This is a genomic window from Oceanospirillum linum (assembly GCF_001995095.2).
Lineage (GTDB): Bacteria > Pseudomonadota > Gammaproteobacteria > Pseudomonadales > Halomonadaceae > Oceanospirillum > Oceanospirillum linum.
The window spans coordinates 57672-173014 of record NZ_MTSD02000001.1; the positions used below are offsets into that span (position 1 = coordinate 57672).

At 49.5% G+C, this 115343-nt stretch carries 112 protein-coding genes, 2 tRNA genes and 1 riboswitch (2 of these 115 cut by a window edge); of the genes, 51 read left to right on the forward strand and 63 right to left on the reverse strand.

From position 1 onward, the window contains the following. Window positions 1–538, forward strand: partial view of a class I SAM-dependent methyltransferase gene (locus tag BTA35_RS00275; RefSeq protein ID WP_077242444.1) — the 3' portion only. 128 nt of this gene lie to the left of the window's left edge; only the last 538 of its 666 coding nucleotides appear in the window; the start codon falls outside the window, past its left edge; it ends in the stop codon at window positions 536–538. Further along, a complete protein-coding gene (locus tag BTA35_RS00280; protein ID WP_077242445.1) occupies window positions 535–1209 on the forward strand; it encodes a PIG-L deacetylase family protein in 675 nt (224 codons plus the stop codon). The genes BTA35_RS00275 and BTA35_RS00280 overlap by 4 nt, the downstream gene beginning before the upstream one ends. A 31-nt stretch (window positions 1210–1240) precedes the next feature. Here BTA35_RS00280 and rluF read toward each other — a convergent pair whose 3' ends face one another. Then, window positions 1241–2335 carry a 23S rRNA pseudouridine(2604) synthase RluF gene (gene rluF / locus BTA35_RS00285; RefSeq protein WP_077242446.1) on the reverse strand — a complete coding sequence of 365 codons (1095 nt, stop codon included), beginning with the start codon at window positions 2333–2335 and terminating at the stop codon, window positions 1241–1243. Between the two features lie 138 nt (window positions 2336–2473). After that, window positions 2474–2836 carry a gamma-glutamylcyclotransferase family protein gene (locus tag BTA35_RS00290; protein ID WP_077242447.1) on the reverse strand — a complete coding sequence of 121 codons (363 nt, stop codon included), beginning with the start codon at window positions 2834–2836 and terminating at the stop codon, window positions 2474–2476. A 394-nt stretch (window positions 2837–3230) separates the two neighbouring features. Here BTA35_RS00290 and BTA35_RS00295 point away from each other — a divergent pair, with 394 nt between their 5' ends. After that, window positions 3231–4541 carry an MFS transporter gene (locus tag BTA35_RS00295; protein ID WP_077242448.1) on the forward strand — a complete coding sequence of 437 codons (1311 nt, stop codon included), beginning with the start codon at window positions 3231–3233 and terminating at the stop codon, window positions 4539–4541. A gap of 67 nt (window positions 4542–4608) precedes the next feature. On the opposite strand, the gene BTA35_RS00300 is transcribed toward BTA35_RS00295, so the two are convergent. Next, on the reverse strand, window positions 4609–5043 hold the full coding sequence (locus BTA35_RS00300; protein ID WP_077242449.1) for a cytochrome b562: 435 nt from the start codon (window positions 5041–5043) through the stop codon (window positions 4609–4611). A 267-nt stretch (window positions 5044–5310) separates the two neighbouring features. Between BTA35_RS00300 and BTA35_RS00305 the strand changes: the two genes are divergently transcribed. Continuing rightward, on the forward strand, window positions 5311–7077 hold the full coding sequence (locus BTA35_RS00305; protein ID WP_077242450.1) for a sensor domain-containing diguanylate cyclase: 1767 nt from the start codon (window positions 5311–5313) through the stop codon (window positions 7075–7077). A gap of 16 nt (window positions 7078–7093) precedes the next feature. Here BTA35_RS00305 and BTA35_RS00310 read toward each other — a convergent pair whose 3' ends face one another. Beyond that, window positions 7094–7660, reverse strand: a complete 567-nt coding sequence (locus tag BTA35_RS00310) for a DUF3833 domain-containing protein (RefSeq protein WP_077242451.1) — start codon at window positions 7658–7660, stop codon at window positions 7094–7096. 197 nt (window positions 7661–7857) lie between these two features. Here BTA35_RS00310 and BTA35_RS00315 point away from each other — a divergent pair, with 197 nt between their 5' ends. Together BTA35_RS00315 and BTA35_RS00320 are read left to right on the forward strand one after the other, a co-directional pair. Further along, the gene (locus BTA35_RS00315) at window positions 7858–9186 is read left to right on the forward strand and encodes an ATP-binding protein (RefSeq protein ID WP_077242452.1); all 1329 of its coding nucleotides are present in this window, start codon (window positions 7858–7860) and stop codon (window positions 9184–9186) included. After that, window positions 9161–9742, forward strand: a complete 582-nt coding sequence (locus BTA35_RS00320; RefSeq protein ID WP_077242453.1) for a response regulator transcription factor — start codon at window positions 9161–9163, stop codon at window positions 9740–9742. Before BTA35_RS00315 ends, BTA35_RS00320 begins: the two co-directional genes overlap by 26 nt. An 86-nt stretch (window positions 9743–9828) precedes the next feature. On the opposite strand, the gene BTA35_RS00325 is transcribed toward BTA35_RS00320, so the two are convergent. The 5 genes from BTA35_RS00325 to purU all read right to left on the reverse strand — a co-directional run bounded on the left by BTA35_RS00325 (window position 9829) and on the right by purU (window position 13915). Next, window positions 9829–10407, reverse strand: coding sequence for a TMEM165/GDT1 family protein (locus BTA35_RS00325; RefSeq protein ID WP_077243321.1), 579 nt, complete (start codon window positions 10405–10407; stop codon window positions 9829–9831). Window positions 10408–10418: 11 nt separating this feature from the next. Beyond that, window positions 10419–10645: riboswitch (yybP-ykoY riboswitch) on the reverse strand. Between the two features lie 65 nt (window positions 10646–10710). Next, entirely contained in the window at window positions 10711–11046 is a 336-nt protein-coding gene (locus BTA35_RS18630; protein ID WP_077242454.1) for an energy-coupling factor ABC transporter permease, read from the reverse strand. A 4-nt stretch (window positions 11047–11050) separates the two neighbouring features. After that, a complete protein-coding gene (locus BTA35_RS18635) occupies window positions 11051–11383 on the reverse strand; it encodes an energy-coupling factor ABC transporter permease (protein ID WP_077242455.1) in 333 nt (110 codons plus the stop codon). Between the two features lie 84 nt (window positions 11384–11467). Beyond that, on the reverse strand, window positions 11468–12580 hold the full coding sequence (locus BTA35_RS00340; protein WP_077242456.1) for a BamA/TamA family outer membrane protein: 1113 nt from the start codon (window positions 12578–12580) through the stop codon (window positions 11468–11470). Between the two features lie 480 nt (window positions 12581–13060). Beyond that, a complete protein-coding gene (purU, locus tag BTA35_RS00345; protein ID WP_077242457.1) occupies window positions 13061–13915 on the reverse strand; it encodes a formyltetrahydrofolate deformylase in 855 nt (284 codons plus the stop codon). A 476-nt stretch (window positions 13916–14391) separates the two neighbouring features. Here purU and BTA35_RS00350 point away from each other — a divergent pair, with 476 nt between their 5' ends. The 4 genes from BTA35_RS00350 to BTA35_RS00365 all read left to right on the forward strand — a co-directional run bounded on the left by BTA35_RS00350 (window position 14392) and on the right by BTA35_RS00365 (window position 19248). Beyond that, on the forward strand, window positions 14392–15741 hold the full coding sequence (locus BTA35_RS00350) for an EAL domain-containing protein (RefSeq protein WP_160054852.1): 1350 nt from the start codon (window positions 14392–14394) through the stop codon (window positions 15739–15741). Window positions 15742–15935: 194 nt separating this feature from the next. Then, window positions 15936–17462, forward strand: coding sequence for a thymidine phosphorylase family protein (locus tag BTA35_RS00355; protein ID WP_077242459.1), 1527 nt, complete (start codon window positions 15936–15938; stop codon window positions 17460–17462). 94 nt (window positions 17463–17556) lie between these two features. Then, on the forward strand, window positions 17557–18450 hold the full coding sequence (locus tag BTA35_RS00360) for a ribose-phosphate pyrophosphokinase (RefSeq protein ID WP_077242460.1): 894 nt from the start codon (window positions 17557–17559) through the stop codon (window positions 18448–18450). Window positions 18451–18855: 405 nt separating this feature from the next. Beyond that, window positions 18856–19248, forward strand: a complete 393-nt coding sequence (locus BTA35_RS00365; protein ID WP_077242461.1) for a DUF3461 family protein — start codon at window positions 18856–18858, stop codon at window positions 19246–19248. A gap of 147 nt (window positions 19249–19395) precedes the next feature. Here BTA35_RS00365 and BTA35_RS00370 read toward each other — a convergent pair whose 3' ends face one another. After that, a complete protein-coding gene (locus BTA35_RS00370; protein WP_238377449.1) occupies window positions 19396–20799 on the reverse strand; it encodes a DASS family sodium-coupled anion symporter in 1404 nt (467 codons plus the stop codon). Between the two features lie 162 nt (window positions 20800–20961). Here BTA35_RS00370 and BTA35_RS00375 point away from each other — a divergent pair, with 162 nt between their 5' ends. The 3 genes from BTA35_RS00375 (at window position 20962) to BTA35_RS00385 (ending at window position 23743) form a co-directional block, all read left to right on the forward strand. Continuing rightward, complete coding sequence (locus tag BTA35_RS00375; RefSeq protein WP_202931141.1) at window positions 20962–21660, forward strand: DUF3334 family protein; 699 nt, start codon at window positions 20962–20964, stop codon at window positions 21658–21660. Window positions 21661–21960: 300 nt separating this feature from the next. Then, window positions 21961–22383, forward strand: coding sequence for a hypothetical protein (locus BTA35_RS00380; protein WP_139363599.1), 423 nt, complete (start codon window positions 21961–21963; stop codon window positions 22381–22383). Continuing rightward, complete coding sequence (locus tag BTA35_RS00385) at window positions 22367–23743, forward strand: class II fumarate hydratase (protein WP_077242463.1); 1377 nt, start codon at window positions 22367–22369, stop codon at window positions 23741–23743. Before BTA35_RS00380 ends, BTA35_RS00385 begins: the two co-directional genes overlap by 17 nt. 131 nt (window positions 23744–23874) lie before the next feature. Here the strand turns inward: BTA35_RS00385 and radD are convergent, their stop codons facing one another. Next, window positions 23875–25647, reverse strand: coding sequence for a DNA repair helicase RadD (gene radD / locus BTA35_RS00390; protein ID WP_077243323.1), 1773 nt, complete (start codon window positions 25645–25647; stop codon window positions 23875–23877). Between the two features lie 285 nt (window positions 25648–25932). Here radD and BTA35_RS00395 point away from each other — a divergent pair, with 285 nt between their 5' ends. Beyond that, window positions 25933–26631: a type 1 glutamine amidotransferase gene (locus tag BTA35_RS00395; protein WP_077242464.1), complete on the forward strand. Its 699-nt coding sequence runs from the start codon at window positions 25933–25935 to the stop codon at window positions 26629–26631. 133 nt (window positions 26632–26764) lie between these two features. On the opposite strand, the gene BTA35_RS00400 is transcribed toward BTA35_RS00395, so the two are convergent. Then, a complete protein-coding gene (locus tag BTA35_RS00400) occupies window positions 26765–27148 on the reverse strand; it encodes a nuclear transport factor 2 family protein (protein WP_077242465.1) in 384 nt (127 codons plus the stop codon). A 72-nt stretch (window positions 27149–27220) separates the two neighbouring features. Continuing rightward, the gene (locus BTA35_RS00405) at window positions 27221–28135 is read right to left on the reverse strand and encodes a LysR family transcriptional regulator (RefSeq protein ID WP_077242466.1); all 915 of its coding nucleotides are present in this window, start codon (window positions 28133–28135) and stop codon (window positions 27221–27223) included. Between the two features lie 124 nt (window positions 28136–28259). Between BTA35_RS00405 and BTA35_RS00410 the strand changes: the two genes are divergently transcribed. Continuing rightward, window positions 28260–28982 (forward strand): SDR family oxidoreductase, encoded by a 723-nt coding sequence (locus tag BTA35_RS00410; protein ID WP_077242467.1) that lies wholly within the window; start codon window positions 28260–28262, stop codon window positions 28980–28982. A gap of 70 nt (window positions 28983–29052) precedes the next feature. Here the strand turns inward: BTA35_RS00410 and BTA35_RS00415 are convergent, their stop codons facing one another. Further along, complete coding sequence (locus tag BTA35_RS00415; protein WP_077242468.1) at window positions 29053–29355, reverse strand: hypothetical protein; 303 nt, start codon at window positions 29353–29355, stop codon at window positions 29053–29055. Between the two features lie 553 nt (window positions 29356–29908). On the opposite strand from BTA35_RS00415, the gene BTA35_RS00420 reads away from it, so the two are divergent. Beyond that, on the forward strand, window positions 29909–32068 hold the full coding sequence (locus BTA35_RS00420; protein ID WP_077242469.1) for a methyl-accepting chemotaxis protein: 2160 nt from the start codon (window positions 29909–29911) through the stop codon (window positions 32066–32068). A gap of 216 nt (window positions 32069–32284) precedes the next feature. Here the strand turns inward: BTA35_RS00420 and BTA35_RS00425 are convergent, their stop codons facing one another. After that, window positions 32285–32716: a PACE efflux transporter gene (locus BTA35_RS00425; protein WP_077242470.1), complete on the reverse strand. Its 432-nt coding sequence runs from the start codon at window positions 32714–32716 to the stop codon at window positions 32285–32287. A 128-nt stretch (window positions 32717–32844) separates the two neighbouring features. Between BTA35_RS00425 and BTA35_RS00430 the strand changes: the two genes are divergently transcribed. Beyond that, window positions 32845–33726 (forward strand): LysR family transcriptional regulator, encoded by an 882-nt coding sequence (locus BTA35_RS00430; RefSeq protein WP_077242471.1) that lies wholly within the window; start codon window positions 32845–32847, stop codon window positions 33724–33726. Window positions 33727–33961: 235 nt separating this feature from the next. Here BTA35_RS00430 and BTA35_RS00435 read toward each other — a convergent pair whose 3' ends face one another. The 6 genes from BTA35_RS00435 to BTA35_RS00460 form a co-directional block, all read right to left on the reverse strand. After that, the gene (locus tag BTA35_RS00435; RefSeq protein WP_077243324.1) at window positions 33962–34771 is read right to left on the reverse strand and encodes a molybdate ABC transporter substrate-binding protein; all 810 of its coding nucleotides are present in this window, start codon (window positions 34769–34771) and stop codon (window positions 33962–33964) included. 243 nt (window positions 34772–35014) lie between these two features. Beyond that, on the reverse strand, window positions 35015–35713 hold the full coding sequence (locus BTA35_RS00440) for an ABC transporter ATP-binding protein (RefSeq protein WP_077242472.1): 699 nt from the start codon (window positions 35711–35713) through the stop codon (window positions 35015–35017). Continuing rightward, window positions 35713–36480: a high-affinity branched-chain amino acid ABC transporter ATP-binding protein LivG gene (gene livG, locus BTA35_RS00445; protein ID WP_077242473.1), complete on the reverse strand. Its 768-nt coding sequence runs from the start codon at window positions 36478–36480 to the stop codon at window positions 35713–35715. Before livG ends, BTA35_RS00440 begins: the two co-directional genes overlap by 1 nt. Then, window positions 36473–37726, reverse strand: a complete 1254-nt coding sequence (locus tag BTA35_RS00450) for a high-affinity branched-chain amino acid ABC transporter permease LivM (protein ID WP_077242474.1) — start codon at window positions 37724–37726, stop codon at window positions 36473–36475. The genes livG and BTA35_RS00450 overlap by 8 nt, the downstream gene beginning before the upstream one ends. Next, window positions 37726–38652 carry a high-affinity branched-chain amino acid ABC transporter permease LivH gene (gene livH, locus BTA35_RS00455; protein WP_077242475.1) on the reverse strand — a complete coding sequence of 309 codons (927 nt, stop codon included), beginning with the start codon at window positions 38650–38652 and terminating at the stop codon, window positions 37726–37728. The genes BTA35_RS00450 and livH overlap by 1 nt, the downstream gene beginning before the upstream one ends. A 116-nt stretch (window positions 38653–38768) precedes the next feature. Further along, complete coding sequence (locus BTA35_RS00460) at window positions 38769–39884, reverse strand: branched-chain amino acid ABC transporter substrate-binding protein (protein WP_077242476.1); 1116 nt, start codon at window positions 39882–39884, stop codon at window positions 38769–38771. Window positions 39885–40351: 467 nt separating this feature from the next. On the opposite strand from BTA35_RS00460, the gene BTA35_RS00465 reads away from it, so the two are divergent. The 3 genes from BTA35_RS00465 (at window position 40352) to BTA35_RS00475 (ending at window position 43839) form a co-directional block, all read left to right on the forward strand. After that, window positions 40352–40708, forward strand: a complete 357-nt coding sequence (locus BTA35_RS00465) for a DUF3135 domain-containing protein (protein ID WP_077242477.1) — start codon at window positions 40352–40354, stop codon at window positions 40706–40708. Window positions 40709–41151: 443 nt separating this feature from the next. Continuing rightward, window positions 41152–42363 carry an ammonium transporter gene (locus BTA35_RS00470; protein WP_077243325.1) on the forward strand — a complete coding sequence of 404 codons (1212 nt, stop codon included), beginning with the start codon at window positions 41152–41154 and terminating at the stop codon, window positions 42361–42363. 180 nt (window positions 42364–42543) lie between these two features. Then, window positions 42544–43839, forward strand: coding sequence for a TIGR03862 family flavoprotein (locus tag BTA35_RS00475; RefSeq protein ID WP_077242478.1), 1296 nt, complete (start codon window positions 42544–42546; stop codon window positions 43837–43839). Window positions 43840–43875: 36 nt separating this feature from the next. Here the strand turns inward: BTA35_RS00475 and BTA35_RS00480 are convergent, their stop codons facing one another. Both BTA35_RS00480 and BTA35_RS00485 read right to left on the reverse strand, forming a co-directional pair. Further along, window positions 43876–44745, reverse strand: a complete 870-nt coding sequence (locus BTA35_RS00480; protein WP_077242479.1) for a peptidoglycan DD-metalloendopeptidase family protein — start codon at window positions 44743–44745, stop codon at window positions 43876–43878. A gap of 116 nt (window positions 44746–44861) precedes the next feature. Further along, window positions 44862–45764, reverse strand: a complete 903-nt coding sequence (locus BTA35_RS00485) for a LysR family transcriptional regulator (RefSeq protein ID WP_077242480.1) — start codon at window positions 45762–45764, stop codon at window positions 44862–44864. A 168-nt stretch (window positions 45765–45932) separates the two neighbouring features. On the opposite strand from BTA35_RS00485, the gene BTA35_RS00490 reads away from it, so the two are divergent. Beyond that, window positions 45933–46706, forward strand: coding sequence for a ferredoxin--NADP reductase (locus tag BTA35_RS00490; protein ID WP_077242481.1), 774 nt, complete (start codon window positions 45933–45935; stop codon window positions 46704–46706). A gap of 116 nt (window positions 46707–46822) precedes the next feature. On the opposite strand, the gene BTA35_RS00495 is transcribed toward BTA35_RS00490, so the two are convergent. Together BTA35_RS00495 and BTA35_RS00500 are read right to left on the reverse strand one after the other, a co-directional pair. Continuing rightward, window positions 46823–47038 carry an RNA-binding S4 domain-containing protein gene (locus BTA35_RS00495; protein WP_077243326.1) on the reverse strand — a complete coding sequence of 72 codons (216 nt, stop codon included), beginning with the start codon at window positions 47036–47038 and terminating at the stop codon, window positions 46823–46825. 61 nt (window positions 47039–47099) lie between these two features. Then, on the reverse strand, window positions 47100–48095 hold the full coding sequence (locus tag BTA35_RS00500) for a formimidoylglutamase (protein ID WP_077242482.1): 996 nt from the start codon (window positions 48093–48095) through the stop codon (window positions 47100–47102). Between the two features lie 230 nt (window positions 48096–48325). Between BTA35_RS00500 and BTA35_RS00505 the strand changes: the two genes are divergently transcribed. Beyond that, window positions 48326–48871, forward strand: a complete 546-nt coding sequence (locus BTA35_RS00505) for a DUF4240 domain-containing protein (protein ID WP_160054855.1) — start codon at window positions 48326–48328, stop codon at window positions 48869–48871. 58 nt (window positions 48872–48929) lie between these two features. Here the strand turns inward: BTA35_RS00505 and BTA35_RS00510 are convergent, their stop codons facing one another. Then, window positions 48930–49199: a type II toxin-antitoxin system Phd/YefM family antitoxin gene (locus BTA35_RS00510; protein WP_077242484.1), complete on the reverse strand. Its 270-nt coding sequence runs from the start codon at window positions 49197–49199 to the stop codon at window positions 48930–48932. Between the two features lie 452 nt (window positions 49200–49651). Here BTA35_RS00510 and BTA35_RS00515 point away from each other — a divergent pair, with 452 nt between their 5' ends. Continuing rightward, window positions 49652–50179, forward strand: a complete 528-nt coding sequence (locus tag BTA35_RS00515) for a hypothetical protein (protein WP_077242485.1) — start codon at window positions 49652–49654, stop codon at window positions 50177–50179. Between the two features lie 36 nt (window positions 50180–50215). Here BTA35_RS00515 and BTA35_RS00520 read toward each other — a convergent pair whose 3' ends face one another. From BTA35_RS00520 to BTA35_RS00545, 6 genes are all read right to left on the reverse strand, one after another. Continuing rightward, window positions 50216–50572, reverse strand: a complete 357-nt coding sequence (locus tag BTA35_RS00520; RefSeq protein ID WP_077242486.1) for a C48 family peptidase — start codon at window positions 50570–50572, stop codon at window positions 50216–50218. Window positions 50573–50778: 206 nt separating this feature from the next. Then, complete coding sequence (locus BTA35_RS00525) at window positions 50779–51519, reverse strand: S-methyl-5'-thioinosine phosphorylase (RefSeq protein WP_077242487.1); 741 nt, start codon at window positions 51517–51519, stop codon at window positions 50779–50781. A 155-nt stretch (window positions 51520–51674) separates the two neighbouring features. Then, window positions 51675–52238 (reverse strand): hypoxanthine-guanine phosphoribosyltransferase, encoded by a 564-nt coding sequence (locus tag BTA35_RS00530; RefSeq protein ID WP_077242488.1) that lies wholly within the window; start codon window positions 52236–52238, stop codon window positions 51675–51677. Window positions 52239–52347: 109 nt separating this feature from the next. Continuing rightward, entirely contained in the window at window positions 52348–53364 is a 1017-nt protein-coding gene (nagZ, locus tag BTA35_RS00535; RefSeq protein WP_077242489.1) for a beta-N-acetylhexosaminidase, read from the reverse strand. A gap of 124 nt (window positions 53365–53488) precedes the next feature. Beyond that, window positions 53489–54040, reverse strand: a complete 552-nt coding sequence (locus BTA35_RS00540) for a L,D-transpeptidase (protein ID WP_077242490.1) — start codon at window positions 54038–54040, stop codon at window positions 53489–53491. Continuing rightward, window positions 54030–54701: a TetR/AcrR family transcriptional regulator gene (locus BTA35_RS00545; RefSeq protein ID WP_077242491.1), complete on the reverse strand. Its 672-nt coding sequence runs from the start codon at window positions 54699–54701 to the stop codon at window positions 54030–54032. Before BTA35_RS00545 ends, BTA35_RS00540 begins: the two co-directional genes overlap by 11 nt. A gap of 393 nt (window positions 54702–55094) precedes the next feature. On the opposite strand from BTA35_RS00545, the gene lexA reads away from it, so the two are divergent. After that, a complete protein-coding gene (gene lexA / locus BTA35_RS00550; protein ID WP_202931142.1) occupies window positions 55095–55712 on the forward strand; it encodes a transcriptional repressor LexA in 618 nt (205 codons plus the stop codon). 200 nt (window positions 55713–55912) lie between these two features. Here lexA and BTA35_RS18345 read toward each other — a convergent pair whose 3' ends face one another. The 3 genes from BTA35_RS18345 to topA form a co-directional block, all read right to left on the reverse strand. Continuing rightward, window positions 55913–56059 (reverse strand): hypothetical protein, encoded by a 147-nt coding sequence (locus BTA35_RS18345; protein WP_238377450.1) that lies wholly within the window; start codon window positions 56057–56059, stop codon window positions 55913–55915. A gap of 48 nt (window positions 56060–56107) precedes the next feature. After that, entirely contained in the window at window positions 56108–56614 is a 507-nt protein-coding gene (locus BTA35_RS00560; RefSeq protein ID WP_338012987.1) for a DUF6586 family protein, read from the reverse strand. Window positions 56615–56730: 116 nt separating this feature from the next. Next, the gene (gene topA / locus BTA35_RS00565) at window positions 56731–59388 is read right to left on the reverse strand and encodes a type I DNA topoisomerase (protein ID WP_077242493.1); all 2658 of its coding nucleotides are present in this window, start codon (window positions 59386–59388) and stop codon (window positions 56731–56733) included. 618 nt (window positions 59389–60006) lie between these two features. Here topA and gap point away from each other — a divergent pair. The 5 genes from gap (at window position 60007) to BTA35_RS00590 (ending at window position 65414) form a co-directional block, all read left to right on the forward strand. Beyond that, window positions 60007–61017, forward strand: a complete 1011-nt coding sequence (gene gap, locus BTA35_RS00570) for a type I glyceraldehyde-3-phosphate dehydrogenase (RefSeq protein ID WP_077242494.1) — start codon at window positions 60007–60009, stop codon at window positions 61015–61017. A gap of 220 nt (window positions 61018–61237) precedes the next feature. Next, window positions 61238–62656: a pyruvate kinase gene (gene pyk, locus BTA35_RS00575; RefSeq protein WP_077242495.1), complete on the forward strand. Its 1419-nt coding sequence runs from the start codon at window positions 61238–61240 to the stop codon at window positions 62654–62656. Between the two features lie 301 nt (window positions 62657–62957). Next, window positions 62958–63464 carry a diaminobutyrate acetyltransferase gene (ectA, locus tag BTA35_RS00580; protein ID WP_077242496.1) on the forward strand — a complete coding sequence of 169 codons (507 nt, stop codon included), beginning with the start codon at window positions 62958–62960 and terminating at the stop codon, window positions 63462–63464. Window positions 63465–63568: 104 nt separating this feature from the next. Then, entirely contained in the window at window positions 63569–64840 is a 1272-nt protein-coding gene (gene ectB / locus BTA35_RS00585) for a diaminobutyrate--2-oxoglutarate transaminase (protein ID WP_077242497.1), read from the forward strand. Window positions 64841–65009: 169 nt separating this feature from the next. Then, a complete protein-coding gene (locus BTA35_RS00590) occupies window positions 65010–65414 on the forward strand; it encodes an ectoine synthase (RefSeq protein WP_077242498.1) in 405 nt (134 codons plus the stop codon). An 86-nt stretch (window positions 65415–65500) separates the two neighbouring features. Here the strand turns inward: BTA35_RS00590 and rarD are convergent, their stop codons facing one another. Next, window positions 65501–66397, reverse strand: coding sequence for an EamA family transporter RarD (gene rarD / locus BTA35_RS00595; protein ID WP_103989632.1), 897 nt, complete (start codon window positions 66395–66397; stop codon window positions 65501–65503). A 366-nt stretch (window positions 66398–66763) separates the two neighbouring features. Here rarD and BTA35_RS00600 point away from each other — a divergent pair, with 366 nt between their 5' ends. Then, window positions 66764–67246: a MarR family winged helix-turn-helix transcriptional regulator gene (locus tag BTA35_RS00600; RefSeq protein WP_077242500.1), complete on the forward strand. Its 483-nt coding sequence runs from the start codon at window positions 66764–66766 to the stop codon at window positions 67244–67246. A gap of 206 nt (window positions 67247–67452) precedes the next feature. Continuing rightward, a complete protein-coding gene (locus BTA35_RS00605; RefSeq protein WP_077242501.1) occupies window positions 67453–68604 on the forward strand; it encodes a methyltransferase in 1152 nt (383 codons plus the stop codon). A 115-nt stretch (window positions 68605–68719) separates the two neighbouring features. Here BTA35_RS00605 and BTA35_RS00610 read toward each other — a convergent pair whose 3' ends face one another. The 4 genes from BTA35_RS00610 to BTA35_RS00625 form a co-directional block, all read right to left on the reverse strand. Continuing rightward, window positions 68720–69265 (reverse strand): DUF3124 domain-containing protein, encoded by a 546-nt coding sequence (locus BTA35_RS00610; RefSeq protein ID WP_077242502.1) that lies wholly within the window; start codon window positions 69263–69265, stop codon window positions 68720–68722. Between the two features lie 288 nt (window positions 69266–69553). Continuing rightward, window positions 69554–70729 carry an acetyl-CoA C-acyltransferase FadA gene (gene fadA, locus BTA35_RS00615; RefSeq protein ID WP_077242503.1) on the reverse strand — a complete coding sequence of 392 codons (1176 nt, stop codon included), beginning with the start codon at window positions 70727–70729 and terminating at the stop codon, window positions 69554–69556. A 101-nt stretch (window positions 70730–70830) separates the two neighbouring features. Continuing rightward, window positions 70831–72978, reverse strand: coding sequence for a fatty acid oxidation complex subunit alpha FadB (fadB, locus tag BTA35_RS00620; RefSeq protein WP_077242504.1), 2148 nt, complete (start codon window positions 72976–72978; stop codon window positions 70831–70833). Window positions 72979–73398: 420 nt separating this feature from the next. Next, window positions 73399–73474, reverse strand: a tRNA-Asn gene (locus BTA35_RS00625). Window positions 73475–73681: 207 nt separating this feature from the next. Between BTA35_RS00625 and BTA35_RS00630 the strand changes: the two genes are divergently transcribed. Together BTA35_RS00630 and BTA35_RS00635 are read left to right on the forward strand one after the other, a co-directional pair. Further along, window positions 73682–74113 (forward strand): LexA family protein, encoded by a 432-nt coding sequence (locus BTA35_RS00630; protein WP_077242505.1) that lies wholly within the window; start codon window positions 73682–73684, stop codon window positions 74111–74113. Between the two features lie 9 nt (window positions 74114–74122). After that, complete coding sequence (locus tag BTA35_RS00635) at window positions 74123–75451, forward strand: Y-family DNA polymerase (RefSeq protein ID WP_238377451.1); 1329 nt, start codon at window positions 74123–74125, stop codon at window positions 75449–75451. A 17-nt stretch (window positions 75452–75468) separates the two neighbouring features. Here BTA35_RS00635 and BTA35_RS00640 read toward each other — a convergent pair whose 3' ends face one another. The 12 genes from BTA35_RS00640 to thrS form a co-directional block, all read right to left on the reverse strand. Next, entirely contained in the window at window positions 75469–76005 is a 537-nt protein-coding gene (locus BTA35_RS00640) for a hypothetical protein (RefSeq protein ID WP_077242506.1), read from the reverse strand. 220 nt (window positions 76006–76225) lie between these two features. Further along, entirely contained in the window at window positions 76226–76423 is a 198-nt protein-coding gene (locus BTA35_RS00645) for a type II toxin-antitoxin system HicA family toxin (RefSeq protein ID WP_077242507.1), read from the reverse strand. Window positions 76424–76426: 3 nt separating this feature from the next. Next, window positions 76427–77080, reverse strand: coding sequence for a DUF1902 domain-containing protein (locus BTA35_RS18180; RefSeq protein WP_202931143.1), 654 nt, complete (start codon window positions 77078–77080; stop codon window positions 76427–76429). A gap of 110 nt (window positions 77081–77190) precedes the next feature. After that, a complete protein-coding gene (locus BTA35_RS00655; protein ID WP_077242508.1) occupies window positions 77191–78102 on the reverse strand; it encodes a DUF4200 domain-containing protein in 912 nt (303 codons plus the stop codon). 216 nt (window positions 78103–78318) lie between these two features. Further along, window positions 78319–78395: transfer RNA gene (locus tag BTA35_RS00660), tRNA-Pro, on the reverse strand. Between the two features lie 155 nt (window positions 78396–78550). Continuing rightward, complete coding sequence (gene ihfA / locus BTA35_RS00665) at window positions 78551–78862, reverse strand: integration host factor subunit alpha (RefSeq protein ID WP_077242509.1); 312 nt, start codon at window positions 78860–78862, stop codon at window positions 78551–78553. A gap of 5 nt (window positions 78863–78867) precedes the next feature. Further along, entirely contained in the window at window positions 78868–81243 is a 2376-nt protein-coding gene (pheT, locus tag BTA35_RS00670; protein WP_077242510.1) for a phenylalanine--tRNA ligase subunit beta, read from the reverse strand. 106 nt (window positions 81244–81349) lie between these two features. Further along, window positions 81350–82333 carry a phenylalanine--tRNA ligase subunit alpha gene (gene pheS, locus BTA35_RS00675; RefSeq protein WP_077242511.1) on the reverse strand — a complete coding sequence of 328 codons (984 nt, stop codon included), beginning with the start codon at window positions 82331–82333 and terminating at the stop codon, window positions 81350–81352. A 122-nt stretch (window positions 82334–82455) separates the two neighbouring features. Continuing rightward, window positions 82456–82812, reverse strand: a complete 357-nt coding sequence (gene rplT / locus BTA35_RS00680) for a 50S ribosomal protein L20 (protein WP_077242512.1) — start codon at window positions 82810–82812, stop codon at window positions 82456–82458. Between the two features lie 29 nt (window positions 82813–82841). Then, a complete protein-coding gene (gene rpmI / locus BTA35_RS00685) occupies window positions 82842–83036 on the reverse strand; it encodes a 50S ribosomal protein L35 (RefSeq protein WP_077242513.1) in 195 nt (64 codons plus the stop codon). A 107-nt stretch (window positions 83037–83143) separates the two neighbouring features. Continuing rightward, window positions 83144–83713, reverse strand: a complete 570-nt coding sequence (infC, locus tag BTA35_RS00690; RefSeq protein ID WP_430522259.1) for a translation initiation factor IF-3 — start codon at window positions 83711–83713, stop codon at window positions 83144–83146. Beyond that, window positions 83707–85602 (reverse strand): threonine--tRNA ligase, encoded by a 1896-nt coding sequence (gene thrS / locus BTA35_RS00695; RefSeq protein ID WP_077242515.1) that lies wholly within the window; start codon window positions 85600–85602, stop codon window positions 83707–83709. The genes infC and thrS overlap by 7 nt, the downstream gene beginning before the upstream one ends. Before the next feature lie 368 nt (window positions 85603–85970). On the opposite strand from thrS, the gene BTA35_RS00700 reads away from it, so the two are divergent. Both BTA35_RS00700 and BTA35_RS00705 read left to right on the forward strand, forming a co-directional pair. Further along, window positions 85971–87620 (forward strand): HD family phosphohydrolase, encoded by a 1650-nt coding sequence (locus tag BTA35_RS00700; RefSeq protein ID WP_077242516.1) that lies wholly within the window; start codon window positions 85971–85973, stop codon window positions 87618–87620. Window positions 87621–87651: 31 nt separating this feature from the next. Beyond that, window positions 87652–88419: a 3',5'-cyclic-nucleotide phosphodiesterase gene (locus BTA35_RS00705; protein WP_077242517.1), complete on the forward strand. Its 768-nt coding sequence runs from the start codon at window positions 87652–87654 to the stop codon at window positions 88417–88419. A 94-nt stretch (window positions 88420–88513) separates the two neighbouring features. Here BTA35_RS00705 and BTA35_RS00710 read toward each other — a convergent pair whose 3' ends face one another. Together BTA35_RS00710 and BTA35_RS00715 are read right to left on the reverse strand one after the other, a co-directional pair. Further along, complete coding sequence (locus BTA35_RS00710; RefSeq protein ID WP_077242518.1) at window positions 88514–89617, reverse strand: AI-2E family transporter; 1104 nt, start codon at window positions 89615–89617, stop codon at window positions 88514–88516. Window positions 89618–89728: 111 nt separating this feature from the next. Continuing rightward, entirely contained in the window at window positions 89729–90781 is a 1053-nt protein-coding gene (locus tag BTA35_RS00715; RefSeq protein WP_077242519.1) for a DUF2066 domain-containing protein, read from the reverse strand. 251 nt (window positions 90782–91032) lie between these two features. Here BTA35_RS00715 and purM point away from each other — a divergent pair, with 251 nt between their 5' ends. The 4 genes from purM (at window position 91033) to BTA35_RS00735 (ending at window position 94402) form a co-directional block, all read left to right on the forward strand. Then, window positions 91033–92088, forward strand: coding sequence for a phosphoribosylformylglycinamidine cyclo-ligase (gene purM, locus BTA35_RS00720; protein ID WP_077242520.1), 1056 nt, complete (start codon window positions 91033–91035; stop codon window positions 92086–92088). Next, window positions 92088–92747: a phosphoribosylglycinamide formyltransferase gene (gene purN / locus BTA35_RS00725; protein WP_077242521.1), complete on the forward strand. Its 660-nt coding sequence runs from the start codon at window positions 92088–92090 to the stop codon at window positions 92745–92747. The genes purM and purN overlap by 1 nt, the downstream gene beginning before the upstream one ends. Before the next feature lie 43 nt (window positions 92748–92790). Then, window positions 92791–93516: a DUF3108 domain-containing protein gene (locus BTA35_RS00730; protein ID WP_077242522.1), complete on the forward strand. Its 726-nt coding sequence runs from the start codon at window positions 92791–92793 to the stop codon at window positions 93514–93516. Window positions 93517–93649: 133 nt separating this feature from the next. Next, complete coding sequence (locus tag BTA35_RS00735; RefSeq protein ID WP_077242523.1) at window positions 93650–94402, forward strand: substrate-binding periplasmic protein; 753 nt, start codon at window positions 93650–93652, stop codon at window positions 94400–94402. A 107-nt stretch (window positions 94403–94509) separates the two neighbouring features. Here BTA35_RS00735 and dcd read toward each other — a convergent pair whose 3' ends face one another. After that, window positions 94510–95076: a dCTP deaminase gene (dcd, locus tag BTA35_RS00740; RefSeq protein ID WP_077242524.1), complete on the reverse strand. Its 567-nt coding sequence runs from the start codon at window positions 95074–95076 to the stop codon at window positions 94510–94512. A gap of 208 nt (window positions 95077–95284) precedes the next feature. Between dcd and BTA35_RS00745 the strand changes: the two genes are divergently transcribed. Further along, entirely contained in the window at window positions 95285–95899 is a 615-nt protein-coding gene (locus BTA35_RS00745) for a flavin reductase family protein (protein ID WP_077242525.1), read from the forward strand. 130 nt (window positions 95900–96029) lie between these two features. Here BTA35_RS00745 and apbC read toward each other — a convergent pair whose 3' ends face one another. Then, window positions 96030–96833 (reverse strand): iron-sulfur cluster carrier protein ApbC, encoded by an 804-nt coding sequence (gene apbC / locus BTA35_RS00750; protein WP_077242526.1) that lies wholly within the window; start codon window positions 96831–96833, stop codon window positions 96030–96032. A gap of 381 nt (window positions 96834–97214) precedes the next feature. On the opposite strand from apbC, the gene metG reads away from it, so the two are divergent. The 9 genes from metG to BTA35_RS00795 all read left to right on the forward strand — a co-directional run bounded on the left by metG (window position 97215) and on the right by BTA35_RS00795 (window position 108445). Then, window positions 97215–99248 carry a methionine--tRNA ligase gene (gene metG / locus BTA35_RS00755; RefSeq protein ID WP_077242527.1) on the forward strand — a complete coding sequence of 678 codons (2034 nt, stop codon included), beginning with the start codon at window positions 97215–97217 and terminating at the stop codon, window positions 99246–99248. A gap of 283 nt (window positions 99249–99531) precedes the next feature. Then, on the forward strand, window positions 99532–100113 hold the full coding sequence (rsxA, locus tag BTA35_RS00760; RefSeq protein ID WP_077242528.1) for an electron transport complex subunit RsxA: 582 nt from the start codon (window positions 99532–99534) through the stop codon (window positions 100111–100113). Between the two features lie 81 nt (window positions 100114–100194). After that, a complete protein-coding gene (gene rsxB / locus BTA35_RS00765; protein ID WP_077242529.1) occupies window positions 100195–100821 on the forward strand; it encodes an electron transport complex subunit RsxB in 627 nt (208 codons plus the stop codon). Beyond that, window positions 100821–103757, forward strand: coding sequence for an electron transport complex subunit RsxC (gene rsxC, locus BTA35_RS00770; RefSeq protein ID WP_077242530.1), 2937 nt, complete (start codon window positions 100821–100823; stop codon window positions 103755–103757). The genes rsxB and rsxC overlap by 1 nt, the downstream gene beginning before the upstream one ends. A gap of 6 nt (window positions 103758–103763) precedes the next feature. Then, a complete protein-coding gene (gene rsxD, locus BTA35_RS00775) occupies window positions 103764–104810 on the forward strand; it encodes an electron transport complex subunit RsxD (protein WP_077242531.1) in 1047 nt (348 codons plus the stop codon). Window positions 104811–104819: 9 nt separating this feature from the next. Continuing rightward, complete coding sequence (rsxG, locus tag BTA35_RS00780; protein WP_077242532.1) at window positions 104820–105548, forward strand: electron transport complex subunit RsxG; 729 nt, start codon at window positions 104820–104822, stop codon at window positions 105546–105548. A gap of 51 nt (window positions 105549–105599) precedes the next feature. Further along, the gene (locus BTA35_RS00785) at window positions 105600–106310 is read left to right on the forward strand and encodes an electron transport complex subunit E (RefSeq protein WP_077242533.1); all 711 of its coding nucleotides are present in this window, start codon (window positions 105600–105602) and stop codon (window positions 106308–106310) included. Window positions 106311–106370: 60 nt separating this feature from the next. Then, window positions 106371–106904 carry a DUF1543 domain-containing protein gene (locus BTA35_RS00790; RefSeq protein WP_077242534.1) on the forward strand — a complete coding sequence of 178 codons (534 nt, stop codon included), beginning with the start codon at window positions 106371–106373 and terminating at the stop codon, window positions 106902–106904. Between the two features lie 176 nt (window positions 106905–107080). Next, window positions 107081–108445, forward strand: a complete 1365-nt coding sequence (locus BTA35_RS00795; RefSeq protein WP_103989634.1) for a DUF2252 family protein — start codon at window positions 107081–107083, stop codon at window positions 108443–108445. Between the two features lie 29 nt (window positions 108446–108474). On the opposite strand, the gene BTA35_RS00800 is transcribed toward BTA35_RS00795, so the two are convergent. Beyond that, the gene (locus tag BTA35_RS00800) at window positions 108475–109053 is read right to left on the reverse strand and encodes a hypothetical protein (protein WP_077242535.1); all 579 of its coding nucleotides are present in this window, start codon (window positions 109051–109053) and stop codon (window positions 108475–108477) included. Between the two features lie 483 nt (window positions 109054–109536). Between BTA35_RS00800 and BTA35_RS00805 the strand changes: the two genes are divergently transcribed. Next, a complete protein-coding gene (locus BTA35_RS00805; protein ID WP_139363600.1) occupies window positions 109537–109944 on the forward strand; it encodes a phosphoribosyltransferase in 408 nt (135 codons plus the stop codon). Window positions 109945–110021: 77 nt separating this feature from the next. Here the strand turns inward: BTA35_RS00805 and BTA35_RS00810 are convergent, their stop codons facing one another. Continuing rightward, a complete protein-coding gene (locus BTA35_RS00810; protein ID WP_077242537.1) occupies window positions 110022–110651 on the reverse strand; it encodes a LysE/ArgO family amino acid transporter in 630 nt (209 codons plus the stop codon). Window positions 110652–110835: 184 nt separating this feature from the next. Here BTA35_RS00810 and BTA35_RS00815 point away from each other — a divergent pair, with 184 nt between their 5' ends. Further along, entirely contained in the window at window positions 110836–111756 is a 921-nt protein-coding gene (locus tag BTA35_RS00815; RefSeq protein ID WP_077242538.1) for a LysR family transcriptional regulator ArgP, read from the forward strand. Between the two features lie 36 nt (window positions 111757–111792). Here BTA35_RS00815 and BTA35_RS00820 read toward each other — a convergent pair whose 3' ends face one another. From BTA35_RS00820 to BTA35_RS00840, 5 genes are all read right to left on the reverse strand, one after another. Then, window positions 111793–112344: a DUF924 family protein gene (locus BTA35_RS00820; RefSeq protein WP_238377452.1), complete on the reverse strand. Its 552-nt coding sequence runs from the start codon at window positions 112342–112344 to the stop codon at window positions 111793–111795. A 112-nt stretch (window positions 112345–112456) separates the two neighbouring features. Continuing rightward, on the reverse strand, window positions 112457–113068 hold the full coding sequence (locus tag BTA35_RS00825; protein WP_077242540.1) for a DUF3299 domain-containing protein: 612 nt from the start codon (window positions 113066–113068) through the stop codon (window positions 112457–112459). A gap of 76 nt (window positions 113069–113144) precedes the next feature. Further along, complete coding sequence (locus BTA35_RS00830) at window positions 113145–114455, reverse strand: ABC transporter permease (RefSeq protein WP_077242541.1); 1311 nt, start codon at window positions 114453–114455, stop codon at window positions 113145–113147. Further along, on the reverse strand, window positions 114452–115189 hold the full coding sequence (locus tag BTA35_RS00835; protein ID WP_238377453.1) for an ATP-binding cassette domain-containing protein: 738 nt from the start codon (window positions 115187–115189) through the stop codon (window positions 114452–114454). The genes BTA35_RS00830 and BTA35_RS00835 overlap by 4 nt, the downstream gene beginning before the upstream one ends. Then, window positions 115179–115343, reverse strand: partial view of a ZrgA family zinc uptake protein gene (locus tag BTA35_RS00840; protein ID WP_077242542.1) — the 3' portion only. The gene runs 645 nt beyond the window's last position; 165 of the gene's 810 nt are visible here — the last part of the coding sequence; the start codon falls outside the window, past its right edge; it ends in the stop codon at window positions 115179–115181. The genes BTA35_RS00835 and BTA35_RS00840 overlap by 11 nt, the downstream gene beginning before the upstream one ends.

Here is a 115343-nt window from a genome sequence, read left to right on the forward strand (position 1 = left end):
TGAAGTTGGCTGCGGTGCCGGTGCTAATATCCCTTTCTTCCTGAGCCTGGGTGTTGACTATACGGCTGTTGATGGCAGTGCAAGCACCATCAATAACCTGAAACAGGCCTACCCTGAGCTGCAGGATGCACTTCACGTGATGGATTTTTCAAAAGAACTGCCCGCAGGTAAGTTCGACCTGATTATTGATCGCGGCGCGATTACCCATAACGATACACAAGGCATCACTTCGACAATTGCCAACATCTACGCATCATTAACGGATCAGGGTAAATTTATCGGTATCGACTGGTTTTCAACCCGTTACTCAGACTTCAATAACGCCGACGCCTGCATTGAGCAAGTTGACGAATGGACACGCACCTTTAACGCCAAAAGCCGGTCGTTTGCCAATTTGGGCAATGTTCACTTTTCTGACAAAGCTCACCTGGAAACACTATTTTCCGATTTCACGCTCAGCAATCTGCAGCATAAGATCATTGAAGACGGGACTGGCTGGGAGCTGGCATCCTACAACTTTGTAGCTGACAAAAAATGAGAAAAATCTTAATCGTTGCGGCACATACAGACGATGAAGCGATAGGCTGTGGCGGCACCATTGCGCGCCACGTTGCCTCTGGTAATGAAGTACACCTGTTGTTTATGACCGACGGTGTCAGCGCCCGGGGGGTGCAGAGTGCCGCCGCAAAAATCAGGCTCGCATCGGCGCAAAAAGCGGCAAAAATACTGGGGACTCACTCCTCAAAAAACCTGTGTTTTCCGGATAATCAGATGGACGCAGTGCCCTTACTCAGCATCGTCAAGGAGATTGAACAGGTTATCTCAGAGCTAAAACCTGACATCATCTATACCCACCATGCCAGTGACCTCAATATCGACCATAAAATCACCAGTCAGGCGGTTATGACAGCCTGCCGTCCGCAGCCCGGCCTGAGCGTCAAAGAGATCTATACTTTTGAAGTGCTTTCCAGTACCGATTGGCAGCCGTCAGACCTGGCACCTTTTACCCCTAACCTGTATGTCGACATTTCAGACTACCTGGAACAAAAAAAGCAGGCTCTGGAGGCCTACGACTGTGAGATACGCCCCGCTCCGCACAGCCGAAGCTATGAACATATAGAAATTCTGGCAAAACACCGAGGGTACAGCGTAGGACTCCATGCCGCCGAAGCGTTTATACAGCTGCGCAGACTTGATAGCGACGTCTAAGTGACTTTACCTCATTAAAGATCTGTCAGGCCTAGCGACCTGACGTTTTCCTACCTTTGGCAGCAGCCCCTTTACCACCACTTTTCCCGGCAGGCCTTCCTTTAACCGCACCTTTTCCTCTGCCTTTAGCAGCTGCCGCTGCGGCACGGGCGGCTACCTTGCCGGATAATTTTCCGCCTTTAACAGCCCCCTTACCGGTGGTCGGTTTTACCGGTGGGCGTTTACCTTTAGCCGTTGTCGCCGCTTTTTTCCGGCCATTAGCTTCAGTGCGGCCGGTGCCCTCGGAGCGCCCCGCCGAGGAAGAACTACGAGCCGGACGCTTCCCTTTCCCCCCTGCAACGTTACCCTGACTTCCGCCCTTTTTGTTGCGGGCTCCCTGAGTTCGCCGCCCTTCCGGGGCTTCAGAACTGGAATCTTCTACTGATTTCAGCAAAGTATGCAGCTCATCTTCGGTCAGATCGCGCCAGTCACCCACCGGCAGACCTTTCAGACCCACATTCATAATGCGCACCCGCTCAAGCCGCACCACGTCATAGCCAAAATATTCACACATGCGACGGATCTGCCGATTCAACCCCTGAATCAACGTCATGCGGATCAGGTTAGGGCCTTCTTTAACCACAGGACATTTTTTCGTCACGGTTCCCAAAATAGGCACGCCGTTCGCCAGACCCTGAACAGCCTCATCACTGATCGGACGGTTAACCGTCACCAAATACTCTTTCTCGTGATTATTACCGGCCCGAAGTACCTTATTGACCAGGTCACCGTTATTGGTGAGAAAAATCAGCCCCTGGGAATCTTTATCCAATCGACCGATAGGAAAAATCCTATGGCTGTGGCCCACAAAATCAACAATATTGTCTTTTTCAGAATGCTCAGTGGTACTGACAATACCCACCGGTTTATTCAGGGCGATAAAGATAAAATCATCGTGCTCCGGTGGCTCAATCAGTTGGCCATTCACCCTGACCTCATCGCCGTGCACTACGCGATCCCCCACCTGAGCACGCTTACCATTGATATAAACATTACCCTGCTCGATATAACGATCGGCATCCCGGCGGGAACAGATACCGCTTTCACTGATGTACTTATTGAGACGGGTGGTGGTGTTTGGCAGCATACAGACTCATCTTAAAACGGTGGCAAAAACTGACCCTGACCATCGGTTTGATCGAAAAACAGGGCCGGATCGAAGACCGGTAAGGATATAGAAAAGGCAGCAAAAAGTCAGTGTACCGGAACAGATTAACGGCACAGGTTAAGAGATTGACGCCCGCGCCTTCTCTGTCTCAGCACAAACGTAAGCCCACGCCGTGTTACCAGAGTGAAAAATAGTGGCCACACGGACATACTCAGCCACTTCGTAATCATCTGCCTGAGCCAGTTCTTCCACTGTAATTTCAAAAACAGTGCCTTCCACCTGGTCTTCAGGATTGCCGGTATATTTCAGAATCGGATGAAGTGCCTTGCCACTGGTAGCAACAACCGCCTCATCGCTGATTCGCACCTCAGATAAGGCATAGCCGATCAGTGTATCTTTTTCACCGCTCAGCAAACGGCCAAAAGTCTCTTGCTGAACCTGATCCAGCTGTAATGTACCGTAGGAGAATAAGCGTTCCATTCTTTGATTCCTGATAACAATGTATAAAGCTGAAACCTGAGGGAGTTCCCCCCAGCCCGATCCTCTGACCACCAACGCAGCCAATGAGAAACTAGCAAAAAAATAAGTATTTCCAGCCGATAAAATGCAGTTACCCTAACGAATAAGGCTTCTGCTGTAACTTTCTTTGTGACGCTGTTTCTGAAAAATGCAAGATACCCAGAATAAACCGATTAGAAAATGCGTTATTTTGTAGGATTAATACGCATTATCGACCCGAACAGACTGCATAGCCCTCTGGCCCACACCCGTTTTCTGGTGGGTGTCTCGCTGTTCTACAATTCGTCATGATCCCATGTTAAGTTGTTAACGTACTGATTTACTGCAGTTTCATCTGAGTATTAAAGGGTTGAGAATGGAAAAGCTGGTCGATAATCTCTATGAAAAACTCGCGAACGTGGAAGATGCCCGTGCCTGCAAGGACATCAGCCCTGAGGCTTGTCGGGAAGTCCCCGGTAATTTCACCAAAACCCTTTTCAGTCAGTTTCTGACCAAGCTTGGCGATGCCTTTGCCAATCCCAAAGTCGTACTGCCTGCTCTGATGAGTATGGCGGGAGCCCCTTTTTACCTGATCGGTTTTCTGGTGCCCATACGAGAGTCCGGCTCTCTTATCCCTCAGCTGTTAATTGCTAACTTTGTCCGCAAAATGGCGATTCGAAAAACCGCCTGGGTACTGGGTTCCGTTATTCAGGCGCTCTGCATGTTCGCCATTGCGCTGAGCCTTTTCTATCTGACCGGGGAGCTGGCGGGTTGGTCTGTGATCACTTTACTGGTGATGTTTAGTCTCGCCCGCGGACTATGCTCTGTCGCATCGAAGGACGTGACGGGTAAGACCATCCCCAAGCCCAGGCGAGGACGTTTAAGCGGCCTGGCAGCCAGTATGGCAGGTGGTATCACTCTGGTAGCCGGCATAATACTGTACATAAAAGGACAATCTGCAGAAGCTGGGAGCGACGTGTTGTTTTATGCCCTGTTCATCGGCCTCGGCGGTATACTCTGGCTGATGGCAGCCTTGCTGTTTTCTCAGGTAAGGGAAGAGCCCGGTGAGACTGATGGAGGTAAGAATGGCTTTCTTCATGCCCTAGAGAAACTTAGCCTGCTGAAAACTGACAAAAACTTCCGGCACTTTGTTCTGACCCGGCCCCTGCTGTTGTGCACCGCGCTGTCAGCTCCTTACTATGTAATCCTTTCAGGAGAGTACCAGTCAGTGGCTCTGGCTCTGGGTGTTTTTGTGATAACCAGTGGTCTTGCAGGATTATTGTCCGGCCCATTTTGGGGGTTGTTCGCTGACAACTCCAGCCGCCAGGTGATGATAGCGGCAGCACTCATTGCGGCAACACTGGGCATCAGTGTAAATGCTGTCGCTCTCTGGCTGCCGGAGCTTATGGCCAGTATCTGGTTGCTGCCATTAGGCTATTTCATACTGACCATCGCCCATGAGGGTGTTCGGATCGGGCGAAAAACTTACCTGGTAAATATGGCCACGGGCAATCAGCGGACAGACTACGTCTCCGTTAGCAATACCTGTATCGGTGTTGTACTGCTGCTGATCGGCTTTGGCAGTGCACTGAGTGGCTTCAGCGCATTAAACCTGATTTTCGCGTTATCTGTTTTAGGCGTACTGGGTGCCGTAATGGCCTATGTACTGCCTGAAGTTGAGCGCTAAAACCAAAACGCCAAAGCAGCATAAGCTATGGCGTTGAGCGGCGTTAAGGACAGTGGCGCAAAAGCGATCAATCGCAATCTTTACGAAATGCTTTGTGGCCATCTTTGCTGTGCTGCTTGATTTGAGCCAGTGCAGGTTTGATAACGCTGGCATCACCTCCGGCCTCCTGCAGCTGCTGCAGCAGTTCAAGTAGTTCATCCATACCTTCCTGATAACGCTGAATATCAACAGATGCCACTGACTGGCCCTCATACTTCATCGGAATCAGTTTTTTCGCCTGTTTTGAATCGTTCAGCAAACCATTCAGATGCTGCTGCATCGCCGCCTGATCTGACTGTTTGAAACTGCTGACATAGTCCTTCAGTTCCTGTTTCATTGACTTCATCAGATCCCCCAGCTCACTGTCTTCGCAGTGAGCCGCATGGGCAAAAGTTTCAGTACTGGTTAACAGCATTAGACTGACGCTGGCAGCAAAAATAAGCTTTCGCATCTCTTTTATCACACTAAATCTCCTGGAGATTTTTATATCTATCCAAATATTTCACTAAAAATAACGACCCTATCCAAAGAAATCAATCAGAAAAATAATTCATAATCAAGCTAAATGCTGAAATTGATCTTCGGTGCAACCCGGAAGGAGGGTAGGAAAAATTCGCTTTTATTTTTTTTGCCGCTATCATCGTCTCTCGTATTAAAAAAGCCTGAAATACCCTACCTTTTGTAGGCAAATTATCTACTCGCATTGTAACTACAGAGGGAATGCCTGAACATGAAGCGTTCACCAGCAGAAGTACTGAAAACACCAAAAGTACTAAAGGCATCGGCAGCACCGAACGTTTCAGAAGCGCCACCTCTGTCTGAGGCCGGAAATTCAAGCAGCAGCCAGCCAACAGTCTGCAGACGTCGTCAACAGCACCTGACGCTTAAACGCCTGATTTTACTGCTGGCACTTTCCTCTGCAACCGTCACATTACTCAATAGTTTCTATGCCAGCTATCAGGTACAGAAAGAACAACTGATTCAGCACGAGCTGGACAGTAATTTTGCCTATGCCACTAAGCTTGCCGCCACCACGAATAACTTCCTGCGTTCAGCCCAACAGCAACTGGCTTATGCTGCTGGCGAGCTGCAATACAGGATGGATGATCATAACTACCTGTTAAGACAAGCTGACCGCCTGCGTCTGCAGACAGACAGTTTTAACTCTGTGGTGATCACAGGCGCAGATGGCACGGTACTGGCCACCTCCCCGAATACACTGGAAATTATAGGTGAGAAGCTGAGGTCTGAAGGCGCCATTGAAGCTCTGAAAAAGCAAATTCCTCTGATCAGCGCACCCTATATCTCGGCAACAGGGCGATTACTGGTTGTTATATCTCAGCCACTGTTTGATCGTCAGGGCAGATATATTGGCTATATCGGGGGCTCACTCTATCTGAAAGAGCGTAGTATTCTTAACGATATGCTCGGCACTCACTATTATGAAGATGGCTCTTACCTCTATGTGGTGGATAAAAATCAGCGCCTGCTCTATCACCCCAATAAAAGCCGTATTGGAGACGTTGTTACAGGCAACCGGGTCATCAGACAGGTTATGAGCGGTAACGGTGGGTCGTTAAGTGTTATTAACAGCGAGGGAATAGAGATGCTGGCAGGGTTTGCGCCGGTTACGATCTCCCATTGGGGTATCATTGCTCAACGCCCTCTGAAAGCAACGTTAGCCTCTCTGAACGACGTAGTCGCTCAGGTGCTTTACCGGTCACTGCCCATCACTATCATCACCTTTTTTACAATTTGGCTACTGGCAAGAATGATTGCCCGGCCACTGAAACAGTTAGCCGATACTGCCCGCACTATGGATCAACCACAGACCCATGAGCGACTGCACCGAATTCGCTCCTGGTACTTTGAAAGCGGGGAACTTAAACATGCTATGGAGAAAGGCTTTAGCCTGCTGCAGCAACAGATAGGCCAGCTGCGACATGCCGCTTCAACAGACCCTCTGACGGGTGTTTATAATCGGCGCAGCCTGGATATTTTTCTGTCCCAACTGCAAGCGGATCATACCGAATTCACTATTCTGGCTCTGGATATTGATCACTTCAAACAGGTCAATGACCACTTTGGCCATGAAGCGGGTGACAAAGCCCTGACCAGTCTGACACAGAAGATGTCTGAACTATCCAGGGATGGCGATATTATCGCCCGCACCGGAGGGGAAGAGTTTGTGCTTGTATTACCATCGACCACGCAGAAACAAGCCCTAACGATTGCAGAACGCCTGAGAATCAGTGTAGCCCAGATGCAAATTAATATTGTTGGTTCAATCAAAGTTTCGGTGGGTATTGCCAGTTCCCGTAAGAATACCTATACCCCGAAACAGGTATTGAAGCAGGCAGATCAGGCCCTCTATCAGGCAAAACACCGGGGGCGTAATCGCTGCGTAGTTTACAGGGAGCCCTCCTACGAAAAGTCCTGCACCACTGAGGAAAGCCGTACCTCACAGGCTGAGCACAACACCACAGAAGAAGCCTGACAAACGATGGTTAGCGTCACTTTGACGCTGGGGCCAGGGAAAAGGGAATTTCCTGTAACATCCGCTCCCGGGTGAAAAACAAGGTAACGGTACCCAGCTCAAAACCCCATTTTTTGATAACGGCCCGATTAATAATCACATCCCCGGGCTGCCAAAACATCCAGTCATCAAATTTAACCCGCCATATATTGTCACCGACAGGTAAGTCCATCGTATAAACCCAATTAAGAGCATTGCCGCGAACCTGCCCCCTGGCCTCACCGACAATATCACCAAAGACACCGGTATAATGACCATCCTCCCACTTAGTAATCACCCAGGTACGCTTGTCCTCCTCACCATCGTCATAAAGAAAGTACTCCTCCAGTGTCAGCGTTTCACCGTCCCAACGGCCATCGATCTCAACCTGAAACTGTCGGCGAACTGAACCAAACCTATCCTCAAAAACACCCCAGGCATATGTTTTACCCTTAAAATAATCCTCCAGCACCAACCGGGGGGCTTTATCTGAAAAGTCTTCAATCTTCATAGAGTTACACCCCGCCAGCACAAACAATGACCATAACAATAGGATATATCGCATATCCTTTTCTCTCCTTTCCCGGAATTAAGACCTATTGTCCGACTTATACGCTGGAAAGCCCGGGGCAGATCGTTTTAGTGCTCAGATCACCTGCGACATTATGCTACGACTGAAAACCTCCCGTTTAAGCATGCAACAAGGCATAATGTTTTGATATTCAACGTATTATTTTCAAATTTCACCCAGTGGGTATTTGCATGCACCAGCCATTGCCACTATCAACACCCGGACGTAACCTGATTCGCCTGACACTGATCCGGGGTATCGCGTGGACCGGTTTTCTGATATCAGTCATTATCGGCACTGAAGTACTTAAAATTCACCTGCTGGCCATTCCTCTGATCATGATCATTATCGTCATGGCCGCCATGAATATGCTGACCTGGTGGCGACTGGGTCTGCCCTACAGAGTGACGGACTCAGAATACCTGTTTCACCTACTGGCAGATGTTATTGGCCTGAGCCTTTTCTTCTATTATTCCGGTGGTGCCAATAACCCCTTTATCTCCTATTTTCTGGTCCCTCTCACCATCAGCGCAGCAACTCTGCCCTGGATTTTCACCTGGATTATCGCTGCAGCAGTACTCAGTTCTTACACCTTTCTGATGCAGTTCTATATCGCGGTTCCGGAGCTCAGTCACACTGGAGCCGGAATCAATCTCCATCTGCTGGGTATGTGGCTGAACTTTCTGCTGTCCACCGGGTTGATCACAACCTTTGTCTTTAAAATGGCACACACGCTCCGGCACAGAGAAAAAATGCTGGGTGAGGTTCGTGAGCAGGTGCTTCGGGACGAGCAGATTCTGGCGGTTGCTACTCAGGCAGCAGGAACCGCACACGAGCTGGGCACACCACTTTCCACACTAGCGGTCATGCTGAAAGATCTGAGCCGTGATTATCCGGATGATAAGCTACTGCAGGAGGATCTGGTACTAATGCGCCAGCAGGTTGACCGCTGTAAAGATAAGCTTCAGCTACTGACTCAACAGGCAGAGATTAATCGTGTCAGCCAAACACCTGTCTGTGATTTTATCGCCCCTATTATTGAAGACTGGCAAGTTCTGAGGCCAGAGGTAAAATTCAGTCTGGACTGCCAGAAAGAGCAGGTCATGCCTCTTTTGGAAAGAGATAAAACGCTGGAGCAAGCCCTGCTGAACCTGTTAAATAATGCGGCGGATGTCAGCCCGCAACGTGTGGATATTAGCGTAAGCTGGGATAATGTAGAATGTGTTATCCGCATCAGGGATTACGGCCCGGGAATTGACCCCGATGTAGCAAACCGGCTCGGCGAGGCCTTTATTTCGACCAAAGAAGAAGGAATGGGTATCGGTCTTTTTCTGACCCATGCCACCATTAATCGCTTTCAGGGCACAGTACGCCTGTATAGCCTGAAAAATAGCTCATCGAATGACCATCAAACAAAAGGCGGCACTCTCACCGAGGTCACATTACCGGTGATTCAGCCGAATGCCGTCAGTGATCAAACAAGAGGACTCAACAATGAGCCCGCAAAACAATCTGAATAACGCTGGCCTTAAAGAACCGGAACTGCGCAACAATACATTTCTCATTGTAGATGACGATCCGGTGTTTTCTCAGGTCATGTCACGATCCCTGACCCGCAGGGGATACAACACAATTGTGGCTGAGTCAGCAGAAGAAGCTCTCCCCTTGATCGAACAGCATCAGCCCAGCCTGGCATCACTTGATCTTAAAATGGAAGGTGACACCGGCCTTAACCTGCTGCCTCGCCTGCTAAAACTGGTGCCGGACTGTAAGGTCGTTATTCTGACGGGCTATTCCAGCATTGCCACCGCAGTCGAAGCGATCAAACTCGGCGCGGTTAACTATCTGCCTAAGCCCGCCGATACAGATGAAATTCTTGCCGCACTGAAGCAAACCGGTGCCAACCCAAGTCAGGAAATTGCGGATAAACCCATGAGTGTTAACCGCCTGACGTGGGAGCATATTCAAAAGGTACTGACAGAAAATGACGGTAATATTTCCGCCACAGCTCGCCAGCTGGGCATGCACCGCCGCACTTTGCAGCGTAAGTTACAGAAACGCCCTGTCCGTGAGTAATCACTTCAGCAGAAGACAGAGTGCAAAAATCCGGTTGAGCATTTTAAGTGCTCAACCGGATCTCTGATCAATAAACGCCATATAAACTAATGGCTCATAATCGCCTGGTCAGATAAAAGAACCCAGATACCGAGCAAAACAAAAACGCCACTGGCACCGATACGAATCCATTTCAACGGCAGCCGATCCACCGCCAGATGACCAATAGCGACCACAGGTACATTAGCCAGCATCATCCCCACTGTTGTTCCCATTACCACCCAGAACAACGCATCAAACTGGGCCCCAAGAATAATAGTAGCAACCTGGGTCTTATCACCTATTTCTGCGATAAAAAACAGAACAACGGTTGCCAGAAAAGCACCATACTTCTCATAAGGGTTCTTCGTATCATCATCCAGCTTATCAGGAATCAGAATCCAGAGGCCAACCGCAATAAAAGAACCACCCACCAACCCGTTCAACCAGTCACCTTGTAACCAATCGGCTGCAACAGCACCCAACCAGCCCGCAATGGCATGGTTTGCCAGTGTAGCCACCAGAATACCCCAGATAATTGGCCAGGGTTTACGAAAACGGGATATCAGCAGAAATGCCAGTAACTGAGTCTTGTCACCTATTTCAGCAAGAGCGACAGAGAAGGTTGAAAAAAAGAAGGCTTCCATAAAATTCACTTTAGGGGCCGGCAGAGAACAAACACTATGACACATCACACTGCTCCGGCCCCGGTTCAGTGCGTTGTGTCACAGGTCTCGTCAGGCCGCATTGCAGATCAATACGGCTGTTTACACCATGGTCATGAGGACCAACTATGTTGATGTAAACCTCTGTCATATTCGTCTGGGATATTTTCAGAGAGAAAATATCAGACAAGAAGAGCGACTACTCCCCCGGGACGAGAAGAATACTAGCAGAACCCGGAATTTAATCCAGCACTATCAATGACAACAAGCTAAAAGAACGACCTGCTATTTATCGTCAAAATAGCGTTTGTAATCAAAACCTTGCACCCAATCTGGTTTAAACACCATAAGAGAGCTGAGCAGCATACCGTTCACCACAGCTTCCGGAGGCAGAATAACCGGCAGGAAGAGAAAGTACTCACCTGAAATCCGGGCAAAATCATAAGCTGTAGACCCCAGCCAAAGCACGGCCATCAAAGACAGCCCGGAAGCCAGAGCTGTCAGTGCACTACCGAAAAAACAACCCACAAAAAGAATAACAAAAAAGTTATCCGGCAGACGCTCATCTGCCCAACGGTAAATAAAGTAACTTGCAGCGACAGGAACAACCGCTGAGGTCATAATATTAACCCCCCAGTAACTCAACCGGAGCCTTTCCTGTCCAGGTCAGTCCTATCAGGGCCAACACACTGGCCATTAAAGCAAAGGGCCAACGAAACATCACCGTTAATGTCATCGACATCAGAAAATGCAGGCTGACCAAGGGTGTAATATCCGCCTTAAGCTGCCAGAGCAGTGTCACAAAAACAGTAGCGCCTAAAAAAAGGTGCTGAAACTGAGTATCTGCCAGCAGTTTTTTCCACTCGGCGTAGCGGACAGCCTGAAAAAGCGCCATGACCGCTGCAATATTTGCAACCCAGACCCAAAGGCCTTCAATTTCAGTAGAGGAGAAGTTCATCTGTTATCTTCCACAAAAAAGTGCAGCGTTACACTAAAGCATCAGGAATATAGTTTTTTATTCAGCCGACCTGGTTTAACGCGATCAGAACGCTTCACCTACCTGGAAATAGACATTGAAGCCATCTGCTTCCGCATCACCCAGTGCGTCACTATAGCCAAAATCCAGGCGCAGATTAACCCGCTGCTTCTGGCCCAGAGCATAACGACCACCAACCCCCAGAGCGTACTTCAATTCAGAAGCACGAACCTGGTCGAAGGATGGGAATACATCGCCAAAGCCACTAAAGACCGCCATACCCCATTTATCTGTCAAAATCCGACGCCACTCAACCTGGCTGGATAATGCCAGCTCATCACGATAGCGATCCTGCAGTAACCCCCGAATGCTTTGAGCACCACCTACTGCAGGCATCTGGTCATAGGGAACATGACCACTTGCCGCTTTAATCTTGCCCTGAATGGCCAATACGGACCGAGAATTAAGAGGGATAAAGCGCCGATGCTCCAAACCAAAAAGATTAAAGTTATAGTCACTACCCCATGATGTATCAAAGGTCAGAAATTCTGCCTCGCTAAATACCCCTTTTTGACTGTAAAAGCTGTTATCCCGGGTATCACGCTTTAACTGAAAACCTAAACCAAGCCGCGTAGACTGCATTTTCTCATTATTACCGGCCAGATAATCCTTAAGCTCTCTTGCGTCAGAAAGATCGGTATACTTGCGGTGTTGAAGGCTCATTGCAGGGCCAAAATAACTATCTTTTAATATGCGCCAGCCCGCCATAAAGTTAAGGCGGACGAACTCAGCTTCGTAGCTTTCTTCAGAACCCGTGCGACTGAGAGAACCGATACCGTGGCTGGTAGAAACACTTTTACCGAAAGCCACGGACGGCTCCAGTAACATAGAACCCTCACTACGATACAAGCTGGAACTCAGCGCCAGCATCACCTGTCCTTTTTGCGATAAGTAGCCAAAAGCACTCACTGTATCTTTTTTATTCTCACCCGCCTCCGGGTTTGGTATCGCCCAGATCACAGCAGCACCGCCAGCAAACCCTGTATCCGGTGTACTGAACGCAACAGGGATAATAATCCGCTCCGCCTTCACCTGAGTGCTCATTAATACGCATGACAAACCAATCATCATGACAAGACAAAAGGTCAAAAGACGGAAAGGCTCTTTTGGAATAATCACAGCAATATCCTTGGGATGGACTGACATTTAAACAGCAACACTCTCATTACGAGTGCCGCTATTCTATTGGTGCATAGCAGCGGTTAAAAGATAAAAATTAACAGTCGTCACAGGAGGACTGACTCCGCAGCCCGTCGCTGATGTGATCTAAATACAAGCAAAGAAACGCCAGAGACAAAAAATAAAAGCAGGAAACAGATAAGTCAGGGAAAAGTGACAAAAGGAGAAGGAAGAACAAAGAACAAAAGCCGTTACGGCTCCGCAAAAAAACTAAGTCCTAATGACATATTTCGGGCAAAAAAAGCCTCCAATCCTTGGAGGCTCTCTACATACGATAACAGTCCTTTCCATGGACTCGCTTCCATTGCGCTTTTCTACATTTCCCCGAGAGACTTCATTCTAAAGCACCCTCAACGAACACAACAGAAGCGAACTGCCTTTTTGCTTGTAAGAGATATCCTACAAAAGGCTTAACTCTGATCAGTTAAAAACGACCGTTTTATTCTCATGCACCAGAACACGATCCTCAATATGCCAACGCAAACCACGAGCCAGAACCGCTTTCTCAACATCTTTACCCAGGCGCACCATATCTTCGATAGTGTGCCGGTGGCTTACCCGTTGAATATCCTGGTCAATAATAGGCCCCGCATCCAGCTCTGCTGTCACATAATGGCAGGTAGCACCAATCAGTTTCACACCGCGCTCATAGGCCTGGTGGTAAGGCTTCGCACCAGCAAAAGACGGCAAAAAGCTGTGGTGAATATTGATGACACGTCCGGCATATTTCTGACATATATTCGGAGGCAGAATCTGCATATAGCGCGCAAGGACAACACAGTCAGCATTCGCCTCTTCAACCAGTTGCTCAACCTTATCGAAGGATGCCTGCTTGTTATTCTTATCCACCGGAACGTAGTGATACGGAATACCATGCCATTCCACCAGATCACGAAAATCCTCATGATTGGAGATCACGCAGGGGATTTCAATCTTCAGCTCACCACTCTGCCAGCGATGCAACAGATCCACCAGGCAGTGCGACTCTTTACTGGCCATCAGCACCACACGCTTTTTCTGATCAGAATCTGAAATAAACCAATCCATTTCAAATTCACGGGCGATCGGCGAAAAAGCCGTACGGAACTCTTCCAGATCAAAGGGAACAGTATCAGCCCGAATCTCATGACGCATAAAGAACCAGTTCGCCATCCGGTCAGAGTGATGGCTGGCTTCGGTAATCCAGCCGCCATACATCGCCAGAAAGTTACTGACTTTTGCCACAATGCCTACCCGGTCAGGGCAGGAGATTACTAAGGTATATGTCCGTTCCATATCTACCAATCAACTCATTCAGTTCAGGGCGCCCGATTGGTTATTATCAAGGGGCTACAGCGGCCGCCGCCTAACCAGTTGATTCAACAACCCTTTAGACGGCAATTCGTAAAAATTTCGGAGCCGGTATTCTACACCAAAAGACCTCTTTTGCACCTGCGCAAGGCAAAACCTGCTATACAGACTACAGCTTTAACCATCATGTCTGTCCAGTGCGTTTAAATCACATACCGGCAGTATAAAAAGAGTGCTAACCTGAATAGTATCACTTCAAGAAAAACGAAAACGCACCAAAAAAGGCCAAAGTAAAATTAAAATGCACATGGCGCACCAAAATAGATCACAGGAAATTCCAACCTTGTGCATAAAGCATCGCAACATGCTGAATTCTGGTGCTTTCCTGCCGGTAAAGTTTCTCGGTATTCTGGCCTGTTTTGTGCATCATGGGCATACCCCTTATCACAGGACAGCGCATAATGGTTACAAAACAATATTTGTCCGACAGCCATCTACCACCACCTGAACGTATCCGCCAATTAGGGATTCACCCTAATAGGATCGGCCAGGATCAGGGGCGTTTTTTCGGACATTTTTCAGGTTATGCCCTGCACAGCCACTATCAGCCTATTATTTCGCTGACGCACCAACGCACTGTCGGTTACGAAGCACTGATGCGCCCATTCCTGGGGCAAACCCAGGAGTCACCTTTGGCTCTTTTTGCCCGGTGCCATACGCCAACACAAATCTGCCACCTGGATCGGATCAGCCGCGCCCTACACCTGATGAACTTCCGACAGTTGGGTATAAAAGATGGTTGGCTATTTCTTAATATCCGGGGGGAAGAGATACGTCAGAGTAATATGGACGCCGCAGGAGTACGCCGTACTCTGGCGGAATTTGGCTTTCAGCCGGGCCAGATCGTTCTGGAAATTCTGGAAGACGCGGTCCATGACGAAATGCTTCTGGCTGAATTTGTTCAGGAATTCCGTAATGCCGGATTTCTGGTCGCCATCGATGATTTTGGTACCGGTCAGTCCAACTTTGACCGCATCTGGAAGATCAATCCGAATATAGTAAAACTGGACCGCTCCATGGTACGTAACGCCCATCAGCAACCCAGAGCCCGCCGCATATTCCCGCGCCTGGTCAGCCTGCTGAGGGAAACGGAGTCACTGGTTCTGATCGAGGGTATTGAAAACCAGGATGAAGCCTTACTGGCCATGGATACAGATGCCGATATGGTACAGGGCTTCTATTTTGCCCGTCCCACCGCCGATGGTCAGGCACATCATGATTTGCCCGGCACCATAGATAAACTGCACAAAGAGTACGCTAGCCATCAGCGACAACGACGCGTTAACTTTCAGTGTCAGCTGACAACATTTGAAAACCTTATGACGACATGTGCCGACCTGCTTCGTCAGGAGCAAAGCTTTGAGCAGAGCAGCAAGTTGTTACTGGAACAGGAAGGCTGCCGCCGTATATTTTTACTCGATGGCGACGGCTGCCAAATCACCCGCACTATCGCTCCGACCCATACTGAGAATAACAACCCATACCATCCTCTTAAAAATGCTCAGGGAGCAAACTGGGCCAGGCGAAAATACTTTCAGCGGGCGATCGAGTCCCCTGATCGCGTCTGCATTTCCCGGCCATACCTGGCACTGCCGGACGCCAGTATTGATGTTACATTCGCCATCGCCTTCAAACATAACAACAAGCGTTATGTTCTGTGCTGCGATGTGGATTCACGTTACATCGATGACGCCGGAGATTTGTTGCAGCAGGGGAGAATGGTTTCCCAGTCCACCGGATCGGATGAATAGCCCGATCCAAGCAACCGACTTTCTTTATCCAGAGAAAACACTAAACCATTATCCGGAGAGAACACAAACCACTTGTCCCTGAGCCTCTCTGTTTCACGACAGGCTGCAGATCTCAGGTTCGGATTGTCACGCCCGCATACAGAGTCTAATATGCCCTTTCATCTCATTGTCACAAGCCGACAGAGAAGGGAATTATGACTGCCGTATTCGACACTGAAAAACAGCCCTTTCCACTGGTGATCCGCTCACTGGGCATCGACACGCATCAGGAACCCACTGTTTACCTGCGACGCAACAGCCATGTATGCCGGGCAGAGGGATTCACCACAGCATCAAGAGTGCAGATCGATAACGAGCACTCCCGTATTATTGCCACCCTGCATATTGTCGACAACGAGACCCTCCTCGCTCCCGGGGAAATCGGCCTGTCTAACTCAGCAGCAAAAGCGTTGAATGCCCCGGATGGCAGCATTGTCCATGTCTGCCACCCAAAACCGATCCGCTCCCTGAGCCACCTGCGTCACAAAGTGTATGGCCACCGACTGAATGATGCACAGATGAAAAGCATTATTCAGGATATCATCGCCGGACTGTATGCTGACGTACATCTGGCAACCTTTATTACCGCCTGTGCCGGTGACAACCTGAATCAGGATGAAATTATCTGCCTGACCCGGGCTATGTTGGAAGCCGGGGAAAACCTGGATTGGCAGCAATCTCTGGTCGTGGATAAACACTGTGTTGGCGGGCTCCCCGGAAACCGAACCACCCCAATCGTCGTCAGCATAGTGACGGCCTGTGGTGGCATCATGCCTAAAACCTCATCCCGTGCAATCACATCCCCCGCCGGAACCGCTGACACCATGAGCACCATGACCGATGTAGAGCTGGATCTGGATGTGCTGAAACAGGTTGTCAATCAGGAAGGGGGCTGTCTCGCCTGGGGAGGCTCCGTCCACCTGAGTCCGGCTGATGATATCCTGATTCGTGCCGAACGGGAGCTTGATCTGGATAGCGAAGGTCAAATGGTTGCATCAGTGCTATCAAAAAAAATTGCCGCAGGCTCCAGTCATGTCCTGATCGATATTCCTGTCGGTCCGACCGCCAAAGTACGCTCTGACGAAGCTGCCAACCTGCTCTCCCGCCTACTGATCAATACCGGTGCGGCCCTGGGGCTGAAGGTTGAAGTCATCTGCACCGACGGAACTCAACCGGTCGGCCACGGTATCGGCCCGGCACTGGAAGCCGTGGACATTATCAAAGTATTAAAAAATGACATTGACGCTCCTCAGGACCTTAAAGAGCGTGCTTTGCTTCTGGCTGGAAAAATTCTTGAAATGGCGGGGCTGGCCCCCGCAGGCGAAGGCTGGGGAAAAGCCTGTAAAACCTTAGAAAACGGCACCGCCTGGCAGAAATTCCACCGGATATGCAACATGCAGGGCGGGTTTAAACAGCCCCCTACCGCCCACTATCAATACAGCTGGAGCAGTGAAACGTCCGGCAAGGTTACAGAGATCGACAACCGGCACCTGGCAAAGCTGGCCAAACTGGCAGGGGCTCCGGAAGATTTAGCCGCAGGTGTCACTCTGGATGTCAAACTTGGTCATACCGTCCTTCAGGGGGATACGCTGCTAATGATTCATGCAGAAAGCCCCGGCGCCCTGAACTACGCCATTGAGTTTCTGCAGGATCACAAAGATATGATACGGATTCAGGCCTGAGTCAGGCCATAACAGCAAACCCGGCAGTCTCAAACGACGACAAACAAAACAAAGGGCCTTTATACAGGCACTAAACAAGCAGAAGTACTGATTTATGACTCCGATTCTATTCGACCTGAACGATGCCAGCAGCCTGAAAGCAGGGCTAACACAGCAACTGAATGCAGAAGAAGGGCAGCTGAACCAGCGGCGCTTCCCCGATGGCGAGAGCTACCTCCAGGTGATCACACCCGTTAAAGACCGTGTGACCCTGATACTCTGTACGCTGTATCAACCGGATGAAAAATTCTTACCCCTGATCTATCTGGCTGAAACGCTGAAAGAGATGGGTGCCCGTCAGGTAGTTCTGATCGCACCTTATCTGGCCTATATGCGCCAGGATAAGCGCTTTCACGAAGGCGAATGCATTACATCGATCTATTTTGCCCGGCTGATAAGCCAGAGTTTTGACCACCTAATTACGGTTGACCCGCACCTGCATCGCTACCACTCTCTGGATGAGATATACACTATACCCAGTCAGGTTGTGGCTTCAGCGAAATCTGTCGCCCGATGGATCAGCCGGGAAGTTGAGCGTCCACTGCTGATCGGACCCGACATAGAAAGTGAGCAATGGGTTGCTGAAGTCGCTCAGCTGGCCAATGCGCCTTTTGAGGTTCTGCTGAAAGAGCGCCACGGAGATCGTGATGTCAGTGTCTCACTGCCTCACGTGGAGCGCTATCAACAGCATACACCCGTTCTGGTGGATGATATTATTTCCAGTGGGCGCACCATGATTGAAACCATTCAGCACCTGCAGGTCGCCGGGATGCAGAAAGCGGTCTGTATCGGCACCCACGGCCTGTTTGCAGACCAGGCCTACCAACAGATTCAAAAAGCCCACGTCGAAAAAGTTATTACCTGCAATACGGTTTGCCACATCAGTAACGGGATAGATATGGCCCCGGACCTGGCCGGAGCTGTACAAAATATTCTCACTGAACAATGAAAATAACAGCGCTCTGATGACTGGAAGTATGAGCCCGTTTACCTACGTAAGCGGGCTCAGGGTGTAACTTCCGTTACCTTAGGTTTCACCTGTGTAACCAAGGCTCTCCAGCAACACTGAATGCTCTGAAAACAATAACAAAATCCCCTGCTATTCCTACCCAAACGTCGCCGTAAGACTACAAAATTACAGGCCTTCAGTTAAAAACACCAAATGTCATATCCACTAAAGAAAATGTCGCCTATTCATTAGAAAGCCAACGCCAGCTGGGCTAAAATCCTACCCTAGACTAAAGTTTACTCTCAAACACTATTGATTAACGCTGCGACCTTACTGAATTGTGGTTCGGGGCCATGCTTAATCGGGTGTTTCTTTGTTTTTCCTGCCGACTTAAAGGAAGTTGCCATGAGTATGGAAGACGGCTTTGAAACCCTGAAAAAAATGGGTATCGAGAATGTCCGTGATATCGAAAAATTCACCTCTCGCACCGAAGGTGACCACGACATTCTGAAAATCTATTTCCAGCGCCACCACGGTGACTGGTTTGCCAAGAGCAAAAAGTTCAAATTCCCACGGGTTCATAAAGACCGCCGTGTCAATGAAGGCCTGGTGACATACCGTCCGACCACAGAGCCGTCGGCAATTTATCTCCATGCAGTGGATGAACTTGAGAAGCTGGTTGCCACCGAGCAAAAAGCAGAAGATAAAAAAGAACTACTACTGGAAGAGATCGAGCATCTGGAAAAAGTAGTTCAGCGCAAAATATCAGATATTCGTCGTCAGATTGAAGAGCTGTAAAAGCTTACAGCCTGCACGGGTGAGCTAATTTAGTCCCCTCGTGTTCTGAATGACTAAGACGCACGACAAAAAACGGAGCACTTTCATAGGAAAGATGCTCCGTTTTTTTATACCAGACCTTCACTTTTATTTTTAGTCCCGCCCGAACTACAGCATCAACCAGCTGGCCACACCGATCAGGCCTATCATCGCGATATTCAGCAACGCCCCAGCCCGCATCATTTGCCGTTGCGGCACATAGCCCGAGCCAAACACGATGGCATTGGGCGGTGTTGCCACCGGCAGCATAAAGGCACAGGAAGCAGAAATGGCGATAACCGCTGCCAATATGACTGGCGACAACCCCATCGCCTGCGCAATGGAAACAAAAATAGGCACCAACAACGCACTACTGGCCGTATTGCTGGCAATTTCAGTCAGCATGACCACAAAAGCGGTGATCACCAACATAAAAATAATCAACGGAGCCCCTTCCAAAAAACCGCTGATCGACTCCGCCAGAAATACACTGGAACCGGTCGCTTTCAGAACAGCCGATAACGTCAGACCACCACCAAACAGCAGTAGAACCCCCCAGTCCGCAGACTGTTCAATATCCTTCCAGTTCACCAGCTTCAGAGCACACAATAATACGATGGCAAAGAGTGCAACCATGGCATCAAAGCTTTTGCTGATCCCCATAAACTGCGAAACCGGCTTACTGAACAGCCACAGCGCCACAGTTACCAGAAAAACCCCTAAAGTAAGCCACTGCTGAGTGCCCATCGGCCTGGCATCACTATCCATATCAAATGTACGTGACAGGTCCGGACGGAAGACCAGCCATAATAGCGCCAACATAACAGGAAACATCAAAAGAACTGCAGGTATACCGATCTTCATCCACTCGGCAAAGCTAATACCGACAGCCGCCGCCGCAATGGCATTAGGCGGACTGCCAACCAGGGTGCCTATGCCACCAATATTGGCAGAGTAAGCGACCCCCAGCAGCACAAACCAATAGGTATTACGGTTCTGCTCGTAGGGCAGACGACTCAGCATACCCAGCGCCAAAGGCAGCATCATAGCGGTTGTGGCTGTATTTGAAATCCACATAGAGACAAACGCAGCGGTAAAAAAAAGCAACACACTGGCTAACAGCATTCTTCCCCGTGCAGCCCTGATCACCAGCCCTGCGATACGCTCATCCAACCGCTGCTTATGTAACGCTGAAGCCAGCGCAAAACCGCCCAAAAAGAGGAAAATAATAGGATTGGCAAAGTTCTTCATCGCCTCCGGTACGGTAAAGACACCGGACGCCACCGCCAGGATCGGCACCAGAAGAGCGGTTACCGTGATATGAAAAGTCTCCGTCATCCAGAGCAGAGCCACAGAAGTCAGAATCGCCAGGCCGATTCTCAGCTGCAGATCCAGATCTGTGCCATAAAAAATGCCTAAACCTGATAATACCGACAATAACAAAGTGATATGAGTGCGTTGCACGCTGATCGCTCCACATAAAGAGGCTGAAAAGGGCATTCTACCAAGCTTTGCCGCGAAAAAAGAATCCATAAACCTATCCTGTCAGAAAATGAGATCAGACAGAAACATTCCGGATACAGACATCGGTCACGCTCTCAACAAATTACAACATGGATAAATGGGCATTCTTTGAAAAAGTAAGTAATATCCATGCATAAACCATATCGGGCCGAATCAAAAAAGAGGTTTACTGTGAACAAGCTAGCCACTGCCAAACGCTCACGAGCAATAACCACAGAGGAAGTTCTTCTGATTCTCTGCCACTCGGTAAATGAAGTACTGAACAACGCCGGTAACAAAAAGGTGGAATATTCACCTATGGTGCAGAAAATTAACAAAACCTGCCTGCGACCGGATATCGGTTGCTTTGTATTATTTGATGGCGGCTTTTCCGGGTTGGTTATTATCAACTTTACCGCAGAAGCCGCCATGGAGATCTATCGCAAATACCTGCTAAGTATGGGGATGCCGGAAAGCGAGCTGGCCCAGTTCCACACCTCAGACGAGGTAGGCAATGTAATGGGTGAGATTATGAATCAGATCGTAGGTGACTTTACCAACAAGGTACGCCACCAGCTAAGAACCTCTATCACCCAGAGCCAACCAAAGATGATGGCGATCAACAAACAGGTTCAGATCTCGGTCAACACAACTCTGGATCAGCCCCAGTCCCGTCGGGTGACCTTTAACACCGAAGATAACAACATCTTCTACCTTGAACTCTCCATGGACAAAACAGAGTTTATTAAACTCCACGACTTTGATGAAGATGAACTGGAAAACCCGGATGATATTCTGGCAGATAACCCCCGGCACTCAGGAAAGCGTGCAACACCTGAGGCCCGGAGCAATAATGACCATGATGACTTGATGAACGACCTGGGGATCTGATCAGAACCCTTGTCTGGAAACAATCCAGTTCTGTCTGCCGGATACCACCAGATCCGGCGGGCAAACCAGACCACCTGTCTCTCTCCCCTCCTTTCTTTGTAACCCCCTCCCTCTTTGTCTACCCGTTAAACCTATCCAGGCCTCGCATAATAAATCGCTGGACAATGTAAATAGCAACAAACAACATAAATAAACGATAATCAATCTCATTTAAGAGAAGAGATATTAAACGGAACAAAACCGGTATGTCAGGAAACCTTTGCTCCGCATACCCCAAGCAACGCCGGAGTCCGCTTCGCCATGCAGGAAATTCAGACATCAAGGGTGATACAGGGTTTACGCTGGAAAATTCGTTACGCTACCGAACCTGATAATCCGTCACTACTTCAGCTTTGGCTCAACATGGAGCACCGTTTATGCCAAACTCAGGACAGAGATGATCAATGGCAGCACCATCAGGGAATGCTCAACCTTCTGATAGATTCATACAGTGATGAACTCAACCCTCCCCATTGGCGGGCATTGTGCCTGGACTGGTTCTGCAAGCCCCTCGGCAGTCTGAGCCGACTTGCCTGCAACCGTCAGCACCGGAATGAACTGAACCGGCTGATACAGGAAGTCAGTACGCTTTCTCATTTTTTCAAACCCGATTTCACCCGTTGTGAGCCTCAGGATCATGACATCTCAATCTCATCAGGAAAAAAATATGACAACACGTATTGAACGCGACAGCATGGGCGAACTGGAGGTACCTCAGGACGCCCTTTATGGTGCCCAGACCCAAAGAGCAATTAACAACTTTCCTATCAGCGGCCAGGGGATGCCCACCTCGTTTATCCGGGCACTGCTACTTGCTAAAAAAGCCGCCGCCAAAGCGAACTCTCATCTGGGGCTACTGGATACTGAAATTGCAGTCGCCATCGCCAAAGCCGTAGATCAACTACTTGAACAGGATGACTTTACGGCCCACTTCCCGGTTGATGTTTTTCAGACAGGGTCCGGTACAAGCTCGAATATGAACGCCAATGAAGTCCTCGCTACCCTGGCCAGTAAGATCTGCAACAAGCCGGTGTCCCCTAATGATCATGTCAATTATGGTCAAAGCAGTAACGATATCATTCCCTCAACTATTCATATCAGTGCCGCACTGGAGTTAAACGAAAAACTCCTGCCAGCACTAGCGCATCTGTCCGATACCATTACCGAGAAAGCCGCATCCGTCAGCCAGCATATTAAAACCGGCCGTACTCATCTGATGGATGCGATGCCGGTTCGGCTCGATCAATCTTTGCTGAGCTGGGCAACCCAGATCGATCAGAATCTTGAAGCTCTGAAGAATACCCAGCCAATGCTGCACAGCCTTGCCCAGGGGGGCACCGCCGTTGGTACCGGTATTAATGCTCATCCGGATTTTTCCCGACAATTCACCCTGGAGCTGAGTCAGCTAACTGGCCTGAAATTTGTACCGGCCATCAATCTGTTCACCCATATAGGGACTCAGGACATTGCCGTGTCTGTCTCCGGGCAGCTCAAAATGACCGCTGTTTCTCTGATGAAAATTGCCAACGACTTACGCTGGATGAACTCCGGCCCCCTGGCGGGCCTTAGCGAGATTGAGCTGGAAGCCCTGCAACCGGGCTCATCCATTATGCCCGGTAAGGTAAATCCGGTGATCCCTGAAGCCACAGCTATGGTGGCAGCTCAGGTCATAGGTAATGATGCTGCGGTAACCATTGGCGGACAATCCGGTAATTTTGAACTGAATGTGATGCTCCCGATGATCGCCCGAAACCTGCTGGAGAGCATTGCTCTGCTCGCCAACGCTTCACGGCTGCTGGCGGATAAGGCCATTGCCACCTTCACGGTCAATGAGGATAACCTGAAGCAGGCTCTCGCCCGCAACCCTATCCTTGTCACCGCCCTGAACCCTATTATCGGCTATATGAAAGCGGCAGAAATTGCCAAGAAGGCTTATAAAGAAGGCCGACCGGTATTGGATGTTGCAGAAGAGAATACAGACCTTTCCCGGGAAGAGCTCAGCCAACTACTGGCACCGGAAAAACTAACCCGAGGTGGGCTCTGATTCACATATTGCACTGGATACCACACTGTGAAACAAGGCGGCCCAGTTCGACCTATAGCAAAAAACCGGAAGTACAGGCGAGTACTTCCGGTTTGATTCCGTAAACGGGTACCCATGCTGACACCCTGGATCTAAAAAGCCTTTCTGTATCGTCCCTGATAATCAAAGATCCGATCCTGAATCTGCCAGTAATGTTTCTGTTTGCGGGCAACCACAAAATCCGGTGCCGTCAGTAGCGACTGCACCCGAACAACCTCCTCAATATCCTTAAAGTTCACCGGCGTCTGCCCTTTGGCCAATCGTCGACCGTACAACCTATTGAACACCGCCCGCTGAGCCGGCTTGGAAAAGTCGAAGGATTCCGTCAGTTCTTCACCATCTTCACCGTGATAGATGAGCTTCAGTTTGGAGCCATTGGGATTCAGGCTAATACCGGAACAGCGGATCACCATGGCATCTTTTAGTTTCAGGGCATCTTTCAGTTTATCGTCCGGATCGATAATGGCGGTCTGGCACTGATGGCATTTACGGGCAGCGATATCGTTTTCCGCGCCGCAGTGCTGGCACGCTTTAAAACGGAAGCGGTAATCGCACTGGACTGGCGGCTGATCCGCAGCCAAAGGATCACCGTCATCATCAAGGCCGAGCAAGCCCTGACAACGGCGGCCATAGTGCTCAATCACCTGGCCCTGAGAATCCTTTTTGCCCCAGAAAATATTGGCAAAACCGCAACCGGGGCAGAAAACCTGTACCGGCTCGCTGTCGGGATTGGGTTTCTTCTCCCCCACTTCCGGATGGTGCAGGTTGACGTTATTTCCGGCGTAATCGATCACCAGACAATCGGTTTTGCCCTTATCCAGCCGCAGACCACGACCGACAATCTGCTGATAAAGACTCACCGACTGAGTAGGGCGTAAAATAGCGATAAAATCCACGTGGGGCGCATCAAACCCCGTGGTCAGCACCGAGACATTAACCAGATATTTCAGCTCACGCTGTTTAAAGCGCTGAATCAGAGCATCCCGCTCTTTAAGCGCTGTCGCTCCGGTAATCAGCGCCGTTTGAGATTGAGGCAGGTAGCGGGTGATCTCTTGCGCATGATCTACCGTGGCGGCAAAAATCATCACCGCTTGACGTTTCGCCGCCAGCTCCACCACCTGTTCAATAATGGCCCGGGTCACCCGCTGATGCTTACCTAACAGCTGGTTGACCTCTTTTTCTGCGTATTCACCAAAGCTATTCTGCGCCAGCGCTGAGAAGTCATACTGAGCCACCGCCGCGTCCACCAGCTCCGGCCGGGTCAGATACCCCCGACGGATCATATAACTGAGGGGCAACTCATAAATACAGTGCCGGAAGGGTTTCGCCTGTTCGTCATCCGTACCACGGACAAAGCCCCGATAGTGATAACGGTAGATCCAGCCCATACCCAACCGGTAGGGCGTGGCGGTTAAACCCAGTACCTTTAACGCCGGATTCTTCTCCCGCAACGGCTCAATAATACGCTGGTACTGGCTGGTATCCTCGCCGCTGACCCGATGACACTCATCGATGATGATCAGGGAGTATTCATGCTGAAACTGGTCCAGGTTGGCAGATACCGACTGCACACTGGCAAAGGTCACCTGATGCTGGCTTTCCCGACGCTTCAACCCCGCCGAGAAAATACCGCCGCGAAGGCCATAGCTCTGGTATTTAGCATGGTTCTGCTCCACCAGCTCCTTAACATGGGTCAGCACCAGAATTTTACGCCGTGCAAGACGCGCCAGCTCCGCAATCACCAGACTTTTACCCGCCCCCGTAGGCAGCACAATCACTGCCGCTTCGTTGGATTTTCGAAAGTGTTTTAACGTTGCATCAACGGCTTCCTGCTGATACGGGCGCAAAGTAAAAGGCGTGGTCATAAATAGGCAGGCTTTTGCAAAAAAATCCGTTAGTGAAACGGGGATGGTAGCAAAAATTATCAGCCCAGGCCGCACAAAACTGATTATTTATACAGATAGTGCAGGCAACCCCTGTGGTTCTTTTAGTTATCGTATCACCCCCAATAAAAGCATACTTGCGCTAATTTGCATTTATAATTACTATAGCGCTCAAATTTAATAAAGCCTTCTGATAGTGAACAGCCTATCAGGCCTTACTTTTTACCGCCCGGCAGCCCACGCCGGGCTTTCAGGGTTATAAAAACAATGAAGATTGGTATTTTGCTGTGCGGGGATGTACCTGCAGAACTCGTTGACACCTTTGGTAGTTATGCAGAGTGCCTGAGAGCACAACTCAAGCTAGATGAGTGCGACTCCGTAACGGTCTGGGATCTTTACCAGGCCGGTGAACTACCGGATGATATCAACCAATGTGATGCTTATATCGTTGGTGGCAGCCCTTCAGGCGTCCACGATGATCTTGACTGGGTGCATCGCCTGCCTCAATTTATTCGCAGCGCCTTTTTCGGCAGGAAGAAACTATTTGGCATCTGCTTCGGCCACCAGGTCATCAATCATGCTTTGGGTGGCGTGGTAAAGAGGTCTGAGAAAGGCTGGGGGCTGGGAGTTTATGACGTGCAGCTCCGGCAGGATATAGGCTCTCTGAAAGCGGGTCATAACCTACAGCTCATTGCTGTTCACCAGGATCAGGTGATCAGACCCGGTCAAGGTTTTGAAGTGGTTGCCGGCAACCGTTTCTGCCCCAATTACATCACTCGGTATAAGAACCAGGTTCTCACAGTGCAAGGGCATCCTGAATTCAATGGCCCGTTTTTCAATGCCTTGCTAAGCCATCGGACAGAAAAATTTAAGCCCGAAGAGATCAAAAAAGCACAGGTCACGGATGATAGCTTAATATGCAACCGCAGGTTCAATCGCGCTGTAAATGAGTTCCTGGCCTCCTGATAGAATAGAAACATGCAGCATCATGCTCAGACATTCTCTGTAGTTATAGTGTGTTCGCAGCCAGATGCAGGCTCTGCCAGTTTTCCGTCAGGATCAGCGCTTTGCTGCCCGTTCGCAGCCCATTAACTGTTTTTCAATACATTGGGTTGCCGTTCTTGGTCTCACTTGGCACACTCTGAATCGAGTCCCAATGCTCCACAATCTTACCGTTTTCATCAAACCGAAAGAAATCCATCGTCACATACTCGTCATTCCCCGGCCATCTCTGATGAGTATGAAGTGCAACCAGATCAGCTTCCGCCACCGCCCGCACAAATTCGATACTTTTACCCGGATAGTCTCTGGCCATTTCACTAAAGTACTCAATAAAAGCAGCCTTACCCTCACCTACTAACGGGTTGTGCTGTATATACTCGGCACCGACATACCGCTCTACCGCTTTGACCGGATCGCCGTGATAGGCGGTTCTGTAAAACTCAATTGCGTTCTGTTTGTTTGCTTCAAGATTCTGACTCATCCGGATACACCTGCCATATGAAACCTGCCCATTAACATACACCCAACAAGCCGACAAAAAAACCGTCCTTAATCAGGCAGCGGCTCCCTCTTTCAGTATCTGCTTATAACGCGCTTCAAACCCTTTCTTCAGCCAATCCATTAACGCACTGACCCGGTTAAGCTTATATCGCAGCGGCGGGCATACTAAATACACAGGCGTTGATTCTGCCCACTCAGGCAAAACCTCCACAAGCCGTCCATGATCAAGATCAGCCTGCACATAAACATCCGTCAAACGGGTAACCCCTAAACCAGCCATAGCAGCATGGCGCATAACCCGGCCACTGATCACTTTTATCCCTCCTTCTGCCCGAAGGGTTTGTTTTTCATCGCCATGGGTAAACACCCACTGATCAACACTGCCATAGACCAAAGGTAAACCAGCTAAATCGTTAGGGTGCTTTATTTCCCTATTCGCTTGCAGAAATTCAGGGCTTGCCACATAGCGTGTCCTGATAGTACCAAGCTTACGGGCAAGCAGTGTGGAATCTGGCATATGCCCCAGCCGCACCACAAGGTCATAGTGTTGATCAATCAGATCAACCTGTACGCTGGAGAAATCAAGATGAACTTCGATATTCGGGTGCTGTTTCTGAAACTCAATCACCAATGGCGCAATAAGCTGCTCCCCCAATAAACCTCCCACAGCGTTCATTCGGATAACACCTTTTAACTCATCCGTTGACTGACTGGCCCAAGTGGATGCCAGGGCAATTTCCTGTAGGGCATGTCGGGTTTTACGGTAATACGCCTCACCTATTTCAGTAAGCCGTAGTTGGCGGGTAGCGCGGTAGAAGAGTTGTACTCCGAGTCGGGACTCCAGCTCCGTAACCTGCTGGCTTAGATTAGCTTTTGAATACCCCGTCGCCTCCGCTGCAGCGGTAAAGGTGCCAAATTCAGCCACATGATTAAACGCAGTGATGCCGCGCCAATAAATATCGTTCATAAATACCAAACAATGTTTTCATATTAGTTATATATATCATCATAATAGTCTTGTTCACAATGCGTCCAGAGTTATAACTGATACCGACAATTTCCCCCGGACTCTCAATACTGGAGCAGTGAACATGAAAAAAACCTTAGTAGTTATCACAGGTGCCAGCTCAGGCATTGGTGCCGCCATGGCAAAACGCTTCTCAGAAGAGGGACATCCGCTGCTATTGGTTGCCCGCCGCCTTAATAACATTCAAGCCCTTAACCTTCCTAACACCCTATGCCGGGAAGTTGATGTGACCGATCGAGTCGCGTTTGACTCGGCGATCAAAGACGCGCAAGCACAGTACGGCCCCGTGGATTGCCTGATCAATAATGCCGGTGTGATGTTACTGGGACAAATCGAGTCACAGGACCCTGCCGAGTGGAGGAAAATGTTTGATGTTAACGTCCTCGCCCTGATGAACGGCATGCAAGCGGTGCTGGAGGATATGAAAGCACGTCACTCCGGCACCATCATTAACATCAGTTCTATTGCAGGTAAAAAATCCTTTGCCAATCATGCCGCGTACTGCGGCACTAAATTTGCCGTATCGGCGATCACCGAAAATGTGCGTGAAGAAGTGGCGGATTCAGGCGTACGGATAATGGCGATCTGCCCAGGTGCGGTAGAAACAGAGCTATTAGGGCATACAACATCCAAAGAGATCATCGACGGTTATGAAGCCTGGAAAACATCAATGGGTGGCGTCTTAGTACCAGACGATATCGCACGAACCGCTGTCTTTATGTATACCCAGCCACAGGGGGTGAACATCCGTGATGTGGCGATCACCGCAACACGTCAGCAACCTTAAAACGGGTTTAACAATAGCAGAACATCAGACCTCAACATCATTCCCACACCTTCGTGGGAATGATTTTTGACTACCCCTTCTGCTCCGTAGCATATGCGATATGATTTTCTACGCTCGGTAGTTTGACTGAAATACGACTCAACTCCTGCTGAATCATAAACATCAGCTGATTTCGGGCATCAGATTGCAGAAAGTCATCCAGACTATCCCCTCGGTCAAATACCAGTGTAATCTTCAGCGTCTCCGGAAAGTGCCTGTAATCAGCTTCGTGGGTCAGCCACTGAAAACCGTTAAATTCTTTCATAAAGTTTTCGCAGATATCCGTCAGAAAGAGACGAATCTGGTTATCGGTTTTCTTGTCCGTTTTGCGCATACTGACCACCTCCCGAAAAGTATGCTGTCAGTATGGCAGAAAGCCGATAAAGACCACACCCGTTAACCCACTGCGTTGGTTCGACCTGAAAGTAGCCTGCAATTGCCTGAACTGTCCTGGAGCACGACAGCATAATGCCTCATCGTGATACATCCCCGTTGCAATATCCACAGTCAAACACAAACCTCGGCACAGTTTTTGTGAGAAAAAACGTCAAAAAACACTAACGCTCCCGACACGTTAAAAACAACACTAAAGGCAGCGCAACCGCTACGCGCTGTGCCTGGCGATAAACTTTACACCGCGGGCAGCATTATTGCTTATTACAGGGGCTTTATGCACTTTCATGGTGCCAAAGCCATACGCCCAGCACACCAAATCAGTGCAAATATTACTTTTTTTCTTGCTAAAACAATGGTAATTCACTGTTTTAAAAGCATTCCTTTTTTTACAGCGCGATTCTTGCATAGATCTAAATATACTGATTCAAATCAAATAATAACATCATACATAACGCCCAAGTTTTCCGATCTACGTGCGATGGAGATTGCCGATGAAACAACTAGTCAGCCATAACATGAACCTGTCTGCAGCAGAAAAACGCTGGCTGCCAGTCTTTGGCAGTAATGGCAAATTGAAATTAGGCTGGCCCTGCTTCCTGAATCGTCAGCTTTATCCTGTGATTGAGCAGATTTTTGAAGGTATTGCGTCTACTCGTGTAGAAATTTTGCAGCAATGGGCCACCAGCCACTGGCAGCATTTGGATGAACTGGCTACTCAGTGTTCGGAGGCGGATACCTCTCAATGGTCAGATTTACTGCTCAGACGAAAAGATCAGGTTGGTGATTTTTCCGAGCTTTTTATCCTTGATGATGAAGGCCAGGTTTTAGCCTCCACTCATGCAGCCCGTAAAGACCAGATGCACAGTGGCGGATTATTAACTCAGGCGTTACAGGAAGGTTTAAAAAAACCTTTCCTTCATGGCCCTTATACCGATCCGGTCACTCTGGAGTTAGGCGCGTCTACATCCAGTTTTCATGATGCCGTCACCCTGATGTTTTATCAGCCTTTAATACAGAAAGGTAAGGTGATTGGCTGTATTGCAGGCCGGGTTCCAAACGATGTTATCGGTGATCTGATTCAGCGGGAGGCCGGCCACGTTTACCCGGAATCGGGTGATAATTATATTTTTATGGTTAAGGCCGGGTTCGATACCCGTGTGCAAGTGGGTACGGCTTTATCCCGATCCCGCTTTGAGGACAGCACCTTTTCCCACGGTGAAAACCTAAAACAGGGTATTCACACTGAATGGGGTACAGTGAGTGTTCAGAACCATACCGAGCTGGAGTTAAGGTTTACTGATCCTGCAACAGGCGAGTTGCACCCTGGGGTACGAGAAACCATAAAGAACGGCAGCAACCTCTTCATTACTTACCCAGGTTATTCAGATTACCGTCATATTCCGGTTATTGGTAAAGGTGTCACTTTCCAATTGCCAGGCTCACCGGACCGTTGGGGCATGATGTGTGAGGGTGACTTAGAAGAAGTGTATCGCCGCCGTTCAATCAGTGTCAGCCTGATGAAGACCTATCTGATGACAGTGATCGGGTTAATGGTAACCACCACCTTGTTACAGCACTTTTCACCTTTTGGTTTATTACCAACGTTAATGTTGAATGGATTAATGCTGGCTGTTTCTGCCTGGATCTTTGCCAACACAGGCCCTAAACGTGTCGCAGAACGTTTGCGAAAGACCACTCAGATCATCCGCACCATTGCAGAAGGCGAGGGTAATCTGAAACAGCGCCTGGATACTGAAAACATGGCGCAGGATGAAAGTGGCAGCATGGGGCGCTGGATTAACAGTTTTATGGATAGTCTGGATGGCATTATGGGGCAGGTCATCCATACGACGGGGGCAGTGCAGAACAATAACGAGATGATGTTGACCCGCACCCAGGAGGCCAGTCAAACCAGCCGGGAAGTGAATGAGGTTGTCGGTAAAATGCTGACCCTGGTTGAAGATCAGTTAGGTGAAATCAACCAGGCATCACAAACCGCACAAACCATGAAAAAAGCGATGGATGATGTGGTTGATAACGCCCGCGAACAGTTTGAAGCGGCGCGCACCGGCACGTTAAGTATTCGTAAGGTGGTTGATACCACCGCGGCACGGGTACAGAAGCTTGATAGCCGGATGAAAGAGATCGGCGATATTGTATCCATGATTACCGACATCACCAGCCAGACCAATCTGTTGGCGCTGAATGCAGCCATTGAAGCCGCCCGTGCAGGAGAAGCAGGCCGTGGTTTTGCCGTGGTTGCGGATGAAGTTCGTTCACTGGCCAGTCGCACCGCTGAAGCGGCATCGGAAATTCAGACTACTGTATTTAGCCTGCAGGATGAAACCCGTGCTGCGGTAAACTTTATGGAAGAAGGCGTGAAAGAAGTGGATCAGCGCCTTAAAGAGGCTGAATCTGCCAGCTCTGAAAACACAGAGCTTCACCAGGCTGTTAGTCAGATGTTTGGCATTATTACGCAACTGCATGAACGCAGTCACTTTTATGGCTCATCCATCAGGCAGGTTGAAGTCGCATCCGGCGAAATGAGCCAGGTGATGGATGAATTACAAGACAGCGCCCATCAGGTGAAACACTCCACTCAAACCCTGCAACAACTGGTCGGGCGTTTCACGGTCAGCGCAGACAGGTAAACCGCGTAGATCAGCAATAATATACACGCAAGTTTACGTTTAAGAATGTGACGTGATTTTAAAATACAGGAAAACTAAAAAATAAAAACACCCGCCTCGTATCATGCAGTGAAGCGTCCCAATGTTGGATGCCTAGCTTTATGTTCGCGGCGGTGTTCATAGGTTGGCCCGGAAACTGTGTTTTTACTGCACAGAAAGCACGACGAACTTGAGACTCTAAACCAGAGCTGCAATTTTTCCTTTCGCAACCAATTGAGCTCGGATTGAGTCATATATCCAGTTGAATGCAATCGCGTAAAGTACGAAGAAAACAACAATCCCGGCATCCATCACCAATACAGTCCAAAAGCCAAGTTGAAGTACCCACATCAGTAGCGGGAGCGACACCAGCATCAAACCCAGTTCAAAGCCTAAGCCATGCAGAATACGCGTTTTTTTGGTTCTTTTGCTGCGGTCAACGCCGTAAATCTTATCGTAACCGTAGTTGTAGACGTAGTTCCATATCATCGCAATCAATGACAAAGATAACGCCAAGCCTGCCATTTTCACTACCCCGCCACCCATAATGTAGGTTGCCGCTACGGCCATCAAAATCAAAGCAACTACTTCAAACAGTACCATGTGTAACATGCGTTCTTTATGTGACATCTTTTTGCTCTCTTTATGTGTTTCTAGATTTTATGGGCTAATGACTTGGCCAGATAATATCTATTTAAGTGATAATATAAAGATAGTTAACATCACATTTAGTGATAATAAGTATTGAAGGATACCGAATGTACAACATAGATCAGCTGAGAATGTTTGTGTATGCCGTTGAATTAGGATCATTTTCTGCCAGTGCCCGCGAGTTGGGCAAGGTGCAGTCGGCGGTGAGCCAAGGCATCAATAATCTTGAAATCGATTTTAATGTTCAACTTTTTGACCGTTCGACACGCAAACCAACCCTTACTGCGCAAGGTCAGCAGATCTTTAAGCAGGTCAAAGCAATTATTCTGCAGGTGGAAGATCTCAACTCTTCCGTCAATGCCATCAATAATCAAGAAGAAGGACTGCTACGTATTGCATTAGATGATGCGCTGTTACTTCCTTCACTGTCTAAGGTGTTGGACAAATTTAGCCAAACATTCCCAGCGACAGAGCTTGAGTTAATGGCCGCAGCGAGTACCGATGTGAATCGCTTGGTGTCACAAGACCGCGCGGATATCGGCCTCATGTTTACCGACCTAGTTTTCCATGCGGACTCCGAACCGTGCTTTATCGGCAACCTACCTTTTGTTGCTGTGTGCCATCCAAGCCATGCTTTGTCTAAGGTGAGTGTTGCTAAGTTGCCTGATTTAATCCCACATCGCCAGCTCATCCTACGAGGCAACAAAGGTAAGGTGATTGACCATTTTCCGGTGGTAGCAGGCAAGGTGTGGTGGGCGAACAGCTTTGTCGCCATTAAAGAGATGATTGTGCATAGCTCAGTGGGTTGGGCGTATCTACCACGTTACTTAGTGGAAAATGAAATCCGACACGGCAAACTTAACCAGATTAACGTCTCGTTTGACCATAAAACATGGTCGCCTCCTGTCGATTTGCTGATATCCAAGAAAGCGACGAAAGGGCCAGGCTTACTGTGGCTGGAAGAGCATCTCAAAACTTTGCTCGACTGATTTGCCACAAGAAGTAATCCTGAACACCCACAATCTTACCTCGTCCTATTAACACGTTAACCCACCGCGTCGCCACTATCTGAAAATAGCCATCAGCTGCTGCCCGCCTAAGCGACGGATAAGAGGTAAATTATAGATGTAACTACTACTTCTCCTACAAGCAAAAACCCTCGGTATGAGTTGGCGTATTAGTGCTTGGTATTCAACCCTGCTTTGCTTACCAAGTAGCGATCCCTTACTTAGGGACCGCCACCGCTTTAAAGCCATATGATTGCAAGATGATCTGACCTGCCGATGACAGAATATACATCGCCAGCTGTGATGCGTGTTTCGGTGCGCCATCGCGCACGATCAAACCGTAGTCTGCCCCAACAGACAGCTCCGTCGGGACAGAAATAATCTGCAGGTCTTTAACCTGTTTCTTAGCCAGTACCGCATTGGTGCAGTAAGTCAGGAAAACATCCGCTTTCTTCTCACTCATCACCCAGCCGTACTGGTTTAACCCTTTAGGGACTTTGGCACTGTCAGTACCGCCGGTAAGCTGCAGCGCTTTAAAGGAGAGCATTTCAAAGGAGCCGGATTTAATCTGCTCGGCTTTTTCGAACAACCTCCAGGCGTAATCACCGCTTGGATCTGCTTTGGGGGTGGAAGTACCCACTTTGACATTGTCATCCAACAGGGTTCTCAGCAGGTTATCGCTGGTCAGGTTTAGTTCAGGCTGCGCCAGCGCGCACAACTGATTACCAGCAAACATAACCACCGGACTACCCCACTGCTGAGAAGCCAGCTTGCGAGGATGCGCCATATTGGCAGAGGCAAAAACATCCGGTTGCGCGCCCTTCTCAATCGCTTTACGCAGTAGACCGCTGGGGCCAAATTTAGTATTTACGACCGTTTTGTATTCTTTCTCGTAGGCGGAAACCACATCACTCATGGCGGCCTTAAGGCTGCCCGCAGCATACAGGGTTAATACATCAGAATGTGCAGGTAATGAGTACATAACAGATAAAGAAGCAACCAGTGTTGCAACACGTTTGCGGATCATCAGAAGAAACTCCTCAGTCATTCAAACCCGGCTGACAATCAGACAACAGGGTTCTGCCGCACCAGTCAGGCATACATTTAGGAGATCTTTGATATGAAAGGGAGAGGTTCCGTCTCAAATCAGTCGCATCCTGCGCACTGCCTGACCATAAGGTCAAAGTTTGGAGCAATACTAACTGAAAGCCCCCAATGCAGGTATCTGCATCGGGGGCCTTTTAGACTAAAACACTAGGCGTCAAACTGATCAGCCACCCAGATAAGCCTTACGTACGTCTTCGTTCACCAGCAGATTATCACCAGTGTCTTCCAGTACGATCTTACCATGCTCAATAACATAACCGCGGTCGGCCAGTTTCAGCGCCTGGTTTGCGTTCTGCTCCACCAGGAAGATGGTGGTGCCTTCGCTACGTAGCTGATCGATGATCTCGAAGATCTGGTTAATGATGATCGGTGCCAGACCCAGTGAGGGTTCATCCAGAATCAGCAATCCAGGATTACTCATCATGGCACGGCCAATGGCCAACATCTGCTGCTCACCACCGGACATGGTACCGGCACGCTGGCTGTAACGTTCTTTCAAACGCGGAAACAGCTCCAGCACGTGGGCCAGGCGCTCTTCATAGTTGGTATAGTTAAAGAAACCACCCATGGCGAGGTTCTCTTCAACGGTCATACCGGAGAAAACACGACGACCTTCCGGCACGACCGCTAGGCCGGTACGCATAATCTCAGACGTTGCCTTCTGGGTGATATCTTCACCTTTCCAGGTCACCGTGCCGGATGATGCACGGGGATCACCACAGGCAGTCATCAGCAAGGTGGTTTTACCCGCACCATTGGCACCGATCAGGGTAACAATCTCACCCTTCTCAACATTCAGGGATACGCCTTGCAGAGCCTCAATGGGACCGTAGTGCGTATGAACATTATCAAGTCTCAGCATTACTCTTCTCCCAGATAAGCTTTGATTACCTCAGGGTTGCCCTGAATTTCAGCAGGTGTTCCCGCTGCCAGTGGTTCACCCTGATTCACCACATAGATCTGGTCAGAGATACCCATAACCAGCCCCATATCATGTTCAATCAGAAGAATAGAGATACCCTGCTCATCCCGCAGTTGGACAATCAGCTCATCCAGCGCCTTGGTTTCGTTCGGGTTCAGACCTGCCGCTGGCTCATCCAGCATCAGTAGTTTCGGCTCGGTTACCATGCAACGGGCGATTTCCAGACGGCGCTGCTGACCATAAGCCAGGTTTCCGGCTTCACGGTTAGCGAACTCCAGAAGGCCGACACGCTCCAGCCAGTGAGCGGCACGGTCCATCAGTTCCTGTTCGCTCTTTTTAAAGCCTGGCGTCATAAAGAAACCTTTCAGAAGGCTATGCTCGGCATGCATATGCTGAGCGACCAAAAGATTCTCAATCACGGTCATCTCTTTAAACAGGCGCACGTTCTGGAAAGTACGTACCATGCCTTCCCGGGCGATCAGGTGGCCGGGCTTGCCCCGCAGCTCTTTGCCCTGGAAGATAACAGAGCCTGCAGTTGGAATATAAAAGCCACTCACACAGTTGAAAACCGTGGTTTTACCGGCACCATTCGGGCCGATAACCGATACAATTTGCTTTTCTTTTACTTCAAGATCGACGCCGTTTACTGCCAGCAGGCCACCAAAGCGCATCGTCAAATCTTTTACTGTTAACAGATTATTAGTCACGTTTCAGCTCCAAATGCGGACGTTTCATCGGCAGCAGACCCTGTGGTCGCCAGATCATCATAAGCACCATCATCAGGCCGAATAACAGCATGCGGTATTCATCAAACTCACGGGCTAATTCAGGCAGAACGGTCATGGCAATCGCCGCCAGAATAACACCCAGCTGAGAGCCCATACCACCTAACACCACAATAGCGAGAATGATGGCAGATTCGATAAAAGTGAAGGATTCCGGGCTGATAAAGCCCTGTCGTGCCGCAAAGAAAGAACCGGCAAAACCCGCAAAAGACGCACCAATGGTAAACGCACCCAACTTAATTGACGTAGGGTTCAGGCCCAAAGACCGGCAGGCGATATCATCTTCACGCAGCGCCTCCCAGGCACGGCCGATCGGCATACGAATCAGACGGCGAATCACATAAACGGTGATCAGAACCAGAACCAGTGCCATCAGGTACAGGAACATCACTTTGTATTCACTGCTGTAGCCGATACCAAAGAACTCATGGAAGGTTGTTGCCCCTTCTTCCGACGGACGGCGGCTGAACTCAAGGCCAAACAGCGTCGGCTTGGGAATACGTGCGATACCATTCGGGCCGCCCGTAAGCTCTGTCCAGTTATTCAGCAAAATACGGATGATCTCACCAAAGCCCAACGTCACAATCGCCAGATAATCTCCGCGCAAACGCAACACAGGGAAGCCCAGCAAGAAGCCGAACAGAGCAGCCAGACCACCGGCAATCGGTAGTGCTACCCAGAAAGAAACACCGAAGTACATGTTCAGCAATGCGTAGGTATAAGCACCCACGGCATAGAAGCCAACGTAGCCAAGATCCAACAGACCTGCCAGACCGACCACCACGTTTAACCCCAGACCCAACATCACATAGATCAGGGTCAGGGTAGCGATATCCACCGCACCACGGGAACTCAGGAAAGGAAAGATCAGCAGGCCGATGATCACAAACATCGTCCAGACACGTTGCTGCTGAGGCGTACGTAAAAAGCCCGGAAGCTCCATACGCTCATCACTGCGCATTTTGGTAGTAAAACGGCCAACCTGCTCCCGAAACAGCTGCAGCAGAAAGACCAGTACAACACCCACAAACAGGAATGTAATTTTGCCGGTTGAAGACGCTTCAACAACCAGGTTGATACCTTCTGAGGTCAGAGACATCCCCAGCAGGAAACCACCCAGCACCAGAGTAATCAAGGCGGCTACAAATGCAGAAGTCACACGAGACATTAGATTTTCTCCACCTCAGGTTTACCCAGAATACCCTGCGGCATAAACAACAGAATCAGAACCAGCAATGAGAAAGCAACAACGTCTTTATATTCTGCTGTCAGATAACCTGCTGTAAGACTCTCTGAAATACCCAGAATCAGACCACCCAGCATCGCACCCGGAATACTACCGATACCGCCTAATACAGCCGCTGTAAAGGCTTTAAGCCCGGCAATAAAGCCGATATAGGGGTTCACAACACCGTAGTAAAGTCCCAGCAACATACCCGCAACCGCCGCAAGAGCTGCACCGATAACGAAGGTCACTGCGATAACATTATTTGAATTGATACCCAACAGGTTGGTCATGCCAATATCCTGAGCACAAGCTCGGCAGGCACGTCCCATACGTGAACGGGTAATAAACAGGGTCAGACCAATCATACACAGAACTGTCGTCACCATAATGATCACCTGCATGTAGGAGATCATAATATGGCTGCCTGAGGGGTCACCAAACAGAAAGCCACCCTGGATCATACTTGGCATCGCAATATCACGGGAGCCCTGAGCCAGACGAATATAGTTCTGAAGAAAAATAGACATACCGATAGCAGAGATCAGAGCAATCAGGCGTTTACTACCACGCAACGGTCTGTATGCAACCCGTTCAATGGAAAAGCCGTAAGCACTGGCTACCAGAATACTCACCGCCAGCGCCATGGCGATAAGCAGGAAAGGATTATCAATACCCAGCATACTTAAACCCGCCAGGGCGATAAACGCGACATACGTACCGATCATATACACTTCGCCATGGGCGAAGTTGATCATGCCGATGATGCCATAAACCATCGTGTAGCCGATGGCGATCAACGCATAGGTACTACCTATGGTCAGACCATTAGCAATCTGCTGAAGAAAATAAAAAATAGACTCGGACATTGGTTGACACCTTGAGAGCAACGCTAAACCCGAAGCCTGCTTTTGGCAGGCTTCGGGGGGAACGTTCACAGTGTACTTTGTAAGTGAACTGTTCGGTTCAATATTATTATGAAGACTTATTTGGCAGGGGATTTAGTGCCATCAGCGTGCCAGTTGTAAACAACGAAGTTGAATGAGGTCAGGTCACCCTTTTCATCAAACTTAACGTCACCAATCGGCGTGGAAAATGAAGCTTTATGCATGTGCTCTGCAACTTCATAAGGATCGTTGCTGCCAGTTGCATTCATACTGTCAGCCATAACCTGAACCGCTGCGTAAGCAGGCATTACGAATGGGCCGGAAGGATCCTGTCCTTTCTTTTCAAACGCACTGACCAGACCTTTGTTCTTAGGGTCCAGTTCAAAGCTTGGTGGTAGGGTAACCAGCAGACCTTCAGAAGCTTCACCGGCGATTGCAGAGATGTCTTTGTTACCAACACCTTCAGGGCCCATAAATTTCACATCAAGACCCAGCTCAGCAGACTGACGCAAAATCAGACCCAGCTCAGGGTGGTAACCACCGTAGTAAACGAAGTCCACATTGTTACGCTTCAGTTTAGCAACCAGAGCAGAGAAGTCTTTATCACCAGCAGTGATACCCTCAAACATCACAACATCAACACCCGCCTCTTCAACGGTGCTCTTAACAGCTGTTGCGATACCTTCGCCATACTGCTGCTTATCATGAATAACCGCCATGCGCTTAGGTTTTATGCTCTCAGCAACAAAACGACCCGCAACAGGCCCCTGAAGGCTGTCCAGACCGATGGTACGGAAGATCAGTTCATAACCCTGCAGTGTGATATCGGGGTTAGTAGACGCCGCAGTTACCATCACAATGCCTTCATCTTCATAGATATCAGATGCGGGCTGGGTTGAGCTTGAGCACAGATGGCCAACAACGTAGCTAATGCCATCATTTACGATTTTGTTAGCTACCGCTACCGCTTGTTTAGGGTCACAAGCATCATCGTATTTAACGCCGACCAGTTTTTCACCGTTTACGCCGCCGTTTTTGTTGATCTGCTCGATCGCCATTTCAGCGCCGATAAACTGCATATCACCATACTGTGCAACAGGGCCGGAAACGGGGCCTGCAAGGGCAATTTTGATCTCAGCCTGAGCCAGAGAAGCGCCCATCAATGCGGCGGAAACACCCATTCCAATAAGAGTTTTTTTCACCATGCTCTTCATTATTATTTCCCATTTTATTATTGATAATTCGATTTCAGCTGAATTAACAGGGATCTCGTCTCAGCTGATTATTCTGATTTCTGAGAAAAAATGACTCACATTCCACCATTGATTCAACAGAACACCAGACCTTCGACTAAGGATTATTCACTCAAATTCTGAGTTTTGTCTAGTTTGTATCGGTACAAATTTCATTTACAAGCCATTTCCGGCCAAAAATAAAACTAGTGAAGAAGCAAATACCAAGAAAATAAATCAGAATACAGACCAAAAAACAGATATATCAACTACATGAAGAATAAAACCAGGTATTTAGCTCCGTTTGTAACACTTTATTTACAACTCTTTTTTGTAGTGCATTTTTTTTAAATTCAGGTACTTAACAGTAAAAAAATTGGTCATTTTTTACGCAAAAGGCCGAGTTGTGAGCTAAGTTTTAGTCAGACACTCAAAATCAGAGGTGGGCTATGACAACCCAATTACCTTCGTTTGATGTGCTAATGGATCTGGCCCAAAACAACCCTGAACAACTGGAACAAATACGCAATGTCCTAAGTGAGGAGATTATTCAGAACGCCTCACCAAGAGCTCGCAATAAACTTAAGGGCATTATCTTTAGAGTAGATATGGAGCGCCAGCGTAGCAAAACTCCTCTGCAAAGCTGTATTCGTATTGCGGTTCTGATGCAGGCGTCCTATGGTCAGATGCGGGAAAAACTGGACCTGCTGTTCCAGGCACAACCTCTGCGCCTGGTACCCCCTACCGAGATACCTGAACCTGAACAAACAGATAACGTTTTGCCTTTCAGGTCAGCGAATAAGTAACTGACGGGCCGTCTAAGTGACTGAGCCTGTACCCCATCTTTTCGTGTGATAGCGGCGCATTCAATCTAATCCCATCAATAACCACCGCACCCAGTTAATATCACTAAAGAACCCACTAGTACGAAGAATAAACAACCGTCAACAGGCACAGATATTCTTCCATTCTATTAAAAGCTACGTCTACTCTACTTACTGGCATGCATCCTGCTTTTTAAGGCAATAAGCGCCTTTAGTTAGTGCATAAATGCACCGCCACGATGCAATAAAAAAGTGATAAAAATCATTAGGTTAGTACATCGGGCACCAAAAGATTATTTTCTTTGCGATATCACTCTACTTATTGGCGCACCACTCGTGCGCAAAACCTGTGCAGCACAGACTCAAAAACGCTCTGATATAGGGCATATAAAAAATACAAGGGGAAGCCTGTGGAGACCATTTCTGTGGACACAATAAACAGTGCAGTTGAAACACTGATGCAGGGAGCAAATACGCTCTTTATTCTTATAGGAGCTATTCTGGTTCTGGCAATGCATGCCGGTTTTGCTTTTCTTGAAGTGGGTACGGTGCGCAAAAAGAACCAGGTGAATGCATTAGTCAAAATTATGACTGACTTTGGTTTTTCAACGTTAGCTTACTTCTTTATTGGCTATTGGATCGCCTATGACATCACTTTCTTCAGCAGTGCTGAGGTTCTGGCTGAGGCCAATGGTTATGCACTGGTGAAATTCTTCTTTCTGCTGACCTTTGCCGCAGCAATTCCCGCTATTATCTCGGGGGGTGTTGCTGAACGGGCTCGTTTCTACCCTATGCTAATGGCTTCAGCTCTGATTGTCGGACTGGTTTACCCGCTATTCGAAGGCATCATCTGGAACGGAAACTACGGCTTTCAGGATTGGCTGACAAACCAGTTTGGTGCACCTTTCCATGATTTCGCCGGTTCTGTGGTGGTTCACGGCGTCGGTGGCTGGATCGCACTGGCAGCTATTTTGGTTCTGGGTGCCCGCGCCGGACGCTATCGTAATGGCAAGGTGGTTGCTTTCGCACCGTCGAATATCCCTTTTCTTGCCTTAGGCTCCTGGATTCTGACCGTTGGCTGGTTTGGGTTCAACGTTATGTCTGCACAAACTATTGACGGTATCAGTGGTCTGGTTGCGGTTAACTCGCTGATGGCGATGGTCGGCGGCATTATAGCCTCAATGTTTCTGGGTAAAAATGACCCTGGCTTCATTCATAACGGACCTTTGGCCGGACTGGTGGCCGTTTGTGCCGGCTCTGATATTATGCACCCTATGGGAGCACTGATCACCGGAAGTATTGCCGGTGCTCTTTTCGTCGTAATGTTCACCCTGGCGCAAAACAAATGGCCTCGCCTGGATGATGTACTGGGTGTCTGGCCTCTGCATGGGCTTTGCGGAGTCTGGGGCGGTATCGCCGCTGGAATATTTGGTCTGGAAGCACTGGGAGGACTCGGTGGTGTGACGCTGGCCTCACAGCTAATCGGCACACTGGCGGGTATCGTTATCGCCATTGTTGGCGGCTTCATCGTATACGGACTGGTACACAAAATAGCCAATATCCGCATGGACGAAGAAGAAGAGTTTAACGGCGCAGATCTCAGTATTCACAAAATTGGGGCAACCAGTGACGACTAAGCTCTGCTAAGCCCACCGCTCTTTGCTGGCAACCTGAACACCCGGCTTCCACTGCCGGGTGTTTTACTTTGAGCCCTGCTCTGCTTAAGCCTCTCTTTTCGCCGTGATTAAGGCAGGACAACACGCTGACGATTCATTAAAATCCCCTGCCTGTCCTTTATTGATGCCTCAGAGATACCCATGCCTTCAGAATTCAGCGTATCTGATTCGACTCAGATCCCCCTCGTCCAAACAAGTTTAAAAGCCGAAGGGGCGATCATTGTTGGCGCCGGCCCAGCGGGACTAATGGCAGCTCAGGTGCTGCTGGAACAGGGTATTCCGGTTGATCTCTTTGAGGCGATGCCCACTGTTGCCCGTAAGTTTCTTTATGCCGGTAAAAGCGGCATGAATATCAGTCATGCGGAAGCCACAGAACAGTTTCTGACCCGCTACAGCACAAGTTCCGTCCAGCCAGCGCACCCTCACCTGCTTGAGTCGGTCAGACAATTTGATAACACCCAGGTTAAGCACTGGGTTGAGTCAATGGGAATCGAAACCTTTATCGGCTCATCCGGCCGGGTTTTTCCAACGGGAATGAAAGCCGCACCCCTGCTTCGCAGCTGGCTGCAGAAACTAAAGAACCTCGGGTTAAAGCTCCATACCCGCTTCTACTGGCAAGGCTGGCAGGGAGAACAGCTCATATTCAACACGCCTGCTGGCAAAACTCAGGTTACGGGCAAAGCCTGCTTACTCTCCCTCGGGGGCGGCAGCTGGAAAAAACTTGGCAGCGACGGTCTCTGGCAGAAGCCGCTCTCTGATCAGGGGATTGAGTTAACCAAGCTTCGTCCCAGCAACTGTGGTTTTCAGGTGAGCTGGCCAGCAGGCTTTGCAGATGAATTTGCCGGTACCCCTCTGAAGAGCGTTGCTCTCTCTTCAGTCACCCCCAGTGGTAACACTATCGCAAAAAGTGGTGACCTTATGATCAGCAGGAAGGGTATTGAAGGCGGGTTAGTCTATGGCGTCAGTGCCAGTCTGAGGGATCAGATCATTCAGAACGGTCAGGCAACACTGCTTATCGACCTCCTCCCTGCACGCTCCCAGGATGAGATCGAAAAAGCACTATACAACCGGGGAAAGCGCTCCATCAGTCACTGCCTGAAACAGCTGAAACTGAGTCCCGCTAAACAGGCGCTACTCAGGCAGTTAACCGATAAAGAGACCTTTCAGGATATTTCTCGATTAGCCGCAGCCATCAAGAAACTGCCTCTGCCACTAACCGAAACCCAGCCGACAGACAGGGCGATCAGCACTGCAGGCGGTGTCAGGTTTTCTCAGCTGAACCACCATCTGATGGCCACAGAGATACCGGGGTTATTTTTTGCCGGAGAGATGCTGGACTGGGAAGCCCCGACCGGCGGTTACCTGCTGACAGCATGTCTTGCCACAGGCCATCAGGCAGGTCAGGGAATGGTTGAGTTTATCCGGGGTAGCGTTTAATTCAGAATGCTCTGGCTTTCCTTAACACCAAAATCACTATTTTTCCAGAAATAGCGCCGGATCCACTCGCGCTCCATTGAGTGTTACGGTCCAATGCAGGTGTGGGCCGGTTACACGGCCTGTTGCACCCACCTCACCCAACTTATCACCCGCTGAAACGGTATCACCGACTTTCAATGCCTCTGTTTCAGACAGATGGCAATAAAGCGTTGTCAGGCCTTGCCCATGATCAACAATCACCGTCTTACCATTAAAGTAATAGTCACCGATCGCCGCCACTTTACCATTGAGTGCTGACAGTACCGGAGTTCCCGTGGGTGCTGCGATATCCATGCCACTGTGGGGCTTGCGGGGTTTACCATTAAACACTCGTCGCAGACCAAAGGAGCTGCTGATCCTTCCTTCTGTTGGCTGTACAAGGGCGTCAGGCAAAGGGTGAATGACAGGCTTAAAAGTATCCATCGCCCCCCGAATCTCAGGTGTTTCACGCCACACACGCTGCAACTGCTCGGTACTCAGATTGACATGTTTATTCTTCACCGTCAGGCGCTGTTCCTGATATTTTTTATCCGTTACTTTAAAGTCCAACGGTTTGTCGCCATCCTTTGTTCGCCAAAACGCCTGATACTGGCCTGCTTTCAGGGAAAGCGGCAGGCCAACCCAGGCATACCAGGTATCATCCTGTTTTGCGGTAAAGACCCTTTTTTTCTGGAAAAAAACATGGGGCGGTGCATCACCTTTCTGAGGCAGCTTAATAACCGCAACCCCGCCGGGAACCCGGGAGTCCTCCGGAGTAAATCCGGCGTATACCCCACCAGCAAAAAACAGGCTAAACACAATGATCACAGCCGGGATTAGCAACCGGTAACGAGAAGCGTAAAGATAAAACCCTGAAGATAAAGACACGGAAAAACTCCCTGAAAGCGAAATATAAACCCAGGCAAAGCATGGGCCGGGACAAAGACTATAGTGACAACAGTTTGCCCTAGACAGAAAAGGTGTCAAGACAGCCGATGCCGGTACTATGCAGGGGCGTCGGCATCAGATGCCTCCCGACACAACTGCAGCCAACGACTGACGCCGGCACTTCGGTATTTCTGTTTATGCAGAATAAAGTAGAACAGGCGACGGGTATTCCGGTGTGGTATTGCCAAAGGAACTAAGGCCCCTCGACTGAAAGCATCCTCAAGCGTAACCCGGGAGAGGCAGCCGAGCCCCATACCTGCTTCAACGGCCCGTTTAATCGCTTCGGTGTGCTGAAGCTCCAGTAACACGTTAAGCTCCGGCAAAATACCACTCATAATCCGGTCAAAGGTCTGCCGTGTACCTGAACCGGTCTCACGCAGAATCCAGTTAGCTGACTTCAGAGCCTGATCATCCAACACCTTACCGGCTGCTGCAAGGGGATGGTTACAGGATGCGAAAACCACCAACTCATCTTCCCGCCAGGGAATCACCTCCAGTTCAGGGTGTTGAATCTCACCCTCCACTAGCCCTACATCCAGCTCAAAATTGACAACCTTACGGGCAATTGCAGCGGTATTCTCGACATCAAGGGTCACCTTGGCATCCGGCTGAGATGCCATATATTGCGCCATCAGGTTAACCGCCAGATAGTTACCGATGCTCAGGGTTGCCCCTACCTTAAGATTCCCTGGTTGCTGATGCTGCTGCAGAGCAATTTCTAACTCCTGAGCCTGCGCCAGCAGGGATGCAGCCCGAGGCCGCAACAAGCGCCCCAGCTCATTCAGCTGCAAACGCTTACCAACCCGGTCAAAAAGTTGAATATCAAACTGCTGCTCAAGCTCTTTCAGAGCACTACTGGCCGCAGACTGTGACATTGAAAGATTCTGTGCAGCTTTGGTTATATTTTCGAAATGTGCTGCCGCCAGAAACACCTCCAGCTGCCGTAGGCTATACCGCACCCTGCTCTCCTTTTTTAGAATATAAAGTCAATAAACCCCTAAGTCACACTCATTATTGATAAAATTGATTACTAAAATCAATATTAACTGTTTCTCCGATAGATAAGACAAGAAGTAAACTCTGCATAAATTACCTGATGCTATCGAAAGCGATTGCCGGAGAATCAAATGTCTGCATTTATTAAAGAGGAAGTCCTCAGTGTTCATCACTGGGATAATAACCTGTTCAGCTTCAAGACCAGCCGAGCTTCAAGTCTGCGCTTTAAAAATGGCCACTTTATCATGATAGGCCTTGAGGTTGAGGGTCGCCCTCTGATGCGGGCCTATAGCATCGCCAGTGCAAACTATGAGGATCACCTGGAGTTTTTCAGTATCAAGGTGCCGGACGGGCCTTTAACATCGCGCCTGCAAAGCATTCAGCCCGGCGATAAGCTGGTTGTTAGTAGCAAGCCCACAGGCACTCTTATCAACGACCATCTGTTACCCGGTAAGAATCTCTACCTGATCAGTACGGGCACCGGGCTAGCACCCTTTCTGAGTATCATCCGGGACCCGGAGATCTACGAACAGTATGACAAAATTATTCTGACTCACGGTGTTCGCTACACCTCTGAGCTGGCCTATCAGGATCTGATTACAAAAGAGCTGCCGGAGCATGAATATTTTGGAGATCTGATACGGGAAAAGCTGGTTTACTATCCGACGGTGACACGTGAAGCTTATAAAAATGAAGGGCGGCTCACTGACCTGATGCGCAGTGGGAAACTGTTCACCGACCTGAACCTGCCAGCTTTTGATCTGGATAAGGATCGTTTTATGATCTGTGGCGGACCATCAATGCTTAAAGAGACTGTTGAGATCCTTCAGGAGCAGGGCTTTACCGAGGCCAAAAACAGCTCAGCAGGCCATTATGTTATCGAACGGGCTTTTGTTGAGAGCTAGAATAGCACTCCAAATGGTATAAGTCATCGCAGTAAAAAAAACAGCACCGTGAACTTTTTACTTCACGGTGCTGTTTTGTTTTATAGCCCCTTTAAACTCATGCCTCTGCTCCCGGTTTACTCCGCCAGGGTAATATTAAGGATCTGCTGTTCAAAAACGATACGATCACCGGCAACAATTTTGCGCCTTTTACGAGTATCTGTTTCGCCATTCACCTGAACACGCCCCTGCTCAATAGCCTGCTTGGCTTCACCACCGCTACTTACCAGGTTTTCAAATTTCAAAATCTTGTACAGTTCAACCGGTTCCCGGTTGATAATGACATCTATCATCACGACCTCAACTAGAGCGCAAAAGCGCACAATATTTTTCTGATGGCCCGAATCAACGCCATCAGACCTTAGCTATTTCATAAACCAGGCCAGCAGCAAGACGTGCTGTTCGGCCATCCGGATCTTCCAGAGGATTGCACTCCGCTATATCAACCAAAAGCAGAGGCACCTCTGCCCGTTGCGCCTCGTGTAGTATCAGTCTGAGCAGCCCCATACCAACTCGGGCATCGAGACCAAAGACAGAGGGTGCACTCACACCCGGAGCAGCAGCAATGGAAAAAAGATCAAGACTCACCGACAGATAAAGATAATCCAGACTGGAAAGAAAACTCCGGATTTCCTGTTCAATTTCCGGAAAAAACGCTTCTCCACATTTCTGCTGCAAGCGCCAGTGCACGCCATAGGCTTCCGCACGGTCAAATTCTCCAGCGGAGGTTACCTGCTCATCCAGTCCTAAACAATAGCAGGGAAAATCGAGATTACGCTCTTTGCAATACTGTGCGATCTGCAAAAAAACAGACTGAGCATTGGGCTGAGGGTCAGCCTCCGACATAGCCAGCCGCGCACCCAGACTGACAATACCAACGGAAACATCCGACGAACCGGCAAAGACATGACGTGACGCCCCCTGATAGCTGGCCCAGCCAACCTCAAGCCCACCCCCAAGAATGACCGGTGTTAACCCTATATCCAGCAAATGAGCGACATGTCCTGCCAGCTGGCTCTGGGCAATAATCAGCTGCTCCTCTTCACACCAGATATCTCCGGCATCATAGATATCACGCTTCTGATGCCAGGCAAGATTTGCCAGTGCCCGGCGAATCACCAGAGGGCCATGGGCCGCCCCTGACCGGCCGGCACTGCGTTTTACCCCTTCATCCGTGGCAAAGCCGATCAATGCCATCGGTGCAAGCTCTCCGCTTTGCCGGGAACACTCTGACGAGTAATCCTCCAGTGCTTTTATGCGGCCACTCCAGAACTGATCAATATCAAAGGTGGCCTGATCTTTAAGACGCTTTCTCTTCCAAAGGGTCATATCCGTTTTTTTATACGTCACCACAACCTCCCTAAGATAAAAATTGCTGGCCAGGCCTTAGTTCAACCGATATAACACCTCAGCCTGTTAACACTTTAGTCCATGATATTAAGAATAACGGATAAAGAATGACTCATGTCATACAAGAGCTGGCCAACAACATCCGAATCCTTTTTCTTGATCCTGATCGATTTATTGCCTTGTCATAAAGCTATAATGACCTGAAATAGGGCATCATGAGACATCGCACGATGACAGAACAAGACTTTTGGGACATTATCAATAACTCCCTGCAGCACAACGCTCCGGGATCTGAAGGCCAGTACCTGAGTATCTCTCAATCACTGGCAACATTACTTCCTGAACAACTGATTGAGTTTGAAAACCATCTTGCACACCAGAAAAGCCGCGCATTCTGTTTCCCGGTACTGATGGCTAACTTTGCTCTTCAGAGTTACATCAATGATGATATCTTTGAAGACTTCCGCCTTTGGCTGATCTCATTTGGACAGGACAAATTTGAAGCGGTTCTGAATCATGCCGATCAATTGGCGGAATTCAGTAATGTTGAGGACCCGATCGAAGATATCACCGGGGAAGGACTGGTTTTTGCTGCCCAGGAGGCGTATGAAGCCGTAACAGGTCAGGACGACTTTCTGAAACGAGTCAGACCACAGCCCGACCCGGAGATCAACTACCCTTGGCCAGATAATCTGGGACAGCTGGAAGCGATGCTGCCAAACTTATTTAATAAGCACTGGGATAAAAACCGTACTTACGAACTGGGTCCGGAATAACCCTCTGCACAGTATATTTCCAGGGAAGGAATTACCTGCAGAGTATCTGAGTAAGGAACTATGTTGGATCAAGACTCTCAGTCTTATCAGTACTCTCTGCAGCAGTTCCCATATTACCCTGTGATTGTGGCTCGGATCGAAGAGACTCAGCCATTGCAGACATAGAAACGACCTGCAAAATATCATTAATGGAGTTCCAGTCTTCCTCTGAAATCATCACCGCCCGACCAGACTCACCCTCAATGAAAATAGTAGCTTGCTCTTGTACTGTCTGATCGACCCACTGCTCAGGTCGCCGGGCAAATTCTTTACTGGTTAGTTTCATCATTCATCAGCTCCGCTCTTCCGCACCAGGCCGAACCGTCACAGGTACAGTACATATCACAGGTTAACAGGCATAATCACTAGCTCTTAGCATAACGGCTAGGGTAAACCCTAATACTGAGTTTAGGTAAAAGATCTTATTTTTTCATCCTTAATTCGCAAGACCACGACGCTGATCACAACTATACAAACTATAGAGGCATTTCATAAGACTCTTAATATTTTGCACCCTGATGATGTCGCTTTGTAATCAGAGGCCTCCACGGAAAACGCCTCGATAAACGCTATACAGGCCTTGATGCATATCACACCAGAACAGATAACCTACTGAAGCACGGGATTTTTCATCAAAAGCTCTCGTTTTTATCTATGATTAAAGCCTATAATCTTTTGGCTCCCAATCCGTCTTACGGAAAAGAAACTCTAAAACATCAGTAAAAGATGCAGGATCAGTCTATGAGTCGACAATATATGACACTGGGGTTCTACCACGGCTTTAATAAGATGTTTCGCCCTACTTACGATATTTTCGACTGCGAAGGAAATCCTGTGTATGCCGATACCAAAGCGATAAAAAAACTTATTGAAGATAACGTTATTTCAGACCCTACAGACCGGGACGGCCTGGAAAGACATCTGATTCATGAAGGTGTTCTGCACGCAAATGGACATCTGTTGGATGGCATCGCCCTGGATCGGGCAAAACAGGAGCCTCTTTCCGTGGATATCCCACCGATGGAAGATGAGAAACGCTTTGTACTTGCCTGGAGTACGTTAAATAAAATCCCGGTCCGGCGCGGTAAGTCTACCCGAGGGGTTAAACTCCCCATAGGGCAGTTTCCTGAAGGGACACCTATAATAGATATCCGTCGTCAATTGATACCTGTCTTTCCGGAATTTGATATAGAATTTGCCATCGAAGAGGGTGTTAACCTGATGCTGATTAAACGTCGTGAAGCCCTGCTCCAGGATCCGGCAGCCTAGCTTTTTCAGGTAAAAAGATGAATAGCCTGATACCTGTCAGGCGAAACTCTGTTGCAACTCCGGCTTATTCCGATGACATGACGCGCTATCAGTAGTCCCCTTACGGTCAGACTGTACACGTCTCAGATCTGCCTGAAGAGATCGACAGGACGATTTCAGCGTTTCAGCACGTTCAAGGCGGGCGCAGGTGATAAAGTGCTCCAATGTATTAATAAAAAATATCTCCGGATGACTTAACTCACTCTGTACGACCAGAGCGTTAAGTGTATCCTGCAGACGTTTCGCTTCGTGCAGCAGATGTGCACGTAGCGATAGTGTCATTGCCTGCGTATCTGATGCCGCCAGTTCACCGGAAAAACGATCAAACACCTGATTAATATAGCTCTGAGTCATGGAATCACCTTTGTTGCACACAGGTTTCGACCTGCCATTAAGTACAGACTGCCTTTTCAGCACCTTAGGCAAGACTAGAATGTACAGATGACATTTACATGACCAACAATCAGTATTTAGTGAAAAAAGCGAGCCAGAGCAGGCCTGACTCACTTCGCTTAACGCCGTCTTTTCAGAGAAATTGAGGCCCTGGATTCCAGGGCATTTTAACCTTCATAAACACGAATGCCTGCATTAAGCAGATCCAGCACCTTCCCCATCCCCTGGTGCAATGCTGATTCTATCTCAGTCATGGTGATAATCTCATCGGTCAGGCCCGCTGCCATATTCACCACCAGCGCGATACAAGCATAAGGTAACCCTGCTTCTCTCGCTAAAGCTGCTTCAGGCATACCCGTCATACCGACGATATCGCAACCATCCCGCATCATGCGCTGAATCTCTCCGGCACTCTCCAGGCGGGGACCTTGTGTTGCCCCATAGACGCCCTGAGACATCACTTTCAGATTCAGTCTTTCAGCTTGCGCCAATAGCAACTGCCTCAGGGGCTCATCATAGGGCCAGCTAAAATCAATATGCACAACCTCATCCAGGTCATCCGCAAAGAAGGTATGCTCACGACCCCAGGTGTAATCCACTATCTGGTCAGGGATCATAAGACCTGCAGGTTGGCACTCAGGATGAATACCGCCAACCGCATTAACCGCAACAACAGCACTGGCACCGGCATCTTTCAGAGCCTGAATATTCGCACGATAATTAACTTTATGGGGAGGAATACGGTGTGGGTCACCATGACGGGCCAAAAAAAGCACCTGTTTGCCGCCAACGGAGCCAGTCAGAATCTCAGCCGAAGGCTCACCCCACTGCGTCGACACGGCCTTACGGGAAACCACATCCAAGCCCTCCATTTGAGTCAGGCCGGTACCACCTATAATTGCCAACATCTGTCTACCCTTGCTTGTCTGGTGTTAATTCTGAAAACCAGATTTTGACTTAAACAATCAGGTTCTCGGTTTGGACAGGTGCCTATATCAAAAAAGCCGCTGAGAGCAGCGGCTTTTCTGAACAACGCACACTACCGGAGTGCGAATTGAAAAAATTACATACCTTTCGGCGCGTAGATACCCGGCGCATTGCGCAGAAAACCCTGAAAGTCCATGCCGTAACCAAACAGATAGCGATCTTCAACCTCAAGACCTGTGAAGCTTGCAGTCATCTCAGGACGGGCCTTGCGGTCATGAATCTTATCAACCAAAACGGCACTGTAAACAGCTTTTGCACCTTGCTCCTGGCAATAATCCAGAATGGCAGCCAACGTGTGCCCCTCGTCCAGAATATCGTCGACAATCAGAACTGTCCGGCCTTCCATATTCACTTCAGGTGGAACGCGCCAGTACAGCTCACCACCGGTTGTTTCACCGCGATAACGCGTCGCATGGATATAATCCACTTCCAAAGGAAACTCAAGCCGAGTTAGCAGATGCCCTGTTGTGATCAGACCACCATTCATAACACAGTAAACCACTGGCAGCTTATCACCCAGTTGTTCAGTGATATCCTCAGCCATCTTATCAAGCGCACGATCAACCTGCTCTTTCGTGCACAGGCAATCCGCTTCAGTAAAGACTTTTTTGATACGTTCCAGGTTATTTTCTACTGGCATTGTTTAGTTCCAATGGTCTGTTTTGTGTCGTTAAATCATTAAATCCCGGCGTTATACCCCTTTTATAGGGTACAGCGCCGGGATAAATTCAGTTTAATTACAGAATCGCTTAAACAAGCGCTTCCAGCTGATCCGCTACCCGGTTGTATCGGGGATCAGCATCCAACGCATCCAGTGTCGGCCGGGAGAGTACACTCAATGCAGACAACCGCTGCACTGAGCGTGGGGAAAACTCATAATCTGCCAGGGCATCAATAACCTGAAGCGCACCCTCACGGTCATTACAGACCAAAATCATATCGCACCCGGCACCTAAAGCGGCATAAGCACGGGCAGAGTAATCGCCTGTAGCAGCAGCACCCGCCATACCCAGATCATCACTGAAGATCACACCTTTAAAACCCAGTTGGCGGCGCAGAATATCTTTTAGCCAATAAGGAGAAAAGCCAGCAGGCTCAGGCGCTACTTTTTCGTAGATCACATGGGCCGGCATGACACCATCCAATAGCGGGCATAATGCGGTAAAAGGTTTCAGGCAGTGCTCATCAATCTCTGAAAAAGGACGAACATCAACGGGCAGATCAATATGAGAGTCTGCGGCCACATAACCATGGCCGGGGAAATGCTTACCTATCGCTGGCATGCCAGCTTCATGCAGGCCTTCAATCAATGCATCTGCCAAGCGGGTAACAATCTCAGGGCGACCAGAAAATGCCCGGTCACCAATCACGTCGCTATTGCCGTAATCGAGATCGAGCACGGGTGCAAAAGTAAAATCCAACCCATAGGCCAGAAGCTCGGAAGCCATTAGCCATCCAGTATCCCAAGCAAGTTCCAGAGCGGCCTCCGGGTCGTTCATAAATAACGCACCCAAACATGCCATGGGTGGAATACGAGTAAACCCGTCACGGAACCTCTGAACACGCCCTCCCTCATGATCCACTGCAATCAGGATTTCAGGACGTAACTCCCGAATACTCCGGATCAGATACTCAAGCTGAGAAGGGTCCCGGTAATTTCGTGTAAACAGGATGATACCACCCACCAATGGATGCACGATGAGTTCACGCTCGTCATTGGTCAGCTCGAAGCCTTCCAAGTCAAGCATAATGGGCCCATGGGTCATAGCGATTATCCTGCGACAGAGAAATGAATAAACCGCGAAATTTAACAGAGAACCGGAAAGAAAAAAACCTCAGACGCTCTACAGGAGACCATATCGGCAGAAAATAGAGTACAAAACACTGTACTCAGCCAATATAAACGGGGGTATAGGCGGCAGTATCTTCAAAAAGCAGCGCAATATCTTTCATACGCATCCGAATACAACCGTGCGATAGAGGCTCCCCCATAGGCTCGGTGTCCGCCGTGCCATGAAAATAAATATAGCGCCGCATTGTGTCGCAGTTACCGCCTCGGTTAACACCCGGCTCCAGGCCGCTCAACCACAGAATACGCCCCAAAATCCAGTCCCTGCCAGGGTTTTGAGCCGCCAGCTCCGGTGTGTAACACTCTTTTGTCCAGCGGCGTCCACGGAAAACCGCATTGACCGGATAGCCGGAACCAATCTTTGCCCGAATACAGTGCCAACCCCGGGGGGTCTGCCCACTACCTTCCTGCTCACCGGCGCCGTTCAAAGCAGTAGAAACGGGAAAGCAGAGTACAAACTCTGCTTTTTGGACGACAAAGACCTGCTGACGGGCAAAATCCACCTGCAACCAGCTTCCGTCAGGTGCGAACTCCTGCCAACGGGGAGCCAGCTTCGGCTCCGGTAACCGGGGAACAGATGGATCAGGCATCATCCTGGTGCTCAGACGGTATCAGCTCTGGAATCGGGGCGGACATACCGGCAGAAACGAATGGTATCAAACGCTGAACCACATCACGGACACGGGTCTGCTCATTAAAATCCTGCTCTGCAATGTCTTTCAGTGCATCAAGACTGGACATGGTAAATACCGCTGAGCCCAGCATAAAGTGTAGCCGCCAAAAGCGTTCCACATCAGGGAGATCACTGGACGCACTACGAACCATAGACGTAAAACGGTAAAAAATGCTGCCATACTGCTCCTGCAGATAACGGCGCATATGCCCCTGAGCCTGGGTATATGCCAGCCCCAGTAATCGCATAAAAACAGACAAACCGTTTCTTGTCGGACTCGGCATAGTAATGACGGTTGTCGTCAATGTTTCCAGCACCGCATTCAGAGGAATAGACTGCCCCTGATGGCGGCTTTCAAGAAGATCCATCTCCTCATTAAAGCGCTTGGAAAACGGATCCAGATAACGGGCAAAAACAGCCTGAATCAGCGCCTTCTTAGAGCCAAAATGGTAATTCACCGCGGCAAGATTTACTTTTGCTTTACTGGTAATTGTCCTCAGGGACGTCTCAGCGAACCCTTTTTCCGCGAACAGCATCTCCGCGGTATCCAGTATACGGCTGACGGTATCTAATTGAGCCATGCTCACCTCTGTCGATCACTTTGTATGCGGCATGACTAACTTCTGACCGGTATTCAATGCCATCACAAAACAGCATGACCAGCCTCAGCTAACCAAGGAGCGTTTATCAAACGAATGTTTGAAACATAAATAGAATTGTCAACAAAGTCAAGATACTAGGTAGGCTAAGACCCACAAGGGGAGCATAAAATTGAAACACTGTTTTAAAACACATAAAACACGCCAGGCAAACAATCCGGCCAGTGTGTAAAACATCGGTTATATCCGGCTCACATCCGACTGAAAAACCGAACCAAACATTCTCTATTTAAAGTCCTTCAAGGGCAGACAAAAGCATATTTTTGTGTAAACTGTATACAAGTACACACTGTATAAAATGACAGATGAGACATCATGATTAAACTGACCAAACGCCAGCAGGAAGTACTCGACTTCATTACGTCACACATGGAGTCTACCGGGTACCCACCGACCCGGGCAGAAATTGCACGGGCATTAGGTTTCCGCTCGCCCAATGCTGCAGAAGAACATCTGCGGGCCCTGGCCCGTAAAGGCGCAATTGAAATGATTCCCGGCACCTCACGGGGAATCAAGCTCCCTTCCCACGCCAACCAGGGCCTACCGGTGATCGGCCAGGTTGCGGCTGGCAGCCCGATTCTGGCTCAGGAACATATCGATAGCTACTCCGGTGTCAGCGCCGACTTTTTCCGTCCTAAAGCCCATTATATGCTTCGTGTTAAAGGTCTGAGCATGAAGGATATCGGCATCATAGATGGTGACCTCCTTGCGGTTCACCAGACCAGCGACATCCGAAACGGACAGATTGTGATCGCCCGTATCGGTGATGAGGTGACGGTGAAGCGTTTCAAACAGGAAGGCAGCCTAGTGTACCTGATTGCTGAAAATGAAGAATTCGACCCTATTGTGGTAGATCTGGAAACTGAATCTCTGGCCATAGAAGGTATTGGCGTTGGCATCATTCGCGGCGGGTACGGGCAGGGACTTCAATAACCCATATAGTTGCTCTGCCCATCACATATAAAACCCATCCGTCACAAATAAAAAAAGCAGCCCGACGGCTGCTTTTTTTGGATGCAAAGCGCTGGTGCTAAGGTCAGTGGATAACAGCATTCTCCCCCGGCCCCTCTTCATCCTCCTCTCCCCATAAGCGATTATCCTGAATCGCCTTGTCGATCATCTCACGGGCAATATCAAAGCTTGCCCCCCCTCAGATGCTCAACAATCTCTGGTGCAAAACGGATACGCACCAAGGGCTCGCCCTGGTTATCATCTGCAGACTGCAAAATGACATCTCCATCGGCAAGCTCAACAATTTCAAGATACGGACTATCAGACAAGGTCATTACCTCTTAAAAAATTCGATGACACAAAGCATCCTGCTTGGATCAAAATTCCTGCATGGTCTGGCGCAGATCATTAATAAAAGACTGCATATTTTCCAGCCACGAAATAAGTTGCTGCTGCTCCGAAAAAGAATCGCGGGCCAGTGGAATCAGAGGTGCTGCAGCTGACGGATCAACAACATCCGCTTGCTTCAGCTCCGGCAACCAGCAATCTCTGTAACGCCGGTTTAACTGACTCAGCCAACTGAAGCTATCTTTCTCCAGTGCCAGAATCCGGTTCAGGTGAGGGATAACACACCCCTTCATCTCTGCGGCCTGCCGAAGGTCGGTAGCCGTTTTCCACTCGCCCTGAGGCAGCTGTGCTGTTTCAGCAATTTCATAAAGCAGCGCCTGCATCACTCCCTGAAGATGAAAAACAACGGCGTCGGCATAAGCAGAAATATAGGCCGGGCGTATCAGTTCATCCTGCTGGTCAACCTGATCAAATTGCTGTAACAATAACCGTGCAGAATAGAGTTTCTGCATCGTTCGTGACGCCATTGATGCCATAGAAAACGAGCCCAGATAAGAGTAACGGACAGATAAAAACGCTAAAAGGCCGGTCTGAACCGGCCTTTTAGTCGCTGCTTTCGCGCACAGTTTAGCTGAAAATCACAGGATGTGAACTAGCTTTTAGCAGTTTTTCGGGTTGCTTTTTTCTTCTCGCGGCTAACCCATTGACCACCTTCATAAAAAGCCTGCCAGCCTGTAGCCTTACCTTCCACTTCCGTCATCAGATATTGCTCTTTATTTTTCCGACTGAAACGGATTACCGTAGGATTTCCATCAGGATCATGGGTTGGTCCCTCCATCAGGAAATTATATTTCGGATCAATTTCAGCTTTATGCGGTAAAATTTCAACCAGCTGTGGCGGACGGGTCTCCCGGTTTTTCGGGAACTGGCTGGCCGCCAGGAAAAGCCCTGATGCACCATCACGCAAAATATAATGATCTTCAACTTTCTGACACGCCAACTCAGGCATAGGCACCGGATCCATTTTAGGAGGTGCAGCCTCACCACTTTTCAGCAGTTTCCGGGTGTTTTTACAGGTTTCACTGGTGCACCCGAAATACTTACCAAACCGGCCGGTCTTCAGCTGCATCTCAGAACCGCATTTATCACACTCAAGCACCGGGCCATCATAACCCTTAATCTTGAATTCACCGTTCTCGACTTCGTAGCCATCACAATCAGGGTTGTTACCGCAAACATGCAGCTTACGCTGTTCGTCGATCAGGTAACTTTCCATTGCCGTACCGCATTTTGGACAGCGACGCTTAGCGCGCAACGCCTGCGTTTCTGCCTCTTCATCCGCATCTGCGCTGATCGCTTCCTCTCCCGGTGTCAGATTGATCGTGGTTTTACAACGTTCCTTCGGAGGTAACGAATAACCTGAACAACCCAAAAACACACCAGTACTGGCCGTTCGAATCTGCATTGGGCGACCACAACTCGGGCACTCAATAGAGGTCTCAACGGCCAGGTTAGGACGCATACCGCCCTCTTCCGATTCTGCCTGTGCCAGCTGGTTACTGAAATCCTTGTAAAAACTGTTCAGCAGATTCTTCCAATCGTTCTTGCCTTCTGCCACATCATCCAGGGATTCTTCCATACGGGCAGTAAAACTGAAGTCCATCAGGTCGCTAAAGCTTTCACTCAGGCGATCCGTAACGATATCTCCCATTTTCTCAGCGTAGAAACGACGATTTTCCAGGCGCACATAACCACGATCCTGAATGGTCGAAATAATAGATGCATACGTTGATGGGCGACCAATACCTCGTTTTTCAAGCTCTTTTACCAAACTGGCCTCAGTAAAACGAGCCACAGGTTTGGTGAAGTGTTGCTTAGGCAATAACTGCTCAAGTGTCAGCAAATCGCCAACTTGCAGATCAGGTAGCGACTGGTCTTCATCCTTTTTACTGTTGGATGGCATAACTCGGGTAAAACCATCAAACTGCATAACACGACCCCGGGCACGCAGCTCAAACGGCCCGGCTTCCACCACAAGCGAGGTACTCATAAACTCTGCCGGCACCATCTGACAGGCAACAAACTGACGCCAGATCAATTCATACAGGCGCTCAGCGTCGCGTTCCATACTTTTCAGGTCAGTAGCTGAGCGAGTCACATCCGATGGACGGATCGCCTCATGCGCTTCCTGGGCACCCTCTTTACTGGAATAACTGTTCGGCACTTCCGGCAGATATTTTTTACCAAAATTATCCGCAACATAATCCCGACAGCTCTCCACCGCTTCCTTACTCAGATTGGTGGAGTCCGTACGCATATAAGTGATATAACCCGCTTCATACAGACGCTGGGCCAACATCATGGTCTTTTTCACGCTGTAGCCAAGGCGTGTACTTGCCGCCTGCTGCAACGTAGATGTGATATAGGGTGCCGTTGGCTTGGTTTTAGTCGGCTTATCTTCCCGTTTAGCAACTTTAAACGGGGAAGCGTTCAGCACATCCAATGCTTTATCCGTCAGCTCTTTGCTGGTCGGACGGAAGCCTTTGCCATTCTCTTTAGTGACTTCACACTGAAACGCCATTTTGCCATCGCGATTCAGGTCAGCATGAATATCCCAATACTCTTCAGGAACAAAGGCCCGGATCTCACGCTCACGTTCAACGATAAGACGCACAGCAACCGACTGCACCCGACCGGCTGACAAGCCACGGGCAACCTTGGCCCATAGCAGCGGAGAAACCATATAACCGACAACACGATCCAGAAAACGGCGTGCCTGCTGGGCGTTCACACGGCTCATATCCAGGCGGCCAGGCTCCTTAAACGCATCCTGAATTGCATTTTTGGTGATTTCATTAAAAACCACACGATGGTAACGCTCGTCATCACCACCTATCGTTTCCCGCAAGTGCCAGGCGATAGCCTCCCCTTCGCGGTCCAAATCCGTCGCCAGATAGATCTGGTCAGCATCAGCCGCCAGTTTTTGCAGCTCAGAAACGACCTTTTCTTTACCGGGCAGGATCTTATAGTGCGCCTCCCAGTCGTGCTCAGGGTCAATACCCATACGGGCGATCAGCTGCTCGCGGGCTTTGCGTTTCTTGTGCACCGCTTTTTCTTCCGGGCTCATTTTGCGGGTAATTGCCGCCGCCTTGGCCCGCGCTTTGGCATCCACAGGCTGTTTAGCGCCACCACTGGTCGGCAGATCACGGATATGCCCCACACTCGACTTCACTACAAAGTCTTTGCCCAGGTACTTGTTGATCGTTTTAGCCTTTGCAGGAGACTCGACGATAACTAGTGCTTTTCCCATTGAGAGCGTCTCTTTATCTAAGGCTGTTCAGAAACAGTTTGACCAAGGAAATTCGTACTACCGGCTAAATTAAGCAGCCTGAGCTGCGCTTCACACATCAATGGCCGGATAAAAGTACAAAAGTTAAAAATACAACGATTGAATGATCGTAACCTAACTAACACGGCCTTTACCCCAGGTTAAAGGAAGGCGGAACTCAGACAATAAAGCCCTCTTATCGTGCGTATTACAACTTTATATAGAGCACCTTTGTCAAGTGCTGCCTGAAAAGGGCGTATAAACTACCCCAGCAGAATACAGAGTTCCAGCCCCTGATTAAAAAAAGACTTTTTCTCATGCTAAAGCACCCACCTCAGCACAAGAAAGTCCGTCAATTCTGACCGTAGCACATTCCTAATGTATTACAGCAAACCAGATTCGGCCAGCTGCCTGAGAAAAAGCATTGCAATTCTTGCAGTTACGGCCCAATCTTAAAGTGACGGCAAGGGGGGAAGTCAACACAATGTTCGCCTGCTTTCTCTCTGTCCTGCCGGAAATATATCGCTCTGCCCCTAAATAAACTGGCCCCGAACCTGCAGGTGTTGTTCCGGTCAGATTTGTCGAACAAGGAGTGACAGCATGAAGGTAACCCGCGTTGCTATTAATGGCTTTGGCCGTATCGGCCGCAATATTCTTCGCGCCTATTTCGAAGGACATCATTCGGATAACCTGGAGATCGTTGCCATCAACGATCTGGGTGATGCCGCAATCAATGCCCATCTGCTCCAGTATGACTCTGTGCACGGTCGCTTTACCTATGAGGTCAGCCATGACACTCATTCATTAACCGTTGATGGCCGCAGCATCAGTGTTTTTGCCGAACGTGACCCGTCCCGGCTTCCCTGGCAGTCACTTGATATCGATGTTGTTTTGGAGTGCACAGGACTTTTTACTCAGCGTGAGAAAGCCGCAGCTCATATCAAAGCCGGTGCAAAAAAAGTTCTGATTTCTGCACCTTCGCCGGATGCTGACGCGACCATTGTCTTTGGCGTTAACGATCATATCCTTCACCCGGAGCACCAGGTCGTATCGAATGCCTCCTGCACCACAAATTGCTTGGCCCCTGTTGTTCAGGTTTTGCATGAACTCATGACGATTGAAAGCGGTATCATGACCACTATTCATGCCTATACCAACGATCAGCACCTTACTGACGTATATCACACTGACCCGTATCGCGCGCGCTCTGCCACGGCCTCCATGATTCCCACAAAAACCGGAGCTGCTGCGGCCATTGGTCTTGTTATACCGGAGATGGCCGGAAAATTTGATGGACTGGCAGTTCGGGTACCCACAAACAATGTCTCTCTGGTAGACCTGAGCATCCAGGTCAAACAGCCTCTTACCGCTGAAGCCATCAACAAAGCCCTGGAGAAAGCCGCCCACCAATCGAAAGTCTTAGGCTACAATGGACTACCGCTGGTCTCGATCGACTTTAATCACTGCCCGGATTCATCTGTATTCGATGGCAGCCATACCCGGGTTCAGGGTAATCTGGTTAAGGTGATGGCCTGGTATGACAATGAGTGGGGGTTCTCCAACCGAATGCTGGATACCACTCAAGCCTTAATGGCCGCAAAATCGTCATAAAAATAAGCTATACCACTCACAGACTTACAAGCGACAAGACCGGCGAAACGGGTCTTTTCAGTAAAAAGATAAAGACCCACTCCGCCGTACCAAACAGATCAGGTTTACCCTAAAAGACATGATCATATCTGAATACATGCACGCAATAGACTGAAAAAATTGCACCCGGTTTCACCTGAAGGCTAAGCCTTTACCCTGTAAGATTAAGGAATCACATAGAATGCGTAGAACTAAAATCGTTGCCACTCTGGGCCCTGCCACCGATGAAGCAGGTAAGCTGGCCCAGGTATTAGAATATGTCGATGTGGTACGCGTAAACTTTTCCCACGGCGATCCTGAAGAGCATCAGGCCCGTGTGGAAGCCGTTCGCAAAACGGCAAAAGAGATCGGCCGCTTTGTGGCCGTACTGGGCGACCTGCAGGGACCGAAAATCCGTGTCGCACGCTTTAAAGATGGCCCGATAAAATTGGCCGTGGGTGATAAGTTCACTCTGAATATGAACCTTGAAAGAGATGCCGGCGACCAGAACCAGGTTGGTGTCGACTACCCTCAGTTGGCCGATGACGTAACATCCGGTGATACATTGCTACTGGATGACGGCCGGATTCAACTCAAAGTTGATGACGTCGTAAAGCCTGAGGTGATCTGTACGGTAACCGTTGGAGGAAAACTCTCCAACAACAAAGGCATCAACAAACAGGGTGGTGGCCTTTCAGCAGCGGCGCTGACCGAAAAAGATAAAAAAGATATTAAAACCGCCATCGCCCTGAATATGGACTACCTGGCTGTATCTTTCCCCCGTACCGGTGATGATATGCGCGAAGCCCGCGCACTTTTAGGTAAAGCCGGGCAGGATATCAACCTGATCGCCAAAGTAGAGCGTGCTGAGTCTGTTGCGGACGAGGCGGTTATGAATGACCTGATCCAGTCCTGCGAGGGAGTCATGGTTGCCCGTGGTGATCTCGGCGTTGAAATCGGTGACGCCCAGCTAATCGGCGTACAAAAAAAGCTGATTCAGCGGGCCCGCAGTCTGAATAAGGTCGTCATCACGGCAACTCAAATGATGGAGTCGATGATTACCAGCCCCCTGCCAACCCGCGCCGAAGTCTTTGATGTTGCCAACGCCGTTTTAGATGGCACCGATGCGGTAATGCTGTCAGCAGAAACCGCCGTTGGTGAATACCCTCTGGAAACGGTTCAGGCCATGGATCGTCTCTGTCGAGGCGCTGAACTGGAACGCATAACACAGCAATCCAACCACCGTATGCATGAAGATTTCAGCCACATCAACGAGGCTGTTGCTCTATCTGCCATGTACGCCGCCAACCACCTGCAGGGTGTTAAAGCCATCGTCTGTATGATACGATCCGGCCTCACCCCATTGCTAATGTCCCGTATCCGCTCAGGCTTACCGATTTTTGCCTTTACGGCCCAGGAAAAGACTCAGAACCGTGTCGCTCTCTATCGGGGTGTTACAACCGTTCCGTTTAATCACGCAAGTGCTGATCCGGAGTCGATTAGCAAAGCCATTGAAGAGTTAAAACGACGTAATGTTGTCACTCAGGGCGACAATGTCATCTTCACTCGCGGTGATCACAACGGCACCCACACCCTGACCATCGTCCAGATTGAAGATTAATTTCCGGTAGATCAGACAAAAAAACAAACCAAATCCCTCCCCCCGAAAAACAAAAAGCGCTGAGAAAAATCAGCGCTTTTTTTATGCCTTAAAAATGGGCGCAACCTGCTTCAGCTATGGGTTTTCTGCCTTTTTCATGTGCACGTCATAAAAATGATATAGAGCACTAAACAAACCATCACAAAACATTTGTATTCTAACAACAGATACAAAAAGCCATATCTTCGGCAAAAATTAACCCTTGAAAGAAAAAATCGGGCACGTTATTGTATAAATATACTTTGAACCCTAAACAAATATTATGAATAGTGACATTAGCGACTCGATTAGATTTACCCAACCCGAATTAAAGGATGGTCTTGCAGTTACAGACCTTATCCAAAACTCACCTCCTCTCGATCTCAACTCAAGTTACTGCTACATGTTGTGCTGCTCCCTCTGGGCAGAAACATCTGTATGTACCTGGGATGGCGATAAATTGATTGGCTTTGTTTCAGCCTTCATCCGCCCGGATCAACCTGAGGCTCTTTTCATCTGGCAGGTTGCTGTGCACGAGAGTGCACGCGGCAAACAGCTGGCAAAGCGTATGATCCTTGAGATCCTGAAGCGCCCGTCCAGTCAACCTGCAACCGTTCTGCACACCACAATATCACCGGATAACACTGCGTCCTGGCGTATGTTCGCCGGCCTGACCCGCGCTCTGGAATGCGAATCACGTACTTTCGATTTCCTGGATAAAGAGCTGCACTTCCACGGCCTGCATGAATCCGAAGAGCTGCTAGAGATCGGACCTTTCCGGCACCCGTAAGCCCGGAAGAGCTATGGGCATAGCGCCCGTCCTTTTGAAGCCTGACCACCCCCGGCCAGGCGCGCAGCTAACACCCGATATCAAAAAATTTAAAACTGGAGCACATGATGATTTTTAAAGAGTATGAGTCCGAAGTTCAGAGCTATTCACGTTCTTTCCCTGTTGTTTTCACCCAGGCGAAAGGCAGCAAACTGTTCGATGAGAATGGCAATGAGTATCTTGATTTTCTGGCCGGTGCCGGCTCACTGAACTATGGCCACAACAACCCAATCCTGAAAGAAAGCCTGATTGAGTATATCCAGAACGACGGCGTTGCCCACGGTCTGGATATGCACACAGAGGCTAAGGCAGGCTTCCTGGAGGCCTTCCGCGACATTATTCTGAAGCCGCGCGATCTGGATCATAAAGTCATGTTTACCGGCCCAACCGGTGCAAACTGTGTTGAAGCAGCCCTGAAGCTGGCTCGCAAAGTCACCGGCCGCCACAACATTGTCTCTTTTACCAACGGCTTCCATGGTTGCACTCTGGGCGCACTGGCAGCCACAGGCAACAGCCATCATCGTGGCGGTGCAGGCCAGCCTCTTAGCGGTGTGACTCGCTTGCCATATGATGGCTACCTGGGTGACAACTTTAATACCCTAGAGCTGTTCAAAAAAATGCTGACCGACAATTCAAGCGGCCTGGATATGCCTGCTGCCGTCATTCTTGAAATTGTACAAGGTGAAGGCGGTCTGAATACTGCGTCCGGTAAGTGGCTGAAAGAGTTGTCTATGATCTGTAAAGAGCATGGCATTCTGTTTATCGCCGATGACATTCAGGCAGGCTGTGGCCGTACAGGCACCTTCTTCAGCTTTGATCAGTTTGATATCAAACCGGACATTATTACACTGTCTAAATCCCTGAGTGCCTTTGGTCTGCCATTTGCCGTTACTCTGTTTGACCGCAAGCTTGATATCTGGAAGCCAGGTGAACACAACGGTACTTTCCGGGGCAATAACCACGCTTTTGTCACGGCGAAAAAAGCTCTGGAAACTTACTGGGCTGATGACAAATTCGCAAGCCATATTCATGCCCGCAGCGAACAGCTGAAACTGGCGCTGAATAAGATTTGCGATAACTATCCTGAACTGTATCGCAAAGGTCGCGGCCTGATGCAGGGTATCTGCTGCCCATCAGGTGATATCGCCGACGATATCACCTCACTGTGCTTTAAAGAAAACCTGATTATTGAAACCAGTGGACCTGAGGGTGAGGTTGTTAAGTGCTTCCCGCCACTGACGGTTTCAGAAGAAGAGATGGCACACGGCCTGAATATTCTTGAGCAAGCTTTCGATCAGTACTTCAGCGCCCACATGGAGCTGAAAAAAGCCAGCTAAGGCTAATTTCAGCAAGCGAAAAAAGAGCCGCCCAAGGCGGCTCTTTTTGTTAAAGGCTACCGCGATACCGGCCAGCCTGCTTTAAGCTAACGCTTTATAGCTTATGGTAAAGTAACGTCTAATAAACGATTGTTCGTTTTCTGTTTATTTCATTTTTTGAGGTATTAACATGATTGTTCGTCAACTGCAGGAAGTAGAAAAAACCGATCGCTGCGTAACATCCGATAACTGGAAAAGCGTTCGTATGTCCCTGAAAAATGATGGTATGGGCTTCTCTTTCCATATCACGACTATTTTTGCAGGTACTGAAACACCGATTCACTATCAGAATCACCTGGAAACCGTTTACTGCATCAGCGGCTACGGAGAAGTAGAAACCCTTGATGATGGCAAGATCTACCCAATCAGCCCAGGCACCATCTATATTCTGGACAAGCATGACAAACATTTGCTGCGCGCCCACGAAGGCGAAGACATTGTATTCGCCTGTGCATTCAATCCGCCACTGAACGGCAAAGAAGTTCATGACGAGAATGGTGTATACCCTCTGGAAGCAGAAGAGGTTGCAGAATAATCTCTGGTCATTCTGTATATCGGTAAAAAAGCCGCTGACTCAGGTCAGCGGCTTTTTAGTATCCCTTTACTTTCACCTTATAACAATCAGGCCTGATCAGAGACAGGATAACGCCTTGAACGCCACACCTTCTGCGCCCCTTCAATCACCAGTAACCCTACAGCCGCCCAGATAGCGATATACGTCAGCCACTCATGCTCAGCGATACTCTCCCCCAGCAGCAGCGAGACAAACACCAGCAACACAGGCTCAAGGTAGCTCAACAGGCCAAACAGACTGAAGGTCAGCAACTTAGCCGATAACAGATAGAAGATCAGCGCCAGCGCACTGATAAGCCCAAGACCAATAACCAACCACCAGAGTGATTCATTGTCGGAAAAAGCGACGGCATCACCTTCAATCAATGCAAACCAAACCGCCACAGGCAAAAGCAAAAACATATCACACCAGATGCCCCCAAGATGATCATTGCCCTGCCAGCGGCGCAGCAGAAAATAAAACGGGTAACCGAGTGCCACGACAAAGGTTTCCCAGGAAACACCTCCTGTTTGCCAAACCTGATTCGCAACCCCGACTAAGGCAGCCACTACCGCTAAAATCCGCAGAAAGGACAGCTGCTCCTTATAAACAAACCGCCCAAGAACAACCATCACCAGAGGCATCATAAAGTACCCCAGGGAAACCGGCAGCCCCCGGCCATTAACCGGCGCCCACATAAAGATCCATAACTGAACCCCCACCAGAAGGGCAGACAACGGCAGACCAACCCATAGCAGGGGACGCCGCTTTACCTCATTAAACAGAGATACCACCAGGCGCCACTCACCACTTAGCCACAGATAAAGGCTAACACCAGGCAATGTGAGCAACATCCTCCAGCCAAAAATCTGCTCAGCATCCAGCGGGCTCAACCAGACCGGATAATAGTAGAGTAAGGCAAACATAAACGCAGAAGACAGTAATAACGTCACACCATTTGCCACAATCAACCTCCTGAATCTTTTCCGGAAAATATCAAAGAAAAGAATATTAGTACCCTGATAAGTAAAAGCGGCGATATTAACAGCTTTCTGGCAAAGAGACATGAAATCTATAAATATCGTTTATTTTTCAACAAGTTAATTATATTCTCCGCGAGAAATAGCATAGCGCACGAAAAAAAAATTACGCCCCGGAAAAACACCGCTCAACAATAGTCAGTCTACGGGCTTTATTTGACATTTATTTCGGGTAATCTGAGCAGTTTGGGCTAGCTAATGTGCCCAAACCCGTTATCATTGCGGGCTAGGGCATAAATCCTTGCAAAGCATCTATTTATAGACTCACAAACAGGTAATTTAAGAAGACTCATGCAATCGTACGAAGAAGTTCTTGTGGCTATCCGCCAAATTATTCGCGGTATCGATCTACATTCCAGAAAGCTTAATAAAAGCACTGGCCTGACCGGTCCGCAGCTGGTTATTCTGCAGGAACTTGAGAAAGGTGGTGAACACTACACTATCCGTCAGCTGTCTCAAATGGTGAATCTGAGCCAAGCCACGGTAACCACCATTCTGGATCGTCTTGAAGCTAAGGGACTGGTGGTTCGTCAGCGCAGCACTATCGATAAGCGCAAAGTGCACGTATTGCTGACCGACAAGGGCAACGAACTGTTGAGTGACTCTCCAACAGCCCTGCAGGAAGAGTTTATTACCAAGTTTCAGAGCCTTGAGAGCTGGGAGCAAAACTTACTGCTGTCCTCAGTACAGCGCATTGCCCAGATGATGAATGCTGAAAAACTGGACGCGGCCCCGTATCTGGAAGTCAGCAGCTTCACTCAGGAAAAGAAATAACAGAATCCCGGTACTTTTCCCTTTCAAGGTGAAGATTAAAAGTACCTGGGATAATAAAACAAACACCTCAGATAATCGCTCCGATAAAGACGACGCCAACTACAACACTGACCCACAGTGCCACCCCGCCTGTAGATTAGCAGTGCACCTGTAGCCCGCGTCGTTTTTTGTTGCCTCTCTTCAGATCGATAATACAGGTTGCCGCTATGGAACAACTTAATGCACCACAGGGCCAGTTCAATCTCAATCGCTTTCCTGTGAAGCCTAAAGACACCTTACGCGCCTGGGATGCAGCCGATGAGTATATCCTGAAGCATCTGGATAATAGCCTGATCGCCACCGACGGCAACATCCTGATCATGAATGACAGCTTTGGCGCACTCAGCACAGCCCTCGCCCATGCAAAGCCAACTATGCTGAGTGACTCCTACCTGGCGGAGCAAGGTTTAAAGCAGAATCTGGAACAAAATGACATTACCCCAGGTCAGGTCTGTTTTATCAATAGCCTGCAAACACCAGAAAAACCACTGGATCTGGTACTCATAAAAATTCCGAAAAGCCATGCAATGCTGGAAGAACAGCTACACCGTATCCGCCCTTTTATCCGCCCCAGCACCATTATCATCGCCGGCGCAATGAGCAAGATGATTCATACCAACACCCTCAGACTGTTTGAGCGTATCATCGGCCCGACCAAAACATCTCTGGCGGTCAAAAAGGCCCGCCTGATCTTTTCCGATGTAGAAGAGATGAGTTTGCCGGAGAACCCCTATCCGCTGACGCTGGATCTGAAAGGCGAGCAGTTTACCCGTAACCACTATACCCTGAGCAACCACGCCAATGTTTTCTCACGCGAGAGCATGGATATCGGCTCCCGCTTCTTTCTGCAAACTCTACAGCAGGAAAATATCGCATCTGATGAAGCCTTATCCATTATCGATCTGGGTTGCGGCAACGGTGTTGTCGGTCTTATCGCTGCAGAGCATTTCCCTAACGCACACCTGCATTTTGTTGATGAGTCCTATATGGCTGTGGATTCTGCACGCATCAACTTTCAGCGCGCCTTCCCGGAACGGGAAGCCTGCTTCACCGCTACCGACTGCCTTTCCGGACTTGAAGCCAATAGCGCAGATCTAATTCTGAATAACCCACCCTTCCACCAGCAGAATGTGGTGGGCGACTTTATCGCCCAACAGATGTTCAGAGAGTCCAAAAAGGTACTCAAAAAAGGCGGTGCCCTTTGGGTCGTTGGCAACCGACACCTTGGCTATCACACAGCACTCAAGCGCCTGATGGGTAACTGCACTCTGGTCGCCGGAAATAAGAAGTTTGTGGTACTGAAAGCGGTTAAACGGTGATCTATGTAAGTTTTTTCTTACCGTCGTGAGAGCTGATCCCCTACCTTAAGCTATTCAGTACAATACCTTGTACCACTCAGCCGGTGGCAGGCAGCTCGCTTTTAACTTTTATTTTTCACTCACAGGACAGCAATTTAACTCCGCGCGAGATAAAGCTCAGCCCTTTTGTACCGCGATAACCCGCCATAACAGCTTCAATCAGCGGTTCCTGGGCACTCTCGTCGGTTGCCCAGTGCACAATAAAGTTAGCACCCGCGCCACCGGAAAGATCCTGCTGATCGATCACAAAAGAAGCCGTTGCCATGGGTGCTAAAGCAAACCAGCCGCTGGTCAGGCTCTCCAGTTTTTCACCTCGTGTATCAAAATAATCAACACTCTTTATAATCAATCGCTTATCTGGATTCATATTGCGTACGCTCAGAGTGACCGCCAGAGGCACCTGAGAGCTCTCTGCAAGATAAATATGAGAGTAGGCCGGAACATATACAGAGCAATCACGGGTAGCTTTTACCTCCTGCGGCTGCACGCTGTAAAAATGACTTCCTTTACCAGGACTCTTACGCACTTGTTCGCTATAAGCGGGTTGTGCCAATGCAAGAAGAAGCCCTGCCAACGCAATACTTCTGCCACATAATCCAGACCTGAGCATAAAACCTGTCATCACATTATCCTCTTTCCTTGTATATCGTTAGCGGATTATACCCGCTCGCCGGACACAACATCCATCAGGCAGAACAACCCGCCTTTTCTGCAGGCATAAAAAAACCGGCCCCGAGGAAGGGGCCGGCACTTCTAAGTAAAATATTGCGTCCATTGGCTCAGTCTTGGACCCAACGCAGAAGTTTAAAATGTGCAGGTGCCACTAGCTTTTAACTAAAATATTAGCAAAAAGTGCTATATAGGCAGGCGTACAGGCTCAGTTGTACGCCAGTCAATCCGAGTGACTGGATCACAGTCTCTCGAATACGGTTGCCACGCCCTGACCCATGCCGATACACATGGTCGCCAGGCCGAGGGTTCCACCTTTCTGCTCCATAACATTCAGCAGAGTGGTAGAGATACGGGTACCGGAGCAACCCAGAGGGTGACCCAGTGCGATTGCACCGCCGTTCAGGTTCACTTTCTCGTCAACCTTATCCAGCAATTGCAGATCTTTCAGTACAGGAATCGCCTGAGCTGCGAAGGCTTCATTCAGCTCAACGTAATCGATATCATCGATCGTCAGGCCCGCTGCTTTCAGTGCTTTCTGGGACGCAGGTACAGGGCCATAACCCATAATGGATGGATCACAACCAGCCACACCCATGGAACGAATCTTAGCGATTGGCGTCAGACCCAATTCCTGTGCACGCTGCGCAGACATCACCAGCATACCGGAGGCTCCCACAGACAGTGCTGAAGACTGGCCTGCCGTTACGGTGCCATTGCGCGGATCAAATACAGGGCGCAGAGCCGCCAGGCTCTCCATAGAGGTCTCAGGGCGGATCACTTCATCATAGGTCACCAGCTTACGGAAACCTTCGGCATCATGGCCTTCAATACCGATAATCTCGTTATCAAAGCGGCCTGCCTGTGCTGCCTCATACGCCAGGCGATGGGAGCGTACACCCAGAGCATCCTGGTCTTCACGGCTGACACCATGCATCTTGCCCAGCATCTCAGCGGTCAGTCCCATCATCATGGCGGCTTTAGCTGCGTACTTGGATGCAGATGGATTAACATCAACACCATGCATCATGTCCACATGACCCATGTGCTCAACACCACCGACCATATAAACACTACCCAGGCCAGCCTGGATGTTAGCCACTGCAATATGCAGTGCTGACATAGAAGAACCACACAGACGGTTTACAGTTTGTGCCGGTACTGTTTTAGGAATACGGGTCAGGATAGAGGCGTTACGAGCAATATCGTAGCCCTGCTCCAACGTCTGGTTAACACAACCCCAAACGATGTCATCGATCTCAACCGGGTCCAGTGCGGTGTTACGGTCCAGCAGACCAGTCATCACAGCAGCGGACAGTTCTTCAGCTCGAACATTGCGGAAAGCACCGTTTTTCGCTTTCGCCATGGCGCTACGGGCGCCATCTACAATTACTGCATCACGAGGATTCAGGCTCATGATCTTCTCCTAATTTTTTGTTCTGGTTCCGGCTGAAGCAGATGTAATAGTCTGCATACCAGCCGGACATCGCGGTTCAGTTACACTGATTCAGGCAAAGCTTAAAAGTAAGTCTTACCTTCAGCCGCCATCGCACGCATCTTCTCAGTCGGCTGGTACAGAGGACCCAGCTCTTCGGCGTACTTGTCAGCCATCGCACAGAAGGCTTCAAGGCCGATGCTGTCGATATAGCGCAGCGCACCACCACGGAATGGAGGGAAACCAATACCGAAGATCAGACCCATATCTGCTTCAGACGCTGTTTCTACAATGCCATCTTCCAGACAACGAACTGTCTCAATACACAGAGGAATCATCATGCGCTCAATGATCGCTTCGTCAGTCAGTTCACGGTTATCCTGAACCAGAGGTTTCAGCAGTTCGTAAGCGGTCTCATCCACCACTTTCTTCGCACGACCTTTACGATCTTCTTCGTAAGCGTAGAAGCCCAGCTTATTTTTCTGACCCAGGCGCTCAGCTTTGTACATCACGTTCAGAGCGGTTGTTCCTTCACGGGCCATACGATCCGGGAAGCCCGCTGCCATTACATTGTTAGCATGCTCAGCGGTATCCATACCCACAACATCCAGCAGGTATGCAGGCCCCATAGGCCAGCCAAACTTCTCCATAACCTTATCAACGCGCTGGAAGTCAGCACCGTGTTCGATCAGGCTCATAAAGCCACCGAAGTAAGGGAACAGAATACGGTTTACCAGGAAGCCCGGGCAGTCGTTCACCACAACAGGGGTCTTGCCCATTTTCTTAGCGTAAGCAACGGTAGCTGCAATCGCTTTCTCACTGGTTTTCTCACCGCGAATCACCTCAACCAGCGGCATCTTATGTACCGGGTTAAAGAAGTGCATACCGCAGAAATTTTCCGGGCGCTTCAGATTCTCTGCCAGAGAGGTAATCGAGATCGTAGAAGTATTAGACGTCAGGATGGTATCTTCAGACACCTGACCTTCCAGCTCGGCCAGAACCGCACCTTTAACTTTAGGGTTCTCAACAACAGCTTCTACCACCAGATCTACATCACCGAAGTCGCCATAGCTCAGAGTCGGGCGAATCGCATTCAGGGCATCCGCCATCTGTGCCGGCGTCATACGCTTACGCTCAACACGCTTAGCCAACAGCTTTTTAGCTTCATCAAGACCCAACTGCAGTGCTGGCTCATTGATATCCTTCATCATAATCGGCGTACCCTTGTACGCAGACTGATAAGCGATACCACCGCCCATAATACCGGCACCCAATACCGCAGCCTTATTTACAGGCTGAGCATCTTTTTCATACGCGCCAGACTTCTTCTTCAGCAGCTGATCATTCAGGAACAGCCCCACCAGGCTGTTAGCCACTGGCGTACGCGCCATGCGGGCAAAACTTTTCGCTTCTGCTTTTTGTGCTTTCTCACGACCTTCAGAAGCACCTTTCTGCATGCTCTTGATCGCTTCAATCGGTGCAGGGTAGTGAGGCCCCGCCTGACCGGCAACAAAGCCTTTCGCCGTTTCGAAAGACATCATGGATTCGATCATATTCAGCTTCAGCGGCTCCAGTTTTTCCTGACGCTTCGCCTGCCAGTTCAGCTTACCGGCACTCGCTTCTTTGATCAGATCAATCGCCGCTGCGTCCAGCTTCTCTGGTGCAACAACTGCATCCAGCGCGCCTTCTTTCAGGGCTGCTTCCGCTTTTTTCTCTTTAGTGGCGCAGATCCATTCGATGGCGTTGTCGTTACCGATAATACGTGGCAAACGAACCGTACCACCCCACCCCGGGATGATACCCAGCTTAACTTCCGGCAAACCTACGCGAGCAGCCGTTGAGCCGACACGGTAATCCGTGGTCAGACAGATCTCAAAACCACCGCCCAGTGCAATGCCGTTGATTGCAGTAACGGTTGGGTACGGCAGATCTTCAACGCGGTTAAAGATCTGATGTACCGCCATATTCATCTCAATCAGCTCTTCTTCAGACTGACCGAAAGCATCGTGGAATTCAGTGATATCAGCACCCACGATAAAGACGTCTTTGGCACTGCGAATCACCAGACCTTTAATGCCCTCAGCCTTAACCAGAGCCTGAGTCGCATCATCCAGTTCCTGAATCGTCACCTTGTTGAATTTGTTGACGGATTCACCCTGCAGATCAAAGGTCAGCTCAGCAATACCGCCTTCAATCTCTTTTACCGTGATGGCTTTACCTGCGTAAATCATCCACTGCTCTCCCCATTGGGTCTTGGTTCTTTTCCTCAGCTGACGACTTAATCCTTATTGTTGTGATTGCGCGTCAGCTGAAGCCAGTTGTTCTGCTGTATGAGGTTCGGATTACTGAAACAGAGTTTTTTCAAATCATGTTTCATACAAATATTTCATACAACCGTTTGAATATGGAATTACAATGCGTCAAAAATGGAAAACTGTCAAACCCTTTATAGGTTAAAAAATCACTTTTAGCGCGACCTTGGAGTCATCAATGCAGGACACAGAGCACAGAATTATCCCTGTTTGCGTTTAAAACCAATAAAAAGGCGTGAGACATGACCAACAAAAAGCGGAAAGAAGAGGGCGGAACGGGAAACAGAAACGACAGGCATAAAAAAACCCGCTTTCCGTAGAAAGCGGGTTTTTCGAATTTGGCTCCCCGAGCAGGACTCGAACCTGCGACCAATAGATTAACAGTCTACTGCTCTACCAACTGAGCTATCAGGGATCTCTCTGTTCAAGAGATGGGAGGCATTATATCCCTATCCTCATGAATTACAAGCATTTATTTAAAAAAATTTTAATTCCTTCCAGCATCCTTGTCATTAGGCGGTTTCTGATCATCTTTCACATATTGCTGTATATACAAACAATACTGTATATTTAACCAATACAAAGAGCTTTCTTATCACCATCACCAAAACCGAGGTCAACCATGTCTCTGCATTCGATCCAGCCTGTGGGCATTGCGGGCTCAAACTGTCAAATTCCCGTAGCAAACAGTCGCGTATCAGCAGGTTTTCCTTCCCCTGCAGATGACTACGTTGAACGCCATCTCGACCTGAATGACAAGCTGATCCGTCATCCTTCCGCTACGTTTCTGATGAAGGTTGAAGGCGACTCTATGATCAATGCAGGTATGCAGAATGGTGATCTGTTGATTGTGGATCGCGCCATCCAGCCCGCTCCGGGGAAAATAGTGATCGCCGCCGTCAATGGCGAGCTCACGGTAAAACGCCTGGCACTGCATCAGGGTTGCTACTGGCTTCAGCCGGAAAACCCGAAATACCAGGCTATTCCATTGAATGAGTCCAACGACTGCTTTATATGGGGCGTGGTATCTCACATTATTCATCAATGCGCCTGATACTCGGTTATGAACCCTGAAAAAACCGGGCAAGTCCCACACCCAGCCAAACCCCTGATCGCACTGGTGGACTGTAATAACTTTTATGCCAGCTGCGAGCGTATCTTTGAGCCTGCACTTTATGGCAAACCAATTGGGGTTCTTTCCAATAACGATGGCTGTATTATCGCCCGCTCCAATGAGCTGAAAGCCCTGAATATCGAGATGGGAGCTCCCGCCTTTCAGGTTTATCCTCTCGTTAAGCGACTGGGCATCACTCTTCGCTCATCGAACTATGCGCTATACGGGGATATGTCAGCCCGTGTGATGCAGGTACTGACGGAACTAAGCCCCAGCGTTGAGCGCTACTCCATCGACGAGGCTTTTGTTGACCTCAGCGGCATGGAAGAGCAAAGCATCGCTTTTTGTCAGCAACTGGCCGCAACGGTTCCCCGTTATACCGGCATTCCGGTTTCTGTAGGTGCGGCCCCCAGCAAAACATTGGCGAAGATCGCCAACCATCTTGCTAAAAAACAGCCCGGCAGAAATAGCGTTTGCGTCTTTCAGGAAGCCGATGATGTCGAGCTACTTCAATGGCTGAAAAAGCTTCCCGTGGAAGAGATCTGGGGAATAGGCAAGCGTCTGGGACAAAAGCTGCGCCTTAGAGGCATAGAGACTGCAATGGATCTTCGTGAGGCAAACCCCCAACAACTGAAGAAAAACTTCAGCGTTCTGGTGGCCAGAACCCAGATGGAGCTTCAGGGTACACCCTGTATCCACCTGGATGAAGCACCGGAACCCAAACAAAGTATTATGTGCTCACGCTCATTCAGCACATCGACCAACAGTCTGAATGACCTGAAAGCGGCTATTCGGTTTCATTGCCAAAATGCCTGCGAAAAATTGCGCGGGCAGAATAGCCTGACTCAGGCGGTGCTGGTAACCGTACGCTCCCGCTCAGAACGTTTTAAGGGGCGCGCCTACGACGCCTCAGCCATCGCACTACCCCAGGCTACCGATGATACCCAACAGATTCTGCACACGGCTCAAACGCAGCTGGAAGCAATCTATCAACCAGGCGTGCGCTACCATAAAGCAGGCATCATGCTACTGGATCTGATTCCGTGGCGCCCGATGCAACTGGGTCTACTGGAAAGCGAGCAATCTGCTCTTAAAGAGAAGGGCGGGAAAACACAAAAACTGATGCAAACATTGGATCAGTTAAACCATAAGATGGGACGTCATACTGTGGCCTTCGGCCTACCAGTGGAAGATGCACGCTGGCAGATGAAGATGGCCCACCGCTCACCTCGCTATACCACCTGCTGGAGTGAAATCCCCAAGGCAAAAGCCTGCTGAAAAGACCAGCCCCTCAGCTAAGCAATTTGAATCAAGGGTAACTCACCGTCAAAGTCGGGCAACAACCAAATCTGCTCAAAAGGATAATTCGTTTCATCAAAACTCATCGCCACATTCAGCAACTCTGAGCGCGTCCAGAGAGGGCTCACATTGCGAATGACCAGCCAAACCCGATCAGAGTCATAGTGCTTTTGTGCCTTACTGTGCAGAAGGCTTAGCAACGCCGTTTCTAAACGATCACAGGGGTTGACCGAGGCCAGCTCGGCCAGGTAATGCCAGAGAAGATCGGTATTATCCCTGTCTCGCACATGCTTAGCCTCTTCTGATGTAGCGTAAAGATGGGCGATTTCCAGGTCCAGCGGCTTACCCTGAAAATAACAGGAGATATCCGGCTTAGCAGGTTCGTTATGCCAGATATGACGCATAGGCTCATTAAAGTCCTGCTCATAGCGACGCATAAAAAGACGTGCTGCATCCCGCTCCAGCAAACGCTTTTCGAGGTCTGAGTGACTGACCGGAGAACCGGTTTGGGTATGACGTGGATCTGATGTCATTAGGAGAAAGCCGAATAATAATTTTTGGATGATGTTTGAATATACTCAGCAATTTTTTTACAGGCAATCAAAAGAGCAACGCCAGTATGCTCTCTGTTTTCATTGTCTCTTCTTGTTCTCCATTATGGCCAACCAACAGAACACTGATGACATAAAAAACCATCAATATACAGATTCGTATACCCGTTGTGCAGATCTGCATAACGGAGCAGACAATAAATCAAATACGTTCGTCGATGGCGGCTTGCTTCAGAATGGCATTGGCAGTATTGCGGGAAACGATAGTAAATGCGACAGGGAACTTACGATTATTCAGCGGGCTGCACCAAATTTCATGGCTGCCTTTTGCCTGGCGAACAAAATAACATCCGTGTGCTTTTAGTATTTTGACCAAATCCGGATAAAGCGATGATCCCATTGATTAGTTTGCCTTAAGCTGCCCTGCAGACTGAGCCATTTCAAACCGGAGCCGAACGGAATCAGGGTCTATCTCTAACTCGTTAACCTCGATCATATCCGGCACAAGCTCCCAGACCAGCTCGGTCAGCTCTTCAAAGGTTTTCGCCTCGGTGACCAGGCTCAGCGCATCACACTCAGCGGTGTACATACCGTCGCCAAAGCTGATCTCTACAGGGATAGCTGGGTTATGACGATCCAGCCGGTTTTTAACAGACGCTAACATATCTTCAACCCTCCGACCAAAATACTGATCGACTTGCGGCATAATTCTGCAATACCAGCGCAAAAGACTACTCACCCGGAAGCTGGACTCTCGCAGCTCCCGGTCATCAACATCTATGAGATCACTCAAAGAGTGCAGTAGATTGCCTGCGGCATGAAACTGAATGGCTGGGCCTATCTCGCTATCCCCAAGCAGCACACTGTTTTTATCTGCCGTATCGGCAAAAAAACTCAGCCCTGTTTCGATAAAGTCATGCCCCAAAAGGCGAGCTTTTTCAGTAAAGCAATCCGTAATGGCTGCAAAAAGGTCTGATTTTGAGACGAAAACATCCCCTTCACGTAACGCAAAGCGGATATTCAGTTGACCAAATTGAGCAACGTAGACAGTTTTCATGGGGTAAGTTTAGCTGATCTCTTAGCGACTGGTAAATGGCTTCAGCAATATCAAGCGGCTACAAGGAAAGCTACCGACGTACGAAGGATGGTGGACAGTTTCCAAAAAAATTAATACTTCGCATGATAAATACGCTCAATTTCCTGAACCCATGAGCCATAACGATCAAGTGAGGAATAAGTGGGGTTATCTCTCACAATACGATAAGCAAAAATGATGGCCACCCTATCCCAATGTTTTTCAGGAATATCGGCAACAAAGTCGAAATAAAACTTTACCAGCTGATTGTTTGTTGCATCTGGCGTTGCAAGCGCTATCACCGCCATATAAAAGGCAAGTTCTCTATCCGTATCACTCGTAGCGTTATCCATTAAATACTGATACCGCTCCTTAAACACAGATATCTCCCCGGTCAAAATCGAGGTTTGTAAGCCACAAACAGCATTTAACACGCCCTCTTGTTTTGCACTTTTCACCTTGTAAGACTGAAGCTCCTCAACAGCTTGGTTCCGCTCTTTTTCTGTTGAGCTTAATGATTGTTGCACCTTTCTTATTTTTTCATTCAGTTCGTCTGCCTGGCGATCAGATTCCGCTTTTGCAGCGTTTTGAGCAGCGAAAAAATCATTGAACCTTTCTATGGATCGGTTCATTTCATCAGCATATGCCTGACTTTGCTCAAGAGTCAGGCGCCGATGTTTATTATAGTTATCTCTTCGATCTTCAGCCCAAGCCTTCAGTCGTGCAGAAAGCACAAACAACGCCGATTCGGCAGCTGGTTTCGCTGCCAGAAAAATTATAGTAGTTAAAACAGGTACAATTAACGTACACCAATCGAAACTCCCATTCGATGACAGCATTGATTCGACGGCAGTAATTCTGTCCGCGACTTTGTCTTCTGAAAAAAGCAGGGTGAGAACAGCCTTCCAGTTATAAACACACCACGCGAGGATAAAGGTGCTGTAGATAGGGCTTGAGACGCGGCTATAAAGTACCGCTTTGAGCGAGTTGGTCAGCTCTTTCACTGGGAAATCCTTTTCAACTAACGCGAAAGAGAGAGCAGCTTGGCCGGATCATCCCTGATCGCATTCGATAAATCTTGAGTTTCTAATGCGATATTAGACCCAGTAGGAGAAGGATTGGCAAGCCTGCTGAACAGCCTTAAATAGGAGATTTATATTGGCAAGCTACAGACAAAAAAACAGCACCTTGTATAAGATGCTGTTTTTTTAGGTATTTATTGGTCGGGACGAGAGGATTCGAACCTCCGACCCCTACAACCCCATTGTAGTGCGCTACCAGGCTGCGCTACGTCCCGAACCTGAGGGCTATTATACAAAGGAGGCACCGTTTTGCCAAATAAATTTTACTATACAATCAAGTAGTTAGCTTTTTAAAACCGGCAAACACAAAAAACCCAAATCAATAAAATTGATTTGGGTCGTGGGGCTGGTTATCTGGCGTTAACAGCAGCTACTGGCTCTGATATTCAGGATCATCAAAGCTTTCGACACGGGACTTCAGTTTCTGCCCTGGGCGAAACGTTACAACGCGACGGGCTGAGATAGGAATCTCTTCCCCCGTCTTAGGATTTCGACCCGGACGTTCACGCTTATCTCTAAGATCAAAGTTACCAAAGCCAGAAAGCTTAACCTGCTCATTATCTTTCAGGCATTCACGAATCTCTTCAAAGAACAACTCAACCATGTCCTTTGCTTCACGCTTGGTAAGACCCAGTTCAAGATATAGCTTTTCTGCCATTTCCGCTTTAGTTAACGCAGACATCTCTATCAGCTCCTCAGGCTTGCACCAAACTGCTCCTGTACAACAGATACAATCTGATCAACAAGGCTATTAATTTCCTCGTCATTTAGAGTGCGCGAAGCATGCTGCCACGTCAAGCCCAAAGCAACACTTTTTCGTTGTTCTTCAACACCTTTGCCCTGATAAACATCGAATAAACGCAGCTCTTTCAGCCATTCGCCAGCCTTCTCACGCATGGCAGCCATTAGATGTGCAACCGGCGTATTTTCATCAAGAATGAACGCCAGATCCCGGCGCACCTCAGGATATTTAGACAGTGAGTCAAACTTAGCGACATTACCGGTCTGAAGTGCCGACTGCTTAATTTCGAACACGTAAACACTGCCTTTCAGGCCTAACTCCTTCTGCACAGAAGGGTGCAGCGCACCAATGACACCAATCACTTGGTCTTCGCGCAAAATCTGAGCGGTCTGCCCCGGATGCAGCGCGGGATGCTGTGCCGGCTCAAAACGAACTTCAGCCAGAATACCGCTATCATCCAGCAGCGCTTCCAGATCACCTTTCAGGTCAAAAAAGTCCATCGGTTTAGAGTCACCGGTCCAACCTTCCGGCTCACGGCTACCAGTGGCAATAACAGCAACCATAGGGTCCTGAACCATCGCCTCACCCTGCTGAATAAAACACTGTCCTGTTTCAAACAAGCGGATGCGGCCCTGCTGGCGATTCTGATTATACTGCACCGCTTTTGCCAGCCCGGCAATCAACGTCGTACGCATTACCGACAGGTCTGCAGAGATCGGGTTTGCCAGCGCAATCGGTGTGTTTTCCGGATCAAAGAGTTTGGACAAGCCAGGCTCAATAAAACTGAAGGCGATCGCCTCCTGATAACCACGGGCTGCCAGCGACTGACGAATCATACGGATCGGTTTAATCGCTTCTGGCTGAGCTTCGATACCCAGAGCCATGGTCGGGCTCTTAACCGGCAGATTGTCATAGCCATATACCCGAGCCACTTCTTCGATCAGGTCAGCTTCGATACTGATGTCAAAGCGATAGCTCGGTACAGCTGCACGCCAATCGTTACCTTCTTTGGTCAGCTGAAGCCCCAGACGAGTCAGAATATCTTCAACTTTCTCAGCAGGCATATCCATAGCCAGCATCTGATTCAGACGACCAGCCCGCAATACCACATCGTTACGAACCGGCAGCTTGCTCTCTTCAACCGCTTCAACCACAGGACCTGCTTCACCACCAACGATCTCAAGCAGCAACTGAGTTGCACGCTCCATCGCACGAGCCTGCAAGGTAAAATCGACACCACGCTCATAACGATGGGAGGAGTCAGTATGCAGACCATAAGAGCGGGCACGACCCGCAATAGAAATGGGCTCGAAGAATGCGCACTCCAGGAAAATATCTGAAGTGCTATCGGTGACTTTAGTCTGCTCGCCACCCATGATACCGGCCATTGCAACGGCTTTATCATGGTCGGCAATGACTAATGTGTCTGCATTAAGCTTTACCTCTGATCCATCCAGCAGTTGCAGGGCTTCATCCTGCTCAGCCAGACGAACTTTGATGCCACCGGACAGTTTCGCCAGATCAAAAGCATGCATCGGCTGGCCCAACTCCATCAGTACGAAGTTGGTAACATCAACCACAGGATCAATAGCACGCACACCGCTGCGGCGCAGTTTCTCGACCATCCACAGTGGCGTCGTAGCCGTCGGGTTAATGCCCTTGATGACACGTCCCAGATAGCGCGGACAGGCATCGCTGTTGATTAACTCAACCGGGAAGGTTTCTGAAGCGGTTGCAGGTACTGCAGCAACTTCCGGAACGTTAACCGGAGTCTGAGTCAGCACACCCACTTCACGGGCCAGACCTGCAAGGCTCAGGCAGTCACTGCGGTTGGGCGTCAAATCCACTTCGATGATGGTGTCATCCAGGTTGAGGTATTCGCGCAGATCAGTACCCACAGGTGCATCAGCCGCCAGTTCCATGATGCCACCATGGTCATCGGAAATACCCAGCTCATCTTCCGCACACAGCATGCCAAAGGATTCAACCTGACGCAGCTTGGCTTTTTTGATTTTAAAGTCGCCCGGCAGAACCGCGCCCACTTTAGCAAAACCTGTTTTCAGGCCAGCGCGGGCATTCGCCGCACCACACACAACCTGAAAAGTTTCGGTGCCATCAGATACTGAACAAACTTGAAGTTTGTCAGCATTAGGGTGTTGTTCGGCGCTGATAATCTCGCCAACAACAACACCAGAGAAATCTTTGGCGGCTTTTTCAACGCCATCAACTTCCAGACCGGACAGGGAAAGCAGACTTTCCAGCTCATCCGTTGTGATGGAAGGGTTCACCCATTCACGGAGCCACTGTTCACTGAATTTCATTGTTCTTTCCTGAATCTTGTTTCTTGCAACTACTGCCACAGCTGAGATCAGCTGTCAGACAGCGAACCGTTCTTTTTAAAGCCCGCCCTGTTAGGGCAGCGGCGTCTTAACGCAGCTGACTCAGGAAACGCAGGTCGTTATCAAAGAACAGACGCAGATCATTTACGCCATAACGCAGCATGGCCAGACGCTCAACACCCATACCGAAGGCAAAACCTGTGTACTCTTCCGGATCAATACCTGAGTACTCAAACACTTTCGGGTGCACCATACCGCAACCCAGAACCTCCAGCCATTTACCGTCGCCCCGGTCGATATCCACTTCGATGGATGGCTCAGTGAATGGGAAATAAGAAGGACGGAAACGCACTTTCACATCATCTTCAAAGAAGGCTTTCAGAAACTGCTCCAGAATGCCTTTCAGATCAGCAAAACTAATATCTTTATCGACCAGAAGGCCCTCAACCTGATGAAACATCGGGGAGTGCGTCTGATCCGAATCACAACGATAAACACGGCCAGGACAGATAATGCGAATCGGTGGCTTATCCGTTTCCATAGTGCGCACCTGAACCGGAGAGGTGTGGGTACGCAGAACAGTGTTCGCATTGAAATAGAAGGTATCGTGCATCGCACGCGCAGGGTGATGCGCCGGAATGTTCAGAGCTTCAAAGTTATGATAATCGTCTTCAATCTCAGGGCCTTCGGCCACACTGAAACCGATAGAACCAAAGAAGTCTTCAATACGCTGGATGGTTTTAGTCACAGGGTGCAGACCACCAACTGACTGACCACGACCGGGCAAGGTAACATCCAGGGTTTCTGCCGCCAATTTAGCTTGCAGCTGTGCTGTTTCAATATCTGCTTTACGGGCGTTCAGGTCCTGCAGCAAAGCATCTTTTGCTTTGTTGATCTCATCACCGGCTTTAGGACGCTCTTCCGGTGAAAGCTTACCCAGACCTTTCAGCAGCTGGGTCACTTCACCTTTTTTACCTAAATATTGAACTCGGATCTGATCCAGTGCCTGTGCATCACTCGCTTCAGCGATGGCAGAACGGGCCTGATCTACTAGGGTTGCAAGATTTTCCATCGTCTGTGGGCTCCAAATAAAAATAGGGGAAGACGTTAGCGCCTTCCCCTATTTAAGACTCATGCATAAGCACAGTCATCATCATTAACCCTCCTGCGCCTTAGCACATTCGGGAAACGATCTTAAGCTAGCGCTGCTTTCGCTTTCTCAACGATGGCAGCGAATACCGCTTTCTCGTGAACAGCCAGATCAGCCAGCACTTTACGGTCGATCTCAACATTGGCTTTTTTCAGGCCAGCGATGAAACGGCTGTAAGATAAACCATTGATACGCGCACCAGCATTGATACGTGCGATCCACAGAGCGCGGAACTGACGTTTACGCTGACGACGGTCACGGTAAGCATACTGACCTGCTTTGATAACCGCTTGCTTAGCTACGCGGAATACACGGCTACGAGCACCGTAGTAACCTTTAGCTTGCTTAAGAACTTTCTTATGACGACGACGCGCCACTACACCACGTTTTACGCGAGGCATAACACTCTCCTGACTTTAGAATTCAAAAATTACAGATTTGGCAGCATGCGTTTTACTAACGCCTGATCCGCAGCATGCAGCTGCTTCATTGGGCGAAGCTGACGCTTACGCTTAGTCGATTTTTTGGTCAGGATGTGGCTACGGAAAGACTGCTTGTGCTTGATTCCGTTACCAGTCTTGCGAAAACGCTTTGCAGCGCCGCTGTTTGATTTGATTTTAGGCATTGTAAACAATACTCCGCATTCAAGTTTTTTTATCTGATAAACAACACTAAGCCGCCAAGCCTGATAGCAAAGCTATCAAGCGAAGCGGTTTAAATATCGAACCAGGATTACTTTTTCTTCTTCGGCGACAGCAGCATCACCATTTGACGGCCTTCCAGTCTCGGACGAGACTCAACGACAATCATATCCCCCAGGTCTTCTTCGATGCGTTTCATCAATTTCATACCCAGTTCTTGGTGAGCCATCTCACGACCGCGGAAACGCAGTGTGATCTTCGCTCTGTCACCATCTTCCAGGAAACGTATCAGGTTGCGCAGTTTTACCTGATAATCCCCATCTTCCGTTCCAGGACGGAACTTAACTTCCTTGACTTTAGTCTGAGTCTGGTTTTTCTTCTGAGCTGCTTTTTGCTTTTTCAGCTCATACTGATAACGACCGTAGTCCATAATTTTACATACGATCGGCTCAGATTTAGCGATTTGAACCAAGTCCAGACCGGCCTCTGCTGCTTTTGCCAACGCTTCAGCAAGTGGTACAACGCCCACCTGTTCACCATCAGCATCAATTAAGCGCAGTTCCTTAGCACGAATGTTCTCATTAATTGGCGCAACTTCAACGTTGCGACCTCTTGGGTTATTCCGCTTAATAGCTAAATCTCCAATAATTCTTTTTAGCAGCCAGAGCCCAGCAGGGCTTCTACTTGCTCTAAACTCATGCTACCCAGATCTTCGCCAGAACGGGTACGCAGAGCTACTGTCTCTGACTCTACTTCTTTATCGCCGATAACGGCAAGATAAGGCACTTTGTGAATTGTGTGCTCACGGATTTTAAAGCCGATCTTCTCGTTTCTCAAGTCCGAAGATGCACGGAAGCCTTTATTTCGCAGAGTTTTTTCAATTTTCTGGCAATATTCAGCTTGTTTATCCGTAATATTCATGATGACCAGCTGTTTTGGTGACAACCAGGTTGGCAGTGCACCAGCATAGTGTTCAATCAGAATACCGATAAAACGCTCGAAAGAGCCCAGTGTTGCCCGGTGCAACATGACCGGTGTTTTACGCTCACCTTCATGATCCACATATTCAGCACCCAGACGCCCAGGCATCGAGAAGTCAACCTGAATAGTACCACATTGCCAGACACGATCCAGACAGTCACGCAGAGAGAATTCAATTTTCGGGCCGTAGAAGGCACCTTCACCCGGCAACAGTTCCCAGTCGAGTCCCTTAGCATTCAATGCATCCGACAGTGCAGTCTCAGTTTTATCCCAAACTTCGTCAGATCCAACACGCTGCTCAGGACGAGTGGACAGTTTGTACTCAATATCCTTAAAGCCAAAATCTGCATACACTTCATGCAACAGATCAATAAACTCAGACACTTCTGACTGAATCTGATCTTCAGTACAGAAGATATGGCCATCATCCTGAGTAAAACCGCGAACACGCATCAGGCCATGCAGAGAACCTGAATATTCATTACGGTGACAGGAGCCAAACTCAGCCATACGTAGCGGCAGTTCACGGTAAGACTTCAGGCCCTGATTAAACACCTGAATGTGACATGGGCAGTTCATCGGTTTAACTGCGTAATCACGGTGCTCTGAGTGAGTTGTGAACATCTGCTCGTGGAACTTATCCCAGTGACCGGATTTTTCCCACAGAGTGCGCTCTACTACCTGAGGTGTTTTCACCTCTTTGTAGTCGTGCAGATCCAGCTTACGGCGCATGTAATCTTCGATGGTCTGATACAGAGACCAACCTTCCGGGTGCCAGAATACCATACCCGGTGCTTCTTCCTGCATATGGAACAGATTTAACTGTTTGCCCAGCTTACGGTGATCACGCTTTTCAGCTTCTTCCAGACGAGTCAGGTACGATTTCAGGGCCTTTTTATCTGCCCAGGCAGTACCGTAGATACGCTGCAACATCTCGTTATTGGAGTCACCACGCCAGTAGGCGCCAGCCACCTTCATCAGTTTAAAGGCTTTAATATGGCCAGTGGAAGGTACGTGCGGGCCACGGCACAGGTCGACAAAATCACCCTGCTGATAGAAAGACAATGGTTGATCACCCGGGATATCCCTGATGATTTCAACTTTATATTTCTCACCCTTCTCTTCAAACAGGCGAATCGCTTCATCCCGGGAAAGCACAGAGCGCTCAACCTTGAAGTCTTTCTTCGCCAGCTCTTTCATCCGAGCCTCGATCTTCTCAAGATCTTCTGGCGTAAACGGACGTTCAAAAGCAAAGTCGTAGTAGAAACCATTTTCGATCACAGGACCGATGGTCACCTGCGCACTGGGAAACAGATCCTGAACAGCCATCGCCATAAGGTGGGCACAGGAGTGACGAATCGTATCCAGGCCTTCCTCATCACGGGCGGTGATGATAGCCAGATCACTGTCATTTTCGATCAGAAAGGAGGTGTCAACCGGCTCACCATTTACTTTACCGGCAAGAGCGGCTTTGGCCAGGCCAGCCCCAATATCCGCGGCAACATCATAGACAGTAACCGCCTGATTAAAGGAGCGCTGACTGCCATCAGGAAGAGTAATAACGGGCATAAAAAATCCTACATTAAACGAAGCCGACCCCTACGAAAGGCCTGCTTTAATGGACTGGAAATACAAGACAGATCTATACATCAGCCTTATATAGACATGCACAACAATCAAAGTATGCAATATTAATGTGCAGAGCACGGGATAATAACACCCGGATACGCCTGATGCTATCGCACCCGGCAAAACATTAGCTTAAACTAAGTCGACCTAGCGGCTTAAATACAGTTTCGCAAGCGGTGTCAAAACGCCAGCTAAAAAACAGGTGTTATGCGAACTACGCACATCCGCTTATATAAAAAACTGATACCATGGGCTTTACAGCAAGAGGGCTCTATCGATGGCAAAACCCTCCTGATAAGGCGAAGAATATGCAAACAAAGAGTCACGAAACCAATCTCTCAATCCTGGATACATTGAACGAGATAGGTATTGCGCTCTCGGCCGAAAAAGATATGGATAGTTTGCTCGAGCGCATCCTTATCAATGCAAAGATGCTGACGGGTGCTGATGGTGGAACACTGTATCTGTACAACAATCAGCTTAAAGCGCTGGAGTTCTGCATCGTCCGGACAGACTCGCTGGGAATAAAGCTTGGCGGGAAGACGGGTGCGCCTATCAGTGATAACTTCCGGCCACTACCTCTTTATCTTGACGATGGCACTGCCAACGAACAGATGATTGCTGCTTATGCTGCACTGCATAAAGAGATTATCAATATCGAAGACGCCTATACGGTGACGCACTTTGATTTCAGCGGCACCCGAAAATTCGATGAAAGCACCGGCTACCGATCAAAATCTTTCCTGACCATCCCGATGACCAACCATGAGAACGACATCATGGCGGTTCTTCAACTGCTCAATAAAGTTGACGAAAAGAGCGGTGACGTTATCCCCTTCTCACTACAGGACCAGAAGCTGGCAGAATCCCTCGCTTCTCAGGCCGCCGTGGCGCTGACCAATAAGGGCCTGATTGATGAGATGCAGAATCTTTTTGATGCCTTTATCAAACTGATTGCAACCGCAATTGATGAAAAGTCTCCGCACACCGGCAACCATTGCCGCCGGGTTCCTGAAGCCACCATGATGATTGCTGAGGCCGCCCACAGAAGTGGTGATACATATTTCAGCAACTTTACCATGGATGCTTCCGACCGCTATGAGCTCAAAGTTGCCTCATGGCTGCACGATTGCGGAAAGATCACAACACCAGTACACGTTGTTGAAAAGGCAACAAAACTGGAAACCATTCATGATCGTATAGAGCTTGTAGCAGCAAGATTCGAGATTCTGCGTCGCGACCATGAAATTGCCATGCTGAAACAACGCATCACTGCATTGGAAAAAGGAGACACCGATCACACTTCCATCATCAACAATTATGAGACTCTAGCTAAGTCTCTTGCGGAAGACCTGAGTTATGTTAAAAAATGTAACACAGGCGGTGAATTCATGACCGATGATCAGATCAGTCACATTGACAACCTGTCCCAGATTAGCTGGACAGACATGGAAGGCACCCCAAAACAACTGATCACAGACAATGAGCGCTACAACCTGACCATCCGCAGGGGAACCATAACGGCTGAAGAGCGGGAAACCATAAACAATCATATGTCCCTGACCATTCGCATGCTGGAGCAGCTGCCATTTCCGAAGCATCTGAAAAATGTTCCGGAGTATGCAGGTGGGCATCATGAGCGCATGGACGGTAAAGGCTACCCCAGGGGGCTGACCCGCAACCAGATGTCTATTCCGGCAAGAATCATGGCTGTTGCTGATGTTTTTGAAGCCTTAACATCTTCCGACCGACCATATAAAAAAGCGATGCCGCTGTCCCAGACTCTGAATATCATGGGCCGCATGGTTGAGGACAACCACCTTGATCCGGATATTTTCCGATTATTTGTGGAATCAGAAGTCTATCTGAAATATGCAGAGAAATTTCTGAAAACTGACCAGATAGATGAGATCGATGTGACCAAGCTGCCAGGGATCACAACTGACACATCGCTCTGACAATAATTAGCAAGTTAAGGATAAGTACGAGATGTGGATTTCAATTTTAGGCTGCAGCGGTGGCATAGGCCCCGGCAACCGAACAACATCAATTCTGATTGATGACGATATCCTTTTAGATGCGGGTAGCGGTGTTGGTGACCTGGAACTTCAGCAAATGTCCAAAATCCGTCACATCTTTATCTCCCACTCTCACCTGGACCACATTGCGTTCCTTCCATTTCTGGTGGATAGCATTTTCAGCCAGATTAAGACCCCTATTCAGGTCTACGGCTTACCTGAAACGATAAAAGCACTCAAGGACCATATTTTTAACTGGACGATCTGGCCTGACTTTTCAGAGCTCCCCAGTAAAGAAAAACCGGTAATGCAGTTCAATGAAATGCTTCCCCATACCAGCATCCAGATTGGCGAGCGGAAAATCACATCCATTCCCGTTGAGCATGTTGTTCCGGGGGTTGGCTTTTGCGTACAGAACGAAGAGGGTAAGAACTTTGCGTTCAGCGGAGACACGGCAACCAATGACAGCCTTTGGCAAGCCCTGAATAAGCTATCATCTCTTGATGCGCTCATGATTGAGTCCGGCTACCCAGATAGCATGGAAGACCTTAGCAAGCTGGCTCTGCACTACACCCCGGCCAGGCTGGCGGACGACCTGAAGAAACTTAAGCACACCCCTCATTTATTGATCTCACACCTGAAACCCGGTCTTGAAACTGAAATCGCAGAAGGCCTTCATAATCATCTGAAAGAGTATGATGTCACCTGCATTAAAAGCGGCGACAGTATTCAGCTCTGACCAGGCCACATACCGATAGAAAGAATAGATAAAAAAACGGTTTCAGACCCAGCTGAAACCGTTTTTTGCCTTTTTCTTCTCTGCAAGCAAGCGATTATTGATCGGTATCCATCGATTCATCACTCTCCGGGCGCCCGGAAAGATACGCCGTATTCGGCTCATCATTGTCTTTATAGTAGTCGTGTAAATGACGCAACAGTACCATCACAACCGCAGCCACAGGCAAAGCGATCAGAACACCAACAAAACCAGCTAATTGACCACCTGCCATAATGGCAAAAATCACAGTCACAGGATGCAAGCCAATTTTATCGCCCACTAACAAAGGTGTCAGCGCAAAACTCTCCAGTAGTTGACCCACACCGAAAACAAGCGCAATCCATACCAGTGGCAGCCAGTCACCAAACTGAAACCAACCTGCTAACAGGCCTGCGCCTATACCAATAATAGCTCCAAGGTAAGGGACAATACTGGCAAGCCCGGCAACAAGACCAACCAGAAGCGCCAATTTAAGCCCCACCAACCACAAGCCTGTCGCATAGATAACACTCAGACACAGCATCACCAGAAGCTGCCCTTTGATAAAAGACCCCAGAACCTCATCACACTCCAGTGCCAAAGCCTCCGTTTTAGCCTGATAGCGTCGAGGAAAAAGACTGAGCACTTTAAGCTTCAGACGATCCCAGTCCAGCAGAAGATAAAAAGTTACCACAGGTATCAGACCGATATTAATCACGGCACCAATCAGCGCCATACCTGACTGCCCTACTTCTTTAATAATAGCCCCAGCCAGCGACCCCGCCTGACTTAAATGCCCAGTAATCGCTTTTTGAATAGCATCCAACTCAAAGGCATTCTCCTCAACACCAGTATATTGTTCCAGCAGGGGCATCGCCGTTGATTTAAGCCAATGTACGGCGACTGGAATAAACTCCTGAATCAGTGACAACTGTTTACCCAGAAGTGGAATCAGAAACAGTAAAAACAATACAAACATAAACGAAAGCGATAGAAACACGAGGACAACTGAGATGCGACGGGTCAAACCCCGCTCTTCCAACCAGTCAGCGAAGGGGTCACCCATATAGGCCAGCAACATACCGGTCAAAAACGGCATCAGAATAGGCTGGAGCAGATATAAAAGAACAAACGCTGCAATCAAAGCAACTACAATGATGCGCTGCTGTACACTTCCCATCACATTCTCCTTAAGATTACTCAAAATCGAAAAAAGGCCGATGTATTACATCAGCCTTATCATGTCACAGCCCGAAGCAGGCCTGTCCTATTTTTCAACAGATGCAGGGTGTCAAGGTCGCCAGAAGAAGCTCTGCTCCACTCCCTCAAACCCCGAGTGATCAGGCTCCAGGTAAGAGTCTAATGCCAGAACAGATAAAAACTGACTAACAGCCCCCTTCAGAGCTACCCGGTAGGCGACACTTGTTTCATCAACACGGGCAACTTCCACCCGTCCCACCACCTGCAAGCTATTTAGGTAGTGATTCAACTTTGCATAATCAGCGACAGACTTAAGCCCGACAACCTTAAACGCATAATCCCCGGAGCTGGCACCGCTGACAATAACCGCATATTTCTCAGCCAGAACTTCAGCCAGTGCATCTGCAGATTTAGCAAACAACTCCCTTACCTGGTCGGCCTGCAGCCTGATAACCTGACGCTGACTGCCGACCTGCAACTGCCAATGGGCATTCCAACCGGAAGATGAGCGATAAAAACGACCACTATAAACCGCATCGGGTGCATAACGCACTGAAGCAGCACTGATACGATCACTGAACTGCCCCCAAATATCACTCACACTGACCAGGCGCTCATCCTCCAGATCCAGCAACGGCAGGACCAGAGGAACACCTCTTCGCTTAGCCTCAGCCTCAAACACCTCAGCTAACAGAGGATTATTTTCACTATTAACAATAAAGCGGCCATTAGGACCCTGAATCGCCAGCCAGGTCAGCACACTTGGGCGATTCCCCCCCCATACAGATAGCTGCGCATTACTCAGAGCCTTAATCAGGGATGGGCCATCAAACTGCATATTCAAGCGATAAGGCTGCTGTTTTGACTGGGCGTTTACCTTATAAGAAAACTGTGCAAGATAGCTTTCAGCCTGCTGCAACAACGCCTGCACCGACTTATGCTGTAGCGTCTCCCTATGGCCTGACACCCGAACCAACACTTCTTCCAATCCGTCCTTTACAGCAGCAGATCGCTGCTCAGCAGACTGGTCTGGCACAAGGCGTTCACTTTTAAACAGCCCGTCAACCTGGACAGCCATTGCCGGAAGCGAGACAAAAACTCCCAACCACACAGCCACCAAGCTGCGAATTAAACCCTTAAACATGTCAACCTCATTACCTTGGCATTACCGATTGAGCACATTCTACCTGATGCGCTTAACCAGCACAGCCCGCAGCAATAAAAGAATCAGCCTGTATACGATCCTGCAAATGAATAACAGAAACAACCTTATGCAAAAGGGGTGAAATATGATCACCTAAAAGCGGTAACTCGCCACCAAAGCGAGTGACCCCTGCGATGAGGTAGGGTACAATCCCGCGCTGATTATCCTATTGCGATTCCACAGGATCCCTCATGAGCACCGACACGCAAAAATCGATTAGTTACAAAGACGCGGGCGTTGATATCGACGCCGGCAACGCACTGGTTGAGCGCATTAAAGGCACAGCCAAAAAAACCCGCCGCCCGGAAGTTCTGGGGGGCCTTGGTGGCTTTGGCGCACTGTGCGAACTGCCCACCCGTTACCGCGAGCCGGTTCTGGTATCCGGCACTGATGGCGTAGGCACCAAACTGCGCCTGGCGATGGATCTGAAAAAACACGACACCATCGGTATCGATCTGGTGGCTATGTGTGTAAACGATCTGATTGTGTGTGGTGCGGAACCTCTGTTTTTCCTGGACTACTACGCCACCGGCAAATTGAATGTTGATATCGCAGCAGACGTAGTACACGGCATCGGCGAAGGCTGCCTGCAGTCCAACGCAGCCCTGGTAGGCGGTGAAACGGCTGAAATGCCGGGCATATATGAAGGCGAAGATTACGATCTCGCAGGCTTCTGTGTCGGTGTTGCTGAAAAGAGCGAAGTGATTGACGGCTCGAATGTAAAAACAGGTCAGGCACTGATCGGTCTGGCATCCAGCGGCCCGCACTCCAATGGCTACTCTCTGATCCGAAAAATCATCGAAGTAACCCATGCCGACCTGAACGAAATTGTCGACGGTCAACCTCTGGCAGATGCACTGATGGCACCAACACGCATCTACGTTAAACCGGTTCTGAAACTTATCTCTGAACTACCGGTTCACGCCATCTCCCACATCACAGGTGGCGGCCTGCAGGAAAACCTGCCTCGTGTACTGCCTGAAAATGCAAAAGCCGTTGTTGACCTGAACAGCTGGCAACGCCCTGAGGTCTTTAACTGGTTACAGCGCGGTGGCAATGTAGACGAATATGAGATGTATCGTACCCTGAACTGTGGCGTAGGCATGATCATTGTGGTTGATCAGGACAAAGCTCAGCAAGCGATAGACCTGTTAAATGCTGAAGGCGAACAAGCATGGCAGATAGGTCATATTGCTGAAGCATCTGCCGACGAAGAACAGGTAGAACTGCAGGGCCTGAACAAGTAATGTCCGGTTCAATCGTTATTCTGATCTCAGGTAGTGGCAGTAATATGCAGGCGATTATTGATACCGTTGATGCCGGAGAGATCTCCGGCCATATCAGTGCCGTCATCAGCAATCGCCCCGATGCTTTCGGACTTGAGCGTGCTCAGGCAGCGGGCATTCATACCGAAGTACTGGATCATACCGAGTTCAAAAGTCGTGAAATTTTCGATCTTAATCTGATCCGTAAAATTGACGACTTTGAACCTGATCTGGTAATTCTGGCAGGCTTCATGCGCATCCTAACACCTGACTTTGTCCGCCGGTATAGCGGCAGGATGATCAACATTCATCCGTCTCTATTGCCTAAATATCAGGGGTTGCACACACACAAGCGAGCCATTGAAGCCGGTGATAAAGAGCATGGCGCCAGCGTGCACTTTGTGACAGAAGAGCTGGATGGAGGCCCTGTCTTTATTCAGGCATCGGTACCGGTGAAAGAGAGCGACACACCGGAAGCACTGGCTAAACGGGTGCTGACCCAGGAACATAAAATCTTCCCGATCGCAGTGAAGTGGTTTATGGAAGGTCGTGTTCAACTGGAAAACGGTATTCCTCATATGGACGGTGTATCCCTGGAAGGCAGGGTTCCCCGTCTGCACGCAGAGCCCTCCGAAGAGTAAGCCCTGCCTTAATTGAGCACCTGATCCAAAAAGGAGGCGTGCAATGCTGAAATGGACACTACTTTTAACCCTAGGGCTATTGGCAGTTCCCAGCTTCGCGCTTCCTCCTCTGACGCCTTATCAGGCTACATATAAAACCACCTATAAACTCGGTTTCAACATCGATGTTGAAGCTGAACGCATTCTGTCTCAAAACAGCAACGGCGAATGGGTACTCGATTTTCGTGCTCAGAACTGGTTCGCACGCATTCAGCAAACCAGCACCTTCCTTCTCGACCCAGATACTGAATTCAAACCTCTGCTTTATCGCCGCTATCAGCGTGTTTTCGGTAAGAGCAAGGAACAGCAGGTCATTTTCCACTGGGATCAGCACCGGGTGACCAACGATATCGACAACAAACCCTGGAAAATGGATATACCAGCAGGCACCCAGGATCTGCTAAGTTACCAGCTTAAACTTCGCTACAACTTACTGGAGAACCCAGAACAAAAACAGTTTCAGTATCCGGTGGCCGATGGCGGCAAAATAAAGTACTTCACCTTTCGGGTTGTTGGCGAAGAGATACTGCAAACACCGATGGGCAAGCTCAACACGATCAAACTGGAAAGCCTGCGACACTCAAAAATGGATGTTGAACATCTGGTCTGGCTGGCTAAAGACTGGGATAACCTGCTTATCAGAATTGAGCCTGTACGCCGAAAGGATAAAGAAGAGCCCGTCATACTGGTGAAAGCCAGCCTTGCCGGCAAGAAAGTAAAAGGTTTTTGATCCACTTTTAATTTCCATGCCTAAGCTGACGCTTGACTATAATGATGACATCTTCTTATACGTCAAATAATAACAACTATACGGAAATGACCCAGTTCAAGACAGGGCTCCGGCCAGACACTGGAAGACACTGATGACGATCCGGCACCTACTACATACTCTCTTACTGGCATTACTGATCAGTAGCGCCACTAAGGCCGCAGCACAAACACTCAGGATAGGTACAGACAACTGGCCGCCCTTTCGCCATATCAAAGAACACCAGGTAACCGGTATTGATAACGACCTCTGGCAGCAACTCAGTAAAAAGCTGAGTATTAAGATACAGTATGTCCACTGCCCCTGGAAACGCTGTCTTGACCTGATGAAAACCGGCGATATTGATGCCATGAGCGGACTCGCATGGCAACAGGAGCGGGGGGAGTACATTCATTACATCAAGCCAGCTTACTTTGGCTGCTCAACCCGCTTCTATGTCCGCCGTGGTGAAGAAAAGCGCCTGCAGAACCGTGAACAACTAAACCATCTCAATATTGGCATGGTCAGGGGCTCCGCCTACTACACCGAGTTTGACCAAAACAACACACTACAGAAAACTCAGCTGACCCAGGAAAGCGTACTTTTACCGCTCTTAGCATCAGGCAGAATTGACAGCTATATAGGCACGGACTGCCAGGCAGACTTTGAGCTTGCCCGCAGCAGCTGGTATCAGCAACTGGTCAAAGCCCCCTTTAACCCAGAGAGCAATACCCCTCTGTATATTGGCTTATCCAAAAAAAGCGACTGGAATAAAAACAGTCAGAGCTTCTCTGAAGCTATACAGCAGGTTCTCGCAAACGGTTTCAGGGATGCCATGCAGCAGAAGTATTACCAGAGCTCAGAATAAAACCCGGTGAGCGCTATAAACCTCCGCTGGAACAACAGATAAACCTCAAAAAAGAGCCAAAAAAAAAGCACCCAATCCGGATGCTTTCATATCGTGCAAAAATGCCATCAGGTCTTTGGCAGTGTAACCCCTGTTTGCCCCTGATACTTGCCTCCACGGTCCTTATATGAAGTCTCACAAACCTCATCAGACTCAAAAAACAGCATCTGAGCAACGCCTTCATTAGCATAGATCTTTGCAGGAAGATTCGTCGTATTGGAAAACTCCAGCGTCACATGCCCCTCCCACTCAGGTTCAAGCGGCGTCACATTTACAATAATGCCGCAGCGGGCATAGGTTGACTTGCCCAGACAAACCGTTAGTACATTCCGGGGAATCCGAAAATACTCAACCGTCCGCGCTAACGCGAAGGAGTTCGGTGGAATAATACATACATCACTTTTGATATCGACAAAGCTGTTCTCATCGAAATTTTTCGGGTCAACCGTTGCCGAGTGGATATTCGTAAACACCTTAAACTCATTAGCACAACGGACATCATAACCATAGCTGGATGTACCGAAGGAGATCACACGCTGACCATCAACGTAACGTACCTGCTCAGACTCAAACGGCTCAATCATAGCGTCAGACTCCGCCATGCGGCGAATCCACTTATCAGACTTAATGGCCATAAATTTCCTACGTGTTAGATTTAAAAAAGCAATTAAATGATACAGGGTTGATTCGCAATGCAAAAGCACCGTTTATCAGACAACCTATATCAGGATAATAATCTGTACTCTAGCGGTCAGAGCACACAGAGTGCAAACTGCCGTAGCCCAGCAGAAAGAAAAAGTCCGGTTTAAATACCCACGTTCAATGCGACACCAAGGATCTGCCATGTATATCGATTTCGACACGTTAAGCCCTAACCAGGCCTACCACCTGATGACTCAAACTATTATTCCACGTCCCGTTGCCTGGGTACTGACCGCCAATGAAACCTCCGGTTACAATCTGGCACCTTTCTCTTTCTTTAATGCCATCTGCAGCAACCCACCACTGGTGATGTTCTCCGCAGGAAAAAAACCGGATGGAACACCAAAAGATACCCGATACAATCTCGGCCAGAACAAACAACTGGTGATCCATATCCCCTCTGTGGATCAGGCAGAAGACGTTACCGAAACCGCCCGCACACTGGACTATGGTGATTCTGAACTTTATAAAATCCAGCATCCACTGGTGAATGAACCGGGCTGGGATCTGCCACGCCTTGAGAAGGCTCCGGTCGCCATGCTGGCAGAACTGACCGACCTGCACGAAGTCGGCCCCAACAAACAGGCGATCTTCTACTGTGAGATCAAAGCCCTGTATGTACGGGATGACCTGGTAGAGCAGGATGAAAAAGGCCGTACCAGGGTGGACGCGGCCAAAATGCAGCCCTTGGCAAGACTGGGCGGCGGTGAATACGCAAGCTTCGGGGAAGTCTTTAAACTGAATCGTCCGGCTTAAAAAGCGAACAGCACAGCTGTTAAAGCGCCTTGCCATAAACAACAAATAAAAAAACGGGGCAGCTGAATTGACTTCAGCTACCCCGTTTCTCTTTTTGTCCCATTAAGACTCAGAGCCTTAGCGGATGAGGTCAGTCACCAAAGGTAATAGTTGGTACGTCCTGCTCCGTCTCTGCCAACTGAGCGATGACATTGTCGGCAATCTCAGAGAAAAAGCCAGCAATCTGACCTTCAGGCTCAGCAACAACCGACGGCTTACCACTATCAGCCTGTTCACGAATGGTCGATGTTAGCGGCAGCTGCCCTAAAAGAACCGTATCGTACTCTTTAGCAATACGATCACCACCACCCTCACCAAAGACCGGCTCAGTGTGACCGCATTCACTACAGGTGTGCAGACTCATATTCTCCACCACACCGAGTACCGGAATCTTCACCTTACGGAACATCTCGATCCCTTTTTTAGCATCCAGCAGGGCAATATCCTGAGGCGTCGTCACAATAACCGCGCCACTGACTTGCACCTTTTGCGCCAGTGTCAGCTGAATGTCACCGGTACCCGGCGGCATATCGATAAACAGGTAATCCAGCTCAGGCCAGTCCGTCTGAGTCAGCATCTGTTGAAATGCACCACTGACCATAGGTCCACGCCAAACCATAGGTGTCTTCTCGGTAACCAGGTACGCCATCGACATAGTGTAAAGACCCTGGGCTTCAATGGGGCCAAAGTTATTACCATGGGTCGTCTGAGGGCGTACACCATCAGCCACACCCAGCATCAAAGCTTGGCTCGGACCATAAACATCCGCATCCAAAAGCCCAACTTTAAAGCCTTTAGCGGCCACGGCCAGAGCCAGATTAGCGGTAACCGTTGACTTACCAACGCCGCCCTTACCGGACGCCACCGCAACAACTTTTTTTACATCTTCCAGCATAACGACCTCTGTCTGAATCTCTATATGAATATGCCTGAAGCAACGACATGGCGCTCAGGCTCAAAATCGCAAACCCTTGCCAAAAAACAAGGCGTTAGAACTTCGTTCTGAAATTCAGGCTAGCTTACCACAGGCAATAACCCAGTAAAGAACTCGGTTAATAAACCCTATTTTATATAATGAAAAACAGTTCACCTGATTTTCGGTCTCAAAAGGCAATACAGAGATGAAAAAAATCCGCTCAGTCGCTATAGTTAGCGGATTACTTTTTTCACCGGTTGCTCAACGGGGCTGAGCCTGAACTTTTCAGGTATCAGTCGCAATGAAACAGAAACACAGAAGCAGCCCAATCCGTTCAACTCAGAAGCGTAAAGAGACACCATGTCATCAGCTCGTAAAATCCTAGTGACCAGCGCACTCCCTTATGCCAACGGCTCCATTCACCTGGGACACCTGCTGGAATATATCCAGACTGATATCTGGGTTCGTTTTCAGAAACAACGTGGCCACCAGTGCTCCTACGTTTGTGCCGATGACGCGCATGGTACCGCCATCATGCTTCGCGCTGAGCAGGAAGGCATCACCTCTCAGCAGCTGATCGATAAGGTTAATGAAGAACATCGTGCGGATTTCGACCGTTTTCTGGTGAACTTTGACAACTACTACTCGACCCATTCCGAAGAGAACCGAGAGTTCTCTGAGCTTATCTACAAACGCCTGCGTGATGCCGGCCATATCGCTACCCGTAGCATTACCCAGATGTTTGACCCGGATAAAGGTTTATTCCTGGCGGATCGCTTTATCAAGGGAACCTGCCCGAAGTGTAAAGCAGAGGATCAGTACGGTGATAACTGCGAAGCCTGCGGTGCGACCTATACACCGGCCGAACTGATCAATCCTAAGTCGGCCATCTCCGGAGCAACACCGGTTGAAAAAGACTCCGAGCACTACTTCTTCAAGCTGCAGGATTTCCAGGAGATGCTGACCGAGTGGACCCAGAGTGGGACACTGCATGAACAGATCGCCAATAAACTGAAAGAGTGGTTAGAAGCGGGTCTGCATGAATGGGATATCAGTCGGGATGCACCTTACTTCGGCTTTGAGATTCCCGATGCACCGGGCAAGTACTTCTACGTTTGGCTGGACGCACCGATCGGCTACATGGCGAGCTTCAAGAACCTGTGCGCCCGCCGTGACGACCTGGAGTTTGATGACTACTGGAACAAAGATTCCGATGCTGAGCTATACCACTTTATCGGTAAAGACATTATCAACTTCCATGCTCTGTTCTGGCCCGCCATGCTCGAAGGTGCGGATTTCCGAAAACCGACAGCGGTTAATGCCCACGGCTTCTTAACGGTTAACGGTCAGAAGATGTCCAAATCCCGCGGCACCTTTATTAAGGCGCAAACCTTCGCAGAGTTCCTTAACCCGGAATACCTGCGTTACTACTTTGCCGCCAAGCTAACCAGCCGCCCTGAAGACCTTGATCTGAACTTTGAAGATTTTACCGCTCGCGTAAACTCCGACCTGATCGGTAAAGTTGTCAATATCGCCAGCCGCTGTGCAGGCTTCGTGAAGAAGTCCGGTGGCAAACTATCCGAGACCTGTGCAGAACAGGCGATGCTGGATGATGCGGTAGCAATAGGCCATCAGATCGCTGAACACTACGAAAATCGTGATTTTGGCCGTGCTATTCGTCTGATCATGGAACTGGCAGATACAGCTAACGCATATATCGCTGAGAAAGCACCCTGGTCTCTGGCAAAAGAAGAGGGCAAAGAGCAGGAAGTACTGGATATCTGCTCTGTTGGTATTAACCTGTTCCGCCAACTGATCACCTATCTGGCACCGGTGCTGCCGGTAATGAGTCAACAGGCTGCAACCTTCCTGAACATTGAGAATCTGAATTGGGATGCACGGGAACAGCTTCTGCTGGGCCACGAGATCAACAAATTCAAGCCTCTGATGACCCGTGTGGAAAGCGACCGGATTGACGCCATGATAGAAGCCTCCAAAGAGGTGCTGGCCGAGGAGCAGAAATTAAAAGAGCAACCCACCGGCCCGCTGGCGGAAGACCCGATCAGCGATGAAATCGAATTTGACGACTTTGCCAAACTGGATCTGCGTGTCGTAACCATCATTGCAGCAGATCATGTCAAAGGTGCAGATAAACTGATTCAGCTGACCCTGGATCTGGGCGGTGAAACCCGCAACGTCTTTGCCGGTATTAAGTCTGCCTATAACCCGGAAGACCTGGTCGGCCGCCAGACGGTCATGGTGGCCAACCTGAAGCCCCGTAAAATGCGCTTCGGACTGTCCGAAGGCATGGTGATGGCGGCAGGCCCCGGTGGCGAAGATATTTTCCTGCTGACCCCGGATAAAGGCGCAGAAAATGGCATGCGGGTCAAATAAAGACCTGCTGACTTACCACTCATAAAACATTATAAAAAACAGGGGCATAGGCCTCTGTTTTTTTATCTGCTATTGGGAATATGCATCATTTACATATAACTAAATCCTCTAACAAACTCTGTCTTTTTTCTTGTAGGTAATAACATAAAAAAAGATAATAGTGCCGCTTTAAGCTAAGATCCGTCCGTTTACCCTGGGGGCTGATTCGTGTCAGCGTAATATGCGTAAAAAACCATATAATATTACCTGTGATTTAACCCCAAACCTTTGACGAAGATAGGCAATGACTGAATACATTCTGCTTCTGATCAGTACCATTCTGGTGAATAACTTTGTCCTGGTTCAGTTCCTGGGGCTTTGTCCTTTTATGGGCGTATCCAACAAACTGGAATCGGCCATGGGGATGTCTCTGGCAACCACCTTTGTACTGACCTTATCATCCTCCAGCAGTTATCTGGTTTATCACTTTGTTTTAGAGCCTCTGGGTATCGAATACCTTAAAACCATCGCCTTTATTATGATGATCGCGGTGGTTGTACAGTTCACCGAGATGGTGGTGCGTAAAACCAGCCCTCTACTCTACCGGGTTTTAGGCATCTTTCTGCCATTGATCACCACCAACTGCGCTGTATTAGGTGTCGCCCTTCTCAGCCTGAATCGCAACAGCGGTTTTGTTGAAGCGACAATCTATGGTTTTGGTGCCTCTGTTGGCTTCTCTCTGGTTTTGGTTCTGTTTGCAGCGATGCGCGAGCGTATTGCCGTAGCGGATGTTCCTGCACCGTTTCAGGGGTCATCAATTGCCATGGTCACCGCGGGCCTGATGTCTCTGGCTTTCCTGGGTTTTAGTGGACTGGTTCAGCTTTAAAAGCTATTTAATCCAACATCATGACCCGATAAAACGCTTTCAAACCGCACCATCAGATAATTGTTATAACCGGACAAACAGATGACTGAGCTTCTTTCACAACATCCTGTTTTAGCTGCCGTAATCGGACTGCTGACCCTTGCAGCCCTGTTCGGTGCCATGCTGGGTTACGCCTCGATCCGCTTCAAAGTGGAAGGCAACCCTATTGTTGATCAGATCGACAGCCTACTGCCACAAACCCAATGTGGTCAGTGTGGTCATCCTGGCTGCCACCCCTACGCCGAAGCGATCGCCAATGGTGAAGATATCAACAAATGCCCACCAGGTGGCGAAAGCACCATGGAAGCACTGGCAGACCTGCTTGGCCGAGACCCTATGCCTCTGGATGCGGACCCGGATACCATCGGTGTAAAAAAAGTTGCCTACATCCGTGAAGATGAGTGTATTGGCTGCACAAAATGTATTATGGCCTGCCCGGTAGACGCCATTGTTGGCGCCACCAAACTGATGCATACCGTTATTGAATCCGAATGCACCGGCTGCGACCTGTGCGTTGAGCCTTGCCCTGTAGACTGTATCGATATGCTACCTGTTGAAACCACTGTAAAAAATTGGGGCTGGAATCGCCCTCAGGGACCCAATGCCCGCTTTGAAGATCAGATTTTTGCCACCAGCTCCAGCTCCTCTGTCACCGGAGGAACGATCTGATGCGTACACTTTGGGACTTCCATGGAGGGATTCACCCCCAGGAAAACAAGCAACAGTCGGTACAACAGCCTATTACAAAGGCTCCACTACCCAGCAAGGTGGTACTACCACTGCAACAGCATATCGGTGCGCCGGCAGAGCCTCTGGTCAATATCGGTGACAGCGTTAAGACCGGCCAGCTGATCGCCCGTGCCGATGGCTTTATCAGCGCCAATATCCACGCATCCATATCCGGTACTATCACGGCTATTGGCGAGCACCCGATTCCCCACGCATCCGGTATGGACGACCTCTGCATCACCATCGAGTCCGATGGTAAAGATGAATGGACAATGCTGGAACCGGTCAGTGACTGGCAGAATGCCGACGTCGATACCCTGCTCCAGGCTATCTCCAAAGCCGGTATCGTTGGCATGGGCGGAGCAGGTTTCCCGACAGCAGTAAAGGCCCGTACCCGCGAGCGTCATGCCATCGATACCCTGGTAATTAATGCCGCAGAGTGTGAACCCTATATCACCGCTGACGATATGGCGATGCGAACTTATCCGCAGCAGCTGGTACTGGGCGCCCAGATTCTTTGCAAGCTGGTTGACCCCAGCAGCTGCCTGATCGGCATCGAAGACAACAAACCGGAAGCGATTAAAGCCCTGCAGACGGCAACCCAGGGCACCCATATTGATGTTGTTGTTATCCCGACAAAATACCCCTCCGGTGGGGAAAAACAGCTGATCCAGATCCTGACCGGTCGTGAAGTTCCCTCCGGCGGACTGCCCGCAGATATCGGCGTGGTATGCCAGAACGTCGGCACTGCCATTGCGATCGCTAAAGCTGTAACCCTTGGCGAGCCTCTGATCAGCCGTATCACCACTCTGACGGGCAACGCCATGACCCGCCGCCAGAATGTCGAAGTCCGCCTGGGCACCCCGATTCGTGAACTGCTGGAATACGCAGGCTTCAATGCGGATCGTGCCAGTCGCCTGATTATGGGTGGCCCCATGATGGGCTTTACCCTGACCAGCGATCAGCTACCCGTGGTGAAAACCACCAACTGCCTGTTGGCCCCGACCCACCAGGAGTTCCCTGACCCGGAACCGGAAAGCCCCTGCATCCGCTGCGGTATGTGCGAACAGGCCTGCCCTGCGGATCTGCTGCCACAACAGCTGCACTGGTTTGCCAAAGCAGAAGAGTTTGAAAAAGCCCAGCTGTTTAACCTGTTCGATTGCATCGAATGCGGAGCCTGCGCTTACGTCTGCCCCAGCAGTATTCCTCTGGTGCAGTACTACCGCTTTGCCAAAACAGAGATCCGTAACGAGCAGGAAGAAGCAAAAAAAGCAGAACGAGCCAAGATCCGCTTTGAACAACGTCAGGCCCGTCTAGAGCGTGAAGAAGCCGAGAAGATCGCTGCCCGCAACGCACGTATGGCTGCAGCGGCCGCTAAAACATCCGCGACAGCGTCTACATCAGCACCCGCTCCGGCAGCAAATGGTCTGGATGAAGCCGCCGCGAAAAAACTCAAAATCCAGCGCGCCGCAGCCAGTGTCGCCCTGAAGAAAGCAGAAAAAGCACTGGCTGAAGCGACGGACGACAACCGCAGTAAGCTGGAAGCCGACCTGAAAGCGGCGCAGGATAAAGTCACAACGATTGATGCACAATTGAGCGGAAGTACCAGCTCAGGCTCTTCCGTGCCAGCAACAGCCCCTGCTCAGGCCAGCAACCCCAATGGTCTGGATGAGGCCGCTCTGAAAAAGCTGAAAATCCAGCGTGCCGCCGCCAGCGTTGCCCTTAAAAAAGCGGAAAAAGCACTGGCTGAAGCCTCTGACGAAGATAAAGCCAAGCTGGAAACGGATCTGAAAGCCGCTCAGGAAAAAGTCTCTGATATCGAGAAACAGCTGGGGATCGCTTCTGCACCGACGGCATCAGCACCGGCCCAGGCAGCACCCGCTGCGGCTAACGAAGCGCAGGCAAAAGCCCTGAAGCAGGCTAAGATCGCCGTTGCCGCCAGCAAAGCCGCCATTAAGAAGGCGGAAAAAGCACTGATTCATGCCCAACGAGATAATGATCCGGACGAAGTAGCCGCTAAAGAAGCAGCGATCCTGACCGCCAAGGCCAATGCGGTAAAAGCGGAAGAGAAGCTGAAAACACTGGAAGAACACGCAAAAGCAGCACCGCCACCATCATCTCAGGCACAAACAGCATCCGCAGCTCAGAGTGATTCAGCTGATCAGGAAAAAGCCCTGAAACAGGCTAAAATCGCAGCTGCAGCCAGCAAAGCCGCGATCAGAAAAGCAGAGAAAGCGCTGACGGCCGCACAGGAGTCCGGTGATGCAGAGCAGGTCGCAGCCTGCGAAACCAAGCTGACCACTGTGAAGGAGAAAGCACAGCAGGCGGCGGATAAACTGGCTGCCCTGCAGAACGCTACAATGCAACCAAAAGCTGATGCGGCAACGACTGATGCTGTAGCAGACCAGGAAAAAGCCCTGAAACAAGCTAAAATCGCAGCTGCAGCCAGCAAAGCCGCGATCAGAAAAGCAGAGAAAGCGCTGACGGCCGCACAGGAGTCCGGTGATGCAGAGCAGGTCGCAGCCTGCGAAGCCAAGCTGACCACAACTAAAGAGAAAGCACAGCAGGCGGCGGATAAATTGGCGACCCTGCAAAACACAGCATCAACAGAACCAAACACAAAAGCACAGCCATCGACTCCTACCGACAGTGCCGCTGACGCTCAGGCAAAAGCACTAAAGCAGGCAAAAATTATCGCCGCAGCCACCAAAACTGCGCTGAAAAAAGCGGAAAAAACACTGGCTGAAACCGAAGCCTCTGGCGATGCTCAGGCGATCAGCGATCAGCAAGCGGTGGTTGAGCGTTGTAAAACAAAGTATTCCGATGCCGCACAAAAGCTTGAACAGTTAACCCAGTCTGCCGGAAGTGAGGTGTAAACGATTATGGCATTTATCCGGGTTTCATCCCCCCACCTGCACCGCCCGCTAAGCACCCGTAAGGTGATGCAGACCGTTATTCTGGCAACCCTGCCGGGGCTTGCGACACTGACCTGGCTGTTTGGCTGGGGTTCCATTATCAACGTGCTGGTCGCCTCGGCGTCCGGTCTGTTGTTTGAAGCAATCATCCTTAAGATGCGCCGCCGCAACCCTCTACCGGCCCTGAAAGACAACAGCGCCCTGCTGACCTGTGTGCTGCTCGGTATCGCCCTGCCTCCCCTGGCTCCCTGGTGGCTGGTGGTAACCGGCACCTTTGTGGCCATTGTGATCGCCAAACAGCTATATGGAGGCCTGGGTAATAACCCCTTTAACCCCGCAATGGCCGCCTATGCGCTTCTGCTTATCTCCTTTCCTGTGGAGATGACCCAATGGGTAACACCAGCCTCTCTGCTGGATAACGGTATCTCCCTGGGTCAGAGTATTACAGCTGTCTTTGGTAGTGCTGTTAATGTTCCGGATGCGTTCACCATGGCAACGCCACTGGATGGCTTTAAACATAAGGGGATGCTGATGGCCGATGAGTACTGGCGTCAGAGCAACTTCCTGCCGGAAAAAATCTGGCAAGCCTGGGCCACAGCCTCTATCGCATTTATGCTGGGTGGCCTCTACCTGCTCTGGAAGCGAATATTCACCTGGCACATTCCCGTTGCGATGCTAGGTACTCTAACCGTTTTATCTCTGTTATTTTACGGTGCAGATGCCAGCAATTATGCCTCGCCATACGTACACCTGCTTTCTGGTGCAACCCTGTTTGGTGCTTTCTTTATTGCAACAGACCCGGTAACCGCAGCCACCAGTAACAAGGGAAAAATCTGGTTTGGTATCGGTATAGGTGTGCTCATCTATGTGATCCGCACCTGGGGCAGTTACCCGGATGCCGTCGCTTTCTCAGTGCTGCTGATGAATTTTGCCGCCCCCTTTATCGACTACTACACCCAGCCCCGCAGCTTTGGCCATAACAAAGCCCGCAAAGGCATTAAGAACGAGAAGTAAGGATATCGCATGCCACAGAAAGCACCTGAACCTCAGAAATCAGACGCTCAAAATGAAGAGCCCGCAGCAGAAACCACTCTGCTGCAGTCGGTAGTTCGCAGCAGTATCGGTCTGGGTATCTTTGCCATCGTGACTGCCGGGGTTATCGCGGTCACACAGATCAGTACCCAGGAAAGCATCGCCGAGAATATCCGTCAGTCCCAGACCCGTAGCCTGTATGAGATTCTGCCGGCAGATCAGATTGATAACGACCTGCTGAGCGATACCCTGACACTGGAGGCCAGCCCGATTCTGGGCAACAAGGAGCCTCTACAGATATATGTCGGCCGTAAAGCCGGTACAACCGTGGCCCTGCTATTTCCGGTATCCAACCCCAACGGCTATAGCGGTAATATCGATATGTTGGTGGGTGTTAAACGCAACGGCGAGCTGGCCGGTGTACGTGTGCTGAACCATAAGGAAACACCGGGACTGGGTGATAAAGTTGAAACGGCTAAATCCGACTGGATTCTGGGTTTTACCGGCATGTCCCTGGAGAACCCGGGGCCGGATGCCTGGAAAGTGAAGAAAGATGGCGGCCAGATCGACCAGTTTACCGGTGCAACGATCACCCCCCGTGCAGTTGTGAATCAGACCCGTGCAGTACTGGAATACTTTGCCAAACATAAAGACCGTTTGCTGGAAACCACTCCGGCCAACACTGAAATTCTGCAGGAAACTGCTGGTCATCAACAGTAAGCGGCCTTCGCTTAAACCAGGCAGTACAGCCCTGAATTGAGAGTCAAAACCATGAGCGCAACAAAAAGCTATCAGGAGATCACCGCTGACGGTCTCTGGAATAACAACCCGGCACTGGTTCAGCTGTTGGGACTATGCCCTCTGCTGGCGGTCACCGGTTCTGTGGTGAACGCTTTAGGTCTGGGTATCGCTACCATTCTGGTACTGGTGGGTTCTAACCTTTCGGTCTCTATGATCCGCAACTTTGTACCGGAGCAGGTACGCCTGCCCGCCTTTGTCATGATTATCGCCTCCTTTGTGACCTGTGCGGAACTCCTGATGCAGGCCTTCACCTACGAGCTGTATCTGATTCTGGGTATCTTTATCCCCCTGATCGTCACCAACTGTGTGATTCTGGGCCGGGCTGACGCTTTCGCCAGTAAAAACCCAGTGATACCTGCAGCAACCGATGGTTTCATGATGGGTATCGGTTTCACCGTGGTGCTGGTACTGCTGGGAGCAATGCGTGAGCTACTCGGCCAGGGCACCCTGTTCGAAAATATGCAGCTGCTGTTTGGCCCTATGGCCGCTAACTGGAAGATCGTGGTCTTTGAAGATTACAGCTTCCTGTTTGCTATTCTGCCACCGGGTGCATTCGTCGGTATGGGGTTACTGATCGCACTGAAGAATATCGTTGATGGTCACCTGAAAGCCCGTGCCGAACGCAACAGAGCAGATGAGCCCAAACCAACCGTTGACCGTCGCGTGCGCGTTACAGGGTAAAAGAGTCGGTTAAACGGGGCGTGTTACGGGTTAAAAAGATCAGATGAATAGGTAAACGTTATGCCACAGCTATTTATGGTTTATCTGGGCGGTCGTGCCGGTCAGTGTCATATCGAAGTGCACGATCTGCGTTTTGTGGTGGGCGAGCGTATCGAAGATACCTACCCGGCCCTGATTCAGCAGTGGTACGGCCACAAAAACAACCTGCATCTGGACAGCTATCATATCGTCGACACCGTGCCCGGTGCCGATGGCCGCAGCTATCAGGTCTCCCTTTCTGCCGAGCCGGTTCAGTCTTCAGTTCAGACCGCACTCAAGCTCTACTTCGTTAATCTGGGCGGTTATCAGCCGGATCAGATGGCAGAACAGCACGCCTTCGGGCTCTTTGCCTGTCACGATGATGAAGAAGCCAAGCAGATGGCAAAACGTCACCTGCTGACCACTGCCCGCCATCAGCACAAAGATAATCTGCATGATGTGGATGACTGCCTGCCGGTCTCTCTGCTGGAAAACTGGCATATTCAGCTGACCGCCACCGACAAACCGGTTAAGCCCCTACGCCCGGACTGGTTCGGCTATGAGGTGATCGGCTAAAGCTTCTTTCGCCTGCCAGCACCTTCTTCCATAACCGACCCTGCGTTTACTGCTCCCCTTTTTTGCCCCCCTTTATCCGCTTTCAAAGAGTGTTAAACTGAGGTTTCAGACACAATTTCACCCAGAGTCAGACAAACAAACCCCAGTCATCGTCAAACATCGACAAGGAAGCAAAGATGCCCACCGCCCAACATAAAAAAGCTCACGTCAGAACAACAGACAGCAAAATAGAACGCCAAAAGCTGATTCACCGGGAACTGGAGCGGGTCGACCACCAGGATCCGACTCTCGGTTGCGCCAAGCATATCAAGATGGCCAGCAACCCTTTTGTCTTTCTCCGTGGTTCCGCCCAACTGTTTTATGCTGATCTGGCTAAAGGCAACCTGAAACTCCCGGAAGCCCTGCTAACACCACCACTGACCACCGTGATGGGTGACTGCCATACCTCTAACTTTGGTTTTCTGAGTGAAGAAGGCGCCCATGGCGAAAGCGTGATCTTTGCCCCTAATGATTTTGATGATGCCTGTATCGGCCATGCTGCATGGGATCTGGCGCGCTTCTGTACCAGCCTCGCCCTCTGTGTCGATTTTGCTGAAGGTGCTCTGGCAGGACGTTACGCCTTAGAAGAAGCCCTGGATGATGATCAAGCGGTAAGTGCGGCTCAGCGCCGCACAGCGATGGCCGCATTTCTGGAGCAGTATCTGGCCACCTGTCAGAACTGTGCTGATGATGCCCTAAACCGCAATCAGGTTCTGGATCGCTTTAAAAAGAAACATATCCTGAACGCCCCTTATAAAAAGGCGAAAAAGCGAATCTGGGGCGGGAAAAAATTTATGGAGAAAAGCTCACTGGCGAAAGAGGTGGATCTTAGCAAGCAACCAATGCGCTTTCGTGATCGTCCGGAGCGCTTTAAGCCGCTATCAGCGAATGAAGCCCGCGAACTGATCCATCATTTCGAACCCTATATGGATGACAACATCCTCGATATTACCGAGCGCCTGAATGCCGGCACCGGCTCGGTGAATATGCGGCGCTTTTACTGCCTTGTGGGGCCGGAAACCTTTAGTTCAGAGGATGATCTGGAGCTGTGTCATCTGGTGGAGATCAAGCACCAACGCCATGCCGCCCCGCTGTATCACTTCCCGGAACTGAGCGCTGTTAACCGCCTCAATCCTGCCCACCTGACGGTACATTGCCAACAGCGTATGCAGCGCAAACCGGATCTGGTACTGGATGAAGCCGAATGGCAGGACGGCCACTGGCTGATCCGCTCCCGACACCACGCCAGGGTGGGTATCGATCCTGAGGATATCGTCTTCGGCAAACAGGCCGTGAGCGGTGGCTTTGAACAATACGCCGCCACCTGCGGACAAGCCCTCGCCCTCGCCCATTGTCGCGGCGACCGCCGCTCCACCCATTTTGAACAGGCGATGGCAGCTGTTCTCCCCGATCAGATCGAAGCCTTAATCAACGCCTGTGATGGGTATGCGGAACAGGTGAAAGAAGATTGCCGGTATTTGCAGGGATTGTATCTCGGATAATAACAAACCGGGGCTAAACACGGCCCCAATTACCTTGAAATTTGGATTCTGCAATACCCTTCTGGATAAGGTAGTCGGCTATTAATTTCCACTACCAAATCCATATACCAGTCCAGACACTCGTGCCACTCAGAAGTATCCCCCAAAGGCCGGTTCTTGTATGCATGAATAGCATTTCTTCGATTTTGGATTTTCTCAACAAAATCGATCTGGACTTGATCTAACAGAGCCTTTTTTTTGCAAAAGGTCTTTAATTGTTCAAGCGTCAGTATATCGGCCTGCAAGACCTTTCCTTTTTTTCCTCTTGGTACGAGTTCGTCTTTCAGATAATCCTCTAAATAGACGGATAGATATAACTTCAAAGTCCCTTCAAGCAGAACCCCTAGATTGGACCAGGCTAGAATTAACTCTCCATCATCAAGATGGCTTGATACCCAGTTTTTTAAAACCTTTGAAAGGCTAACTTGCCAATCCAAGCGCGATTTAGACATTAATTCTGAGGCTGAAGGAGGAGCCCACCCATGAGCTTGAGACCAAAAATGGGCTAACTTGGTATTTGCTTCAACGATCTCATCAATTACACCAACAATCCTTTGTAACTTATCCATTCTCACAGCCTTATTATTCAATCTATAAAGTTAACCCACTCAATATTAACAGTCTCTTAGGACTGAAAATAATACTTAATAAAAAAGGCTAATAAACACCGATAAACCCGCTACACTTAGGCGTAAACCCACACCAAGGATTCGGTATGGACAGAGTTTACGCCTTCCCAAAATCAGCCCGTCATTTTCACTGCTTCACGCAGGATTCCTCAATCAAACAACACCCCGCTTATCAGCAGGGCAAAGCCGGTGATGCCGATTCAGCATTGCAGCTGATTAATGATCTTGCGTTTGATTTTCTGCTCTCACTGCAAGGAGAATTCCCCCCCAGATTGCCTTTACGTTGCCCCTTTCGCGCAGGAGGCCACAGGCGACAATGCCTTACCCCTGATGTTATCCTTAACGTGTGCGGAGATACTTGAAGGTACAAGTGAAGATGATATCGTTCAGAAAGAACGCGTTTTTCACACCGGTGCCGATCCTATGGAAAGAATGATCGCCCGCCCCTCCTTTGAAGGACAGGTCCAGCCCGGTCAAAATTATGTTCTGGTGGATGACGTAACCAATATGGGTGGGACATTAGCCGAACTGGCAAATTATATTCAGATCAGTGGCGGTAACGTACTAGGTACAATCGTGCTGGTTAATGCAGGCCGATCAAAAGAATTTCTGGCTCCCAAAAAACATCTTCGTTTACTGGAGGATCGCTACAATGACTCAATCCAAAAACTCTTCGGCATCCACATCTCAGCCTTCACAGCCAACGAAGCCTCTTATCTCGTCGGCTTTAGAACGCTTAACGAGATCCGAAATCGATGCGCTAAGGCAGAAAAAGAAACAATTAACCGCCTCTTATCAAAAGGTCATCAAAGACCGGGTGGCTCAGCATAAAGCAGCGACTCAGGGCTAGACTCCCCTTCCTATTCGCATCGAAACGCCCTTAAGGTTAGCCTTAAGGGCATCTTCATTTACACCGCCGCGATCACCAAACTCACTGCAATCGACCACATCACAAGACAAACAAAGCCATCTAATACCCGCCATGCGATCGGTTTCTGAAACAGAGGGGCCAGCCAGCGCGCCCCAAGGCTGATGCCAAAAAACCAGATAAAGGAGAAGCTGATTGCGCCAAAGGCAAACCAGAAACGCTCTCCTTCCGGGTATTGACCGCCGATACTACCGATCAGCACCACGGTATCCAGATAAGCGTGCGGGTTCAGCAGGGTTACTGCAAGAGTGGTTAACAGCGCCTTCTTCAGGCTGGTTGCGCCTTGACGATCCGCCTCCAGGCTCTGATCTTTTAACGCTGAGCGCAGCGCGCCAAACCCGTACCAGAACAGAAAGGCCGCGCCGCCCCAGCGGGCAGCACTGAGCCAAAGTTCATTCTGGCTGATCAGGGCGCCCATGCCGGCGACACCGAGAGTAATCAGCACCGCATCAAAAAAGCTGCACACACCGGCAATCGGCCAGTGATACTGGCGTTTCAACCCCTGTGATAAGACAAAGGCATTCTGCGCACCGATAGCCATAATAAGACCGGCACTGGTTCCCAATCCCTTAATCAGGGCCCATAGATAAACACTTGCTACCGCACTCATCACACACTCCACAATAATAAACAGGATAACTCTGGGTGGCCTGCCCTGGACACGCCTGAACCCGTTATCCGATGCAGTGCATCTTGCCTCTGGAGCATAATTAAGTAAAACTAATGATTTTAATTGATCATTAAAATATCTAATAAAGCTCACAATAGCCCGCTTAGACTCCAAGGAAAACACCATGAGCTTGTCACTGGACCCGAAACAACTCAGCGCCCTGCATGCGGTGATTGAGGAGCAGAGCTTCGATAAAGCCGCCAAGCGCCTGCATGTCACGCAATCGGCGATCTCTCAGCGCATACGGCAACTGGAGGAGAAACTGGGACAGGCGGTGATGATCCGTAGCACGCCCCTTGTGCTGACGGCGACCGGTCAACGGGTACTGAAGTTTTACCATCAACTATCACTACTGGAGGGTGAATTGAGCCTTAGCCTGAATCAGGCCACAGAGCAGGGCTTCAGCCGTATGCCGGTGGCGGTTAACGCCGACAGTCTCGACACCTGGTTCCCCGGGGCTCTGGCTCCCTTAGTTCATGAGCATCCATGGGTGCTGGATATTAAGATCGATGATCAGGAGCAAACCCATCATCTGTTAAGAACCGGTGAGGTGCTAGGCTGTGTGAGTGCTTCCTCACAGGCGATGCAGGGCTGCGATTGTTTCCCTCTGGGGGTGATGCGTTATCGGGCGCTGGCCACACCGGACTATATCGCCCGCTATTTTCCTGACGGTATCACCGAGTCAGCTGTGGCTGAAGCGCCCGTGGTGGAGTTTAACCATAAGGATGAGCTACAAAATCATTTTCTGCGCTATATCGGACTGGATTCGGTCTCCTACCCAAAACACAGAGTGCCCGCCACCGGCCCCTACTTTCATCTGATTCGTTTAGGCCTTGGCTGGGGGATGGTGCCGGATCAGCAGAGCCAGCCCTATCTTGATCTGAGCAACCAGGAGAGCGCTACGGTGACAGAACTGGCACCGGGACAAACCATTGATGTACCACTTTACTGGCATGTGTGGAATCTGAAATCGGAAAATATCAGGCGGTTGACCCAGGCGGTTATCAAAGGCGCAAAAAAACACCTGACACCAATAGAAGCCTGATACGTCCGCCGCGATCTGTAAACGGCTGAACCCCCGTCAGAAAGAAGAATCCGGCTGTTTCAGAAACTCAAGCTCCTCCGGGGTGGATTCCCGCCCTAGAATGGCATTTCGGTGGGGGTAGCGGCCAAAGCGATCAATGATAGCTTTATGTTTACGTTCAAATTCCAGGTTTTCTTCCAACCCCAGAGCACTGAACACCTCAATAGCAATAACATGCATTTCCGGGTTTTCACTGTGCATCAAAGGCATGTAGACAAACAGGCGCTCCTGCTGGGTAAGAGAACGATCATCTCCGGACTCGATCGCAGCCAGGGTTAGCTGAACAGCTCTGTCATCAACAGCAAAAGCTTCAGGGGAATCCCGGTAGATATTTCTCGAGAACTGATCCAGTACAATAATCTCAGCCAACCGGCCACGGGGCTGGTATCGCCAGTCAGCTAAGCCATACTCTTTCGCTTTATTCAGGGTGGCTTCAAAACGCGTTTTAATCATCTGATCCAACGCGTTATCTTTAATCCACCACTGTTGCGGTGAAAGCTCCTTAAACCAAAACTCAATAACCGGTTGCCACAGCATAGGTCTATCCATCCCTTAGTCCATTACACTCTGACTATAAGAGGCGATCCGGGATATTACCAGCTCATGCTGTTTTGCGTCAGAATTCAAAGCGTTTCTTTAGACGCTATCAATGGGCAGAAGCTTAATACTCGATAGGCACGATATGCTCGGAATAAAGTGTGTATCCCGCCAGCGCCAGATCAGTATCAGCAGCGTCGATGGATAAGCGACCACTCACCCAGATCGCATCTTCCAGTAAGGATTCCGCGATAGGAATCTCAGTCTTCACATAGATAATCTGATTAGAAGGCGGCGGCGGCACATGGATGCAGGCACCGAAGTAGGGAACCAGAAGAAACTCGGTCACACCTTCAGGGGTAATCTCCAGGGGCGCAATATAGCCACCCAAGCGAACCGGCATACCTTCCAGCTTCCCGACAACCGGAGCCGACTGATACGCCTTCTGGAGTTTTTCCATAATTTCGACGATCAGCGGATCATCATCGGTCAACTGAGCGATTTTTTCCGGGTCATACTGATCCAGGATCGCATCTGCCCGAAAACCTTCAGGGATCAGGTCTTCCCAGCTCAGATCCAACAGCTGATCATCTTCATTCCAACGGGATTGCACTAAAGGAGACAACTGGTCAAAATCGGCTGGCTGAGCTCCCCAGGCTGGTGATATACCCAAACCTAACGCAACCATAACCAGCACAGTAACCTTTTGCGCCCACTTCTGACTCAGCTGTCTCACACGTTAACCCTTTCCAATCAATGAGCGGGCTATAATATCAACCCTGTTCAGCGCTTATCAACAACACTAAGAAGATTTAAAGCCTGACTGATAAACCTTCAGCCAGAGAGATCCGGTAAGCCCGCAACCCAGGCCATAGCCCTACCAGCAGACCCGCAACAGCGATAACACACAGGAGCTTCAGCTCAGTCAGACTAAAGCCACTGACCGGCAGCCAGATCCCCCAGATATCATAAATAGCAGGGGCAGCGATCAGCAGTAACAGATAGAAAACACCGGCACCTATCAGCAGGCCCAGCAGAGTCAGAATAAAGGCCTCAGCAACCAGCAAAAGCAATACTTGCATCGGCCTGGCTCCAATAGCCCGCAGAATAGCGATCTCCCGGCGGCGCTCATTGAGCCCGGTCAGAATCACCGACATCAGACCTACCAGGCCGCTGATCACCACAAAACCCGCGACCACGAGCAGTGCATTCTCTGCAACGCCAACCAGCTTCCAAAGTTGTTGCAGGGCCACCGCAGGCATCACCGCTTGTAAGGGCTCACCGATCACTTTTAATCCCTGCCCACCTTCATTAATACGGCGCTGAACTTTGAACAGCTGGGTTTTCTTTTTCACCCCCACCAACAGAGCTGTAATCGCTTTAGGCTGCAGCTGCGCCCTATCCAGTGAAGTATTTTTCCCCTGCTTTTCAGCAAAACGGGTACGAATGTCCCCCAGTGCTGGCTTACCCCAGCCAACGTGAATCGCTTCAATACTTTCAAGACTGGCCAACACAGAGCGATCAACCGGCGTTCCCGTACGCTCCAGGATACCCACCAGGGTAAAGGGCTTATCATCGTGTTCTTTAAAGCTATGTTTCCCCATGCCGTGGGCGATAATCATTCGGTCGCCAACCTTATAGCCCAGCTTTTGTGCAACTTCGGCACCAATGACCGCCTGATAAAGTTGATTAAATCGCTTACCAGAAGCAAACTCCAGCGGTTGCTTACGGCCATACTTATAGTGATCGAAATAGGTCGCATCAGTACCCATCACGCGAAAGCCTTTATGGGAATCCCCTAAAGCCAAAGGCAGCGTCCAAGCCACTTCAGGCATGGCAGCAATCTCCTGTGCCGCCTCCCAACTCATATTGGCACTGGCATTCCCCAACTGAAAGACTGAGTACAGCAACAGCTGAAGATCCCCACTGGGTGCGCCTACAATCAGATCCGTTCCCGAGATGGTCTGGTTAAAGCTGGTTCGGGCCTCAGTACGCACCCGCTCAACGGTCAACAACAATGCAACACTGAACGCAATGGTCAGCACCGACAGAAAAACCGTTAACCGACGGTTAAGCAGGCTTCGGGCCGACAAGCGTACCAGGGTTTTCAGGTTCAGGCTCATGGGTTTGCCCCTTCTACCGCTGAAGGTTCTACGGTGCTAACCGCCTGGTTCAGCGTCGGCAGATGCAGATGGCGATCAAAGTGAGATTTCAGGCTGTCATCATGACTGACAAATACCAGTGAGCTGCCGCTTTGTTCTGTTTCAGCCATCAATAATTGCAAAAACTGGTCCCGACTTTCTCTGTCCAGGGCCGATGTTGGTTCATCCGCTATAATCAGATCCGGTGCGCCGATCAAAGCCCGGGCAACTGCGACACGCTGCTGCTGCCCGATACTCAGATTCATCACAGATTTCGTCCAGAGAGACTCCGGCAACAACAGCCGACTCAGCAAACGTTTTGCCTCATCCAGCGCACTGACCTGAGCCTGCTTCAGATTGGTAACTCGCTGGTGAGAAAAATCACAGGCCAGAGTGACATTATCCAGCACATTCAGATACGGCAGCAGGTTGAATTGCTGGAAGACCAGGCCAATATGATCCGCCCGAAAGTGATCCCGCTTAGCTGCGCTAAGCTTTTCGATCCGTTGTCCAGCGATCTCAACAACCCCCTGCTGAGGCACAACAACACCAGCTAACAGCGATAACAGAGTACTTTTACCACAGCCACTCGGTCCATAAACGAAGAGACGCTCTCCGGCATTCAGCCGGAAAGCGTCAATACTAAGGGCGGGTTTTGCCTGCCCGGGCCAGGCAAAACTCAGCTGTTTCAGATCAATAATCACCTTACCAGTCAAGGCTTCCGTCTCCTTCCCATTCCGTAACCACAACAGTACGCTCAGAAACCGCCTCAATACGCAGCAGTTCAAGATATGGCAGCTGGCTGAACAGCTTCAGCTCAAGTGGTGAAACCGCTTCGCTATCACAGTGGAAGGTATAGCTGGCTTCAAC

Bases quoted from the DNA above. Each gene is read 5' to 3' on its own strand.
- BTA35_RS00505 (WP_160054855.1), top strand. From the start codon at position 48,326: ATGACAGAACAAGACTTTTGGGACATTATCAATAACTCCCTGCAGCAC.
- topA (WP_077242493.1), bottom strand. From the start codon at position 59,388: ATGGGAAAAGCACTAGTTATCGTCGAGTCTCCTGCAAAGGCTAAAACG.
- BTA35_RS00360 (WP_077242460.1), top strand. From the start codon at position 17,557: ATGACTCCGATTCTATTCGACCTGAACGATGCCAGCAGCCTGAAAGCA.
- BTA35_RS00700 (WP_077242516.1), top strand. From the start codon at position 85,971: ATGCAAACAAAGAGTCACGAAACCAATCTCTCAATCCTGGATACATTG.
- rsxA (WP_077242528.1), top strand. From the start codon at position 99,532: ATGACTGAATACATTCTGCTTCTGATCAGTACCATTCTGGTGAATAAC.
- BTA35_RS00410 (WP_077242467.1), top strand. From the start codon at position 28,260: ATGAAAAAAACCTTAGTAGTTATCACAGGTGCCAGCTCAGGCATTGGT.
- BTA35_RS00745 (WP_077242525.1), top strand. From the start codon at position 95,285: ATGTATATCGATTTCGACACGTTAAGCCCTAACCAGGCCTACCACCTG.
- gap (WP_077242494.1), top strand. From the start codon at position 60,007: ATGAAGGTAACCCGCGTTGCTATTAATGGCTTTGGCCGTATCGGCCGC.
- pyk (WP_077242495.1), top strand. From the start codon at position 61,238: ATGCGTAGAACTAAAATCGTTGCCACTCTGGGCCCTGCCACCGATGAA.
- BTA35_RS00295 (WP_077242448.1), top strand. From the start codon at position 3,231: ATGGAAAAGCTGGTCGATAATCTCTATGAAAAACTCGCGAACGTGGAA.
- BTA35_RS00710 (WP_077242518.1), bottom strand. From the start codon at position 89,617: ATGGGAAGTGTACAGCAGCGCATCATTGTAGTTGCTTTGATTGCAGCG.
- BTA35_RS00530 (WP_077242488.1), bottom strand. From the start codon at position 52,238: ATGCCAGTAGAAAATAACCTGGAACGTATCAAAAAAGTCTTTACTGAA.
- BTA35_RS00475 (WP_077242478.1), top strand. From the start codon at position 42,544: ATGCCTTCAGAATTCAGCGTATCTGATTCGACTCAGATCCCCCTCGTC.
- pheT (WP_077242510.1), bottom strand. From the start codon at position 81,243: ATGAAATTCAGTGAACAGTGGCTCCGTGAATGGGTGAACCCTTCCATC.
- fadA (WP_077242503.1), bottom strand. From the start codon at position 70,729: ATGAGCCTGAATCCTCGTGATGCAGTAATTGTAGATGGCGCCCGTAGC.
- BTA35_RS00310 (WP_077242451.1), bottom strand. From the start codon at position 7,660: ATGCGATATATCCTATTGTTATGGTCATTGTTTGTGCTGGCGGGGTGT.
- BTA35_RS00365 (WP_077242461.1), top strand. From the start codon at position 18,856: ATGAGTATGGAAGACGGCTTTGAAACCCTGAAAAAAATGGGTATCGAG.
- BTA35_RS00490 (WP_077242481.1), top strand. From the start codon at position 45,933: ATGTCTGCATTTATTAAAGAGGAAGTCCTCAGTGTTCATCACTGGGAT.
- BTA35_RS00610 (WP_077242502.1), bottom strand. From the start codon at position 69,265: ATGACAGGTTTTATGCTCAGGTCTGGATTATGTGGCAGAAGTATTGCG.
- BTA35_RS00605 (WP_077242501.1), top strand. From the start codon at position 67,453: ATGGAACAACTTAATGCACCACAGGGCCAGTTCAATCTCAATCGCTTT.
- purM (WP_077242520.1), top strand. From the start codon at position 91,033: ATGAGCACCGACACGCAAAAATCGATTAGTTACAAAGACGCGGGCGTT.
- BTA35_RS00290 (WP_077242447.1), bottom strand. From the start codon at position 2,836: ATGGAACGCTTATTCTCCTACGGTACATTACAGCTGGATCAGGTTCAG.
- BTA35_RS00715 (WP_077242519.1), bottom strand. From the start codon at position 90,781: ATGTTTAAGGGTTTAATTCGCAGCTTGGTGGCTGTGTGGTTGGGAGTT.
- BTA35_RS00435 (WP_077243324.1), bottom strand. From the start codon at position 34,771: ATGATCCGCAAACGTGTTGCAACACTGGTTGCTTCTTTATCTGTTATG.
- rplT (WP_077242512.1), bottom strand. From the start codon at position 82,812: ATGCCTCGCGTAAAACGTGGTGTAGTGGCGCGTCGTCGTCATAAGAAA.
- lexA (WP_202931142.1), top strand. From the start codon at position 55,095: ATGATTAAACTGACCAAACGCCAGCAGGAAGTACTCGACTTCATTACG.
- BTA35_RS00640 (WP_077242506.1), bottom strand. From the start codon at position 76,005: ATGACATCAGATCCACGTCATACCCAAACCGGTTCTCCGGTCAGTCAC.
- BTA35_RS00590 (WP_077242498.1), top strand. From the start codon at position 65,010: ATGATTGTTCGTCAACTGCAGGAAGTAGAAAAAACCGATCGCTGCGTA.
- BTA35_RS00735 (WP_077242523.1), top strand. From the start codon at position 93,650: ATGACGATCCGGCACCTACTACATACTCTCTTACTGGCATTACTGATC.
- BTA35_RS00795 (WP_103989634.1), top strand. From the start codon at position 107,081: ATGCCCACCGCCCAACATAAAAAAGCTCACGTCAGAACAACAGACAGC.
- rluF (WP_077242446.1), bottom strand. From the start codon at position 2,335: ATGCTGCCAAACACCACCACCCGTCTCAATAAGTACATCAGTGAAAGC.
- BTA35_RS00805 (WP_139363600.1), top strand. From the start codon at position 109,537: ATGGAAAGAATGATCGCCCGCCCCTCCTTTGAAGGACAGGTCCAGCCC.
- ihfA (WP_077242509.1), bottom strand. From the start codon at position 78,862: ATGTCTGCGTTAACTAAAGCGGAAATGGCAGAAAAGCTATATCTTGAA.
- BTA35_RS00515 (WP_077242485.1), top strand. From the start codon at position 49,652: ATGAGTCGACAATATATGACACTGGGGTTCTACCACGGCTTTAATAAG.
- BTA35_RS00510 (WP_077242484.1), bottom strand. From the start codon at position 49,199: ATGATGAAACTAACCAGTAAAGAATTTGCCCGGCGACCTGAGCAGTGG.
- BTA35_RS00635 (WP_238377451.1), top strand. From the start codon at position 74,123: ATGAACCCTGAAAAAACCGGGCAAGTCCCACACCCAGCCAAACCCCTG.
- BTA35_RS00520 (WP_077242486.1), bottom strand. From the start codon at position 50,572: ATGACTCAGAGCTATATTAATCAGGTGTTTGATCGTTTTTCCGGTGAA.
- BTA35_RS00400 (WP_077242465.1), bottom strand. From the start codon at position 27,148: ATGAGTCAGAATCTTGAAGCAAACAAACAGAACGCAATTGAGTTTTAC.
- BTA35_RS00790 (WP_077242534.1), top strand. From the start codon at position 106,371: ATGCCACAGCTATTTATGGTTTATCTGGGCGGTCGTGCCGGTCAGTGT.
- BTA35_RS00450 (WP_077242474.1), bottom strand. From the start codon at position 37,726: ATGTCTCGTGTGACTTCTGCATTTGTAGCCGCCTTGATTACTCTGGTG.
- BTA35_RS00350 (WP_160054852.1), top strand. From the start codon at position 14,392: ATGGTTACAAAACAATATTTGTCCGACAGCCATCTACCACCACCTGAA.
- BTA35_RS18180 (WP_202931143.1), bottom strand. From the start codon at position 77,080: ATGAAAACTGTCTACGTTGCTCAATTTGGTCAACTGAATATCCGCTTT.
- fadB (WP_077242504.1), bottom strand. From the start codon at position 72,978: ATGATTTACGCAGGTAAAGCCATCACGGTAAAAGAGATTGAAGGCGGT.
- BTA35_RS18630 (WP_077242454.1), bottom strand. From the start codon at position 11,046: ATGACCTCAGCGGTTGTTCCTGTCGCTGCAAGTTACTTTATTTACCGT.
- metG (WP_077242527.1), top strand. From the start codon at position 97,215: ATGTCATCAGCTCGTAAAATCCTAGTGACCAGCGCACTCCCTTATGCC.
- apbC (WP_077242526.1), bottom strand. From the start codon at position 96,833: ATGCTGGAAGATGTAAAAAAAGTTGTTGCGGTGGCGTCCGGTAAGGGC.
- BTA35_RS00525 (WP_077242487.1), bottom strand. From the start codon at position 51,519: ATGTTGGCAATTATAGGTGGTACCGGCCTGACTCAAATGGAGGGCTTG.
- BTA35_RS00440 (WP_077242472.1), bottom strand. From the start codon at position 35,713: ATGCTGAGACTTGATAATGTTCATACGCACTACGGTCCCATTGAGGCT.
- BTA35_RS00385 (WP_077242463.1), top strand. From the start codon at position 22,367: ATGACAACACGTATTGAACGCGACAGCATGGGCGAACTGGAGGTACCT.
- BTA35_RS00430 (WP_077242471.1), top strand. From the start codon at position 32,845: ATGTACAACATAGATCAGCTGAGAATGTTTGTGTATGCCGTTGAATTA.
- purN (WP_077242521.1), top strand. From the start codon at position 92,088: ATGTCCGGTTCAATCGTTATTCTGATCTCAGGTAGTGGCAGTAATATG.
- BTA35_RS00315 (WP_077242452.1), top strand. From the start codon at position 7,858: ATGCACCAGCCATTGCCACTATCAACACCCGGACGTAACCTGATTCGC.
- radD (WP_077243323.1), bottom strand. From the start codon at position 25,647: ATGACCACGCCTTTTACTTTGCGCCCGTATCAGCAGGAAGCCGTTGAT.
- ectB (WP_077242497.1), top strand. From the start codon at position 63,569: ATGATGATTTTTAAAGAGTATGAGTCCGAAGTTCAGAGCTATTCACGT.
- BTA35_RS00320 (WP_077242453.1), top strand. From the start codon at position 9,161: ATGAGCCCGCAAAACAATCTGAATAACGCTGGCCTTAAAGAACCGGAA.
- rsxG (WP_077242532.1), top strand. From the start codon at position 104,820: ATGCCACAGAAAGCACCTGAACCTCAGAAATCAGACGCTCAAAATGAA.
- BTA35_RS00820 (WP_238377452.1), bottom strand. From the start codon at position 112,344: ATGGATAGACCTATGCTGTGGCAACCGGTTATTGAGTTTTGGTTTAAG.
- rsxD (WP_077242531.1), top strand. From the start codon at position 103,764: ATGGCATTTATCCGGGTTTCATCCCCCCACCTGCACCGCCCGCTAAGC.
- ectA (WP_077242496.1), top strand. From the start codon at position 62,958: ATGAATAGTGACATTAGCGACTCGATTAGATTTACCCAACCCGAATTA.
- BTA35_RS00460 (WP_077242476.1), bottom strand. From the start codon at position 39,884: ATGAAGAGCATGGTGAAAAAAACTCTTATTGGAATGGGTGTTTCCGCC.
- BTA35_RS00645 (WP_077242507.1), bottom strand. From the start codon at position 76,423: ATGGGATCATCGCTTTATCCGGATTTGGTCAAAATACTAAAAGCACAC.
- BTA35_RS00280 (WP_077242445.1), top strand. From the start codon at position 535: ATGAGAAAAATCTTAATCGTTGCGGCACATACAGACGATGAAGCGATA.
- BTA35_RS00395 (WP_077242464.1), top strand. From the start codon at position 25,933: ATGAAGATTGGTATTTTGCTGTGCGGGGATGTACCTGCAGAACTCGTT.
- BTA35_RS18635 (WP_077242455.1), bottom strand. From the start codon at position 11,383: ATGAACTTCTCCTCTACTGAAATTGAAGGCCTTTGGGTCTGGGTTGCA.
- BTA35_RS00560 (WP_338012987.1), bottom strand. From the start codon at position 56,614: ATGGCATCAATGGCGTCACGAACGATGCAGAAACTCTATTCTGCACGG.
- BTA35_RS00815 (WP_077242538.1), top strand. From the start codon at position 110,836: ATGAGCTTGTCACTGGACCCGAAACAACTCAGCGCCCTGCATGCGGTG.
- BTA35_RS00730 (WP_077242522.1), top strand. From the start codon at position 92,791: ATGCTGAAATGGACACTACTTTTAACCCTAGGGCTATTGGCAGTTCCC.
- BTA35_RS00355 (WP_077242459.1), top strand. From the start codon at position 15,936: ATGACTGCCGTATTCGACACTGAAAAACAGCCCTTTCCACTGGTGATC.
- rpmI (WP_077242513.1), bottom strand. From the start codon at position 83,036: ATGCCTAAAATCAAATCAAACAGCGGCGCTGCAAAGCGTTTTCGCAAG.
- BTA35_RS00305 (WP_077242450.1), top strand. From the start codon at position 5,311: ATGAAGCGTTCACCAGCAGAAGTACTGAAAACACCAAAAGTACTAAAG.
- BTA35_RS00785 (WP_077242533.1), top strand. From the start codon at position 105,600: ATGAGCGCAACAAAAAGCTATCAGGAGATCACCGCTGACGGTCTCTGG.
- BTA35_RS00800 (WP_077242535.1), bottom strand. From the start codon at position 109,053: ATGGATAAGTTACAAAGGATTGTTGGTGTAATTGATGAGATCGTTGAA.
- BTA35_RS00380 (WP_139363599.1), top strand. From the start codon at position 21,961: ATGCAGGAAATTCAGACATCAAGGGTGATACAGGGTTTACGCTGGAAA.
- pheS (WP_077242511.1), bottom strand. From the start codon at position 82,333: ATGGAAAATCTTGCAACCCTAGTAGATCAGGCCCGTTCTGCCATCGCT.
- BTA35_RS00830 (WP_077242541.1), bottom strand. From the start codon at position 114,455: ATGAGCCTGAACCTGAAAACCCTGGTACGCTTGTCGGCCCGAAGCCTG.
- thrS (WP_077242515.1), bottom strand. From the start codon at position 85,602: ATGCCCGTTATTACTCTTCCTGATGGCAGTCAGCGCTCCTTTAATCAG.
- purU (WP_077242457.1), bottom strand. From the start codon at position 13,915: ATGGAACGGACATATACCTTAGTAATCTCCTGCCCTGACCGGGTAGGC.
- BTA35_RS00420 (WP_077242469.1), top strand. From the start codon at position 29,909: ATGAAACAACTAGTCAGCCATAACATGAACCTGTCTGCAGCAGAAAAA.
- BTA35_RS00405 (WP_077242466.1), bottom strand. From the start codon at position 28,135: ATGAACGATATTTATTGGCGCGGCATCACTGCGTTTAATCATGTGGCT.
- livH (WP_077242475.1), bottom strand. From the start codon at position 38,652: ATGTCCGAGTCTATTTTTTATTTTCTTCAGCAGATTGCTAATGGTCTG.
- dcd (WP_077242524.1), bottom strand. From the start codon at position 95,076: ATGGCCATTAAGTCTGATAAGTGGATTCGCCGCATGGCGGAGTCTGAC.
- BTA35_RS00465 (WP_077242477.1), top strand. From the start codon at position 40,352: ATGACAACCCAATTACCTTCGTTTGATGTGCTAATGGATCTGGCCCAA.
- BTA35_RS00325 (WP_077243321.1), bottom strand. From the start codon at position 10,407: ATGGAAGCCTTCTTTTTTTCAACCTTCTCTGTCGCTCTTGCTGAAATA.
- rsxC (WP_077242530.1), top strand. From the start codon at position 100,821: ATGCGTACACTTTGGGACTTCCATGGAGGGATTCACCCCCAGGAAAAC.
- BTA35_RS00495 (WP_077243326.1), bottom strand. From the start codon at position 47,038: ATGATAGATGTCATTATCAACCGGGAACCGGTTGAACTGTACAAGATT.
- BTA35_RS00810 (WP_077242537.1), bottom strand. From the start codon at position 110,651: ATGAGTGCGGTAGCAAGTGTTTATCTATGGGCCCTGATTAAGGGATTG.
- BTA35_RS00545 (WP_077242491.1), bottom strand. From the start codon at position 54,701: ATGGCTCAATTAGATACCGTCAGCCGTATACTGGATACCGCGGAGATG.
- BTA35_RS00540 (WP_077242490.1), bottom strand. From the start codon at position 54,040: ATGATGCCTGATCCATCTGTTCCCCGGTTACCGGAGCCGAAGCTGGCT.
- BTA35_RS00705 (WP_077242517.1), top strand. From the start codon at position 87,652: ATGTGGATTTCAATTTTAGGCTGCAGCGGTGGCATAGGCCCCGGCAAC.
- BTA35_RS00370 (WP_238377449.1), bottom strand. From the start codon at position 20,799: ATGGATTCTTTTTTCGCGGCAAAGCTTGGTAGAATGCCCTTTTCAGCC.
- BTA35_RS00425 (WP_077242470.1), bottom strand. From the start codon at position 32,716: ATGTCACATAAAGAACGCATGTTACACATGGTACTGTTTGAAGTAGTT.
- BTA35_RS00630 (WP_077242505.1), top strand. From the start codon at position 73,682: ATGTCTCTGCATTCGATCCAGCCTGTGGGCATTGCGGGCTCAAACTGT.
- nagZ (WP_077242489.1), bottom strand. From the start codon at position 53,364: ATGACCCATGGGCCCATTATGCTTGACTTGGAAGGCTTCGAGCTGACC.
- BTA35_RS00600 (WP_077242500.1), top strand. From the start codon at position 66,764: ATGCAATCGTACGAAGAAGTTCTTGTGGCTATCCGCCAAATTATTCGC.
- BTA35_RS00415 (WP_077242468.1), bottom strand. From the start codon at position 29,355: ATGCGCAAAACGGACAAGAAAACCGATAACCAGATTCGTCTCTTTCTG.
- rsxB (WP_077242529.1), top strand. From the start codon at position 100,195: ATGACTGAGCTTCTTTCACAACATCCTGTTTTAGCTGCCGTAATCGGA.